This is a genomic window from Pasteurella canis (genome assembly GCF_900454865.1).
In the GTDB taxonomy this organism is placed as follows: Bacteria; Pseudomonadota; Gammaproteobacteria; order Enterobacterales; family Pasteurellaceae; genus Pasteurella; species Pasteurella canis.
On the sequence record NZ_UGTV01000015.1, the window covers coordinates 115,343 to 230,685 of the forward strand.

General features: G+C 36.7%; 102 protein-coding genes, 4 tRNA genes, 1 pseudogene and 1 riboswitch (2 of these 108 running past the window's edge). Of the genes and pseudogenes, 69 read left to right on the top strand and 38 right to left on the bottom strand.

Annotated elements, in window-relative coordinates; translation table 11 throughout:
- Positions 1-9,814, top strand: partial view of a YopT-type cysteine protease domain-containing protein gene (locus tag DYE19_RS11435; protein WP_255313056.1) — the 3' portion only. Its footprint begins 6,617 nt before the window's first position; the window shows 9,814 of its 16,431 coding nt (coding positions 6,618-16,431); the start codon falls outside the window, past its left edge; its stop codon occupies positions 9,812-9,814.
- A gap of 291 nt (positions 9,815-10,105) precedes the next feature.
- Here DYE19_RS11435 and era read toward each other — a convergent pair whose 3' ends face one another.
- From era to grcA, 5 genes are all read right to left on the bottom strand, one after another.
- Positions 10,106-11,026 (bottom strand): GTPase Era, encoded by a 921-nt coding sequence (gene era, locus DYE19_RS01255; protein WP_115322345.1) that lies wholly within the window; start codon positions 11,024-11,026, stop codon positions 10,106-10,108.
- Positions 11,023-11,700, bottom strand: a complete 678-nt coding sequence (gene rnc / locus DYE19_RS01260) for a ribonuclease III (RefSeq protein ID WP_115322346.1) — start codon at positions 11,698-11,700, stop codon at positions 11,023-11,025. Before rnc ends, era begins: the two co-directional genes overlap by 4 nt.
- A gap of 6 nt (positions 11,701-11,706) precedes the next feature.
- The gene (gene lepB, locus DYE19_RS01265) at positions 11,707-12,738 is read right to left on the bottom strand and encodes a signal peptidase I (RefSeq protein WP_049216503.1); all 1,032 of its coding nucleotides are present in this window, start codon (positions 12,736-12,738) and stop codon (positions 11,707-11,709) included.
- A 9-nt stretch (positions 12,739-12,747) separates the two neighbouring features.
- Positions 12,748-14,544, bottom strand: coding sequence for a translation elongation factor 4 (gene lepA, locus DYE19_RS01270; RefSeq protein WP_115323562.1), 1,797 nt, complete (start codon positions 14,542-14,544; stop codon positions 12,748-12,750).
- Positions 14,545-14,724: 180 nt separating this feature from the next.
- Complete coding sequence (grcA, locus tag DYE19_RS01275; RefSeq protein ID WP_049216501.1) at positions 14,725-15,108, bottom strand: autonomous glycyl radical cofactor GrcA; 384 nt, start codon at positions 15,106-15,108, stop codon at positions 14,725-14,727.
- 276 nt (positions 15,109-15,384) lie between these two features.
- On the opposite strand from grcA, the gene ung reads away from it, so the two are divergent.
- From ung to pfkA, 5 genes are all read left to right on the top strand, one after another.
- A complete protein-coding gene (ung, locus tag DYE19_RS01280; protein WP_115322347.1) occupies positions 15,385-16,053 on the top strand; it encodes a uracil-DNA glycosylase in 669 nt (222 codons plus the stop codon).
- Positions 16,054-16,069: 16 nt separating this feature from the next.
- Positions 16,070-16,846, top strand: coding sequence for a peroxide stress protein YaaA (gene yaaA / locus DYE19_RS01285; RefSeq protein ID WP_115322348.1), 777 nt, complete (start codon positions 16,070-16,072; stop codon positions 16,844-16,846).
- 1 nt (position 16,847) lies between these two features.
- Positions 16,848-17,414: an HI_0983 family protein gene (locus DYE19_RS01290; protein ID WP_049216496.1), complete on the top strand. Its 567-nt coding sequence runs from the start codon at positions 16,848-16,850 to the stop codon at positions 17,412-17,414.
- On the top strand, positions 17,415-18,329 hold the full coding sequence (locus DYE19_RS01295) for a cation diffusion facilitator family transporter (protein WP_115322349.1): 915 nt from the start codon (positions 17,415-17,417) through the stop codon (positions 18,327-18,329).
- Positions 18,330-18,425: 96 nt separating this feature from the next.
- Positions 18,426-19,391 carry a 6-phosphofructokinase gene (gene pfkA, locus DYE19_RS01300; protein ID WP_049216492.1) on the top strand — a complete coding sequence of 322 codons (966 nt, stop codon included), beginning with the start codon at positions 18,426-18,428 and terminating at the stop codon, positions 19,389-19,391.
- A gap of 61 nt (positions 19,392-19,452) precedes the next feature.
- On the opposite strand, the gene rlmC is transcribed toward pfkA, so the two are convergent.
- The 4 genes from rlmC to hinT are packed head-to-tail and all read right to left on the bottom strand — an operon-like array spanning position 19,453 to position 22,386.
- Positions 19,453-20,613 (bottom strand): 23S rRNA (uracil(747)-C(5))-methyltransferase RlmC, encoded by a 1,161-nt coding sequence (gene rlmC, locus DYE19_RS01305; RefSeq protein WP_115322350.1) that lies wholly within the window; start codon positions 20,611-20,613, stop codon positions 19,453-19,455.
- 1 nt (position 20,614) lies between these two features.
- Entirely contained in the window at positions 20,615-21,673 is a 1,059-nt protein-coding gene (nagZ, locus tag DYE19_RS01310) for a beta-N-acetylhexosaminidase (protein WP_115322351.1), read from the bottom strand.
- Positions 21,674-21,685: 12 nt separating this feature from the next.
- Positions 21,686-22,036 carry a DUF1425 domain-containing protein gene (locus DYE19_RS01315; RefSeq protein ID WP_115322352.1) on the bottom strand — a complete coding sequence of 117 codons (351 nt, stop codon included), beginning with the start codon at positions 22,034-22,036 and terminating at the stop codon, positions 21,686-21,688.
- Complete coding sequence (gene hinT, locus DYE19_RS01320) at positions 22,036-22,386, bottom strand: purine nucleoside phosphoramidase (RefSeq protein ID WP_049216486.1); 351 nt, start codon at positions 22,384-22,386, stop codon at positions 22,036-22,038. Before hinT ends, DYE19_RS01315 begins: the two co-directional genes overlap by 1 nt.
- Before the next feature lie 389 nt (positions 22,387-22,775).
- Between hinT and focA the strand changes: the two genes are divergently transcribed.
- The 4 genes from focA (at position 22,776) to pflA (ending at position 29,180) form a co-directional block, all read left to right on the top strand.
- Complete coding sequence (focA, locus tag DYE19_RS01325; RefSeq protein WP_049216484.1) at positions 22,776-23,627, top strand: formate transporter FocA; 852 nt, start codon at positions 22,776-22,778, stop codon at positions 23,625-23,627.
- 103 nt (positions 23,628-23,730) lie between these two features.
- Positions 23,731-26,055 (top strand): formate C-acetyltransferase, encoded by a 2,325-nt coding sequence (gene pflB / locus DYE19_RS01330; protein ID WP_115322353.1) that lies wholly within the window; start codon positions 23,731-23,733, stop codon positions 26,053-26,055.
- A 182-nt stretch (positions 26,056-26,237) separates the two neighbouring features.
- Positions 26,238-28,277, top strand: coding sequence for an autotransporter domain-containing protein (locus tag DYE19_RS01335; RefSeq protein ID WP_115322354.1), 2,040 nt, complete (start codon positions 26,238-26,240; stop codon positions 28,275-28,277).
- Between the two features lie 162 nt (positions 28,278-28,439).
- Positions 28,440-29,180, top strand: a complete 741-nt coding sequence (pflA, locus tag DYE19_RS01340) for a pyruvate formate lyase 1-activating protein (protein ID WP_049216479.1) — start codon at positions 28,440-28,442, stop codon at positions 29,178-29,180.
- Between the two features lie 151 nt (positions 29,181-29,331).
- On the opposite strand, the gene tadA is transcribed toward pflA, so the two are convergent.
- The 6 genes and pseudogenes from tadA to ampD form a co-directional block, all read right to left on the bottom strand.
- Positions 29,332-29,832, bottom strand: a complete 501-nt coding sequence (gene tadA / locus DYE19_RS01345; RefSeq protein WP_223667925.1) for a tRNA adenosine(34) deaminase TadA — start codon at positions 29,830-29,832, stop codon at positions 29,332-29,334.
- Between the two features lie 18 nt (positions 29,833-29,850).
- Entirely contained in the window at positions 29,851-30,702 is an 852-nt protein-coding gene (locus tag DYE19_RS01350) for a thymidylate synthase (protein ID WP_115322356.1), read from the bottom strand.
- Positions 30,699-31,511: a prolipoprotein diacylglyceryl transferase gene (gene lgt / locus DYE19_RS01355; protein ID WP_115322357.1), complete on the bottom strand. Its 813-nt coding sequence runs from the start codon at positions 31,509-31,511 to the stop codon at positions 30,699-30,701. Before lgt ends, DYE19_RS01350 begins: the two co-directional genes overlap by 4 nt.
- A gap of 8 nt (positions 31,512-31,519) precedes the next feature.
- On the bottom strand, positions 31,520-32,314 hold the full coding sequence (locus tag DYE19_RS01360) for a sulfite exporter TauE/SafE family protein (protein ID WP_049216473.1): 795 nt from the start codon (positions 32,312-32,314) through the stop codon (positions 31,520-31,522).
- Positions 32,315-32,438: 124 nt separating this feature from the next.
- Positions 32,439-32,907 (bottom strand): annotated as a pseudogene (gene rppH / locus DYE19_RS01365) (RNA pyrophosphohydrolase); the annotation flags it as partial.
- Positions 32,908-33,456: 549 nt separating this feature from the next.
- Positions 33,457-34,053: a 1,6-anhydro-N-acetylmuramyl-L-alanine amidase AmpD gene (gene ampD / locus DYE19_RS01370; RefSeq protein ID WP_115322358.1), complete on the bottom strand. Its 597-nt coding sequence runs from the start codon at positions 34,051-34,053 to the stop codon at positions 33,457-33,459.
- Between the two features lie 164 nt (positions 34,054-34,217).
- Between ampD and ppdD the strand changes: the two genes are divergently transcribed.
- The 9 genes from ppdD (at position 34,218) to raiA (ending at position 41,493) form a co-directional block, all read left to right on the top strand.
- The gene (ppdD, locus tag DYE19_RS01375; RefSeq protein ID WP_115322359.1) at positions 34,218-34,652 is read left to right on the top strand and encodes a prepilin peptidase-dependent pilin; all 435 of its coding nucleotides are present in this window, start codon (positions 34,218-34,220) and stop codon (positions 34,650-34,652) included.
- 11 nt (positions 34,653-34,663) lie between these two features.
- Positions 34,664-36,046, top strand: a complete 1,383-nt coding sequence (locus DYE19_RS01380) for a GspE/PulE family protein (RefSeq protein WP_115322360.1) — start codon at positions 34,664-34,666, stop codon at positions 36,044-36,046.
- Entirely contained in the window at positions 36,047-37,264 is a 1,218-nt protein-coding gene (locus tag DYE19_RS01385; protein ID WP_115322361.1) for a type II secretion system F family protein, read from the top strand.
- Positions 37,261-37,953, top strand: a complete 693-nt coding sequence (locus DYE19_RS01390) for a prepilin peptidase (protein WP_115322362.1) — start codon at positions 37,261-37,263, stop codon at positions 37,951-37,953. The genes DYE19_RS01385 and DYE19_RS01390 overlap by 4 nt, the downstream gene beginning before the upstream one ends.
- 45 nt (positions 37,954-37,998) lie before the next feature.
- A complete protein-coding gene (gene coaE / locus DYE19_RS01395) occupies positions 37,999-38,619 on the top strand; it encodes a dephospho-CoA kinase (RefSeq protein WP_115322363.1) in 621 nt (206 codons plus the stop codon).
- 16 nt (positions 38,620-38,635) lie between these two features.
- Entirely contained in the window at positions 38,636-38,836 is a 201-nt protein-coding gene (gene yacG, locus DYE19_RS01400) for a DNA gyrase inhibitor YacG (protein WP_115322364.1), read from the top strand.
- Positions 38,836-39,102, top strand: a complete 267-nt coding sequence (locus DYE19_RS01405; RefSeq protein WP_115322365.1) for a GNAT family N-acetyltransferase — start codon at positions 38,836-38,838, stop codon at positions 39,100-39,102. The genes yacG and DYE19_RS01405 overlap by 1 nt, the downstream gene beginning before the upstream one ends.
- A 214-nt stretch (positions 39,103-39,316) precedes the next feature.
- Positions 39,317-39,438: riboswitch (glycine riboswitch) on the top strand.
- A 112-nt stretch (positions 39,439-39,550) separates the two neighbouring features.
- Positions 39,551-40,924, top strand: a complete 1,374-nt coding sequence (locus tag DYE19_RS01410) for an alanine/glycine:cation symporter family protein (RefSeq protein ID WP_115322366.1) — start codon at positions 39,551-39,553, stop codon at positions 40,922-40,924.
- 251 nt (positions 40,925-41,175) lie between these two features.
- The gene (gene raiA, locus DYE19_RS01415; RefSeq protein WP_049216463.1) at positions 41,176-41,493 is read left to right on the top strand and encodes a ribosome-associated translation inhibitor RaiA; all 318 of its coding nucleotides are present in this window, start codon (positions 41,176-41,178) and stop codon (positions 41,491-41,493) included.
- Positions 41,494-41,554: 61 nt separating this feature from the next.
- Here the strand turns inward: raiA and xerD are convergent, their stop codons facing one another.
- The 3 genes from xerD to proC are packed head-to-tail and all read right to left on the bottom strand — an operon-like array spanning position 41,555 to position 44,435.
- Entirely contained in the window at positions 41,555-42,448 is an 894-nt protein-coding gene (gene xerD, locus DYE19_RS01420) for a site-specific tyrosine recombinase XerD (protein ID WP_115322367.1), read from the bottom strand.
- Positions 42,449-42,450: 2 nt separating this feature from the next.
- Positions 42,451-43,608, bottom strand: coding sequence for a 3-phenylpropionate MFS transporter (locus DYE19_RS01425; RefSeq protein WP_049216461.1), 1,158 nt, complete (start codon positions 43,606-43,608; stop codon positions 42,451-42,453).
- Entirely contained in the window at positions 43,608-44,435 is an 828-nt protein-coding gene (gene proC / locus DYE19_RS01430; RefSeq protein ID WP_115322368.1) for a pyrroline-5-carboxylate reductase, read from the bottom strand. The genes DYE19_RS01425 and proC overlap by 1 nt, the downstream gene beginning before the upstream one ends.
- 94 nt (positions 44,436-44,529) lie before the next feature.
- On the opposite strand from proC, the gene rdgC reads away from it, so the two are divergent.
- A complete protein-coding gene (rdgC, locus tag DYE19_RS01435; protein WP_115322369.1) occupies positions 44,530-45,438 on the top strand; it encodes a recombination-associated protein RdgC in 909 nt (302 codons plus the stop codon).
- A gap of 67 nt (positions 45,439-45,505) precedes the next feature.
- Here rdgC and DYE19_RS01440 read toward each other — a convergent pair whose 3' ends face one another.
- On the bottom strand, positions 45,506-46,666 hold the full coding sequence (locus tag DYE19_RS01440) for a LysM-like peptidoglycan-binding domain-containing protein (protein ID WP_115322370.1): 1,161 nt from the start codon (positions 46,664-46,666) through the stop codon (positions 45,506-45,508).
- A 91-nt stretch (positions 46,667-46,757) separates the two neighbouring features.
- Entirely contained in the window at positions 46,758-47,771 is a 1,014-nt protein-coding gene (epmB, locus tag DYE19_RS01445) for an EF-P beta-lysylation protein EpmB (RefSeq protein ID WP_115322371.1), read from the bottom strand.
- A gap of 35 nt (positions 47,772-47,806) precedes the next feature.
- On the opposite strand from epmB, the gene efp reads away from it, so the two are divergent.
- The 7 genes from efp to mfd all read left to right on the top strand — a co-directional run bounded on the left by efp (position 47,807) and on the right by mfd (position 56,624).
- Positions 47,807-48,373 carry an elongation factor P gene (gene efp / locus DYE19_RS01450; RefSeq protein WP_049216457.1) on the top strand — a complete coding sequence of 189 codons (567 nt, stop codon included), beginning with the start codon at positions 47,807-47,809 and terminating at the stop codon, positions 48,371-48,373.
- 168 nt (positions 48,374-48,541) lie between these two features.
- Complete coding sequence (locus tag DYE19_RS01455; protein WP_115322372.1) at positions 48,542-49,645, top strand: PhoH family protein; 1,104 nt, start codon at positions 48,542-48,544, stop codon at positions 49,643-49,645.
- The gene (gene ybeY, locus DYE19_RS01460) at positions 49,646-50,113 is read left to right on the top strand and encodes an rRNA maturation RNase YbeY (protein ID WP_115322373.1); all 468 of its coding nucleotides are present in this window, start codon (positions 49,646-49,648) and stop codon (positions 50,111-50,113) included.
- A gap of 103 nt (positions 50,114-50,216) precedes the next feature.
- Entirely contained in the window at positions 50,217-50,849 is a 633-nt protein-coding gene (locus DYE19_RS01465) for a DUF5358 family protein (RefSeq protein WP_115322374.1), read from the top strand.
- 15 nt (positions 50,850-50,864) lie between these two features.
- Positions 50,865-52,829 (top strand): tRNA(Met) cytidine acetyltransferase TmcA, encoded by a 1,965-nt coding sequence (locus tag DYE19_RS01470; RefSeq protein WP_115322375.1) that lies wholly within the window; start codon positions 50,865-50,867, stop codon positions 52,827-52,829.
- A gap of 36 nt (positions 52,830-52,865) precedes the next feature.
- On the top strand, positions 52,866-53,054 hold the full coding sequence (locus DYE19_RS01475; protein WP_049216453.1) for a DUF5363 family protein: 189 nt from the start codon (positions 52,866-52,868) through the stop codon (positions 53,052-53,054).
- A gap of 132 nt (positions 53,055-53,186) precedes the next feature.
- A complete protein-coding gene (gene mfd / locus DYE19_RS01480) occupies positions 53,187-56,624 on the top strand; it encodes a transcription-repair coupling factor (protein ID WP_115322376.1) in 3,438 nt (1,145 codons plus the stop codon).
- Positions 56,625-56,720: 96 nt separating this feature from the next.
- On the opposite strand, the gene mglC is transcribed toward mfd, so the two are convergent.
- From mglC to DYE19_RS01500, 4 genes are all read right to left on the bottom strand, one after another.
- Positions 56,721-57,731, bottom strand: a complete 1,011-nt coding sequence (gene mglC, locus DYE19_RS01485; RefSeq protein ID WP_049216451.1) for a galactose/methyl galactoside ABC transporter permease MglC — start codon at positions 57,729-57,731, stop codon at positions 56,721-56,723.
- A 24-nt stretch (positions 57,732-57,755) separates the two neighbouring features.
- Positions 57,756-59,276: a galactose/methyl galactoside ABC transporter ATP-binding protein MglA gene (mglA, locus tag DYE19_RS01490; RefSeq protein ID WP_049216450.1), complete on the bottom strand. Its 1,521-nt coding sequence runs from the start codon at positions 59,274-59,276 to the stop codon at positions 57,756-57,758.
- Positions 59,277-59,347: 71 nt separating this feature from the next.
- On the bottom strand, positions 59,348-60,340 hold the full coding sequence (mglB, locus tag DYE19_RS01495) for a galactose/glucose ABC transporter substrate-binding protein MglB (protein WP_049216449.1): 993 nt from the start codon (positions 60,338-60,340) through the stop codon (positions 59,348-59,350).
- Between the two features lie 296 nt (positions 60,341-60,636).
- On the bottom strand, positions 60,637-61,638 hold the full coding sequence (locus DYE19_RS01500) for a substrate-binding domain-containing protein (RefSeq protein WP_115322377.1): 1,002 nt from the start codon (positions 61,636-61,638) through the stop codon (positions 60,637-60,639).
- Positions 61,639-61,865: 227 nt separating this feature from the next.
- On the opposite strand from DYE19_RS01500, the gene galT reads away from it, so the two are divergent.
- From galT to lnt, 5 genes are all read left to right on the top strand, one after another.
- Positions 61,866-62,912, top strand: coding sequence for a galactose-1-phosphate uridylyltransferase (gene galT / locus DYE19_RS01505; RefSeq protein WP_115322378.1), 1,047 nt, complete (start codon positions 61,866-61,868; stop codon positions 62,910-62,912).
- An 80-nt stretch (positions 62,913-62,992) separates the two neighbouring features.
- On the top strand, positions 62,993-64,150 hold the full coding sequence (gene galK, locus DYE19_RS01510; RefSeq protein ID WP_115322379.1) for a galactokinase: 1,158 nt from the start codon (positions 62,993-62,995) through the stop codon (positions 64,148-64,150).
- Entirely contained in the window at positions 64,144-65,172 is a 1,029-nt protein-coding gene (galM, locus tag DYE19_RS01515) for a galactose-1-epimerase (RefSeq protein WP_115322380.1), read from the top strand. Before galK ends, galM begins: the two co-directional genes overlap by 7 nt.
- A gap of 119 nt (positions 65,173-65,291) precedes the next feature.
- Complete coding sequence (gene corC / locus DYE19_RS01520) at positions 65,292-66,194, top strand: CNNM family magnesium/cobalt transport protein CorC (protein WP_115322381.1); 903 nt, start codon at positions 65,292-65,294, stop codon at positions 66,192-66,194.
- Between the two features lie 60 nt (positions 66,195-66,254).
- A complete protein-coding gene (lnt, locus tag DYE19_RS01525) occupies positions 66,255-67,796 on the top strand; it encodes an apolipoprotein N-acyltransferase (RefSeq protein WP_115322382.1) in 1,542 nt (513 codons plus the stop codon).
- Positions 67,797-67,900: 104 nt separating this feature from the next.
- Here the strand turns inward: lnt and infA are convergent, their stop codons facing one another.
- Positions 67,901-68,119, bottom strand: coding sequence for a translation initiation factor IF-1 (gene infA, locus DYE19_RS01530; protein ID WP_005717339.1), 219 nt, complete (start codon positions 68,117-68,119; stop codon positions 67,901-67,903).
- Between the two features lie 194 nt (positions 68,120-68,313).
- Between infA and rfbB the strand changes: the two genes are divergently transcribed.
- From rfbB to cpdA, 13 genes are all read left to right on the top strand, one after another.
- Entirely contained in the window at positions 68,314-69,357 is a 1,044-nt protein-coding gene (gene rfbB / locus DYE19_RS01535; protein ID WP_115323563.1) for a dTDP-glucose 4,6-dehydratase, read from the top strand.
- A 103-nt stretch (positions 69,358-69,460) separates the two neighbouring features.
- Entirely contained in the window at positions 69,461-70,759 is a 1,299-nt protein-coding gene (gene pepB / locus DYE19_RS01540) for an aminopeptidase PepB (protein ID WP_049216508.1), read from the top strand.
- Between the two features lie 10 nt (positions 70,760-70,769).
- Positions 70,770-71,189, top strand: coding sequence for a nucleoside-diphosphate kinase (gene ndk, locus DYE19_RS01545; protein ID WP_049216442.1), 420 nt, complete (start codon positions 70,770-70,772; stop codon positions 71,187-71,189).
- Between the two features lie 260 nt (positions 71,190-71,449).
- Complete coding sequence (metK, locus tag DYE19_RS01550) at positions 71,450-72,604, top strand: methionine adenosyltransferase (RefSeq protein ID WP_049216441.1); 1,155 nt, start codon at positions 71,450-71,452, stop codon at positions 72,602-72,604.
- 47 nt (positions 72,605-72,651) lie between these two features.
- Positions 72,652-73,152 (top strand): SprT family zinc-dependent metalloprotease, encoded by a 501-nt coding sequence (locus DYE19_RS01555; RefSeq protein WP_115322383.1) that lies wholly within the window; start codon positions 72,652-72,654, stop codon positions 73,150-73,152.
- A 65-nt stretch (positions 73,153-73,217) separates the two neighbouring features.
- Positions 73,218-73,817, top strand: a complete 600-nt coding sequence (locus DYE19_RS01560; RefSeq protein WP_049216439.1) for an opacity family porin — start codon at positions 73,218-73,220, stop codon at positions 73,815-73,817.
- 165 nt (positions 73,818-73,982) lie between these two features.
- A complete protein-coding gene (htpG, locus tag DYE19_RS01565) occupies positions 73,983-75,878 on the top strand; it encodes a molecular chaperone HtpG (RefSeq protein WP_115322384.1) in 1,896 nt (631 codons plus the stop codon).
- A gap of 79 nt (positions 75,879-75,957) precedes the next feature.
- On the top strand, positions 75,958-76,302 hold the full coding sequence (locus DYE19_RS01570) for an ArsC family reductase (RefSeq protein WP_115322385.1): 345 nt from the start codon (positions 75,958-75,960) through the stop codon (positions 76,300-76,302).
- Positions 76,303-76,361: 59 nt separating this feature from the next.
- The gene (dapE, locus tag DYE19_RS01575) at positions 76,362-77,492 is read left to right on the top strand and encodes a succinyl-diaminopimelate desuccinylase (protein WP_049216436.1); all 1,131 of its coding nucleotides are present in this window, start codon (positions 76,362-76,364) and stop codon (positions 77,490-77,492) included.
- Between the two features lie 2 nt (positions 77,493-77,494).
- Positions 77,495-78,181, top strand: a complete 687-nt coding sequence (locus DYE19_RS01580; RefSeq protein ID WP_115322386.1) for a M15 family metallopeptidase — start codon at positions 77,495-77,497, stop codon at positions 78,179-78,181.
- Between the two features lie 24 nt (positions 78,182-78,205).
- The gene (gene psiE, locus DYE19_RS01585) at positions 78,206-78,631 is read left to right on the top strand and encodes a phosphate-starvation-inducible protein PsiE (RefSeq protein WP_049216434.1); all 426 of its coding nucleotides are present in this window, start codon (positions 78,206-78,208) and stop codon (positions 78,629-78,631) included.
- Between the two features lie 15 nt (positions 78,632-78,646).
- Positions 78,647-79,270 carry an ADP-ribose diphosphatase gene (gene nudF / locus DYE19_RS01590; protein ID WP_115322387.1) on the top strand — a complete coding sequence of 208 codons (624 nt, stop codon included), beginning with the start codon at positions 78,647-78,649 and terminating at the stop codon, positions 79,268-79,270.
- Between the two features lie 162 nt (positions 79,271-79,432).
- Positions 79,433-80,263: a 3',5'-cyclic-AMP phosphodiesterase gene (gene cpdA, locus DYE19_RS01595; protein WP_115322388.1), complete on the top strand. Its 831-nt coding sequence runs from the start codon at positions 79,433-79,435 to the stop codon at positions 80,261-80,263.
- 52 nt (positions 80,264-80,315) lie between these two features.
- On the opposite strand, the gene DYE19_RS01600 is transcribed toward cpdA, so the two are convergent.
- Entirely contained in the window at positions 80,316-81,491 is a 1,176-nt protein-coding gene (locus DYE19_RS01600) for an FAD-dependent monooxygenase (RefSeq protein ID WP_115322389.1), read from the bottom strand.
- 149 nt (positions 81,492-81,640) lie between these two features.
- Between DYE19_RS01600 and miaB the strand changes: the two genes are divergently transcribed.
- Complete coding sequence (miaB, locus tag DYE19_RS01605) at positions 81,641-83,065, top strand: tRNA (N6-isopentenyl adenosine(37)-C2)-methylthiotransferase MiaB (RefSeq protein ID WP_049216430.1); 1,425 nt, start codon at positions 81,641-81,643, stop codon at positions 83,063-83,065.
- Positions 83,066-83,348: 283 nt separating this feature from the next.
- Positions 83,349-84,740 carry a nicotinate phosphoribosyltransferase gene (locus tag DYE19_RS01610; protein ID WP_115322390.1) on the top strand — a complete coding sequence of 464 codons (1,392 nt, stop codon included), beginning with the start codon at positions 83,349-83,351 and terminating at the stop codon, positions 84,738-84,740.
- Positions 84,741-85,364: 624 nt separating this feature from the next.
- Here the strand turns inward: DYE19_RS01610 and DYE19_RS01615 are convergent.
- From DYE19_RS01615 to DYE19_RS01625, 3 genes are all read right to left on the bottom strand, one after another.
- Positions 85,365-85,451, bottom strand: a tRNA-Leu gene (locus DYE19_RS01615).
- 44 nt (positions 85,452-85,495) lie between these two features.
- Positions 85,496-85,569 (bottom strand) — tRNA-Cys (locus DYE19_RS01620).
- Positions 85,570-85,576: 7 nt separating this feature from the next.
- Positions 85,577-85,652 (bottom strand) — tRNA-Gly (locus DYE19_RS01625).
- Between the two features lie 273 nt (positions 85,653-85,925).
- Here DYE19_RS01625 and DYE19_RS01630 point away from each other — a divergent pair.
- Both DYE19_RS01630 and trxA read left to right on the top strand, forming a co-directional pair.
- Positions 85,926-87,035 (top strand): methionine biosynthesis PLP-dependent protein, encoded by a 1,110-nt coding sequence (locus DYE19_RS01630; RefSeq protein ID WP_049216428.1) that lies wholly within the window; start codon positions 85,926-85,928, stop codon positions 87,033-87,035.
- Positions 87,036-87,146: 111 nt separating this feature from the next.
- The gene (gene trxA, locus DYE19_RS01635) at positions 87,147-87,470 is read left to right on the top strand and encodes a thioredoxin (RefSeq protein WP_049216427.1); all 324 of its coding nucleotides are present in this window, start codon (positions 87,147-87,149) and stop codon (positions 87,468-87,470) included.
- 58 nt (positions 87,471-87,528) lie between these two features.
- Here trxA and cobB read toward each other — a convergent pair whose 3' ends face one another.
- Both cobB and rluC read right to left on the bottom strand, forming a co-directional pair.
- A complete protein-coding gene (gene cobB, locus DYE19_RS01640; protein WP_115322391.1) occupies positions 87,529-88,233 on the bottom strand; it encodes a Sir2 family NAD+-dependent deacetylase in 705 nt (234 codons plus the stop codon).
- Between the two features lie 75 nt (positions 88,234-88,308).
- Positions 88,309-89,283 (bottom strand): 23S rRNA pseudouridine(955/2504/2580) synthase RluC, encoded by a 975-nt coding sequence (gene rluC / locus DYE19_RS01645; RefSeq protein ID WP_115322392.1) that lies wholly within the window; start codon positions 89,281-89,283, stop codon positions 88,309-88,311.
- Positions 89,284-89,705: 422 nt separating this feature from the next.
- Between rluC and rne the strand changes: the two genes are divergently transcribed.
- Entirely contained in the window at positions 89,706-92,687 is a 2,982-nt protein-coding gene (rne, locus tag DYE19_RS01650) for a ribonuclease E (RefSeq protein ID WP_115322393.1), read from the top strand.
- A gap of 139 nt (positions 92,688-92,826) precedes the next feature.
- Positions 92,827-92,916: transfer RNA gene (locus tag DYE19_RS01655), tRNA-Ser, on the top strand.
- A 313-nt stretch (positions 92,917-93,229) separates the two neighbouring features.
- On the opposite strand, the gene priC is transcribed toward DYE19_RS01655, so the two are convergent.
- The 4 genes from priC to gloA all read right to left on the bottom strand — a co-directional run bounded on the left by priC (position 93,230) and on the right by gloA (position 96,455).
- A complete protein-coding gene (gene priC, locus DYE19_RS01660) occupies positions 93,230-93,775 on the bottom strand; it encodes a primosomal replication protein PriC (RefSeq protein ID WP_115322394.1) in 546 nt (181 codons plus the stop codon).
- Positions 93,776-93,821: 46 nt separating this feature from the next.
- Positions 93,822-95,180 (bottom strand): Na+/H+ antiporter family protein, encoded by a 1,359-nt coding sequence (locus DYE19_RS01665; protein WP_049216422.1) that lies wholly within the window; start codon positions 95,178-95,180, stop codon positions 93,822-93,824.
- 137 nt (positions 95,181-95,317) lie between these two features.
- The gene (gene rnt / locus DYE19_RS01670; RefSeq protein ID WP_115322395.1) at positions 95,318-95,968 is read right to left on the bottom strand and encodes a ribonuclease T; all 651 of its coding nucleotides are present in this window, start codon (positions 95,966-95,968) and stop codon (positions 95,318-95,320) included.
- A 73-nt stretch (positions 95,969-96,041) separates the two neighbouring features.
- A complete protein-coding gene (gene gloA / locus DYE19_RS01675) occupies positions 96,042-96,455 on the bottom strand; it encodes a lactoylglutathione lyase (RefSeq protein ID WP_115322396.1) in 414 nt (137 codons plus the stop codon).
- A 121-nt stretch (positions 96,456-96,576) separates the two neighbouring features.
- Between gloA and DYE19_RS01680 the strand changes: the two genes are divergently transcribed.
- Complete coding sequence (locus DYE19_RS01680; protein ID WP_115322397.1) at positions 96,577-99,051, top strand: GDYXXLXY domain-containing protein; 2,475 nt, start codon at positions 96,577-96,579, stop codon at positions 99,049-99,051.
- Positions 99,052-99,095: 44 nt separating this feature from the next.
- Here DYE19_RS01680 and cmoA read toward each other — a convergent pair whose 3' ends face one another.
- Together cmoA and DYE19_RS01690 are read right to left on the bottom strand one after the other, a co-directional pair.
- Complete coding sequence (gene cmoA / locus DYE19_RS01685) at positions 99,096-99,821, bottom strand: carboxy-S-adenosyl-L-methionine synthase CmoA (protein WP_115322398.1); 726 nt, start codon at positions 99,819-99,821, stop codon at positions 99,096-99,098.
- Positions 99,822-99,886: 65 nt separating this feature from the next.
- Positions 99,887-100,405, bottom strand: coding sequence for an isoprenylcysteine carboxyl methyltransferase family protein (locus DYE19_RS01690; RefSeq protein WP_115322399.1), 519 nt, complete (start codon positions 100,403-100,405; stop codon positions 99,887-99,889).
- 219 nt (positions 100,406-100,624) lie between these two features.
- Here DYE19_RS01690 and aspS point away from each other — a divergent pair, with 219 nt between their 5' ends.
- From aspS to ruvB, 8 genes are all read left to right on the top strand, one after another.
- Complete coding sequence (aspS, locus tag DYE19_RS01695) at positions 100,625-102,391, top strand: aspartate--tRNA ligase (protein WP_115322400.1); 1,767 nt, start codon at positions 100,625-100,627, stop codon at positions 102,389-102,391.
- 138 nt (positions 102,392-102,529) lie between these two features.
- The gene (locus DYE19_RS01700) at positions 102,530-103,309 is read left to right on the top strand and encodes an RsiV family protein (RefSeq protein ID WP_115322401.1); all 780 of its coding nucleotides are present in this window, start codon (positions 102,530-102,532) and stop codon (positions 103,307-103,309) included.
- A gap of 12 nt (positions 103,310-103,321) precedes the next feature.
- The gene (gene nudB, locus DYE19_RS01705; protein WP_049216414.1) at positions 103,322-103,774 is read left to right on the top strand and encodes a dihydroneopterin triphosphate diphosphatase; all 453 of its coding nucleotides are present in this window, start codon (positions 103,322-103,324) and stop codon (positions 103,772-103,774) included.
- Between the two features lie 45 nt (positions 103,775-103,819).
- Complete coding sequence (locus DYE19_RS01710) at positions 103,820-104,560, top strand: YebC/PmpR family DNA-binding transcriptional regulator (RefSeq protein ID WP_115322402.1); 741 nt, start codon at positions 103,820-103,822, stop codon at positions 104,558-104,560.
- Between the two features lie 88 nt (positions 104,561-104,648).
- On the top strand, positions 104,649-105,074 hold the full coding sequence (locus tag DYE19_RS01715; protein ID WP_049216412.1) for an ACP-like domain-containing protein: 426 nt from the start codon (positions 104,649-104,651) through the stop codon (positions 105,072-105,074).
- Between the two features lie 73 nt (positions 105,075-105,147).
- Positions 105,148-105,720 carry a crossover junction endodeoxyribonuclease RuvC gene (ruvC, locus tag DYE19_RS01720; RefSeq protein ID WP_115322403.1) on the top strand — a complete coding sequence of 191 codons (573 nt, stop codon included), beginning with the start codon at positions 105,148-105,150 and terminating at the stop codon, positions 105,718-105,720.
- A gap of 62 nt (positions 105,721-105,782) precedes the next feature.
- Entirely contained in the window at positions 105,783-106,397 is a 615-nt protein-coding gene (gene ruvA, locus DYE19_RS01725) for a Holliday junction branch migration protein RuvA (RefSeq protein WP_115322404.1), read from the top strand.
- Between the two features lie 21 nt (positions 106,398-106,418).
- Entirely contained in the window at positions 106,419-107,426 is a 1,008-nt protein-coding gene (ruvB, locus tag DYE19_RS01730) for a Holliday junction branch migration DNA helicase RuvB (protein ID WP_049216409.1), read from the top strand.
- A 59-nt stretch (positions 107,427-107,485) separates the two neighbouring features.
- Here ruvB and DYE19_RS01735 read toward each other — a convergent pair whose 3' ends face one another.
- A complete protein-coding gene (locus DYE19_RS01735) occupies positions 107,486-107,815 on the bottom strand; it encodes a DUF5339 domain-containing protein (RefSeq protein ID WP_115322405.1) in 330 nt (109 codons plus the stop codon).
- Positions 107,816-108,270: 455 nt separating this feature from the next.
- On the opposite strand from DYE19_RS01735, the gene DYE19_RS01740 reads away from it, so the two are divergent.
- The 9 genes from DYE19_RS01740 to tolB all read left to right on the top strand — a co-directional run.
- Complete coding sequence (locus tag DYE19_RS01740) at positions 108,271-109,833, top strand: cytochrome ubiquinol oxidase subunit I (RefSeq protein WP_049216407.1); 1,563 nt, start codon at positions 108,271-108,273, stop codon at positions 109,831-109,833.
- A gap of 14 nt (positions 109,834-109,847) precedes the next feature.
- Positions 109,848-110,984: a cytochrome d ubiquinol oxidase subunit II gene (cydB, locus tag DYE19_RS01745; protein ID WP_049216406.1), complete on the top strand. Its 1,137-nt coding sequence runs from the start codon at positions 109,848-109,850 to the stop codon at positions 110,982-110,984.
- 11 nt (positions 110,985-110,995) lie between these two features.
- Complete coding sequence (locus DYE19_RS01750; protein WP_082303085.1) at positions 110,996-111,094, top strand: cytochrome bd oxidase small subunit, CydX/CbdX family; 99 nt, start codon at positions 110,996-110,998, stop codon at positions 111,092-111,094.
- A gap of 5 nt (positions 111,095-111,099) precedes the next feature.
- On the top strand, positions 111,100-111,387 hold the full coding sequence (gene ybgE, locus DYE19_RS01755) for a cyd operon protein YbgE (protein ID WP_049216405.1): 288 nt from the start codon (positions 111,100-111,102) through the stop codon (positions 111,385-111,387).
- A 132-nt stretch (positions 111,388-111,519) separates the two neighbouring features.
- Positions 111,520-111,924, top strand: coding sequence for a tol-pal system-associated acyl-CoA thioesterase (gene ybgC / locus DYE19_RS01760; RefSeq protein ID WP_049216404.1), 405 nt, complete (start codon positions 111,520-111,522; stop codon positions 111,922-111,924).
- A 25-nt stretch (positions 111,925-111,949) separates the two neighbouring features.
- Entirely contained in the window at positions 111,950-112,639 is a 690-nt protein-coding gene (tolQ, locus tag DYE19_RS01765) for a protein TolQ (RefSeq protein ID WP_049216403.1), read from the top strand.
- Positions 112,640-112,715: 76 nt separating this feature from the next.
- The gene (gene tolR / locus DYE19_RS01770; protein WP_049216402.1) at positions 112,716-113,138 is read left to right on the top strand and encodes a colicin uptake protein TolR; all 423 of its coding nucleotides are present in this window, start codon (positions 112,716-112,718) and stop codon (positions 113,136-113,138) included.
- A gap of 13 nt (positions 113,139-113,151) precedes the next feature.
- On the top strand, positions 113,152-114,168 hold the full coding sequence (tolA, locus tag DYE19_RS01775) for a cell envelope integrity protein TolA (RefSeq protein ID WP_115322406.1): 1,017 nt from the start codon (positions 113,152-113,154) through the stop codon (positions 114,166-114,168).
- A gap of 42 nt (positions 114,169-114,210) precedes the next feature.
- Positions 114,211-115,343, top strand: partial view of a Tol-Pal system beta propeller repeat protein TolB gene (gene tolB, locus DYE19_RS01780; RefSeq protein ID WP_115322407.1) — the 5' portion only. The gene runs 163 nt beyond the window's last position; the window shows 1,133 of its 1,296 coding nt (coding positions 1-1,133); its start codon is at positions 114,211-114,213; its stop codon lies off the right edge, out of view.

Sequence of the window (115,343 nt, forward strand, 5' to 3'; positions counted from 1 at the left end):
ACAAGTATCAGGTTCAGTGAACACTAACTTAGCAAATGCGAAAGAGGTGACTCGTGATGATACTTATGCCAGCACACAATTTGCTTTTGAAGTAGGTGATCTCGCAGAGCTTGGACAAAGAGCGAAGAATAAGATCAAATCATCATCTTTAACAGGCGTACCAGATTTATCAACAGCAAATACGCGTGTAAGAAATGATGTTGATGCACCACAAACCAGAGCGCGCTCAGTAGAAACGGATGTTGATTTAAGCACACCAAAATCTCGTCTATTGGATAACACATCTGATTCAGTCACAGTGAAAAACCCAATCTATGAAAGTGCTGATTCACTTTCTAGCACACCGCGTAGAAATAGCACAGACAATGACGCTGTTTCAGTGAAAAATCCAATTTATGAAAGTATTGAAAGTGTAGGGGCTACACCTCGAGCAAGAAATACTGATTCTACTGAGATGGTCGATAACCCACTTTATAGTACAGTAACGCCTCGTACTAAAGCGACGATTGAAGCTGAAAGTGCAACAGCGAAAGCGCATGTTTATGAAGAGATTCCATTAACGGAGAATGATACGCCTCGTAATAAGCTGAATAATGATACTCATGAATATGCTGAGGTAGGTAAAGGTCCTTATAGTACTTTAGGAGATATTAACTCAGATAGAGTACGTAATAAAGTGGCTAATACTGACGATCCTACCTATGCTAAAGTGGGGCCTGAAGGTACGTATAGTAAATTAGGTGATAGCAGTTCAGATATTACTCGTAACAAGTCGCTTGCTAATGACGCTCATGAATATGCTGAAGTGGGTAAAGGTCCTTATAGTACTTTAGGGGATATTAACTCAGATAGAGTACGTAATAAAGTCGCTAATACTGACGATCCTACTTATGCTAAAGTAGGTCCTGAAGGTACATATAGTAAATTAGGTGATGAAAATGCAAGTGGCAGTCGTGTTAAACCAAATAACACGACAGAAGGCACTTACAGCACAGTTGGTGATGGACATTCAGATATTGCTCGTCGTTCAACAAATACGCCTGAATATGCTGAAGTTCAACCAAGAACAAGACGTAGTGCAACTGATAAATTGCCAGAAATTCCAACAGCTAAATCACGTGTTACGACAGATGCTGAGGGTGTGTATTCAGAAATTAATACTGCAGGTACAAGAAGACAAGCAACTGATCTATTGCCAGAACTTCCTCAATTTGCGCAACCTAAAGCAAAAACGGATTCTGACTCGGCTGAACATATTTACGAAGACATTAGCAATTTAACAAATAGATCAACGCGTCCATTACCGACCTTACCTAATGCTAAAGTGAGAACAGACAGTGAGGCGGAATATACCACTATTACTACAGTGCCAAAAACACGTAGTGCAAAAGATGCGTTGCCAGATGTTCCAACTGGAAAAGCAAAAGTAGAGGTAGACAATGATGGTATTTATTCACAAATTTCTGATGTTGCTACAGCTCAACCAAGAATCAAATCAACAAAAGTTGAATCTGATTATGAAACAATTCCAGTTTCAGATAGTGATAGTGTCGCACCAAAAGTGGTACAACCAAGTTCAAAACGTGCTCTTACTGAAGAAGTAACATCAGTAGATACTAAAGTGCGGTCAGTTTCAGAAGAGATTTCAGATTCAGTTGTGAGTAAAGCTAAAGCTACAACGGAAGAAATCTATTCAACACTGGATAAGAGTGTGGAAGGTCGCGCGAGAGCAAATGCGAAAGCAGATGAAGCACTTGCAACACAAAATACCGTTCGTCATAAAGCTCGTATTGAAGATGAAACACCGCCTCCATTACCAAAACGCCCTGAGAATTTAACTGCAGAAGCCGAAACTCAAACATCAGTTAATACCACTGGTAAAGTAACGGGTCCAGAAGCGTTAGTATCAGAACAAGGCAAATGGAGAAGTCGTGTTACTGATGGTGATTATGCAACGGTAGAGGATGTCGTGCCGACACCAAGATCGAAAACAGATCGCCCATTACCACAAACACCAGAAGCTCAAACACAATTGAGAAATCGTGTGAAAGTTGAGGGTGACTATGCAGAAGTGGTTGATACTGTGTCGACACCAAGATCGAAAGCAGATCGTGAATTACCTAAATTACCGAATGAGGCAGTCGCAAAATCTCGTTTATCATCAGTAGAAGGGGATTATGCAGAAATTGGTAATGTAGCAAATACACCTCGCTCACAACAGCCTAAAGTATCTGTAGAACCTCAATCTCTGTCAGCTGAAGCGAATACGAATAACAACAGTAATCGTGCGAAGAAAGTTGACATCAAAGATAACTCTACAGAATCGCCAGCAGCCGCTGCAAAAGCAGAAAAATCTTGGTTCAGTAAAGTAAAAGATTTCTTCTCTGGTAGTTCAAGTAAAGAACAGGCGAAAGCAAAAGCATTTAAAGCCGCTAAAGTAGCAGAACAAGATGTGCAGGTGGCAGCAAAACCGCGCTATGATGATTTAGACGATAATATTAATCTGAAAAATCTGTTAGCGTTAGAAGATCAACGCAATGGCAACTTTGAAAATAATGTGTTGAAAAATGCGAAATTCTTAGATGAAGCAAGAGAGGCGGCGAAGAAAACGATCCCAGAAGCAACAATTAAGCAAATGGGTAACTCGCCAGAATTTGATGAAATCTTAACAGATGGTGCTCGTAAGGTAGAAAAACGCATCAATGATGCAGTAACCTTTAAACCATCAGTGGAAGAGTTCGCAGAAATTCAAGGCTTAGTGAAGAAACTGCCAAAAGGTGAAGTGATAGAGGATGTGAATATTAAAACACAAAGTATCACAGAAGCCTTAGCAGAGACCTCAAAAACGATTCAACGCAATCCGAAACTGAAAGAGGAAGTACAAGGAGCGATTGAAGAATTCTTGAAGAGCAGTCAAGGTAAAGACTTAACAGTAGAGATGATTGAGAAACTGAATCATGGATTACGTCCAGATGAAGGTAGTGATCGTCAACTGTATAAGAAAGAGACCTTAACGAAGGAAAATGCGGTGTTCTCTAGCCCAGAAGCATCAAAAATCCAGTTAAGTGAGACAGTTGATTTTATTAATCAAGCGAAACGTCAAGGTGTAGAGCCGAGTGTCGTAGCAGGTTTAGTGTATCAACGTTTAATCGCATACCATCCATTTGCGGAAGGTAATGGTCGTATGGCGCGTGTGATTGTGAATAAATTGTTGTTAGATGGCGGTTATCCACCATTTACGAAGTTTAATTCTGACTTTGAAACACAAATTATTCCACAAACCTTGAAGTCAGCGAAATCAGCGACCAGTGCAGAAGTGGTGAAAGAGTTCTTAACAGAGTTAAGTAAGAAACCATTACCAGAGGCTTCTGGACATGTACAAAGCAAGGCACAACGCGATTTACCAGATGTACCTGAGCTACAACAAGGAAGAAAAGTTGTTGTTGGTGAAGGGGATTATGCGGAGATTACAGAAACGGGACAAGTTGTTTCGCCACAAGTCAATGCAAAAGGGCGTACAGCTAATGAGGAATCAGTAGTTGGGTCTGCTAAAGTGAAAACGGATGAAGATCTGTATGCGACTATTGATAAGAGTCCAGAGGCGCGTGCGAAAGCGAAAGCTAGAGGTGATGAAGCAGAAGCTAAAAATCCAAAAGTGGTTGTTTCTGAAGCAGAAGAAGAGTTTGCACCATTGTTACCAATTCGTCCTGAATTGAAGGATGCAGCGGGTGGAAACAAAAAAGCCAAGGTGAAGTCGGAAGATAATGCAGGTGAGAAAACTGAAAAAGCCTCTGTCTTCCAACGTGTAAAACAATTCTTCACAGGAAGTGATTCATCTCAAGCAAAAGCATCTAAAGGGGCTAAAGCAACAGAACAAGATGTGCAGGTGGCAGCAAAACCACGCTATGATGATTTAGACGATAATATTAATCTGAAAAATCTGTTAGCGTTAGAAGATCAACGCAATGGCAACTTTGAAAATAATGTGTTGAAAAATGCGAAATTCTTAGATGAAGCAAGAGAGGCGGCGAAGAAAACGATCCCAGAAGCGACAATTAAGCAAATGGGTAACTCGCCAGAATTTGATGAAATCTTAACAGATGGTGCTCGTAAGGTAGAAAAACGCATCAATGATGCAGTAACCTTTAAACCATCAGTGGAAGAGTTCGCAGAAATTCAAGGCTTAGTGAAGAAACTGCCAAAAGGTGAAGTGATAGAGGATGTGAATATTAAAACACAAAGTATCACAGAAGCCTTAGCAGAGACCTCAAAAACGATTCAACGCAATCCGAAACTGAAAGAGGAAGTACAAGGAGCGATTGAAGAATTCTTGAAGAGCAGTCAAGGTAAAGACTTAACAGTAGAGATGATTGAGAAACTGAATCATGGATTACGTCCAGATGAAGGTAGCGATCGTCAGCTGTATAAGAAAGAGACCTTAACGAAGGAAAATGCGGTCTTCTCTAGCCCAGAAGCATCAAAAATCCAGTTAAGTGAGACAGTTGATTTTATTAATCAAGCGAAACGTCAAGGTGTAGAGCCGAGTGTAGTAGCAGGTTTAGTGTATCAACGTTTAATCGCATACCATCCATTTGCAGAAGGTAATGGTCGTATGGCGCGTGTGATTGTGAATAAATTGTTGTTAGATGGCGGTTATCCACCATTTACGAAGTTTAATTCTGACTTTGAAACACAAATTATTCCACAAACCTTGAAGTCAGCGAAATCAGCGACCAGTGCAGAAGTGGTGAAAGAGTTCTTAACAGAGTTAAGTAAGAAACCATTACCAGAGGCTTCTGGACATGCACAAAGCAAGGCACAACGCGATTTACCAGATGTACCTGAGCTACAACAAGGAAGAAAAGTTGTTGTTGGTGAAGGGGATTATGCGGAGATTACAGAAACGGGGCAAGTTGTTTCGCCACAAGTCAATGCAAAAGGGCGTACAGCTAATGAGGAATCAGTAGTTGGGTCTGCTAAAGTGAAAACGGATGAAGATCTGTATGCGACTATTGATAAGAGTCCAGAAGCGCGTGCGAGAGCGAAAGCAAGAAGTGACGAGGCTGCGGCGAAAAATGTCATTGTGAAAAAAGCGACAGTAGACTCCGATATTGTACCAGCATTACCACCGCGTCCGAGCGAGTTTAAGTCAGCAGTTGAAAGCACTACGGTGTCTAAAGCACCAGCGAAGGAAAAACCACCTGTTGCACCAAAACCAAAAGTGAAAGTCATTGTTGAAAATGATGCTGATGGTGTGGCAAAAACACGTGTCGTGGTTCAACCAGAAGTTGCTGATGCTCCGCAGTTAAAATCTCGTCAAGTGGCGAATAGTGATTACGCTGAAATTGTAGATGGTGTACCACAACTACAACCGAGAGCGAAAGCGCGTCAAACTGTGGAAAGCGATTATGAAGATATTGATACTTTCGCTAACACTCAATCGACTGCGAAAACACGTACTACAGAAGAGGCTGCTGTACCAAATAAACTAAAAGTTGATGATGGTTTGTATGCAACTGTAGATAAGAGTCCAGAAGCTTTAGCCAAAGCAAAAGCAAGAGGTGATGAGGCTGCAGCTGCACAAGCGCCGACAAGAAAAGTACAAGTAGAAGATGAACTACCGCCAGCATTACCAAAACGTTCTTCTGATTTAACTGAGGATGATCATGCAAGTACACAAGGTACAGCTGAACGCCAATTCAGAAGTTTACCAGTAGATGTGGAGGCTACCGATGTAGTGAGTACACCTCAAGCGACAGCTAAAGCAAAACCTGTTAGTGATCGTATTCAACAAAAAGAGTTAGTTGAGCAATCACGTGGTGTATTAAAACAAGTTCAAGACCAATTCCAACCATTAAAAGTGAAGCACAAAATTGATGCTGTTCGCTCGTCAGTAGAAGAATATGGTGGTGAGGTAACCTTTAAGTATGCCCAATCTAAAGGTGAAGTCTATAAAGAAATTGTGAAGCACTTAGAAACACAACATGGTGTGTGTGAATCTACTTGTGCGCATTGGATCGCGAAGAAAGTTGATCCTCAAGATGACAATTTCTGGACAAGCTTATATGAAGGTGGTCAAAAAGGACACTTGAAGAAAGAGGCTATTGATTCTATTAAGAAATTACAAACAGAATTTATTAATAGCGGTAGTGCAACGCAACAATTTAAATTGACGGATAGTTGGTTACAAGAACAAGGTGTTGTACCAAAAGAGAAAAAATTTGGTAACTTAAGTCGTCGTGATGAAGTTGCGGGTACAGTGTCTAAAACAGATGTCTCTGCCTTATCAAAAGCAATTTTAGATACAGGTAATGAAACGTCGGCCGTGAAGAAAATCTCGATTAATCTTGAGGGAGGATCTCATACTGTTTCGGCTGCAATTCAAGGACAAAAAGTAGTGTTCTTTGATCCAAACTTTGGTGAAATGACTTTCCCTACTCATCAAAAATTTGATAAGTGGTTAAAAGAAGCATTCTGGGATAAGAGTGGTTATGCAGGTAAGAATGAAGGAAAACGTTTCTTCAATGTCGTTAACTATGAATTACCAGCAAAAGCCTCAGACAGTAATGTTGGCAAAGTTAAAGCAACAACTGAAGCAAATGATGTGAATTTCAAAGCAAGAACATCTTCAAATTCTGAAGCAAGTTCAACTGAAAGTGCAATTCAAATCAGAAAAGATGCAGTAAGTGGTGAAAGCTATGTAACGAAAGATAATGTAGTGACAGCGATAACAAATACTCAGTATGTTCCAAAACCAGTTTCTGATGTTGATGCTCAATTTGAGAAAGTCAGACAAAAAGCAAAATCTGCGGACAGTGCAAAAGAAGCTGAGAAAAAATTAGCTCTTATTGCAAAAGAAGCGAAAAACCTTCCAAAAGAGCATTTATTAAAAGCAACAGATGAGCTTGTCAATGGCATGAGTACGGAAGATAGACGTGCTTTAAGACAACAAGAGCATAAAGTAGGAGCAGTGTTGCCGAGTAACAATGTAATAAAAGGTTTCGAAGGAAAAAACGTCAAGAGTATGGGGAAAATTCTTAAAAATGTCCAATTTGACGAAGGCTATGTAGAAACAAGAAAACAAATCAATGAGAAGATTGTTGAAAAATTAGATTCAAACAAAGAATTCCATGATTTGATGAAAGGGAAACTTTCTGGTAACGAAGAAGGTATTCGTAAATTGTTTGATATAGTTGAAACTGCGAAACGTGAGTCTCTTAAAGAGGTAACAGGTATTGAGGGGACAAAAGCGAAATTAGAATTAAATACTAAAAATGGTCCACTCTCTATGGGGCAGGGGCATTATGCTAATGATGAAGTACATATGAACTCGACACCGATTGCAAGTTTCTTAAGAAGTAAGAAACGCAATAACCAAGAGATTCTTGATACTATTCTTCATGAGTTAACGCATCATGATCAAGCGCAGATCACTAAAAATAAATATGATGCAAATCTTCCTGACAACTTGAAAAAAGATGCTAATTTACTGGCTCTCAATGAAAACTATTATATTGATGCGGATGTATCGAATTTCGGGGCTTATAAGCAACAGCCATTGGAAAGAGAAGCATTCAGCTCGGGTCATAGTTTGAGTAAAGAGCTAGGTAAGTTGGTAGAGAGAGGCTATCAAGGTAAAGTTCAAGAAATTGAAACTATTGAGCATCTACCGAATAAACTGAATAATCTTGAGTCACCAAGAGAAGCGCAGGCAAGCTTAGGGGACAATGCATTGATCTACGGATTGCAACAAGGGCGAAAAGAATTAATTGCGAAAGCCAATGCTGCAGATGCTGAAGGTAAAAATGCGATTTTAGCTGACAGCTATATTGGTAAATTAAACTTAGGTTTTGAATTTGCACAATTAAGCTCATTTGCAAAACAAGTTAAATCAGGCAATGTGACTGAACAAGACATTCAAGAAATTGCTTCATTTAATGAGCCAACAGCAAAACTTGCACGTAGAGATGATTCAAAAAATCGTATTAATGATGCCAATATTGAAGATAATCAACGTATTATTCGCGAACTCATTAAAAATGAGAACGCAGTAGATGCCTTGAAGCGAATTGCGACACTGACTGATCAAGAGCAGAGTATGTATGATGCTTTGAGAAAGAATGATAAGTTCGATATGGAAGAGCTTCAAGAGTCTTCAAATTATACGACAGCAGAAAATAGTGCTATTCGTGAATATAAGAACACACAAAATGCGTTAAATGATGCAAGAATGGATTTCTTTGCTGAGAAAACCAAATTTATTGCTAAAGAAACGCTAGAACGTGGTGGTCAGCTTTACTTCGCTTTAGATGGTCTTGCAACAGATACAATGACTTTTAGAGCAAATACGAAAATTGATTTGAATCGTTTAAAAGAAGTATTTGATCCGAATAATCCGCATTATGACTCTGTGACTTCAAGAGAGTTAAGATATTTGTATGAAAATTACAAAGATCACCCTAACTTGAAATTTACTATTAAAGATCATGTTATTGAGAATCCATTCAAAACATTAGAGATTCCAACAACAGAAAATACAGTATCTTCAAGTGAGCAAAATACGGTCTATAAAAAACAATTATTGCCTAGTTTATTTAAACGTAAAGCAAAATCAGATGGACCGAGAATTGAACACTTAGGAGGTAGCACAGAAAAAGATGCGTTTTATTTCCCATTAGATAAGATCGTGACAAAAGATCGTGGTATTTCGAAGGATATGAAAGTCAATATGGAAAATATTAAGAAAGCGTTCAATCCAAGAGATAAACACTACGATAGCGTAGAAGCGAGAAATCTAAGAGCATTGTATGAACAGGATCCTACTATGTCTTCTACTCGATTTGTGATTGGTAACCAAGTGATTGAAAATCCATTCAAATCGCCTGAGTTACAGGACTATATCAAGAAGCATCATGTTAGTTCTCCTGTTGCAGTGAAAACAGCTAAACCTTTACCGGCATTACCAAAAACGGAAAGTAAAGAACAAACTGTTCAGAAAGTACAGCAAACAGCGCCTAAAAAACCTGTGCAGCCGCCGAAACCAAAAGCGGAAAAAGTGGTTGATCCAAATGCGATTTATGCACAAGTAAATAAAAATAGGAAAACAGCTGAAGTTGAGGGTTTTTATCCTGAATCACAACTAAGAACGCGCAGTGATAAAATTGTCGAGCAAGTGAGTCATGTTCCAACAACTGAACCAACTTATGCTGACTTACAATTTTCTCATAAAACAAACCGTGTTCAGTCACAAAGTGAGAATGAAGTGATTTATGATAAAGTTGCTGCACCTGTAAAAGGGACATCACCAAAAACAACAGCAAAACCTCAAAAGCCTCAAAAACCATTGAGCAAGGGGATTATTCCTGAATCACAACTCAAAACGAGAAGTGATAAAATGGCTGAGCAAGTGAGTCGTGTACCAACGACAGAACCTACTTATGCAGAATTGCAATTTGTGAATAAGCCAGCGGCTAAACATGAGACTCCAAAAGACGTTGTCTATGAGGAGGTGGCGACTAAAGGAAAAAGTAAAAATGCTAAACCTTTAACTAAGCCACAAAAACCTAAACAGCAATTGAACAAAGGAATTATTCCTGAATCACAGCTAAGAACTAGAAGTGATAAAATGGCTGAGCAGGTGAGTCATGTCCCAACAACTGAACCTGTGTATGCAGATATACAATTTCCTGCTTCAAGTAAAACTCAACGAGCAGTCGTTTCTCCGCAAGAAACTATTTACGAGGAAGTTGGAAAAAGGGCACAGGAAGAACCTATTTATCAGAACGTAATTAGACAAGGAGTAAATAATAAATAGTCTATTTTTCAAAAATAAGTAACACATATTAAAGGGGCTCATTATGAGCCCCTATTTTATTAGTGAATGTTAAGTTGATTTATTTTATAAAAGCTGAGGATGATAAGTATCACACAAAACGGCGAAGCAATTTGTACAACTTGCACAGTATTTTTCTATGAAGCAGTTGGATACTATAAATACGTAAAAGAATCATAGTGGGTATTTATTTATAATAAAATCCCTGTATTTGTGATGTGGAAAATACAGGGATTAATGAAATGATTAAATTGTCGAGTAACAGGTTAGTAACTATTCATCCATATAACCTAAGCTGCGTAACGCGCGTTCATCATCGGCCCAGCCTGACTTGACTTTCACCCAAAGTTCTAAATGTACTTTGTTATCAAATAGGCGTTCCATATCTGCACGAGCTTCTATTCCAATCTGTTTTATTTTTTGTCCTTTATTACCAATCACCATTTTCTTTTGCCCATCACGTTCAACCAAAATCAATCCATTGATTTCATAGGTTCCACGTTCATTGAGTTTGAATTGCTCAATTTCTACAGTGACAGAATAAGGTAGTTCATCTCCAGTAAAACGCATGAGTTTTTCTCGAATAATCTCAGATGCCATAAAGCGTTGTGAACGATCTGTCACATACTCCTCTGGAAAATGATGCTCACCCTCACGTAATGAATTGCGGACGATTTTTTCAAGCTCATCGACATTTTTACCCTTTTCAGCAGAAATAGGCACTACATGTGCAAAATCGAATTTCGCAGTAAGATCTGTGATAAAAGGCAACATATCTTCTTTATTTTTAATATTATCAATTTTGTTAATAGCTAATACAACAGGTGTTTTGGTTGCACGGAGCTTATTTAGTACCATCTCATCATCTTCAGTCCAATGAGTGCCATCGACAACAAAGATAATTAAATCCACATCACCAATAGCGCTGCTCGCTGCACGATTCATCAATCGATTAATTGCACGCTTTTCTTCAATATGTAAACCAGGCGTATCTACATAAATAGCTTGATAGGCTCCTTCAGTATGGATGCCAACGATACGATGACGTGTAGTTTGAGCTTTACGTGATGTAATCGAAATTTTTTGCCCTAAGATTTTATTAAGTAAAGTAGATTTACCAACATTAGGTCGCCCAACAATTGCGATAAAGCCACAATATGTTTGTTGATTATCGATTGAAATTGTTTTTGTCATTTGTTTTCCAGTTCTTGTAAGAGGTTTTCTGCTGCCGCTTGTTCTGCTTTACGGCGGCTGGAGCCGACACCAATGAAAGTGCGGTCAATATTTTGAATAGTACACTCAACAGTAAATGTTTGGCAATGTGCTTCGCCTTTTATATCAATTACATTATAAGTCGGTAGTGGTAAATGTTTCCCTTGCAAATACTCTTGTAAACGTGTTTTCGGATCTTTTTGATTATCGCCTGGTTTAATTTGATTTAACAGTTCTTTGTACCAATTTTGGACTATTTCACTTGTGATTTCGAGACTACTATCTAATGATATCGCACCAATAATAGCCTCAACACAGTCTGCTAAGATGGATTCGCGACGAAATCCGCCACTTTTCAATTCACCAGGTCCTAATGCCATATAATCACCGAGCTCAAATTGGCGTGCTAAACTTGCAAGTGTCGGTTCACGTACTAGGGTTGCACGCATACGGCTTAATTCACCTTCATTACATTTAGGGAATTGATGATATAAGGCTTCTGCAATGATAAAATTTAAAATAGCATCGCCCAAAAACTCTAGACGTTCATTATGTTTAACTGCAGCACTGCGATGGGTTAATGCCTGTTTTAACCAAGTAATTTGATTAAATTGATAACCAATTTTTTTTTGTAAACGTTCTAAATTTTGATTCATTCTTTATTACTTAATTTCTGTGAATAAGCGTTCAAATCGAATACCTGTTGGCCACTCATCTTGTTTTTTATCTAAGCTTAACCAAATATAACTTGCTTTACCAACAATGTTTTTTTCTGGTACGAATCCCCAAAAACGACTATCTTCACTGTTATTACGATTATCGCCCATCACAAAATATTCTCCCTCAGGTACAACCCATTCAGTGATACCATTTTCTTTTGAACGATAGGCTTTGTAGCGGAATCCTTCATTTGCAATTTCTTCGGGGTTTGGGTACCAGTGAATTTGATGTACGACATCTCCTGTTTCTGTTGTTTCTAATGGACTTGGACCATATAAATATTCGCCTTTATGATTACGTCCGATAATGAAATTAAATTCAGGGTTTTCAATAGGTTGGCTATAAGTAAATGTTCTAGTAATACAATCAAATGTACATTCTTTCCCATCTTTAGCATAAGTGAGTGCTAATTGACGAGTGTATTCATTATATTGAACTTTATCACCAGGTGTACCAATTATTCGTTTAATATAATCTATGTTAGGTTGGAGTGGTGCTTTAAATACAATAATATCACCTCGTTCAGGTTTACCTGTTTCGATCAATGTATGTTGAAACACAGGATCTTTAATGCCATAGGCATATTTTTTGACCACTAAAAAGTCACCAATACGCAAAGTTGGTTCCATCGATGAAGAGGGAATTTGGAATGGTTCAAATAAAAATGAACGTAAAATTAATACAAAAGCAAGTACAGGAAAAAGCGAAGAAATAAATTCAGATCCTTCTGAAATAGGCTCGATTTTTGCTTTTTCTTCTTCGGTTAATGCTTGTCCTGAACGTTGTTCAGCACGTGCAATTTGTCTCGCTCGTTTGGGTAATACTGTAAAGCGGTGGTAACACCATAGAATCCCAGAGATGAGAGTGAAAATAATCAGTAAAATAGAAAATGTATTTGGTAATGTAAAGTAATCTAATACTTTCCAGAGACCAAATCCAACAGCCAATAAAATGATGAGAAATAAGTTAGACATAATAGTTCCTTATTTATCTTTTCCAACATGTAAAATAGCTAAAAATGCTTCTTGTGGTACGTCAACATTACCTAACGATTTCATTCTCTTTTTACCTTCTTTCTGTTTTTGTAACAGTTTTTTCTTACGACTGACATCACCACCGTAACATTTTGCTAATACGTTCTTACGTAATTGTTTTACTGTTGAACGAGCAATAATGTGGTTACCAATTGCAGCTTGAATCGCAATATCAAATTGTTGGCGAGGGATTAATTCACGCATTTTTTCTACTAATTCACGACCGCGATATTGTGCATTGTCTTTATGTACGATAAGAGCAAGTGCGTCAACACGCTCACCATTAATCATAATATCGACACGTACCATATCAGCCGCTTGGAATCGTTTAAAACCATAATCTAATGAAGCGTAACCACGAGAAGTAGATTTTAAACGGTCAAAGAAATCAAGGACGACTTCTCCCATTGGAATTTCATATGTCAACGCAACTTGGTTGCCGTGGTAAACCATATTGGTTTGTACGCCACGTTTTTCGACACATAATGTAATCACATTACCCAAGTAATTTTGTGGTAATAACATATTACATTCTGCGATCGGCTCACGAATTTCTGCAATATTGTTTAATGGCGGTAGTTTAGATGGACTATCCACATATAATACTTCACCACTTGTTAGCTCCACTTCATATACAACAGTTGGGGCTGTTGTAATTAAGTCTAAATCATATTCGCGTTCTAAACGCTCTTGGATGATTTCCATATGTAATAAACCTAGGAAACCACAACGGAAGCCAAAACCAAGTGCGGTTGAGTTTTCTGGCTCGTAGAATAGAGAGGCATCATTTAAACTTAGTTTGCCTAATGCATCACGAAAAGCCTCGTAATCATCAGAGCTAATTGGGAATAAACCTGCGTAAACTTGTGGCTTGACTTTTTTAAAGCCTGGCAAGACGGATGTAGCAGGATTATTGTGTAAAGTTAAAGTATCGCCTACAGGCGCGCCTAAAATATCTTTAATTGCACAAACTACCCAGCCTACTTCACCACAGTTTAAAACGGTTGTGTCTACTTGTTTTGGTGTGAAGATACCGAGGCGATCGACATTGTAAGATTGCCCAGTTGACATGACTTTAATTTTATCACCCTTACGTAAGGTACCATTTTTTATACGTACTAAAGAAACTACACCTAAATAGTTATCAAACCAAGAGTCAATAATTAATGCTTGTAAGGGGGCAGTTGAATCTCCTTCTGGTGCGGGAATTTTATGAACGATTTCTTCTAAGACATTTTCAATGCCCAGTCCTGTTTTTGCAGAACAACGTACCGCTTCCATCGCGTCAATACCAACAATATCCTCAATTTCTTCTGCAACACGTTCAGGATCTGCTGCAGGCAAATCAATTTTATTTAAAATTGGTACAACCTCTAAGTTCATTTCTATTGCAGTGTAACAGTTAGCAAGTGTTTGAGCTTCTACACCTTGTCCAGCATCTACAACCAGTAGCGCACCTTCACAAGCAGCTAGTGAACGAGAAACTTCATAAGAAAAGTCAACATGTCCAGGTGTATCAATAAAGTTTAGCTGGTATGTTTCACCATCTTTTGCTTTGTAGTTCAAGGTTACACTTTGTGCTTTGATCGTAATACCTCGCTCACGCTCTAGATCCATTGAGTCTAGAACTTGGGCTTCCATCTCGCGATCAGATAACCCTCCACAAGTTTGGATTAAGCGATCAGATAATGTTGATTTGCCATGGTCAATGTGTGCAATAATTGAAAAGTTACGTATATTTTTCATATTTGAATCAATTTTATTCATTAAAAATTCGATAAAGTTAAACTGGTGAATTTTACCTGAATATTCAGTGGTGCGCTAGCAATAGCTGAAAAGGGGCTTGAAATAGAGGTATTGATGTATTATTTATCATAAGAAAATGCCCCAGCTAGTTTGGGGCATTTTTATAGAGAAAGGGGTAAATTATAAGCTTTCAGTGAAAGTACGTGTAATTACATCACGTTGTTGTTCTGGTGTTAATGAGTTGAAACGTACAGCATAACCTGAAACACGGATTGTTAATTGTGGATATTTTTCAGGGTTGTTTACTGCATCTTCTAATGTTTCACGACGTAATACGTTTACGTTTAAGTGTTGACCACCTTCTACTTTTACTGTCGGTGCAACATCAACTGGTAACTCGCGATATTCAATTTGACCTAATTCACTTACAGCAACGATTTGATCTTCAGCGAATTCACCTTTAGCACATAAACAACGTGCTTCACCTTTTTCGCTATCTAATAACCAAAATGAATTTAATAGATTGTCATTAGCAGCTTGAGTAATTTGAATACCTTTAATCATTGTATGCCTCCTAAAATTGGCGATTTGTTAATCAGTTTTAATTGGTCAGAATTTTATCAAAATTTTTGATGATTTCAAATTGTTTTGACGTGGAACAAGGTATTTTTATTGAGTAATTTTTAAATTTTGATATAAATCAAAATTAAGTTTAAGTTTATGATTTTTAAAAACTTTAATTTAACAAAAAGCAAACAAATATTTAACAATGATAGTGCTGTAACTGTCAATTTTGCTTGAAGTTATTTATAATCAGCAAAGTATTGAGAGGAGAGAAAAATGAAAACCTGGAAAGATGTAATTGGTATAGAAAAAGAGCAACCTTATTTTAAGCAAATTCTTGCACTTGTTCATCAAGCCAGAACATCTGGGCGGGTCATTTATCCTCCACCACAAGAAGTGTTTAGCGCATTTCAATTAACGGAGTTTGAACAAGTTAAAGTCGTTATTTTAGGACAAGATCCTTACCACGGTCCAAACCAAGCACATGGCTTAGCTTTTTCTGTCAAGCCAGGAATTGCCCCTCCACCTTCCTTAGTTAATATGTATAAAGAGCTATCGCAGGACATCGCAAGTTTTAAAATTCCGAATCATGGTTATTTAATTCCTTGGGCGGAACAGGGGGTATTGATGTTGAATACAGTGTTGACTGTTGAGCAGGGAAAAGCTCACTCACATGCTAATTTTGGCTGGGAAACTTTTACTGATCGTGTCATTGCCATATTGAATGAGCAACGTGAACATTTAGTTTTTCTACTTTGGGGGAGCCATGCACAGCGAAAGGGGCAGTTTATTGATCGTCAGAAACACTGTGTATTAACAGCACCACATCCTTCTCCGTTGTCTGCTCATCGTGGTTTTTTTGGTTGTAAACATTTTTCTAAAGCAAATCAGTATCTTATACAAAAAGGGCTGACGCCAATTCAATGGCAATTAGATTCAATTTAAGATAGGAAATACAAGTATGTTAGCTATTATTTCGCCAGCAAAAACATTAGATTTTGAAAGTGTGGTACCAGAATTTAATTTTTCTCAACCGCAGTTAACTGATTATAGTGAACAATTAATTGAAGTTTGCCGCCAACTTTCACCAGATCAAATTGCCTCGTTAATGTCTATTAGCGATAAACTAGCAGGATTGAATTTTGCACGTTTTGCAGAATGGCAAAGGGAACATCATGCGCAAAATGCACGGGCTGCAATTTACGCGTTTAAAGGGGATGTGTACACAGGATTAGACGTGGAAAGCTTATCCCATCAAGATGTAGAATTCGCACAACAACATTTACGTATGTTATCGGGATTATATGGTTTGTTAAAACCATTAGATTTAATGCAACCTTATCGTTTAGAAATGGGGACCAAGTTAGCTAATAAAAAAGGTAAAGATCTCTATGCTTTTTGGGATGAGATTATCACAACCACATTGCAACAAGCTCTTGATGAACAAGGGGATAATATTCTGATTAATTTGGCTTCTGATGAATATTATAAGTCAGTAAAAGAAAAAGCGTTAAAGGCAACAGTGATTAAACCAGTGTTTTTGGATAATAAAAATGGTAAATACAAAGTCATCAGTTTTTATGCAAAGAAAGCGAGAGGGCTTATGTGTCGTTATATTATTCAGAACCGTTTAACAGAAATTGAGCAACTGAAAGAGTTTGATTTAGGTGGCTATTGGTTTGATGCAGCAAGTTCGAGTGAAACTGAGTTAGTATTTAAACGTGATTTGGTGGAATAATATGCAAAAAGTTTTCTTTATTTTAACCGCACTTTTAGCGATTTTACTAAGTGGTTGCACTTTATCTTCGCAGCTTTCTGTACCACAACAAATTACACATAATAAGCATACTTATGAATTAGTTGCACAACAAGATTTGGGACCAATGGCACGTTTCTTTTATTTAGAAAAAGGAGAAAGTTTATCTCATTGGAAAAGTGCTGTGGAGTTATTATTAGATCGTAACCAAGCAAAAACAACTTTGGATGAGCGTATTGCTTTGCGTGAGCGTGTTTATCGAAATACTGGTGTAAAAAACTTTAAATTGCAAGCCCAAGATGACAGTTTATATGCTTTCGTGATTTATGAACCAACAGTGAAAAATAATGATTGGCAAGTTGATGTGGCTAAAGGGAAAACGGTACAAGGTTGTGGATTTGTACAATATCAGTATTCATTGAAAATACCAAGAACGAAAAAAATCCGTAATATGAGTAATAAAAAAGTTGTACGTTATTTGAAAAAATATGTCGTAGAAAAAGAAATGAAGCATGTTAAAAATCGTGATTGGCAATGGACTTGTGAATAAATGGAAGAGAAAATCTATTCTTCACAAGTAAAAAAAGCAGCTAATTGTGCTGTTTATACTGCATTAATGCTGATTGTTGTAAAAGGTTTTGCTTGGTGGGAAACGGCTTCCGTTAGTATGCTAGCTTCAGTTGTGGATTCGACTTTAGATCTTGCTGCTTCTTTTTTAAATATGGTGATTTTACGTTTTGCTTTGATGCCAGCGGATGAAAATCATTCTTTCGGTCATGGTAAAGCAGAATCGCTTGCATCTTTGATTCAAAGTGCATTTATCTCTGGGTCTGCTGTTTTTCTATTATTGCAAGGGATTCATCGTTTTAATGAACCACAGCCTTTAACGAATACGAATTTAGGGATTGGCGTTATTTGCTTTTCTATTGTTATCACTTCTGCATTAGTTTATTACCAAAGTCGAATTGTAAAAAAAACAGGAAGTCCAGCCATTAAAGCTGATCGTTTGCATTATCAAACTGACTTATTTATGAATGTCGCAATTTTGCTTTCATTAATTTTAACTGTATTTGATTTTTTGCTTGCAGATGCGATTGGCGCAATTTTAATTGCAATCTATATTTTAGTTAGTGCACTTAAAATGTTATTTGATGCGGTGCAATTGTTATTAGATCGTGCTTTACCAGAAAATGAGATCCAACAAATTGAACAAATTATCTTATGGGATAAGCGTATTTTAGGTTTCCATGATTTACGTACTCGTCAATCTGGTGCAGTACGTTTTATTCAATTTGATTTGGAGTTAGATGATCACCTCTCTTTTTTAGAGGCCCATGATATTACTGAACAGCTTGAGCAGCGCTTGCGAGAAACATTTTCGTTAGTGGATATTGTGATTCATCATGAGCCAACAAGTGTAGTTCAGGCTGAAAAATTAGAAAATGCGAAGCTAGATCAAATGTAATAGTTTTTTTGATAAATTTTGCTAGAGCAGTTGCAGTGAATAGTGTAATCTTAGCGGCGATTTGTGAATTCATTTTTAGTTTAAAAGGTTTAGATTATGATAAAGAAAATAGCAGTATTAACCAGTGGCGGTGATGCGCCAGGTATGAATGCCGCCATTCGAGGAGTTGTACGATCTGCACTTGCGGCAGGTTTAGAGGTATATGGCATCTATGAGGGTTATTACGGTTTATATCACAATAAAATCAAACAAATGACCCGTTATAGTGTGTCTGATATCATTAACCGAGGGGGGACATTTTTAGGCTCAGCACGTTTTCCCGAATTTAAAAATCCAGAAGTACGTGCAAAATGTGCAGAAATTTTACGTTCACACGGTATCGACGCTTTAGTTGTGATTGGCGGTGATGGTTCTTACATGGGAGCAAAATTATTAACCGAAGAACATGGTTTCCCATGTGTGGGTATTCCAGGTACTATTGATAATGATGTAGCAGGCACTGACTATACTATCGGTTACCAAACTGCCCTTGAAACAGCGGTAGAAGCTATTGACCGTTTACGTGATACATCAAGTTCACATCAACGAATTTCTATTGTTGAAATTATGGGACGTCACTGTAGTGATTTAGCGATTTCAGCAGGTATTGCTGGGGGATGTGAATATATCGTCGCTTCTGAAGTTGCTTTCAATCGTGAAGAACTTATTCAGCAAATTGAACGCAGTATCATTAAAGGCAAACGCCATGCGATTATCGCAATTACAGAATTAATTTGTGATGTAAATGAGCTTGCTCGTGAAATTGAACAACGGGTAAAACACGAAACTCGAGCAACTATTTTAGGACATATCCAACGTGGCGGTACGCCTTGTGCTTTCGACCGTATTTTAGGTTCTCGTATGGGAGTTTATGCAGTTGATTTGTTAATGCAAGGAAAAGGAGGCTACTGCGTAGGTATCCAAAATGAGCAATTGGTTCACCATGATATTATTGATGCCATTAATAATATGCGCCGTGAGTTTAAAGCAGACTGGCTAGCGCTTTCTAAACGTCTAGATTAATTAGGCTTTTTCTTAAAAAAACGGTGGAAACTTTCCACCGTTTTTTATTTCTATTTTATTTTTATTTCTTTTTTAATAAACACAGTACTTCATAATGATGGGAATGTGGAAACATATCAAAGAGTTGAATCTTTTCGAGTTGATAGTGGGTTAAATCTCCTAAATCCTTCCCCATAGTTTCTGCATTACAACTTGAATATAAAATAAAATGAGGCGCTAATTGATTAAGAAATTGAGCTAGTTTGTTACCAATACCACGTCGAGGTGGATTAACAATCACTAAATCAGGTGTTTGATACTGTTCTAGAGCAAATTTTGTTGCATCTAGGGGTTGAAAGCGTACATGCTCTAAACCTAATTGACGAGCAGAGAGCATTGCAGCCTTAATCGCTGAGGGGGAAATTTCAATCCCGATTAATTCAATTTTTTTAGTTGGATTAGCTTGTTTTAATGCTTTTGCACAATGTAAGCCAAAACCACCTACACCACAAAAAAGATCCCAAAGCTTTTCAATCGGTAGGTTTTTTATCCAATTTTGTGCTGTTGCATATAAACCTGAGGCAACAGAGGGGTTAGTTTGAAAAAAACCTTGTGGACGGATGAAAAGGGGGATTTGATTAAAAGACTCTTCCAATGTTTGTTGTTCAGTAAGAAAAATTTCTTTCTCACCTTCTAAAATAGCGGCATGCTGTGGCTGAATATTTAGGCTGACTACTTTTAGTTGTGGTAATTTTTTTAACAAACCTGCAAATTCACGTTGAATTAACTCTAGTTTTGTTTCTGAACGTAATACGAAGCGTAGCATTAAACCACCATCAAGCTGACTTTCTGTGAGTAAAATATACTTAAGTTCACCTTTTTGTTTTGTAATGTTGTAGGGCACTAAGCCTGCACGAGCAATAAAGTCTTTTAAAATGTGAAAAATAGCAACGAAGTGTGTTGGGTAAAGTGGACAATCTGTGAGATCCACATTGTTTTGAGGGAGGCTCAGAATTGGGCGTTCGACTGTACCACTCACTGCCATTTTAGCCTTATTACGAAACGTACTTAAAGGCGATTGATAAGGGGTAATCCATGCTGTTTGTGAGCAATTTAAATGAGTTAATTGTTGTTTTAAATGCTGTGTCTTACGTTCAAGCTGGGCAGAATAAGGGAGTTCTAGCCATTGGCACGAACGGCAATGATTTTGTTCATAATGTTGGCAAGGGAGTGTTAATGACATATTAATTTACATATTTTGCTTTATAGTTAAGCCAATCTTGTTGAATCGCTGTCAGTTTCTTACGATTTTCTAGCCAACGGGTATTCTGTTCTAAATCTAACCAGCTAAATGATTTACGTTTAAATAACTGTTGTAAACGAGTCTGGCGTAATAAAAAATGTGATTGATTTTCTGTTAATTTTAAATGATCTAATACTTGGATCACGCCATCGCGTTCATTACAAAGTAAGAGTAAATCACAACCAGCATTGAGTGACTGTTCACAGCGTGCGACAAAATCCCCCATAAATCCTGCCCCCTTCATCCCTAAATCATCAGAGAAAATAGTGCCTTGAAAGCCCAGTTGTTTGCGTAATATTTGTTTTAGCCAATAATGTGAACCGCTAGCAGGTTGGCTATCGCATTGGCTATAAATGACATGGGCTGGCATAACGGCACTTAGCAAGTTTTGTTCGATAAGTCGTTGAAATGGCATGATATCTTGTGCAAAAATCTCTGGTTTTGAGCGTTTATCGTATGGGGTTTCCAAGTGAGAGTCCGCGATGACATGCCCATGCCCAGGAAAGTGTTTACCTGTCGTTGCCATGCCAACTTGTTGCATACCTTGAATAAAGGCTTTAGCCATATCACTAGTAATTTGAGGGTGAGTATGGAAACTACGATCACCAATTGCTTTACATTGGTGTCCTAAATCAAGTACAGGAGCAAAACTTAAATCAATATCTAGTGCAGTAATTTCTGCTGCCATTTGCCAGCCAGCTTGTTGTGCTATTTCTAGCTGTTGCAATGGTTCTTCAATCAATTGAGTAAAAGCTTGCATCGCAGGTAATTGGGTAAAACCGTCTCGGAAGCGTTGTACTCGCCCCCCTTCTTGATCAACTGTAATTAACAGATCTTTTTTAACCCGTTGACGGACTGATTTTACTAAAGCTTGGATTTGTTCACGATCATGAAAATTTCGTGTAAACAAAATTAAACCCGCAACAAGCGGGTGGCTTAATAATTCAACTTCTTCTTGTAGGAGTTCATGACCTTGTAGATCTATCAGTAGTGTTGACATATCGCCTCTTTTTTATTGCTCACTGATATACAAACGGTAATTTACGCTTTGTTCTGTCGGTCTTATTAATGGTATATCCTGTTTTTCATAACCAAGTAAGGATAAAAAGGACGATATTGCAAACTGTTGTTGTGTTACCCCATTTTTATCATACCAAAATAAGTGGTAAGCCAAATTCAATGGCTGTTCAGTTTTGTTTTTGATCCATGCAGAATCAGGCGTAATTTTTGCTTCAATAACAGAAGCAACACTAGCCTCTATGTTCAAAATAGGCCGTGTTGTTCTTAATAAGTTAGCGGATTTGTTTGAGCCACAACCAATCAATAGTAAACTCGTCAATAGAAGTGCGGTCAGTTTTTTCATTATTTTGTTAACATTTTTCCTAATGGCTCACCACCGACAAGGTGCATATGTAAATGGAATACTTCTTGCCCACCATGTTTATTACAGTTTACGATTAAACGATAACCTTCTTCCGCAATACCTTCTTGTTTAGCCAGCTTCGCTGCAACAGTAAATAGGCGCCCCAAACTCATTTCATCTTGCTCGGTTACATCATTTACAGTAGGGATCAGTTTATTAGGGATAATCAAAATATGAGTGTTCGCTTGTGGTGAAATATCACGGAATGCAGTCACTAACTCATCTTGATAAACGATATTGGCAGGAATTTCTTTACGAATAATTTTACTAAAAATAGTTTCTTCGGTCATGTTGAGCATCCTTTTCAATTGAATTTAAAACAGTGCTTTTTTAACAGAAAAAGGCAAAAATAGCAATTTTTTACTGTAAGTTGAGTAACTGATAAAATTGATTAAAAGTTGAGTTAAATATGATTAAAAATTGATTGTTAAATTTTTGTTTTTTATATTTTAATTAAATGTTAAGTTATTGAAATATAATATAAATTAATAATAATTTGATCTAGCATAAGGAAATCTTGTTTTGAGTGTTTTTTAAACTGTAAAATGCTTTTATTTTGGTGTAAAACTCCCTATAATTAACAAATCTTATAAAAAATAAAATTTTTTTAAATTATTCGAGCTTTCATATTTTGAAACCGACAGCTATCAAATGCTATTCATGTCTAGGGAGATTACGGATGAAAACTGAAGATTCAACGTCAACCTGCATTGTGTCACCAGTGAAGATGGCACAGATTGGCGAGGATGTCGGTGTTTATAAAGCAACTAAAAAACAACTCTACTCATTCTTTTCTGCGATTCCAGCAGGTGCTTTTATTGCAATTGCTTTCGTTTTTTATGCAACAACTCAAACAGGTAATGGTGATGCACCTTGGGGATTAACCAAGCTGGTTGGAGGTATTGTTTTCTCGCTTGGTGTTATTATGGTCGTTGTTTGTGGTTCTGAGTTATTTACTTCTTCTACGATGACTGCGGTTGCGCGTGTGAGTGGCCGAATCTCAACTTTTCAAATGTTACGTAATTGGGCTGTTGTCTATTTTGGAAATTTTGTCGGTGCAATTTTTATCGTGTTATTAACATGGTTTGCTGGTCAAATTATGGCAGCTCATGGACAATGGGGATTAACTATTTTAAAGACTGCACAACATAAAATTCATCATACTTGGGTAGAGGCATTTGCATTAGGTATTTTCTGTAACATCATGGTATGTATTGCGGTATGGATGACTTACGCAGGGCGGACACTTTTGGACAAAGCGCTTATAATGATTTTGCCAATTTCTATGTTTGTTGCGTCTGGTTTTGAGCATAGTGTAGCAAATATGTTTATGATTCCAATGGGAATGATGGTGGCTAATTTTGCTTCTGCTGAATTTTGGCAAGCTATTGCTATGAATCCAGCACAATTTGCTGATTTAGATATATATCATTTTGTTGTAAAAAATTTAGTTCCTGTGACCTTGGGGAACATCGTGGGTGGTGCTGGCTGTGTTGCTTTAGCACAGTGGTACATTAATCGTCCACATTAGTCTGTTTTAGGTTGCAAAGTGCGGTCGTTTTATCGCTGTTTTGATCGACTTTGTGTGAGTATCAAAAGATTTTTTATTCTAAATTAATAGAAGGTAATTCAATATGAGTCAATTAACTGAAGCTCAACAAAAAGCTTGGGAAGGCTTTACTGGTGGTGACTGGCAAACTGAAGTTAACGTACGTGATTTCATCCAGAAAAACTATACGCCTTATGAAGGTGATGAATCATTCCTTGCTGATGTAACTGAAGCGACAAGTACGCTTTGGGCAGATGTCATGGAAAAAATCAAAGTGGAAAATAAAACCCACGAACCTTATGATATTGACACAGATACCCCGTCAACGATTACATCTCATGCGCCAGGTTATATCAACAAAGATTTAGAAAAAATCGTTGGTTTACAGACTGACGCACCTTTGAAGCGTGCGATCATGCCATTTGGTGGCATCAATATGGTGAAAGGTTCATGTAAAGTCTATCGTCGTGAGCTAAAACCTGAAATTGAACAAATCTTCACAGAATATCGTAAAACACATAACCAAGGTGTATTCGATGTTTACACACCAGATATCTTACGTTGTCGTAAATCAGGCGTAATTACGGGTCTTCCAGACGCTTATGGACGTGGTCGTATTATTGGTGACTACCGTCGTATGGCACTTTATGGTGCAGACTTTTTAATGAAAGATAAATTTAAACAATTTACTTCATTACAAGATAAATTAGAGCGTGGCGAAGATATCCAAGCAACGATTCAATTACGTGAAGAAATTGCAGAGCAACATCGTGCTTTAGGCAAAATGAAAGAAATGGCAGCGTCTTATGGTTATGACATTTCTGGTCCAGCAACTAATGCACAAGAAGCAGTTCAATGGACTTATTTTGCATACCTTGCAGCGGTTAAATCACAAAATGGTGCTGCAATGTCATTTGGTCGTGTTTCTACATTCTTAGATATCTATATTGAGCGTGATTTAAAAGCAGGTAAAATTACAGAACAAGAAGCACAAGAATTAATTGACCATTTAGTCATGAAATTACGTATGGTACGTTTCTTACGTACACCAGAATACGATCAATTATTCTCTGGCGACCCAATGTGGGCAACTGAAACGTTAGCTGGTATGGGCTTAGATGGTCGTACATTAGTCACTAAAAACAGCTTCCGTATCTTACATACCCTTTACACAATGGGCCCTTCTCCAGAGCCAAACTTAACAATTCTTTGGTCTGAAAAATTACCAGAGGGTTTCAAACGCTATGCTGCGAAAGTGTCTATCGATACTTCATCTGTTCAGTATGAAAATGATGACCTAATGCGCCCTGATTTCCAAAATGATGACTACGCGATTGCTTGCTGCGTATCACCAATGATCGTTGGTAAAATGATGCAATTCTTTGGTGCACGCGCAAACTTAGCGAAAACGTTATTATATGCAATCAATGGTGGTGTGGATGAGAAATCGGGCGACCAAGTTGGACCGAAGACTGAGCCAATTACAAGCGAATACTTAGATTATGAAGATGTCATGACTCGCTTAGACAGCTTTATGGATTGGTTAGCAAAACAATATGTGACAGCATTGAATATCATCCACTTTATGCATGATAAATATGCATATGAAGCCGCATTAATGGCACTTCACGATCGTGATGTATTCCGTACAATGGCGTGTGGTATCGCAGGTCTTTCTGTAGCAGCGGACTCATTATCTGCAATTAAATATGCGAAAGTGAAACCAGTGCGTGGTGATATTGAAATCAAAAACAAAGCAGGTGAAGTGGTTGGCGTTGCGAAAAATGTGGCAATCGACTTTGAAATTGAAGGTGAATATCCACAATTCGGTAACAACGATAACCGTGTAGACGAAATCGCATGTGACTTAGTTGAACGCTTTATGAAGAAAATCCAAAAATTGGGTACATATCGTAACGCTGTTCCAACTCAATCTGTTCTTACTATCACTTCTAACGTGGTATACGGTAAGAAAACAGGTAACACTCCAGATGGTCGTCGTTCTGGTGCACCATTCGGACCTGGTGCGAACCCAATGCATGGTCGTGATCAAAAAGGTGCAGTAGCTTCATTAACTTCTGTTGCCAAATTACCATTTGCATACGCGAAAGATGGTATTTCATACACCTTCTCAATCGTACCAAATGCATTAGGTAAAGATTATGAAGCACAAAAACGTAACCTTGCGGGTTTAATGGATGGTTATTTCCACCACGAAGCAACTATTGAAGGTGGTCAACACTTAAACGTAAACGTAATGAACCGTGAAATGTTGTTAGATGCAATGGAAAATCCAGAAAAATATCCACAATTAACTATTCGTGTTTCTGGTTATGCTGTACGTTTCAACTCTTTAACAAAAGAGCAGCAACAAGATGTTATTACACGTACATTCACTCAAGCAATGTAAGTAATATATTTAATCTTTATTAGCCTCTGTATTTTATACAGAGGCTTTTTTTATGTTTTGAACTCTGGCCACTACTCTTCTGGTCTGTTCATACCAGTACTGGTCTGTCTAGGTATCTTTCCCTTGTGATTTTATGATGGCTTCGATTTTTTTGCATTAAATTAACTTTGAAGGGATCAATTGTGAAAATAAATAAACTTTTCTGTGCACTATTGTGTTCACTTAGTACTGCTAGTTTGGCACAAGATATTGTAGTATTTGGTGATAGTTTGAGTGACATGGGGCAAACAAATTGGAATAAAAAAGCCTCTTATTTGAATGCAGATGGAAAATATCACTTTCTCTATAATGAATATCTTGCACAAGCATTAGGTGGAAAATTAACGTCTTCTACTCAAGGTGGATCAAGCTATGCCTACAGTGGGGGAGTCATTGTAGGGACAAATAATGAAAGAACGAACCAACAGCCTAATTTAGCATTACAAAATCAAGTTAATACTTATTTAAACACGCCTGTTAAAAAAGAGGCATTACATATTTTATGGGCGGGGGGAAATGATTTAGCGACTGTATTGGCCAATGCTGTGACCAAAACAACGCCTGAAGAAAAGCAGGCTTATGTATTAGGTAGTATTAACCAAATGGCACAGACTATGGCACAACAATGGGGTGCATTACTGCAAGCAGGTGTCACTCAAATTATTGCACCAACGATTCCAAATGTGACTTACACACCAGAATTTTTTGATAAATTAGGGGAAGCGGCAGGAGCACAGATTCAGTCTAAATCATTAAATTTAATCAAAAAAGCTGATTTTGTAGCAAGTTTTAGAGGTGCAGTAGCTCAGCTACTGATTCAGCCAACTAGTAATACAGAAGAGTTTGAAAAACATCGCATAGAAGTATTAAAAAAAGCTGCAGTTGATTTTTACAATAGTCGTTGGGGAATTACACAATGGGCATTATCAGCAGCAGGCTATGATGCAAAAGGTATTGCAGAAACTTTAATCAACGAATACAAAGAAATCGTTCAGCAAGCTGCGCAAGCTACCGCTTTATTGAATGCGAGTATTACATCTGCATTAAATCAAGTAGGGGGTAATATTGTACGTATTGATACCGATGGTTTATTAAAAGATATGATTGCACGTCCAGCAGAATATGGATTAAATAATACAACGACCGTTGTTTGTAAAGACAGTACTGCCGATCCAAATAAAGCAGCTTGTCGCCCAACTGATCAAACTTTAGCAAGCCAACGTTTATTTGCAGATAGTTTCCACCCAGGTCCCACAGCACATAAAGCCATGTCTGACTATATTCTTAATGTGTTACAAACACCAAAAGATATGGGGATTTTAACTCAGATTGTACAGCAACAAACTGAGCTTGCATTGGATTTTATTCGTCTAGAAAGTAATCGAAATCGTTTAATGCGTCAAACTGAACAAACCGTTGATACATTAGTTGCTTATCAAAAACAAAATCAAGGGCATAGTTTACATATTGGTGCGAAAGTACAGTTTAATCCTCAATGGCAATTAGCAGTTGTAGCGAGTCAGCAAAAACAAGATCTACAAAATGGTTTGGTTCATGTAGACACAAAAAATCGCATATTAAGTACCGCACTTCGTTATGATGCTGATAATTGGTGGTTAGGTAGTGCAATCCAAGTCAATAATACAAAGTTAGCCACGGACAGAGCTGCTTATATTGGTCACTCTACTCATTATCAATCAGGTGAAACCGAAGCTGAAAGTTTAAGTATGGGATTATTTGCAGGTTATGAGTGGAAAGTGGAGAATGTTGGGGTTGCATTTATTGCTGATATCTATAAAACGAAAACTGACCTTGCAGCATTTAGTGAGCGTAATCAGGGAATTACACAAATGCAATTTGAATCTCGTAGCGAAAAGAGTTTACGTAGTGGTGTTGGAATTGATTTACGCTATCATGCTACTACTTGGCAGCCTTATGTGACGACGCGTTGGGTGAAAGAATGGGATAATGATCAGCCTATAGTTAAAGCTAGTTTAAATGGTAGTACTTTTGCCACAAAATTAGCACAACAAGATAAAGCATGGCTAAATATAATGGCGGGGTTCCAATTTAAGCCTATAAATAGTGGCTTGTATGCTAACCTTGGTTTTAGCCGTGATTTAGGGCGAAAAGATAACCTCTCAAAAACAACATTTCAGGTGGGTATTGGTCTAGAATTTTAACAAAAAGTGGTTGTCCTTTTTGTTTATTTTGATTATTTACTCGGTGTTTATTTTATTAAACACCGAGTTTTCTAGTTTCATGTAAAATAATATAGTCGAATAATTCACAACAATCTGCTCAAATTTCGATTATAATAATCAAAATTTTTTGAAGGATTTATTATGTCTACTGTGGGAAGAATTCATTCATTCGAATCTTGTGGTACGGTTGATGGACCAGGGATTCGTTTTATTTTATTTTTGCAGGGTTGTTTGATGCGCTGTAAGTATTGTCACAACCGAGATACGTGGGATTTACATGGTGGTAAGGAAATTACTGTAGATGAGCTTATGCGAGAAGTCGTGACATATCGTCATTTTATGAAGGCTTCTGGTGGTGGGGTGACGGCTTCTGGTGGTGAAGCTATATTGCAGGCAGAATTTGTTCGTGATTGGTTTAGAGCTTGTAAAGAAGCTGGAATTCATACTTGCTTAGACACGAATGGTTTTGTGCGCCACTATGATCATATTATTGATGAGTTAATGGATGTCACGGATTTAGTTCTGCTTGATTTAAAACAGCTCAATGATAAAGTTCATCAAAATTTAATTGGAGTGCCTAATAAACGTACTTTGGAGTTTGCCCAATACTTAGCAAAGCGCAATCAAGCGGTTTGGATTCGCTATGTTGTTGTGCCTGGCTATACCGACGCAGATGATGATATTCATTTATTAGGTAATTTCATTAAAGATATGAAGAATATTGAGAAAGTAGAGTTACTCCCATATCACCGTTTAGGTGCTCACAAGTGGGAGGCATTAGGTGAAAAATATGAGCTAGAGGATGTTTCACCACCAACAAAAGAATCTTTGGAACATATCAAAACTATCCTTGAAGGATATGGACATATTGTGAAGTATTAAAAATTACATCATGTAGAAGTTAGGCTAATAAATTAATTGTTAGCCTTTTTATATTCTAAAAAGTAAATTAATATGCTATTTATTTTTTAAGTATTAAGTGAAAACATATAAAGATATTATCAATAATTCTTAGCACCCATAGATCACTATTTTACCTCTCAACATAAGTTTTGTGCTTATCGGCTTTTTGCTGCTCTCTACGTTTTTGGAAAAACGCACTAAGTTTTTGGCTGCATTCTTTTTGCAATACACCACTAGTAATTTCGACGCAGTGATTCATTTTATAATCATCAAAGAAATGGAAACGTGAACCTACTGCGCCAGTTTTATAATCAGAGGCACCAAAAACTAGCCGCTTGATACGACTATGTAAGATCGCTCCAGCACACATCGTACAAGGCTCTAGTGTGACGTAAAGTGTTGTATTAAGTAAACGATAGTTTTGTAACTTTTGCCCAGCTTGGCGCAGTGCAACGATTTCTGCATGAGCGGTTGGGTCAGAATTGATGATAGATAAATTCCAGCCTTCTCCAATAATATTCCCCTCAGCATCAACTAATACAGCTCCGACTGGGATTTCACCTAAGGCTTCGGCTTTGTCGGCTAATGTGAGAGCATATTTCATCCATTTTTCATCTAAAACTGACCGCACTTTTTCCTCTCGTATTGATTAAACGGAGAATGGGTATTTAATTGGATCATGACATTGATAACCAATAACCTTAAAATCATCTATCGTGACCCAGGTTTCTAAGTCTTCTAATGTTTTGATATCTGGATTAATCTCTAGTTTGGGTAGCGGTAATGGCTCTCGTTTTAATTGTACATTTTTCATCAGATCAAGTTGATCTTCATAAATGTGCGCATTAATAATTTTATGGTAGGCTTGACCTGCTTTTTTCCCTGTAATTTGTGCCATAAGTGCTAAGAATGTGAATACTTGAATTTGGTTGAAGTTTAAACCAAGTGGAACATCACAAGAACGTTGATAACTAGTGAGATAGAGATTATCACCTAAAAGTGAAAACGTATGAGTATGCATACAAGGGCGCAAGCAACCAAGATCAAATTCACCTGGGTTAAAAAAGGTTATAATTTCACCGCGATCGTCAATTCCTTTACTCAGATTGTTTACAATTTTACGTAATTGGTCAACAGTTTCACCATTTGGTTTCCGCCAGGCACGACCTTGTACACCATAAACGCGTCCCATATCATCAGTACCTTTACGATGTGGGTTTTTTAACCAATCAGCATTTTCATTAGCATTAGCATCCCATGTTTTTGTACCAAGTTTGCGAAAATCTGCCGCATTATCATATCCTCTGATATAACCGAGTAATTCTGCAATTGCTGCTTTCCAATAGCTTTTTCGTGTTGTAATTAGTGGAAACTGATTATTAGCGACATCATAAGTGAGAGCTGCATCAATCACAGTGAGGCAACGTTTACCTGTACGCGCATTCTCAATCCAAACACCTTCATCAACGATACGCTGACAGAGTTCTAAATAGTGTTTCATGACGTTTCTCCTTTTTTGGCCGCATTTTTATAAGCAACCATAACGATGATGGCACCAATGATGATCATTGGCATAGAAAGAATTTGTCCCATTGAAATTTGTTGACCAAAATATAATCCAAGTTGTGCGTCAGGTTCACGGAAAAATTCAACAATAAAGCGGAATAGCCCATAGAAAAATAAGAATAAACCAGCAACTGAACCTATTGGGCGTGGTTTTTGTATAAACCAATTTAAAATAAAGAATAAAACTAAACCTTCTAAAACGGCTTCATATAATTGTGAAGGGTGACGTGGGAGATAACCTCCTGATGGGAAGAGTACTGCCCATGAAACGTCTGTAACCCGTCCCCACAGTTCATCATTAATAAAGTTACCAATTCTCCCCATTCCTAAGCCGAAGGGAATTAATGGCGCGACGAAATCCGCTGTCTGCCAAAAACCACGTTTTTGTATTTTTGCTGTGATAAGCATTGATAAAATGACACCAAGTAATCCGCCATGGAATGACATACCACCTTCCCAGACTCGGAATAAATAGGCAGGATCTTGAAGAAAATAATCGAATTGATAGAAGAATACATAACCTATTCTTCCACCTAAAAATACGCCCATGAAACCATTGAACAATAAGCTATCAACTTGTTCTGTTGTCCAACCACTATTAGCTTGATTTGCTCTACGTACAGCAAGCCAGCGTGCAAAAATAAAACCAACAAGATACATTAAACCATACCAACGTAAACCAATTGGACCAAGTTCAAATATCACGGGGTCAAACTGTGGGAATGAAAAATAATTTGATTGCATAAAGTGCCTTATTTAAAAATCATATTTATTGCAAGGATAAGTAGCATGATTGCAAATGCTTTTTTTAGTATTGGGACAGGTAAAATAGAGGTTAAGGTTGCCCCAATTTTTGATGTAAAAATAGAAGTAAGAGTTATGCCTAATAGGGCGGGTAAATACACATATCCTACAAAATAATCAGGTAAACCTTCTGCTCCCCAACCAGCAATAATAAAACTCAACATGCCTGCTAGTGCTAATAGACTGCCACATACTGCCGAAGAGCCAATTGCTTTTTTCATATCAATGCCTCTTGAATTTAAGAATGGCACAATAAATCCGCCGCCACCAATACCAGCTGCACTTGATGCCATACCAATGAAGATACCAGCAATAATAGTTGATGTTTTTGTTAATACTTTAGTGACAGGTTTTGGTTTAACAGAGAGAAACATTTTGATAGACAAGTAAACAACTAAACAAGCAAAGAGCTTAGATGAAATGTCTTTTGGCAAATAACTGATAAAAAAACCAGAGATAAAGGTTGTTACCATAATGATAGGTGCAAGAATTTTAACAACATCCCATACAACATTACCTAATTTATGATGTCTTTGCGCGGAGGAAAAGCTGGTAATAATAATAGTTGCAAAAGAAGTACCTAGAGCACAAGCCATCAACATAGACTCTGGCACACCAATGTATTTAGGCATTAAATAAACTAAGACAGGGACAATAATTAAACCGCCGCCAATACCAAATAAACCAGCTAAAAAGCCAGCGAATGCCCCAACTGCGAGGCATATAATAAAAAAGGTGATCATAATCAACCCCTATGTTTGTAATGTTGTCGTTTGGAATTTTTTATTGATGAGGATTTTTTAGTTGGATGAATTCGCTTTGCACTAATATCGTTATCTTTATTAATAAAAATATCTTTCGTATTATCGAATAATACTGTTGCAAACTCTTTCATTGCCTTGCGATAAACGTCTTTTTTAAATGAAACAACTTGACGAACAGGATACCAAAAGCTTACCCAACGCCATCCATCAAATTCAGGAGATTTGCTGGATTGCATATCAATATTCTTTTCATCAGAGACGAGTTGTAACAGAAACCAGCGTTGTTTCTGCCCAATACACATTGGTATACTATCATGGCGTAGCAAGCGTTTAGGTAATTTATAGCGTAGCCAATGTTTTGATACATATAAGATTTTTACATCTTTGGGTGATAGACCAACTTCCTCAAATAATTCTCGATACATAGCCTGTTCGGCGCTTTCATTATCATTAATACCGCCTTGAGGAAATTGCCAAGAATTTTGTCCATACCTTTTTGCCCAGAGTACCTGACCTTTGTTATTACAGATAACGATACCCACATTTGGACGGTAGCCATCGAAATCGATCACTAGCGTTTCACCTTAAAAATTTTTATTAAGCTTTTCTAAAATAATTTATCGATTGTTTCATATAATTATTATTTTCTCAACTAGTAATCTAAGTAAAACGAAGGCTTTATTTTAATTTTGTGAACTATGCCAATTCTCTTCACAAGCATATGCCGTGGACTATTTGTGGATAATTCTGTTTACAACTTTTATATAACCACAGAATAGAAAAAAAGTTTTCAGAAAAAAGATGATGTATATCTGATAGTTATGTTGTTTTTGATTATGATATTTTACTTTTTAATCATACTACTACTTGACATAGTGATTACACATTTTTTAACGATTAAGTTGAGCTTAAAAAATGTATATTCTTAAGTAAAAAAGCGTGATTATTTTTCTATTTTTTTAGAGAGTAAGTTATTCACTGTTTCTGTGGATAAAATTGTGGCTGGATCCGTGAATTAAGTTTAATAACTCAAATTGATTAAGTTATATTGGACTGTAAATTTTAATATTCTATTAAAAATCAAATAGATATGCTTTATTTCCTTTGTGCTCAAAATAGTATTATTCGCATGTGTTATTTTGTTTGTTTTTCGAACATTCATTTATCATTGCTCGATAGTATTGCCAATCGAAATATTGTCCTGGGTCGATTTTTCTACCTGGCGAGACATCTGAATGTCCTACAATACGATCTAGCGTAATTAATGGATAAGTGTGCATTATTTCTTGCGTAAGACTAACGAGAGCATTGTATTGTTGCAAAGTAAAAGGTTGCAAATTACTCCCTTCAAGCTCGATACCAATTGAAAAATCATTGCATTTCTCTCTACCTTGAAATTCAGAAAGCCCTGCATGCCAAGCTCGATTGTGGAATGCGACATACTGTGTAATTCTCCCTTGACGATCTATCAAACAATGAGCAGATACGCGCATTTCATGAATTTCTGCAAAATAAGGGTGCTGGCTAGGATCAAGTCTACCAAGGAAAAAATCGTCAATATACGTCCCACCGAATTGTTCTGGGGGGAGACTAATATAATGAATAATTAACAGTGAAATATCTTGTGGATCAGGGCGCTGATCAAAGTGTGGCGAGTGAACTTTTCTTGCGTCATTTATCCATCCTTGTTGTATGCAGCTTGGGAATTTTTTTGTCATAAAATACTCATTTTGCGATCAAGATCGAGAAAAAGTGCGGTTAATTTTGTTTATTTTTTCTTTTGTGAAAGACTTCATTAGCTAAATTCGTTCTTAGTCCGTTTAGCAACCTATCTATTTTTAGGGCTGTCATCGCAGCCCACTTTTTACAAAAGGTGTTTATGATGAAACGATATTTTTCTCTTCCTATTCAAAAGGGATTTACTTTAATTGAGTTAATGATTGTTGTTGCTATTGTAGCTATTTTAGCGACTGTCGCCATTCCTTCTTATCAAAATTATACTAAAAAAGCTGCTATAGCTGAATTATTACAGGCGGCAGCACCTTATCGTGCTGAAGTTGAGCTATGTATTTATAATACTAATAGTATAGATTCTTGTAATGCAGGCAGCCATGGCATTACTGTAGAGGTTAATACAGCTAAAAAATATTTAAAGTCATTAAATGTAAAATCTGGTGTGATCACCTTGACCGGACAAAATAGTTTGGCTGGTGTTACTTATAAATTGACACCCAAGGGTAGTGCTGCTCAGGGGATAACTTGGCAGTCGGATTGTGGTGAACATGTTGCCTTGTTTCCAGCAGGGCTTTGCTCATAATGCAAATAAATATGTCTTCCTCATTGCGTATAGTAACGATAAATGGAGAGTCGATTGAAATTCCTCAACATTTGTGGCAAAGAAATCAGCAACAGCAAAATATATTACTGCGCTATTTTGCCTTACCGTTACAAGAAGATGAAAAAACACTTTGGCTGGGGCTCGATTCACTGACGAATTTATCTGCTTGTGAAACTTTTTCTTTTTTATCTAATAAAGTGGTAGAACCAATTTTATTAACAACCCAAGAGTTAAAAAATGCATTACAACAACTATTACCGACAGACTTACATATAGAGGAAGCTCCACAGATTTGTTATTCCACCGAAAAACAAATAGAGATGGATACCACATTAGATGAGCCAATCATTCATTTACTCAATCAGATTTTTGAGCGAGCATTACAGCAAAAAGCCTCAGATATTCATTTTGAACCGCAAGCACATTTATTACAGCTACGTTTTCGTATAGATGGAGTATTGCAGTTACAATCTCCTTTAGCGCTATCGTTGGCAAGTAGATTGATTACTCGTTTAAAATTACTGGCTAAATTAGATATCAGTGAGACTCGCTTGCCTCAAGATGGGCGCTTTCAATTTAAGACGGCATTTTCGGACATTCTTGATTTCCGTCTTTCGACATTGGCAACGCATTGGGGAGAAAAAGTTGTATTGCGCTTACAATATAATAAGCCAGTGACTCTTACTTTTTCTGCTTTAGGCATGAGTGAGCTTCAACAACAGTCTTTTCAAAAAGCGTTAAAACAGCCACAAGGATTGATTTTAGTTACTGGGCCAACAGGAAGTGGTAAAAGCATATCGCTTTACACTGCTCTAACTTGGTTAAATAGCACAGAAAAACACATTTTAAGTGCAGAGGACCCAATTGAAATTGAGCTAGAAGGAATCATTCAAACTCAAATTAATCCTCAAATAGGACTTGATTTTAGTCGCTTATTACGTGCTTTTTTACGCCAAGATCCTGATATTATAATGTTAGGTGAAATTCGTGATGAAGACACTGCGGCGATAGCATTACGAGCCGCTCAAACAGGCCATTTAGTCCTTTCTACATTACATACCAATGATGCTCAGTCAGCTCTTTCTCGGTTACAACAACTTGGTATTCAGCAACATGAAATTGATCATTCTTTATTGCTTGTTATTGCACAACGATTAGTACGTAAATGTTGTGTGAAATGTATTAGAAAGACGCAGAATGATTGTGGTTGTTATCAAGGTTATGCTGGGCGGATTGGTGTATATCAATTTCTACAAAAAGATCAGTCAGGAAAGTTTGTATTGGATTTTAATAGCTTAAAAGAAAGCGCTATAGAAAAAGTTCGCTTGGGTATTACTGATGAAAAAGAAGTTCAACGTGTTTTGGGAGATTGAATGAGTAAGTTGAAACTATTTCGTTGGCGTGGTGTTAATCGGTTACAGCAAACACAGAAAGGAATGATTATTGCTCAAACGGAGAAATTGGCTAAGCAGCGATTGATATCTCGTGGCTTTAAGCAACTTAGATTACAACAAGATTGGCAATTTTCAACTAAACCGAAGAGTAGTGAAATATGTGATTTCTGGGCACAGCTTGCTTTTCTTCTTCAATCGACAATACCATTAAAAGCAAGTTTACAGATAGTGCAACAAAATTGTACTAATATCCAATTAACTCAATGGTTAATGAGTTTATTGACAAGTTTGGATAATGGCTATTCATTTTCAGTTGCGTTACAGTCTGTAGAGCAGTATGTAACAGCGCAAGAACAACAATTGATTTATATTGCTGAAATGACAGGAAAATTACCACAGATATGTCAACAAATTGCGGAACAACGTAAGCAAGTGTTGAGTTTACAGTATCGAATACAAAAAATTTTATTTTATCCCATCATTGTCTTGGGTATTTCTTTGATTTTAACAGCATTATTATTGTTATTTATTGTGCCACAGTTCGCTGAGCTTTATGAAAATCAACCCTTACCCGTTTTTACCTCTCTATTACTATATTTATCAGCTGGCTTGCAAATGTATTTTTTCCAAATAATACTGATATTGAGTTTATTTATCCTATTGATTCGTTCACAATTAAAGCATTCTCTCTGGCTGAATCGACAAAAAATAAAATTAATTCGATTAATCCCATATTTAAGTCGACTCGTTCAGCTTAATCGATTAGTTTATTTTTGCCGTAATTTACATCTTATGTTGTCATCTGGTCTTCCTTTAACTCAAGCACTAAATTGCTTTGTGCCACAGCAGAAGAGTTGGCAGCCAAAGTTAACATTACAATATGATTTTGTGTTAGTAAGTGAAGTTAAGTCAATTTTGAAACAAATTTCATCTGGAAGTACTTTTTCTGAATCGGTCAGTTTTAATGTATTCCCTGATTCAGCACAGCAGATGTTACAAATTGGCGAGAAAAGTGGGAAATTTATTGATATTTTGCAGTATCTTGCTGATAACTACCAACTTAAATTAGAACATCAAATAGATTTAGTGGCTCAGACGCTAGAACCTTTACTGATGTTAATCATTGGTGGGTTAATCGGGTTGATTATGCTTGGTATGTATTTACCCATCTTTAATATGGGAGCAGTTATTCAATGAGTTTGTTGGTTTTTATTTTGATGGGGAGTGTAGTCGGATTGGTTGTTCATTATTATGTATCACACTTTATATATTGGGTTAGTCAAGACGTGTATCAAGCATATCGTGCGATGTTTGAACCCAAAATGCCAGAAATTATGCAACAGTCAGCTGCGCCATCTGTAATAAAGTGCGGTCATTTTTCTGTTTTTTTTATCTGTTTTTCTGTTTTATTTATTACTTGTTATTATGTCTTTGATACGCCATATAAAGCATTGTTTCTTGCCTTTTATATGAGTTTATTAATTTGTATTTCATTAATAGATTGGTATTACCAACTTATTTCATTACCATCATGTCAGATATTGTTTGTTTTGGGTATTGGAGCTGCTTGGACGAATATAAGCCCTATTACACTTGAGCAAAGTCTACAAAGTGCATTCATTGGTTTTGTCGTATTTTATGTGATTTATCTATTAGCGAGATGGATTTATAGAAAGGAAGCCTTAGGGAGAGGGGATTATTGGTTAATGTTAGGGCTGAGTACTGTATTAGATTGGTCTCAATTGCCTTTGTTTGTTTTGATGGCTTGTTGTTTTGCTATAGGATATGTATTTTGGGCGAAACTTTATCAACAAGTATATTACCAGCTTCCCTTTGCGCCTTTTCTTTGTATAGCAAATATCTTCATAATATTGCTTAATTGGTAAAGCGAAAGTATGATCAGTTTGTTTTAATCAGACGAAGGTAAATAGATGACTTATATTGTTGGCCTCACTGGTGGAATTGGAAGTGGTAAAACTACCGTTGCGAATTTATTCCTTGAACTAGGTGTGCCTGTTATTGATGCAGATAATGTAGCAAGACAAGTGGTAAAAAAAGGGACACTATTATTGGCACAGATTGTGGCACATTTTGGTGAACAAATTTTACTTGATAATGGTGAGTTAGATCGTGCGAAATTGCGAGAGCTTATTTTCCAGCAACCAGAAGAGAAAATATGGTTAAATAACTTATTGCATCCCCCTATCAGGGAAGAAATGTTGAGGCAGCTTCATGCACAAACTTATCCTTATGTGCTTTGGGTTGTACCTTTATTAATCGAAAATCATTTGACGAGACTATGTCAACGTGTGTTAGTTATTGATGTCAAACTCGAAACTCAATTACAACGAGCTACGCAACGTGATGGCAACCAGATTGAACTGATTCAACAAATTATTAATGCACAAGTCGATCGTTCAACTCGTCTAAGTTTTGCTGATGATGTGATTAATAATGATGGGGACTTGTCGCAAACATTCGTCACGCTAAAGCAAAAAGTGTTAGAATTACACCACCAATATTTAGCGTTAGCTAACGCGGAAAGAAAATAAAAGCAGTGAGAAAACCATGTCAGAAATTTTTAGTGTGCCCTGTCCCATTTGTCAAAAAGCAGTGGAGTGGTCAGAAAAAAATCTATATCGCCCTTTTTGTAGTAAACGTTGCCAATTGATTGATTTAGGTGAATGGGCAGCAGAAGAAAAGGCGATCCCTTGTGAGACAGCAGATTTCGCGATGAGTGAAGAACATGAAGATTGGGGAGTTCATTAATGCAAGTTCAGCATCAACAAACTAATAATGAAGGTGAGTTTTTCCTCTTAGATGATATGGGTAATAAAGTTGCGCAACTTACTTATTTTTTTGTAGATGAGAAAACCATCAACGCAAATCATACTTATGTTTCACCAATATTACGTGGGCAAGGTATCGCCGAACAGTTATACCAAACACTTGTTAATTTTGTTCATCAAAATAAGCTCCATCTTATACCAACATGTAGCTATATAGTAAAGAAATGGCAACGTGATAATCGGTAATTCTTTTTAAGGCAGTTATTGAACTGCCTTTCGATATTCTTAATAAAGCATAAGATTCTTGTTTTTTATATTCTATCTGCTAAAATTCAGCTCACTTTTTTTGAAAAAATCAACAAAAGTAAGTTCGGATGAAGGTAGCTGGAGAGTAGGGAATTGACCCTACGCCGACGAGGTAAAATCTTTCAGGCGCTGATAATAAGCAGGGACTGTTACTGGACGAACCCTTGGAGAGAGCCGTTAAATTACAAACATAAAACGGCCGCCGAAGGCGCAAAAAGAGCGGTGAGCTTTTCTCCGTTTTTTCAAACGCTCAGGCAAAAGGACAGGGGCAACAAGACTATTCGGTTTGATGTTTTACACACACTTTTTGTGTGTCATTCTATTTTAACTCTTCCGCAAAATGCTTTTGCCTCCTTGTAATTGGTTATTTTTTACGAGGAACATTTCAATGACATTAGAATCAATTTTATCATCTATCAACAGCTTTGTTTGGGGACCGCCTTTATTGATTTTACTTTCAGGCACAGGGCTGTATTTAACTTTTCGTTTAGGTTTTATCCAATTTATTCATTTGCCACGAGCATTATCTTATTTATTCAAAACAGAAAAAGGTATGGGTAAAAAAGGTGACGTGTCTTCTTTTGCTGCACTATGTACTGCATTAGCCGCAACCATTGGTACTGGGAATATTGTTGGTGTGGCGACTGCTGTTCAAGCAGGTGGACCTGGCGCGGTATTTTGGATGTGGCTAGTGGCATTATTAGGTATGGCAACAAAGTATGCCGAGTGTTTACTTGCAGTAAAATACCGAGTACGTGATAAGCAAGGTTTTATGGCTGGTGGACCGATGTATTATATTGAACGTGGCTTGGGAATTAAATGGCTGGCAAAATTGTTTGCACTTTTTGGTATTTTAGTGGCCTTCTTTGGGATAGGAACTTTTCCGCAGGTCAATGCAATTACACATGCAATGCAAGATACATTCAGTGTACCTATTCCATTGACAGCGTCGATTATTACTGCACTTGTTGCATTAATTATTCTCGGTGGAGTGAGACGTATTGCTGTTGTCTCTTCATATATTGTTCCTTTTATGGCAGTGCTTTATGTAGCTACATCTTTGATTATTTTATTAATTAATTGGCAATTAGTGCCACAAGCGATAGGATTAATCATTTACAGTGCCTTTGAACCCAGTGCAGCATTAGGCGGTGCTTTAGGTTTTACCGTGATGAAAGCGATTCAGTCAGGTGTCGCACGCGGAATTTTTTCTAATGAATCAGGTTTGGGAAGTGCACCAATTGCCGCGGCGGCGGCACAAACTAAAGAACCAGTACGTCAAGGTTTGATTTCGATGACAGGGACTTTTTTGGATACCATTATCGTGTGCTCAATGACTGGAATCGTACTAGTGATTACAGGAGCATGGCAATCGGCGGATATAGCGGGAGCAGCGTTAACAAACCATGCATTTACTGAAGGTTTGAACTCTAATCTAGGCGGGACTGTCGTAACTGTTGGCTTATTGTTTTTTGCCTTCACTACGATTTTAGGTTGGTGTTACTATGGTGAACGTTGTTTTGTTTATCTCGTTGGTATTCGTGGTATTAAGTTCTATCGCTTTATGTTTATTGTATTAGTCGGTTGTGGTGCTTTTATTCATCTCGATTTAATTTGGATTCTGGCAGATATTGTGAATGGATTAATGGCATTTCCAAATTTAATTGCGTTAATTGGGCTACGTCATGTTATTGTTGATGAAACAAGAGATTATTTTGAGCGCTTAAAAATGAATAAAGCAGATGAAAATACAGTGAGTTAATTTTTTAATTGTTTGAAATTTAAACGAAAATATAGAGGGGGTACCAATATGATATCCCCCCAATCATAGCAACTTTCAGTTAATAATCTAGTATTAAATGATAATTTTTCTATCTAGATCATACTTTTTAACTTTTCCAGAAAAATTCAATAAAAAGACTTGAAAACTGATGATAAGGGGACTATGTTGTAACTAAGGATTATTAATCACAAGGGACAGAAAGTCCCCTTTTCAACAGAGAGGTAAATGCTATGACTCTAAATATCACAAGCAAACAAATGGAAATCACCCCTGCAATCCGTGCTCATGTCGAAGATAGACTCGCTAAATTAGGAAAATGGCAAACTCAATTAATTAATCCCCATTTTATTTTAAATAAAATCCCCAAAGGCTTCTCGGTTGAGGCATCCATTGGTACGCCATTAGGTGACTTGTTTGCAAAAGCAGAGTCAGATGATATGTATAAAGCTGTCAATGAAGTTGAAGAAAAGTTAGAGCGTCAATTAAATAAATTACAACATAAAGGTGAAGCTCGCCGTGCTGATGAACGTTTAAAAGACTCTTTTTAAACCAAATTGAAATATGAAACTGCATCGAAAGATGCAGTTTTTTTATGTCTATTTTTCTTTTTTAGCCTCTCGGGTGATAGCGTTGATGTAAATGTTTTAAACGTTCTTTAGCAACATGCGTATAAATTTGAGTCGTAGAGAGATCGCTATGTCCTAGTAGCATTTGTACTACACGCAAGTCTGCACCATGATTGACTAAATGAGTAGCAAATGCATGACGAAGTACATGAGGCGATAAGCTATCCAGATCAATCTCTGCAAGTAATGCATAATGTTTAATCCGATGCCAAAATGTTTGACGAGTCATTTGTACTGCTCTTTTGCTTGGAAAAATGACATCTGAGCTTTGTCCATTTAGTAAAAAGGGACGACCATAAAGCATAAATTGTTTGATCCAATAAGTTGCCTCTTCTCCGATAGGTACGATACGTTCTTTATTTCCCTTACCAATAACACGCACGATACCTTGATTAATATCGATATTCTCGATAGTGAGTGAAACTAACTCTGTCACACGTAATCCCGTTGCATATAATAGTTCCATCATTGCTTTGTCTCGTAACTCTAATGGAATTTCTACATCAGGCGAATTTAATAGATTAGTGACTTGTTGTTCAGTTAAATACTTAGGTAAGCGAGTCGGCAATTTTGGCGAGCTTAATACTGAACTTGGGTCGTCGATACGATATTTTTCTCTGTACAAATATTGAAATAATTTACGTATTGCGCTTAATAGACGAGCTGTACTAGTGGCTTTGTAACCTTGTGTTAAACGCTCGCCTAAAAAGGTTTGCAAATCTATTGCATCTAAATTTAATAGCGTTAAGTGATGTTTCTCTAACCATTGCGATAACGCAGTCAGGTCTAAGCGATAAGATTGTACTGTATTTTCAGATAAGTTTTTTTCTATCCACACTTCATTCAGAAAAAGTTCAATTAACGCACTATCTTTCATTATTAGCACCTTTTAAGTAGAAATGCATCAACTTTACGTGGAATGGCAAATAAAGCAAGAGCAGCAAAGCCCATCATAACTAGAAAAGATGTGGCTGGAGAAATCGGGTATAACAAACCTGACAGAGCTGTAAGAAGTGCGACAGCACCACAACCTGAGATACCATTGTATAAGCCTTGCAGCTTAGCAATGTGTGAAATAGGTTGTGTAGTGAAATAACGAATGATGGCATAGTGACTGACAGCATAAGTGAGACTATGTAAAGTTTGAGTGAGTGCTAATGACGTTATTTCTTCAGCAACACTGAGTGCACCCCAACGTATGACTGTGGCAATAGCTGATAAATAAAATAATGAGCTAACTTTCCACGTGCGGAAGAGTTTTGTTGAGAAAAAAAATAGCAGCATTTCTGCGATCACACTCAATCCCCATAATAAGCTTGTTGTTTGTACAGAAATACCCAAACTCGTCCAATATAAGACGCTATAAGCATAGTAGGCAGCGTGTGATCCTTGAATTAATGAGATTGCAATGAGTAAACGTAGCGTCGTTCTGTTTTGTAGTAAGTATTTAAAACTAACTTGATTTTCTACTGCACTTTGTTGATCTTCAGGCATAGGTGTTGGTGTTGTCATCTGCATTGTCGCATAAGCAATTAGTAGTGCGGTTAAAATCCACACAATACTGCTTTCTCCTAATATGCCAATAATATAACCAAATATCACAACACCAACGACAAAAGCAAGAGAGCCTATTAGTCGAGCTTTGCCATAGTCTAAGTGGATTTGTTGTTGCCACACACTAGCAAGCGTATCATTGAGTGGCATCCCCGCCGCGTTGAACATAGAAAATAATGCAATTGCAATAAATAATAGCCAAAAACTTTCTGCAATAAAGCTCATTATGAATACAATGACGCAACTTACCCAAGCTAGATAGCGTAGAGCGTGAATAAGTTGAGACGCTTTTTTGACAACGCTTGAGAAAAAAATTCCACCAATAAAACGGAAAACATAAGAACTGGCGATAACTAAACCGATCAATTCTTCTCCATAGGATTGGGACTTTAACCAAACAGGAAAGAAAGGTACAAACACACCATAAGCACAAAAATAACCGAAAAAGCTTAAAGCAAGCCAGTGAAATGCTGAAATTTTCATTAAAACAATTTTTCCATTTGTTGAGAGCGTTCAACACAAGCCTGCATAGCTTGTTGAACAGTTTGTTGTAAATCTTGTTGATTGAATATAGCTAGTGCCGCAGCAGTTGTACCTCCTTTAGAAGTGACATTTTCACGCAAGGTTGAAATGGCAAGTTCTGGGTTTTCTACGACCATTTTTGCCGCACCTAATGCAGATTGTTGGACGAGTAAACGTGCTGTGGTTTCATCTAAATTCATTGATACTAGGGCTTTTTGCATTGCCTCCATAAATAAGAAAAAATAGGCAGGGCTACTTCCTGAACCTGCTGTAACGGTATGCATGTCCTCTTCGTGTTCTACCCAACATGTTTTACCTACAGCGGCTAATAAATCTTGTGCAAAATGCTTTAGTTCTGTAGGTAAGTTAGCAGGTGCAAATAGACCAGACATACCTGCTGATACGAGTGCTGGTGTATTAGGCATTACTCGAATAATGTGCTGAGCAGAAGGTAAAAGCTGACTTAATCTTGTTTGGGAGATACCTGCTGCAATTGATATCACTAATTTATCAGTAAAATCAACTGAACTGAAACTATGGCAAACTTCTGCAAGTACTTGAGGTTTCACAGCAAGGAATATCACCTCTGATTTTTTAACTGCACGTTGATTACTGATATCGTTGCTTTCAACTACTTGAATACCTTTTTGTGCAAATCGATTTAATTTATCAATATTTGGATCGCAGACTGTAATGTTTGTTGCAGGATAGCCTTGTTTGAGTAAGCCAAAAATTATAGCTTGTGCCATATTTCCGCCGCCAATAAAGCAAATAGATTTAGTTTGCATATTTTGTCTCGAACTACGTTACAATATAAAAAATTTGGTCGAGAATACGACCTACAAATTGTCTATTCTACCTGAAAAAAATAAGGAACAAACTATGTTTTGGTTTAAAAACGCCATGATTTATCGTTTAACTAAAGAGTTGGACTGGTCAGTAGAGCTACTACAAACACAATTACAGTCATGTGAATATCATCCTTGTCAGCAATCTGATATGAGTAAATTTGGTTGGACAAACCCATTGCGAGATAGTGAACTATTGTATTTTTCAGTTGGAAAACAAATATTGTTAGTGGCTCACAAAGAAGAAAAAATATTACCTGCTCAGGTAGTCAATGCTGAACTGGAACAACGCATAACTCAATTAGAACAGAAAGAAAATCGCAAATTAAAGAAAGTGGAAAAACAAACTCTGAAAGATGATGTTATTGCTGGATTATTGCCACGTGCATTTAGTAAAAATCAACATACGGCCTTATGGATCGATACAGAAAATCATTTGATTTATATCGATGCAGCATCAAGTAAACGAGCAGAAGACGCATTGGCACTTTTACGTAAATCACTCGGTTCTTTGCCAGTGATACCTTTAACTTTTGCAAATGAACCGAGTTTGGTTATGACGGATTGGATCCGTAACGATAACACGCCACAATGGTTAATCGCTTTAGAAGAAGCTGAGTTAATGGGGAGTAGTGATACAGGAATTATTCGTTGTAAACAACAAAATTTAGATTCAGAAGAAATCCAATCACTCTTAACTGCAGGTAAAGTAGTGACTAAATTATCACTCTCTTGGGAGGAAAATATTAGTTTTGTGTTAAATGAAGATTGTTCTTTAAAGCGTTTAAAATTTGCTGATCAGGTTCGTGAGAAAAATGATGATATTTTAAAAGAAGATTATACACAACGTTTTGATGCTGATTTTGTTTTGATGACAGCTGTATTAAGTAAATTGATCGCAAATTTACTTGATGATTTTGGTGGTGAAAAAGAGCGGTTATAAAGTTAATTTTTACAAAGAAAGAAAAAGCCTGTGATGCCACAGGCTTTTTCTATATAAGGATTGTTAATTATTTTTTATAAATATAGCTACCATCAGCTTGACGAATAAATCTTGCGCCATTTTCTAAGCGAAGTTCAGCAACACGTCCTTGACTATTTACTGATACTTGTACTTTATCTCCTGGTTTAAAGCTACTTAGGGCATTACCTGCACCAGTAGCTTTAGTCATTGCATTAACATCAGCAATATTTAAATTATGGTTACGAAAGACTTGCATTAGACTTACTCCTTGTGGAATAGTAAGCGTCTTACCTTTACTCACTTTAGCTGGTTCAGCATCAACAACTGGTGCCATTTTCTTTTCAGTTTTTATTTTTTCAAGTGGTTTCGTTTTTTCTACAGGCTTAGTTTGCTCCACAACTTTTGCCTTTTCTAGAGTTTTTGCTTTTTCAATAATCTGTGTTTTTTCAACAACTTTTACTGGCTCAGCTGGCTGTTTTACAGGTTGTGGTTTTTCTGCAGCAATTTGCTCAGTTTTAGGTTGAGCCATGTCTGTTGGCGGCAAAGTCGTAGGAGGTACTACTATCCCTGAGTCTGATGACGTTGATACTGTTTCTGATACGCTATCATTTTTAATGCGCTCAACTGGCATTGTTGTTGGCTCGTTTGGATGTTGTGGTTTGTTTAAATCATCCAAAATAGAGCTTTCAAGTGCTTGTTGTTTGTCTAGGGGTTGGAATTGAATCGGTACAGAATTTGTATTTTGTTGCTCAAATGATTGCACTGTTTCTGAGTTTGGTTTTAAAGCAAAGAAAATAATCAGTAATAAGATTAACACGAGCAATGTGACGAATAAACGGCGATGTTGCTGTGGTAATACTTGTAACATTGGCCAAGTTTCTGGTTTTTTCCAATTTATTTTTGTTGCGGTAGAGGAAGAAATAGGTGTCGCATCAAGGGACTCATGCGACACATCTGCTGTTTTCTCTAGGTTATCGTCGCTTATTTCGCTTGTAACTGACTCACTGAATGTTGGTTCTTTACGAGTATTCAATTGAGATTCTAATTGCTCTTTTTTAGCAAATAACCCTTTCGCTTTGTCAAAAATGGAAGGTTCTGGTTTAATCACTTTTTTAGGTGTAATTGGCTCAACTTGGTTAAACTCTAAATCCAACTCATTTTGTGTTGGACTATGCTCAACCTCTGGCTTTTGTTTTTCTGAATCCACGATAGTACCTCAATTCTAAATAGCTTAACTTATATACACTTTCAAGTGCGGTCAAAATTTGGCTTATTCTAAAGGATATTTACTGATTTTCCTATGCTGTATAAAGGGTTTTATTTGGTTCTTTCGCAATTTCACGAGCTAGTTTCGGTACCAAATAACCTGAAGTGATGCTTTGTAATTCTTTGTAAATTTTTACTGCTTGTTTATCGTCAAGATAAAAATGGCTTGCCCCTTCGACTTTATCTAACAAATGTAAATAATAAGGCAAAATATTGGCAGTAAATAATTTATCTCCTAATTGCTTTAAAATATGTGCATTGTCGTTGATACCTTTAAGTAATACAGCTTGATTTAATAAGACAACACCAACTTTTTTCAGTTTATCCATCGCCTGTATTAATTGTTGATCGATTTCATTAGGATGATTGATATGTGTCACCATAACGCTTTGTAAACGACTAGTTGCTAATATTGTACAGAGTTCATCTGTCACGCGTTGTGGAATCACAACAGGTAGGCGAGTATGGATACGTAAGCGTTGTAAGTGCGGTATGTTTTCCAAATTTTTGATTAACCAAACTAATTCATGATCCTTTGCCATTAAAGGATCGCCACCAGAAAAAATGACTTCTTCAATTTCTGGGTGTGCAGAAATATAGTCTAAGGCTTTTTGCCAATTTGTTTTGTTACCTTTGTTATCCGCGTAAGGGAAATGACGACGGAAACAATATCGACAATTTACAGCACAACCACCTTTGACCATCAATAGCAAACGGTTGTGATATTTATGCAAAACGCTAGGAACAACAGCGTTTTGTTCTTCAAGGGGATCTGGTGTAAAGCCTTCCGCTTGTAGAAACTCATCATTGGCAGTCATGACTTGTAAGAAAAGAGGATCTTGAGGATTGCCGCTTTCCATCTTAGCGACAAAGGGCAATGGCACTCGCATGGGGAATAAGCGACGTGCTTCAATATCTTTTTCAAAAGCAGTAATGGGTAAATTAAGTACTTTTAATAAAATTTTTGGATCAGAAATAGCATTTGCGAGATGATCTGTCCAACTTTGTTCTTCTCTAATTACTATATTTTGAGTTAAAATGTGCACTTTTAAAAACAATCTCTTTATAACTTGAGGATAATATGGCTACATATACTACCAGTGATTTCAAACCAGGTCTAAAATTTATGCAAGATGGCGAGCCTTGTGTGATCGTTGAAAATGAATTTGTTAAACCTGGAAAAGGTCAAGCATTTACACGTACACGTATCCGTAAATTAATTTCTGGCAAAGTATTGGATGTGAACTTCAAATCGGGTACTTCAGTTGAAGCTGCTGATGTAATGGATTTAAACTTAACTTATTCATACAAAGATGATGCATTCTGGTATTTTATGCACCCAGAAACATTTGAGCAATATTCAGCAGATGCAAAAGCAGTAGGTGATGCAGAAAAATGGTTATTAGACCAAGCAGATTGTATCGTTACATTATGGAATGGTTCCCCAATTTCCATTACACCACCAAACTTTGTTGAGTTAGAAATCGTAGATACTGATCCTGGTTTAAAAGGTGATACTGCGGGTACAGGTGGTAAGCCTGCGACATTAAGCACTGGTGCTGTTGTTAAAGTGCCTTTATTCGTTCAAATTGGTGAAGTTATCAAGGTCGATACTCGCTCTGGTGAATATGTTTCACGCGTGAAATAAGTCCTTTTTTAGTTTTATAATAAGGGTGAGCAAATATGCTTGCCTTTATTTTTGTACGTCCAAATTAGAATGAGTTTCTCTTTATTTGGCGACAATCCAGCCTAGTAAATTCAACTTGATCTCTTTACAATACAGACTGTTTTTTTAATTTTCTTTTGAGGTTTAGCTTTGACCGATTTACTCACCGAAACATTTACACTTGAGCCGCAGGATAATGTGCGTTTACAAGCTTTATGTGGTCCATATGAAGGTAATTTACAACTGATTGAAAAATCATTGAATTTAACAATTTTGCGTCGTAATTTTACTTTTACTATTCGATCTAATGAAGATAATAGTAAGTCTCATCATACCAACTTACTAAAAAGTGCGGCAAAATTAATCCAAGTTTTATATTTGGAAACATCACCTGTGCGCGGGCAAGTGAAGGCGTTGGATTTAGAAGATGTCCATATTGCGATTCAAGAAAGTCGTATTTTAGTCCAAGAACATGAGGAAATACGTGAAGAAAGTAAGGTATATGCTTCTTCAATTAAAACGAAGCGTGGTTTGATTAAACCGCGTGGTCCAAATCAAGTCCAATATTTACATAATATTTTTCGTCATGATATTAGTTTTGGTATTGGACCAGCAGGAACAGGGAAAACTTTTTTAGCTGTAGCTGCCGCAGTTGAAGCTTTAGAAAAACAAGAAGTTCGCCGTATTTTGCTGACTCGTCCTGCAGTTGAAGCGGGTGAAAAATTAGGTTTCTTACCTGGCGATTTGGGTCAAAAAATTGAACCTTATTTACGACCACTTTATGATGCGCTTTTTGAGATGCTAGGCTTTGAACGTGTACAAAAGTTGATGGAGCGTAATGTGATTGAAATTGCGCCTTTAGCTTATATGCGAGGTCGTACATTAAACGATAGTTTTATTATTCTTGATGAGAGTCAAAATACGACTGTTGAGCAAATGAAAATGTTCTTAACACGTATTGGTTTTAATTCAAAGGCTGTTATTACGGGTGATATTACTCAAATCGACTTGCCACGTAGTCAAAAATCTGGCCTACGCCATGCTATTGAAGTACTAGAAAATGTACCTGAGCTGAGTTTTAACTATTTTGAAAGTAAAGATATCGTCCGCCACCCCGTCGTCGCAAAAGTCGTACAAGCTTATGATGCGTGGGAGGCACAAGATGAAATTCGTCGTACTGTCATGGCAGAACAACGTCGCCAAGAACGTACAAAGAAAGAGCAATTAGCCAACTCCCTGAGTGAGAATGAATAAATGAAGCAAGTGATCATTGATTTACAAATTGCCACTGAAAATACAGAAAACTTACCCACTGAAGTACAAATTCAAGCTTGGGCAACTCAAGCGATAAAACCTAAATTATCTAGTGTGGAAATGACTGTACGTATTGTAGATGAAGCAGAAAGTCATGAGCTGAATTTGACTTATCGAGGTAAAGATAAGCCTACAAATGTACTTTCTTTCCCTTTTGAATGTCCAGATGAGGTGGAACTCAACTTGTTAGGGGATTTAGTGATTTGTCGTCAAGTGGTGGAAAAAGAAGCGAGAGAACAAGATAAATCCTTGATGGCACATTGGGCACATATGATCGTGCATGGTAGCTTACATTTACTTGGTTATGATCATATTGAAGAGGAAGAGGCTGAGGAAATGGAACGTCTAGAAACTGAAATTATGTACGCGCTTGGATTTGATGATCCTTATTTAAGTGAAAAAGCGTAAAATTTTGTAAAAATAGACCGCACTTTTAAACTATGCCACGAAATTGTAGCCTAAGTTCATCTGAATGTAATGTAAATCCTTTATAAAAATGTGGGAATAAAGAATGTTTAAAAAATTATTGATAGCCTTATCAATGTTAAGTTTAATGGCATGTGTGACTTATTATCCTTATCCACAATACGAGCCTAAGGTTGATCCATCTTTTGAGCAGCATAAATACCCTAGAAAACCAAAATCAAAAGAGCCATCACAATATAAAATTTCGACTGAGCAAATGTATCAATTTATTTTGGCTGAGAATAATATGTATAGTTGTTTAGAGTCACAATTAGGGAAACAACAGGAACAGCGTTTAAAAGCATTAGAAAAACAGGTATTAAAAGAGCTAAGTTATGAACAACTTGTGAAAGTAATTGGAAAAGAAAAAGCAAAAACAATTTATGATGATCCACAATCTTTTCGTTATTTTCAATTTAAGTATCAACAATTAAAACATGATATATCTAATATTCGTGAGCGTGATTGTCGACTTTTAACAGAACGCTATCAATATTTATGGGGACGAGCTAAAAAAACAACAGAATTAGAAGAGTCTCGTGATACCTCCATTCAAGGGCGTATTCAAGAACAGAAAAAATCTATTGAACGCCGTATTCAAGAACAACAAGAGTCTCTAGAACGTCGAATTCGTGAGCAACAAGAGGAGATGGAACAACGTATGAAATCGCCATTTTAATGGAATACATCAAGTATGACTAGACGAGTGATTGTCTGGCAAGGTGCTGAAAGCGTATTTAGAGAGCAATGTTTATGTCAGATTGAATACTTGATGCAACAAAGTGCAGTATGGATTGGAAACCCTTTACCGCACTTTGTTTCTATTCCTCACTGTTCTTTTTCGACTGCAAAAAATTTGCTTGGACGTGAGTTTTCATTAATTATTTATAATGGGTGGCAAGGAATAAATTTAGAGGCATTAGCGATAGTAAGTGGGACTTTAAAGCAACAAGGTCTCTTGTTAATCCTACTTCCTCATTGGCAAAATTTAGCTAATCAACCCGATCAAGATAGTTTACGCTGGAGTGGTCAGAATACTCCGATAGCAACGCCAAATTTTATTCAATTTTTTCAACAAAAGATGCTTGAATATGGTTTTCCAATTTATTGTAATCAAGCGATCCCTGATTTTGTATTCGACTCTATTCAAGTGTCTCAGTCTGAAAAGTCATATCATCTCAACCATCATGAACCTACTGTTGAGCAACAACAGGTTTTATCTCAACTGGCCCAAGAAAATAAAGCCCTTTTTATTGTGACGGCAAAACGTGGACGAGGTAAATCTGCTTTAGCTGGGTTGTGGGCAAAGTATTTAGTTCAACAAAATCAGCCTATCATTTTAACTGCGCCAAATAAAAGTGCGGTCAAAGTGTTACAAGAATTTGCTCAAGTTGATATTCCATTTATAGCGCCAGATCAACTTTATATAGAAATACAGCATAATCCACAGAAGTTTGAGCAGCATTGGCTATTAATTGATGAAGCCGCTATGATTCCTTTGGCTTTACTGCGTGCTATTACTGCAAGCTTTAAACAGGTGTTATGCACGACAACTATTCAAAGCTATGAAGGTACAGGACGAGGGTTTTTGCTTAAATTCGTAGCGAAGCTTGAGCGCCCTTTTATACATATTCAATTACATACCCCATTACGTTGGCAGAAAGAAGATAAATTAGAAGGTTTTATTGATGAGTTATTGTTATTACAAGCAGAAGAGCAACTATTACAAATTCAAACACGAGTAATTAATCCATTAACTTACTGCCGTTATACTCAGCATCAACTCATTGCACAGAAAAAAATAACATCTTTTTATGCCCTACTAACTCTATCACATTATCGTACTTCACCTATTGACCTACGCCGTTTATTTGATGCACCAAAACAGCAATTTTATTTAGCAGAAAGTGCGAATCAACTTATCGGTGCAATTTGGTTAATTGAGGAGGGGGGAATAATGGATAATGAGTTGATTTGGGCAATTGAGCGCGGTATTCGTCGACCAAAAGGTAATTTAGTCGCACAAGCACTTTGCTTTCAAGCACATTTACCTGATGCGTGCCGCTTGAAATCTGCACGTATCTCGCGTATCGCTGTCCTAGCTCAGTATCAGCAACAAGGGATTGGGAAAAAACTTATTGATAGATTAGTGCAAGACTGCCAAGTAGATTTTCTTTCAGTGAGTTTTGGTTACACTCAAGAATTAGCGAGATTTTGGCAAAAGTGCGGTTTCTTTTTAGTGAGTTTAGGCGAAAACAAAGAAGCAAGTAGTGGTTGTTATTCAGTGATTGCTGTTAAACCATTAACAATAGAAGGCGAGCAGCTCTGCCAACAGGCTAGAACACAATTCGAGCGTAATTTAGCGTTTTCTTTTCATCCTTTACGAAATGAGTTCTCATTATCTGAACAAGATTGGCGATTATTGCCACAGGATATCAGCATTTTGCATAAATTTGCCTACTATCATGGGACATTACCTGCCTCTTTAGCCTCAATTCGCCGTTTGATGACGATGTTTAGAGAGCAAGATTGTCCATTGTTAACTGCTTATTGTAAGCACTCTAATATGTCGAATTTAACACTCAGTAAAAAAGATTGGTTAAAAAGTTGTCGATTGGAGGTCAAGAAAATGTTGCAAAAATATACAGCGGTTTTATGATATAGTGAGCTCACTAAAACAGGGGGGATATGCATAATGGGCGAGAAAACGAAGCAAAAAAGTTTATTGCGCAGAGCTTGGGAAGAATATAATAAATTTTGTAAAGATATTGGCGTAGAACGTGGGGGTGGCAGAGGTTGCTGTTGTGTGCCTGTCGTTAAATTTGATGAGAATTGGACCCCTGAAGAAAAGGCGGAGCAAGAAGCGAAAAAGAAAACATTTTAAATAGAAAAAGCCAAGTTTAACTTGGCTTTTTTACTGGGTTTTTATACAGATATTTATTGGAAAAAAGTCTAAACTACGCTACACTATTTGCTATCTTTTCATTTTATTTTATCTAACAATATATTTGTAGTTATGACAACCTCCTATTTTGATTTATCCATTCCCACTGAAGCAAATGACCATAAAATTGTAGGCAATGTATTAGCAGGCGCTGATGCATTAGTTATCAGTGAAATCGCTAGTCAGTATCATGGATTAACTGTTGTTGTGACCGCTGATACACGAAGTGCGGTACGTTTAGAGAAAGTTTTATCACAATTTAGCCAACAAACAGTCACATTTTTTCCTGATTGGGAAACGTTACCCTATGATGCTTTTTCACCTCATCAAGAGATCATTTCTTCACGTCTAAGTGCATTGTTTAATTTACAACATCACCAACAAGGCATATTGATTTTACCTATTAGCACGTTAATGCAGCGTTTATGCCCGCCTGAATTTTTACAGCATAATGTTTTTTTGATTAAAAAAGGTGAACATCGAAAAATTGAGAAAATGCGCTTACAACTGGAAAGTGCGGGCTATCGTGCAGTAGAGCAAGTCTTAGAACATGGGGAGTATGCAGTACGGGGCGCACTGTTAGACTTATTTCCTATGGGCAGTATGCAGCCGTATCGTTTAGATTTTTTTGATGATGAAATTGACTCAATTCGAACATTTGATGTAGACACACAACGCACATTAGCTGAAATTCACTCTATTAATTTATTACCTGCACATGAATTTCCTACTGATAATAAAGGGATTGAGTTTTTCCGAGCGAAATTTCGCGAAACCTTTGCAGAAATTCGCCGCGACCCAGAACATATTTATCAACAAGTGAGTAAGGGTACTTTAATTTCAGGGATTGAGTATTGGCAACCACTTTTTTTTGACCAAATGGCAAGTTTGTTTGATTATTTACCGAAGGAAAGCCTATGGCTGGATTTAGGGGATATTCAAACACAAGGTGAACGTTTTTATCAAGATGCACAACAACGCTATGAAAGCCGCAAAGTTGATCCGATGCGACCATTACTATCGCCCGAGCGCTTATGGCAGCGTATTGATGAAATTAATCATCAACTAAAACACTATCCGAGAATTAGCCTAAAAAATGAAAAAGTACGTAATTCAATACGTCAAAAAAATTTACCCTTGCAAGCATTACCTGAGCTGACGATTCAATCACAGCAAAAAGAGCCACTGAAGTTATTACGTCAATTTACTGAGCAGTTTGCTGGTAATATTGTTTTTTCAGTAGAAACAGAAGGGCGGCGAGAAACCTTATTAGACTTGCTGTCACCGCTGAAAATCAAACCACAAAAAATAGTAGCCCTTTCACAAGTGACACAGCAAAGTAGCTTATTAATTAGTGCGTTAGAGCAGGGATTTATCATTACGCAAGATTCACCATTGGCTATTATTACTGAAACAGAGTTATTAGGTGAGAGAGTGCAACAGCGTAGTCGAGATAAGCGGAAATCTGTTAATCCAGATACATTAATCCGTAATCTTGCGGAACTGAAAATTGGACAACCAGTCGTACATTTAGAACATGGTGTAGGGCGTTATGCAGGTCTAGTCACGCTTGAAAATGCTGGGATTACAGCAGAGTATTTATTACTCAATTATGCGAATGAGTCTAAACTTTATGTCCCAGTATCATCCTTACATTTAATTAGTCGTTATGTCGGTGGTTCAGATGAAAGTGCGCCATTGCATAAGCTTGGGAGTGATGCATGGGTTAAAGCACGTCATAAAGCAGCAGAAAAAATTCGTGATGTAGCAGCCGAATTATTAGATGTGTATGCACAACGTGAAGCACAAAAAGGCTTCGCGTTTAAATATGATCGTGAAGAATTCCAGCAGTTTGCGGCAACGTTCCCCTTTGAGGAAACTGTTGATCAAGAAATGGCAATTAATGCAGTAATTGCTGATATGTGTCAACCAAAAGCAATGGATCGTCTTGTATGTGGTGATGTGGGCTTTGGTAAAACAGAAGTTGCAATGCGTGCAGCATTTTTAGCTGTTATGAATCATAAGCAAGTGGCAGTCCTCGTGCCAACGACGTTACTTGCCCAGCAGCATTACGAAAACTTTAAAGATCGTTTTGCGAATTTACCTGTGAATGTAGAGGTCCTTTCTCGCTTTAAAACAGCGAAAGAACAAAAGCAGATAGTACAGAATTTATCAGAAGGAAAAATCGATATCCTAATTGGTACACATAAATTAATTCAATCAGATGTACAGTTTAGTGATTTAGGTTTATTGATTATTGACGAAGAACATCGTTTTGGTGTACGCCAAAAAGAACGCATTAAGCAATTGCGAGCAAATATTGATATTCTTACTTTAACAGCTACGCCAATCCCACGTACCTTAAATATGGCAATGCACGGTATTCGTGATTTGTCGATTATTTCAACCCCGCCAGCACGCCGTTTGACGATAAAAACGTTTGTTAAGCAAACAGATGATAGCATTATTAGAGAAGCCATTCTGCGTGAAATTTTACGTGGTGGACAGGTCTATTATTTACATAATGATGTCGCAAGTATTGAAAATTGTGCTGAAAAACTTACCGCACTTGTACCCGAAGCTCGAATTACAATTGGTCATGGGCAGATGCGGGAACGTGAATTAGAACGTGTTATGTCGGATTTTTATCATCAGCGTTTTAATGTCCTTGTTTGTTCAACAATTATTGAAACAGGCATTGATGTTCCTACGGCAAATACTATTATTATTGAGCGAGCGGATAATTTTGGTTTAGCACAATTACATCAATTACGTGGTCGAGTGGGTCGTTCTCATCATCAGGCATATGCTTATTTATTAACGCCTTCACCAAAGGCTATGACAAAAGATGCACAAAAACGCCTTGAAGCACTGGAAAGTTTAGATAATTTAGGTGCGGGTTTTATTCTTGCTACACACGATCTAGAAATTCGTGGTGCTGGTGAATTGTTAGGTTCAGAACAAAGTGGGCAAATTGAATCTATTGGTTTTTCACTTTATATGGATTTATTGGAAAGTGCTGTTAACGCCCTGAAAGCAGGTCGAGAGCCTTCGTTAGATGAATTAACACAACAACAAGTAGAAATTGATTTACGCCTACCTGCTTTATTACCAGAGGAGTATTTAGGTGATGTCAATATGCGTTTATCCTTCTATAAACGTATCGCAGGTGCTGAACATAAAAATGCATTAGATGAGTTAAAAGTCGAACTTGTTGATCGTTTCGGCACACTACCCGAGGCTGCTCGTCATTTATTTCAGATCGCTGAATTGCGTCAATTAGCGAAACAGATTCAAATACAGAAAATTGATGCGAATGCACAAGGTGGCTTTATCGAGTTTTTAGCCACAGCTGAATTAGAGCCAATGAAATTCCTACAACTTATTCAATCAGAACCGACAGTTTATCGTTTTGATGGTCCAACGAAGTTTAGATTTAACAAAACATTTAATAGTTATAAAGAGCGGTTAGATTTTGTAGAAAATTTATTGAAAGAGATTTTAAGTTAATACTAGCTCATTAAAACAAAGGGAATTAAGTTGATTGGGTGTAAAAGAAAGGCGATTGTTAGAATCGCCTTTTGGTTGCTAGTGCTATACCTCTTTTTATTTTTTCTTAGCATATTTGAGCGAGTCGATAGCTACAGCAAGAATGATAATGCTACCTTTGATGATATACTGCCAATATGGGTTAACACCGATATAAGTTAAGCCATAGTTGATGACGGTGAAGATAATTACCCCAGTTACGACCCCAATGACGGTACCTACACCACCAGCAAATGACACACCACCCACTACACAGGCTGCAATTGCATCTAACTCATACATAAAACCTAAGTTGTTTGTGGCGGAACCAATACGACCTGCTTCTAACATTCCACCAAAGCCATAGAACATTCCTGCGATCATGTAGATGACAACTAAGTTACGGGCTACGTTAACACCAGATACTCGAGCTGCTTCAGGGTTGCCTCCGATAGCAAAGATATTTTTACCAAAACGTGTCTTATTCCAAAGAACCCACACTAAGAACGTAGCAATAGCAGCATAAATAGTGATGTAAGACAACTTAAAGGTACCAAATTTAAAGAACCCTTGAGCAAAGGCAGAGAATGTTTCATTGAAACCAGCGATAGGTGAGCCGCCCACTGCATCATAGTAAAGTGAGTTAATTCCATACACGATGATCATTGTCCCCATAGTCGCAATAAATGGCGTAACATTTAAGTAAGCGATGACTAAACCATTTACTAGACCAATAATGGCACCGATTGCACATACAGTTAAGATAACAACAGGAATAGGTAGCTCTGGGAGGTCAGGAAAAACTCGGTTAAAGTTATCCATTGCTTGTAACAAGGTAGCAGAGATTACGGCAGCTAAACCAACTTGGCGACCTGCAGATAAGTCAGTTCCCTGTGTTACTAATAAACCAGCCACCCCAAGAGCAATGATTAAACGTACAGAGGATTGAGTGAGAATATTACTAAAGTTTCTTAAGTTTAAGAACGTTGGATCTTGAATAATAATGACCCCTAAGAGAATCAACAATACAAAGTAAATTGCATTTTGTTTAAAGAAATCAAGGGATTTGTTTTGTTTTAACGCAGCCATAATTTATTTCCTTAATTCTGTGCTTTATAAATATTTTGCAGCGAGTTGTAAAATTTCTTCTTGTGACGTTTCTGCGGTATTCACGATACCAGCTACTTTACCGTTGCTCATCACTAGAATTCGATCTGTTACCCCTAGTAGCTCTGGCATTTCAGAAGAAATCATAATGATACCTTTATCTTTTTTCGCCAACTCCATGATAAGTTGATAAATTTCATATTTTGCACCAATATCAATACCACGAGTAGGTTCATCAAGCATTAAAATCTCAGGTTGAGTCAATAGCCAACGACCAATAATTACTTTTTGTTGGTTACCACCAGATAAAGAACCAATATTTGTTTTATGTGAAGGGGTTTTTACATTCATCGAGTCAATCACCCATTGTGTATCGCTTTTCATTTTAGCGTTACTGAGCAAACCGAATTTACTAATGTATGATTTCATATTAGAAATTAAAGAATTAAACTCGATGTTAAGATTGGCATAAATCCCCGTAGAGCGGCGCTCTTCTGTCACTAAGGCAAAACCATTATTAATAGCTTCAAACGCATTATGGTTTTTGACTTCTTTGTCGTGTAGTTTAATAGTGCCTGATTTGCGTTCACGTACACCGAAAATTGTTTCGACAATATCAGTACGTTTAGCACCAACAAGCCCTGCGATACCTAATACTTCTCCTTTACGTAGTTCAAAACTCACATCTTGAATAGAAGGTTGATTCAGCGCAGTTAGATTTTCTACAGTTAGGATAGTTTCTTTTGGCTCGTTCGTCTTTGGTGGGAAACGTTGGGTTAATTCACGCCCAACCATCATTGAAACGATTTGATCCATCGTAGTATTTTTTACTTCAACGGTATTGATCCATTTACCATCACGTAAAATTGTAATTTCATCACAAATTTTGAAAATCTCATCCATTTTGTGTGAAATATAAATGATGCCACAGCCACGCTCTTTGAGTTTGGCAATGATTTTAAAGAGATGTTCGACTTCTTTTTCAGAAAGAGAAGAGGTCGGTTCATCCATAATCACGATTTTCGCATCATAAGAAAATGCCTTAGCGATTTCGATCATTTGCATTTGTGATACAGAAAGTTTTGCTACTTTCTCTTTTGGATCGATATCAATATCTAATTCTTCAAAAATAGCTTTTGTATCACGGTACATTTTTCCATGATCGACGAAACCTGCTTTTAATGGGTAGCGACCAAGCCAAAGATTATCCATAACGGTAGTCTGTTTCACCAAATTAAGTTCTTGGTGTACCATTGAGATCCCATTTTCTAAAGCTTCTTTGGAGGTTTTAAAATTAACAGGCTTATCTAAAAAAAGGATGTCACCTTCGTCTTTGCTGTAAATGCCGAATAAACATTTGAGTAATGTAGATTTGCCCGCGCCATTTTCTCCCATTAATGCATGTACGGAATGAGAGCGAACGGTTAGATTAGCATTATCTAGTGCTTTAACACCAGGAAAGGATTTACAGACATTAGTCATTGTGAGCAGTATTTCACTGTCTTGATTTGGAATTTGAGTGGTCATATCCAACCTCACATAAAAAAAGAGGGGAGGGTTTAGCTCCCCTGAGAGTTACAACTTATAGTTATAGGTTATTATTTTAAGAAATCGCTTAAATTATCAGCGTCAACACCAACGTAAGGAATACGTACAACACGCTCTTTTAATTGCCATTTTGTTCCTTCAGTAGCAGGTTTACCTTTAGCAAGATTATTTGTTAATTGAACAACTGCTTTACCTTGGTTAACACCATCGTTTAATACAGTTCCCGCGATTTCACCTTTTTTGATTAACTGTAATACTTCAGGTAATGCATCAACACCGAAGATTGGTAGTTTTTTACCATGTGCTTTTGTTGCTTCTAAGGCACCCATTGCCATACCATCATTATTAGCAATGATAACTTCAATTTGAGCAGCTTTTGAACTTGATAACCAAGCATCCATTTTATCTTTTGCTAAAGCTGCATCCCACATCCCTGTATCGATAAATAATTGCTCAGTTTGAATTCCTTTACTGTTTAATTCTTCGATCACAAATTTAGTACGCGCTTCCGCATCTGGGTGACCTGGTTCACCTTTGAGTAAGACATATTGAATTTTACCATCTTTGTTTAAATCATAAGCTGGGTTTGCTTTCCAATGTTTTGCAATCAATGAACCCTGAATTAAGCCAGACTCTTTCGGATCAGTTCCTACATAATAAGCGTGTTCATAACTACCGATCGCTTTTGCACCAGGGTCTTTATTAAAGAATACAACAGGAATGTCATCTGGTTTCGCTTTACCGATAATTGTCGGCGCTGCAGCTGGGTCTACTAAGTTGATTGCTAATGCTTTGACACCTTTGGAAATTAAACCGTCAACTTGGTCATTTTGTACCGCTTGTGCGTTTTGCGAGTCATTCATTAATAATTCAATATCTTTAAACTGTTCAGCTTCTTTATTGATTTCTTTACGCATTAGTGACATGAAGTTATCGTCATATTTGTAAATGGTTACACCAATGCGATCTGCTGCTTGTGCTGATGAGGCAACAACACCTAGACCTACTGCTAAAGCTACTGCGCTTAATACGGTTTTTTTCATAATAACTCTCCTATTTAGAACGAATGGATTTTGTTATCTTTCTGCTTTTAACCCACTTTGCCTAGATAACTGGTGGGCATAATACTGGAAAATGTTATGAAAGACTGTGATCTTACTCACAATTGTGAAAACGATTACAAATGACACGTAAAAATGTTAGATTGATCACATTTTTTGCCTATTTTTTCTTCCTAAAAAACAAAAAGTGCGATGGAATTTAATAAGATTTCACCGCACTTTTTATATGGTTTAATAAAAATGTTTACGTTTTCATTTTTCACTATCTGTAAAGATGTCTAAGTCTTTTGTTCCGTAGAAAATCGTTTAACAAGTGTTGGATTAAATTGAATATGTGTTGGTGTTTTTACCTCTTGATCAACTAAACTGAGTGCTAATTTAGCTGCGTAAGTTGCCATTAAATCAATAGGATAGCGAATAGTCGTTAGTTTTGGGATAAGGTAGCGGGCGATAGGCATATCATCAAAACCAATAATAGAGCATTGCTTTGGTACATTAATGTTGTTTTCACTTAATACTGAAATTGCACCAGCCGCCATGGAATCATTGTAAGCAACAACAGCAGTGAGATCGGAATTATAGCTCAAGAGATTGATCATTGCTTCTTCTCCGCCTTCAAAGTCAGGTGAGCTATGTGTAATGGCATGTTCAATTACGGGAATATGGTAGTGTTCTAAGGCTTTGAGGTATCCTCGTTTTCTTTCTATTTCGTCAGTAATGTAGTGATTTGAACCAATGTAGCCAATTTTACGGTGCCCTAACCCAATTAATGTTTCTGTAGCAACGAAGGTGCCTTTTTCATTATCTAAACTCACACAACGATGTTCATAGCCTTGTACAATTCGATTTATAATTACCATGCCAGGCACTTTTGCTAAATATTGGCTGAGAGTATCATCACTGAGAGCTTTAGAGTGGACAACTAAGCAGCTGCAACGTTTACGTAACAATGTATCAATCGCTTCTTTTTCTTTCTCTGCGTTGTGGTAGCCAATACCAATTAAAATTGTCTTTTTATATTCTTCAGCAACTTTATCAACTGCTTTAACTAGGATAGCAAAGAAGGAATCTGTAACATCAGTAACAACGACACCAATAGTATCGGTATTTTTCATTGCAAGGGCTTGTGCATTTGCATTTGGTTGATAACCTAATTTTTCTACAGCTTCTTGCACGGCTAAACGTGCTTTGGCACTGGCAGATGCGTGGTTGTTTAGTACTCGAGATACTGTGGCGACAGATACACCAGCATACTGTGCAACATCATGAATAGTAACCATAATTAATATGACCTTTCCTTTGAGAACTACTTACTCTCATCATATAGAATTTTTGTTATTTTTGAAAACGCTTACCCTTAAATTTGACAGTTAAGTCACAAAAATAATAGCCTATAAGCCAAGATTTATTCATTTTGTGATCTAGTTAACAGTTTATTTTTGGTAATTTGTTATCTTATGTGAATATAAAAATGTAACCGTTTTCAATATTCGGGGGTATGTAAAAGATGAGTCATCAACTATTTGAACCAACTGAACACCCACATCGACGTTATAATCCATTAACTGACCAATGGGTGCTTGTATCACCACACCGTGCTAAACGTCCGTGGCAGGGACAGCAAGAGAAAGTGGCTGAGGATGAAAAGCCAGCTCATGATCCAAGTTGTTATTTATGTCCAAGTAATAAACGGATTACAGGTGAACAAAACCCGAATTATCAGAAGCCTTTCGTGTTCAAAAATGACTTTTCTGCATTATTAGAAGATACACCTAATCCAGAAAAAACGACAGATCCTTTATTTCAAATTTCAAAAGCACAAGGCGAAAGCCGTGTTATTTGCTTTTCCCCAGATCATAGCAAAACCTTACCATTATTAACAGTCTCAGAAATTGCAGATGTTGTTCAAGTTTGGCAAGAACAGCTAGCCGAATTAGGTAAAAAATATCAATGGGTGCAGATTTTTGAAAATAAAGGTGCAGCCATGGGATGTTCTAATCCACATCCGCACGGTCAAATTTGGGCAAATAGCTTTCTACCGAATGAAGTTGCTCGTGAAGATCAAACGCAACGTGCATATTTTGAAAAACATGGCTCTGTCATGTTAGTTGATTATGCTCAGCGTGAGTTAGCGTTGAAAGAGCGTATTGTCGTTGAAACTGCACATTGGTTAGCTGTAGTGCCTTATTGGGCAGTATGGCCATTTGAGACTTTGTTGTTGCCCAAAGTACAAGTAAAACGTCTAACTGAATTAAATGAAGCGCAATCACAAGATTTAGCTTTAGCGCTGAAAAAATTAACGACAAAATACGATAATCTGTTTGAAACCTCCTTCCCTTATTCAATGGGATTCCATGCAGCCCCATTTAATGGACAAAATAATGATCACTGGCAAGTGCATGCTCATTTTTATCCGCCGTTATTACGTTCTGCAACTGTACGTAAATTTATGGTGGGTTATGAAATGTTAGGGGAGTCACAGCGAGATTTGACTGCAGAACAAGCGGCAGAGAGATTGCGTACCCTAAGCGAAGTACATTATAAGCAGAAATAACAACATTTAGTTGGCTAGGGTTGAATCCCTTTAGAATAGAATTAACATTTTGTAAAAGCGCAATGAAAAAGGAATATGAAATGACTCCACAACAATTAGCTAAAACGTTATTCCAACAAAAATTTAATACTGAACCAACATTAAATGTTTATGCGCCAGGACGAGTAAATATTATTGGAGAGCATACAGATTATAATGATGGTTTTGTCATGCCTTGTGCGATTAATTATGGAACCGCTATTAGTGGACAAGCACGTGAAGACAGTCTTTTTAGGGTATTTGCAGCTGATCTCGAAGAATGGGATGAGTTTGATTTAGCTAAACCAATTGAACCTGAGTTAGGTAAAAAATGGACAGGTTATGTACGTGGTGTAGTGAAATTTATTCAACAACGCTATCCAGACTTTAAATGCGGTGCGAATTTGGTTATTTCAGGTAATGTGCCGTTGTCTGCTGGATTGAGTTCATCTGCTTCATTAGAAGTTGCAGTTGGTAAGTTCTGTCAGCAGTTGGCAAATTTAGCATTGACTAATACAGAAATTGCATTAATTGGGCAGCAAGCTGAAAATCAATTTGTTGGTTGTCAATGTGGCAATATGGATCAGTTGATATCAGCCTTAGGTCAAAAAGATCATTTATTGATGATTGATTGTCGTAGTTTAGACACAACACCAACGCCTATCCCTGAAAATGTAGCAGTCATGATTGTCAATTCTCATGTTAAGCATGATTTAGTTGCAGGTGAATACAATACACGTCGTCAACAATGTGAGGCGGCTGCACAGTTTTTTGGCGTAAAAGCATTACGGGATATTTCTATTGAGCAATTTAAACAAAAAGAAGCAGAGCTGACAGCATTCGATCCTGAGGTTGCTAAACGAGCTCGTCATGTCGTAACAGAAAACCAACGTGTGTTAGATGCTGTAAAGGCATTACAAAGTGGTAACCTCGCATTATTAGGTGAATTAATGAGGCAGTCTCATGACTCTATGCGTGATGATTTTGAGATCACTGTGCCACAAATTGATTATTTAGTTGAGCTTGCACAAGTTGCGATTGGTAAAACTGGTGGTGCTCGTATGACGGGTGGTGGTTTTGGTGGTTGTATTGTGGCGGTGGCACCAATTGAAAAAGTAGAAGCAGTACGCAAAATTATTGCCGATAATTATGAAAAGCAAACAGGGTTAAAAGAAGACTTTTATGTCTGTACAGCATCGCAAGGAGTCAGTGTATGCTGATTCAAACTGCACAAGGAAATGCGCCAGATGGCTTACCGTTTCAGGTTTTTACGTTGACAAATAGTCATGGTATGTCCATTCAAATGATGGATTGGGGCGCGACATGGATGTCTTGCAAAGTGCCTGTAAAAAATCAATTACGTGAGGTTCTGTTAGGGTGTCGGCTAGAAGATTATCTTATACAACAAGCCTATTTAGGTGCGATAGTTGGGCGTTATGCAAATCGTATTGCTTACGGGCAATTTAAGCTAAATGGTAAATCTTTTCAACTGAACTTAAATCAAGAGCCCCACCAATTACATGGTGGCTTAAAGGGCTTTGATAGACAGCGCTGGCAACTAGTGAAGAGCGGTCAGAATTTTGTCAGTTTTATGTTACATTCTGCTGATGGTGATCAAGGGTTTCCTGGTAATCTGGATGCTATTGTGACTTACACATTAGCCGAAAATAATAGTGTTGAAATTGAATTTGAAGCTAAAGCAGATCAAGATACACCGTTAAATTTAACCAATCATGCTTACTTTAATTTAAATGATGCGGATTATGGGAGTGATATCCGTCATCATCATTTGCAGTTAAATGCAGAATACTATTTGCCAGTAGATTCATCGGGGATTCCCAATGCCTCTTTAAAGCCTGTTCAACAAACAAGCTTTGATTTTCGGCAAACCAAACAGATAGTACAAGATTTTTTGCAAGATGAGCAGATGTTAGTAAAAGGCTATGATCATGCTTTTTTATTAGGTGAACAAAAAGAGGAAATGAGTGCAATTCTTACTGCACAAGATGGGTCGCTGAGTTTGCGAGTATCCACTTCACAGCCAGCACTACAAGTGTATACAGGAAATTTCCTCGTAGGTACTCCAAATCGTTTTGCTGGCGTTTATGCAGACTATGCAGGCATAGCACTAGAAACACAAGCATTGCCAGATACACCTAACCATCCTGAGTGGTGGGGATTAGGTGGCATCACCCAAGCAAACAAAAACTATCACCACTGGACTAAATTTCAGTTTCTATAAAATTATAATAATCAATGCGAATTGTTTTGCCCCACTGTCTAGGGGCTTTTTTTTGCTATTATGAGGGAAATATGTTAATTTTCAGCCGTCAATGTTGACGGCAGCTTACTCAAATTTTTATGATGAACGAAGACCAATCGAATACTAATCAAATTGAACATTCACAAAAGAAAAGTTTTTTTCAGTCTCTATTTGGACGTTTTTTTCAAGGGGAGCTAAAGAATCGAGAAGAGCTTGTTGAAGTCATTCGTGATTCTGAACAAAATGATCTGATCGATCAAGATACACGAGAGATGATTGAAGGTGTGATGGAAATTGCGGAGTTACGAGTCCGTGATATCATGATTCCTCGTTCACAAATTGTTTTTATTCAAACTGATCAAAATCTCGATTCTTGTCTTGACACTATTATTGAGTCAGCCCATTCACGTTTTCCTGTGATTGCTGATGAACGTGATAATATCGCGGGCATTTTACATGCTAAAGATTTACTGAAATTTTTACGTTCTAATGCAGAAGAGTTTCATTTACTCCCGTTGTTACGTCCAGCAGTGATAGTGCCTGAAAGTAAAAGAGTCGATCGTATGTTGAAAGATTTTCGTTCTGAACGTTTTCATATGGCAATTGTTGTCGATGAGTTTGGTGCAGTATCTGGTTTAGTGACTATCGAAGATATTCTTGAACAAATTGTTGGCGATATTGAAGATGAATTTGATGAGGAAGAAGTTGTCAATGTCCGCCAGCTTTCTCGTCATACTTATGCTGTACGAGCGTTAACGGATATTGAAGATTTTAACCAACAATTTAATACCCATTTTGCTGATGAGGAAGTGGATACTATCGGTGGGCTTGTCATGCAAGCTTTTGGTTATTTACCAAAGCGAGGTGAGGACATTACCCTTGAAGGCATTAATTTTAAGGTGACCTCAGCAGATAGTCGTCGATTAATTCAGCTACGTGTTACCTTGACAGATGAACAAATAGCTGAAATTACAAACGCTGATGAAGTGAAAGAAGATTAACTTATTAATACTATTAACAATTAGCACGAGTTTTTACTCGTGTTAATTATTTGGAATAAAATGAAAAAATCTATTTTTGTTTATTTAGTTGCAATCATTTTTGGCGCAGTAGGTGTGTTAGCCTTTTCTCCTTTTGATTATTGGGGATTGGCTTATGTGTCTTTATTGGGGTTGCTTTTTGTTGTTAAAACTAGTGATAAACGAACCGCACTTTGGGGTGCCTTTTTATGGGGCTTGGCTTTCTTTACTTTTGGGGTAAATTGGTTACATGTAAGTATACACTATTTTGGCGGTACGCCCTTAATTGCTAGTTATTTGCTTGTTGTTGTATTGTCAACTTATCTTGCGCTTTACCCCGTTCTTTTTGCATATTTAGTGCGATGTTTTCAAGTAAAGAGTGTCGCGATTTATCCTGTGATTTGGACCTTTACCGAATTTCTAAGAGGATGGATCTTTACGGGTTTTCCATGGCTACAATTTGGTTATAGCCAGATTGATAGTCCATTTGCACATCTAGCCCCTTTATTTGGTGTCACAGGTGTAACTTTCTTTGTTATGTGGGTGAGTGCAATTCTCTTTAACATAGGGAATGCGTTATTTAGTCAGCCAAGAAAATTAAATGTGGCTGTAATTAATCTTCTTTTGCTGAGCATAGTGGGCTATTTAAGCGCTTATACTTCACAAATCAGTTATGTCAAAAAAGTAGAGAAGAATGGACTTAAAATTACTTTAGTACAAGGAAATATTGAACAAAATTTGAAATGGGAGCCTGAGTATCTTTATAAAACATTAGATATTTATCAAAAATTAATTGCACAGCACTTAGGTAAAACTGATGTCATTATTTTACCTGAGTCCGCATTACCTGTATTAGAAAATCACATGCAGCCTTTTTTTACAGGATTACAGGAACTAGCTTATCAAAGTAATACAGAAGTGATTGTTGGAACGGTATATCAAGATGAAAAACAAGATAAATTATTTAATTCTATCGTGACATTAGGTAATCGAATTCAACCATATTCAATCAAGACAGAAAATCGCTACAATAAACATCATCTTGTTCCTTTTGGCGAGTATGTACCATTAGAAATAGTATTACGTCCACTTGGTAATGTATTTAATTTACCAATGTCAGCTTTTCAAAGCGGAGATGAGATTCAAGCTCCTTTATTTGTCAAAAACCGCCATTTAACCACAGCAATTTGCTATGAGATTATTCTTGGTGAGCAATTACGCAAGAATATGAGAAAAGAAACCGATTTTATTTTAACTGTTTCAAATGATGCATGGTTTGGCGACTCTATCGGTCCTTGGCAGCATTTACAAATGGCGAGAATGCGAGCGTTAGAATTTGGTAAGCCAGTTATCCGAGCTACCAATACTGGAATTAGTGTTTTTATAGATGAACTGGGAAAAATCGTTGCCCAAGCCCCACAATTTGTAGAAACGACTTTAACTTATCATGTGAGTGCAACAGAAGGCAGAACCCCTTACGCTGTTTTAGGTAATACACCGATTTATTTTTTATCTCTATTACTTGTGTTTATGAGAATATTTCATTCTTGGATTCGTCGTCGTATTCAAATGACGCTGTCCTAAAATAGCAAAGAGAAAATAAAACGGTGATTATATTTAAGCGAAATTAATGTTTATTTGTAATAAAAAAGCACTGAATTATTCAGTGCTTTTTTAGTCAGTATAGTTTAACGACTACGGAAAATGATACGACCTTTGTTTAAATCATAAGGGGTCATTTCAATAGTGACTTTATCACCAGTCAAAATACGAATGTAATTTTTACGCATTTTGCCTGATATATGAGCAGTCACAACATGACCATTTTCTAATTCAACACGAAACATCGTGTTTGGCAAGGTTTCTAAAATTGTCCCTTGCATTTCAATGCAATCTTCTTTTGCCATTGGTTCCTCTGGATAACTATAAATTTTGACCGCACTTCGCTTTAGCGGATTTTATTAAAAAATACTTGCGGATTATACAGTTTTTACGTGGTTCAGCAAAGTTTTTATTACTGTTGTGTTCAGGAACGAGGTAAGATAAGTGAGTGCTTAGTCTTTTTTCTATATGTGTAATATCTTAGGACAATAACAACATGATGAAAAAAATTCTTATTACAGGTGGAGCAGGATTTATAGGCTCAACTGTAATCCGATATATTATTGAAAATACCTCAGACGTCGTGATTAATGTCGACAAATTAACTTATGCAAGTAATGCTGATGCTTTGCAAAGCGTGAACAAAAATCCACGTTATTATTTTGAACAAGTAGATATTACCGATACATCAAATATTAAACGCGTTTTTGAGCAACATCAGCCAGATATGGTGATGCATTTAGCCGCAGAAAGCCATGTTGATCGCTCAATTTTAGGGGCGGCAGAATTTATTCAAACCAATATTGTTGGTACGTATGTATTATTAGAGGCCGCACGTCAATATTGGTTAACATTACCAGAAGAGAAAAAATTAACGTTTCGTTTCCACCATGTTTCAACTGATGAGGTTTTTGGCGATTTAGATTATACTGCATCGGCAGTTACTGAGCTTGCCGCATATCGTCCGAGTAGCCCTTACTCAGCCTCAAAGGCATCCAGTGATCACCTCGTTCGTGCCTGGCAACGTACATATGGCTTGCCTACATTAGTGACAACAAGCTCAAACAATTATGGGCCTTATCAATACCCAGAAAAATTAATTCCATTTATGATTCAGCAAGCATTGCAAGCCAAACCGTTGACACTTTATGGTGATGGGCAACAGAAACGAGATTGGCTATTTGTTGAGGATCATGCAAAAGCGCTCTATCTAGTATTAACAAAGGGGAAAGTAGGACAAACTTATAATATTGCATCACAAGATGAAACCAGTAATCGTTGTGTTGTTGAAGAAATATGTCGCATATTAGCTGAGTTAAAAAAAAGCGGCAAGTTATCAGCCTTTTCTGCCGTACTTGCAGGTATTGATGATTTTGAACAATTAATTACTTTTGTCACGGATCGTCCTGGACATGATATTCGTTATGCAATCAATACAAATAAGATCCAGACTGAATTGGGGTGGCAACCTGAAACGACATTTACAACGGGGCTACGTAGTACGGTTGAATGGTATGTAAACTATTTTTCACAGAAATGCTGAAGATATCTTGATAATTGGCTACTAAAGTGTGTAAAAGCTGGTATAGTGAAGCACACTTTATTTTATTATCACAATTCATGTAATAAAAGGATGTTTTATGTCAATGCAAATTAGTCTATCCACTCAAGCAGCAAATGAAGTTTGGGGAAAAAATGCACTGCTTAGCTTTAATGATGATCAAGCTATTATTCATGTTCCTCTCAATATTGACCGCACTTTAGTACAAAAAGCTGCGCGTAAATTACGTGCACAAGGCATTAAAGATGTTGAGTTAGTTGGAGAAAACTGGGATTTAGAGTCTTGCTGGGCATTTTATCAAGGTTTTTATACAGCAAAACAAGATTATGCATTGGAATTTCCTCATCTTGATGATGAGCCACAAGCCGAATTATTGGCGCGTATTGAATGCAGTGATTTCGTGCGTGAAATTATCAATTTACCAGCAGAGACGATTACTCCAATTGTACTAGCAACACAAGCAGCAGAATTTATTGAGCAACAAGCCGAAGAATATGCTGATAAAAGTGCGGTAAGTTTTACCATTCTTTCTGGAGAAGAGCTAAAAGAAAAAAACTATCAAGGAATTTGGCAAGTAGGACGAGGCTCAGCAAATCCTCCTGCGATGTTACAATTAGATTTTAATCCTACAGGTAATCCTGATGCTCCTGTTTTGGCTTGCTTAGTTGGTAAAGGGATTACATTTGATAGTGGGGGCTATAGTATTAAGCCAAGTGATGGCATGAGTACAATGCGAACAGATATGGGAGGCGCTGCACTTGTGACTGGTGCACTAGGGTTAGCTATCGCTCGTGGCTTGAAGCAACGCGTGAAACTCTATTTATGTTGTGCAGAAAATTTAGTGAGCAGTAATGCCTTTAAATTAGGGGATATTATTACTTATCGTAATGGCGTAACAGCTGAAATTTTAAATACAGATGCAGAGGGGCGTTTAGTATTGGCTGATGGTTTGATTGAGGCTGATCAACAACAACCACAGGTGATCATTGACTGTGCGACTTTAACGGGTGCTGCTAAAATTGCGGTAGGTAATGACTATCATTCAATTTTATCTATGGATGATAAATTAGTCGCGGACTTACTTGTTTCAGCAGAAGTGGAACAAGAGCCTTTTTGGCGATTACCTTTTGCAGAATTACACCGTTCACAAATCAGTACTGCTTTTGCAGATATTGCTAATATTGGTACTGTACCTGTAGGGGCAGGCGCGAGTACAGCAACAGCATTCTTATCTTATTTTGTTAAAAATTATCAACAAAATTGGTTGCATATTGATTGTTCAGCCACTTATCGTAAGACAGCAAGTGATTTATGGGCTGTTGGCGCGACAGGACTTGGTGTGCAAACATTAGCACATTTCTTATTAAATAAAGCGAGTATGTAAGGATAAAAAAATGGCAGTAGAAAGAACTTTATCTCTTATTAAGCCTGATGCAGTACAACGTAATTTGATTGGGACAATTCTAATGCGCTTTGAACAGGCTGGTTTTCGAATTGTCGGGGCAAAAATGTTACGTTTAACACAAGAACAAGCAGAGGGCTTTTATAGTGAGCATCAAAATAAAGAATTCTTTTCAGATCTAGTTGATTATATGATGTCAGCCCCAGTAGTCGCTTTAGTGTTAGAAAAAGAAAATGCAGTTAAAGATTACCGCACTTTAATCGGGGCAACAAATCCACAACAGGCAGCTGTTGGGACAATTCGTCGAGATTTTGCCTTAAATGGTCGCCATAATTCAGTACATGGCTCTGATAGTTTAGAAAGTGCTAAAAGAGAAATTGCGTATTTTTTTGTGGAGACTGAGCTCTTTTAAGTTTAAGTTGAGCTAAGTTTAAAAAATACGACAATAAATCTTATTTACAGCCCTATTTAGTGTTACTAATAGGGCTGTTTGACTATTTTGTTTTTCCTAAATTTGTTAATGGGTTAGTCCTCACTACTCTATTGCAAAAACGATAAAACGGATAATTTTGCTCTGCAATAAATACTTGCCTTTTGTATTTAAAAGCGTATGATTAGCCGTCTAGATGGCGATGCCTCTTAAAGTATTTCAAAATTAGTTAAGGAATATTCATGTCAAGTTATTTATTTACTTCTGAATCAGTATCAGAAGGACATCCAGATAAAATTGCGGATCAAATTTCTGATGCAGTACTTGATGAGATCTTAAAGCAAGATCCGAAAGCACGAGTAGCTTGTGAAACTTATGTCAAAACAGGTATGGCACTAGTTGGTGGGGAAATCACAACATCAGCTTGGGTTGATATTGAAAATCTTGCACGTCAAGTCATTTGTGATATTGGTTATACGTCTTCAGAGATGGGTTTTGATGGTCATTCATGTGCAGTGTTGAATGCGATTGGCAAACAATCTTCTGATATTAATCAAGGTGTTGACCGTGAAAATCCACTAGATCAAGGTGCTGGTGACCAAGGCATCATGTTTGGTTATGCGACAAATGAAACGGATGTATTAATGCCTGCGGCAATTACTTATGCACATCGTCTAATGGAGCGTCAAGCACAAGTACGTAAATCAGGTACATTACCTTGGTTACGTCCAGATGCAAAAAGCCAAGTTACGTTAAAATATGAAAATAATAAAATTGTTGGTGTCGATGCGGTCGTACTTTCCACTCAGCATTGTGATAGTATTTCGCAGAAAGAACTACATGAGGCGGTGATGGAGGAAATCATCAAACCTGTGCTGCCAACGGAATGGTTATCAAAAGCTACACAATATTTTATTAATCCAACGGGACGTTTTGTTATTGGTGGACCAATGGGAGACTGTGGTTTAACAGGACGTAAGATTATTGTGGACACTTATGGTGGGGCTGCTCGTCATGGTGGTGGGGCATTCTCTGGTAAAGATCCATCTAAAGTGGATCGTTCTGCAGCTTATGCAGCTCGTTATGTGGCAAAAAATATTGTTGCAGCAGGTTTAGCAGAACGTTGTGAAATCCAACTTTCTTATGCTATCGGTGTTGCAGAGCCTACATCTATCATGGTAGAAACTTTTGGAACAGGTAAAGTGGCAAATGAATTACTTGTGAAATTAGTCCGTGAATTTTTCGATTTACGCCCATATGGTTTAATTAAAATGCTGGATTTAATTCAGCCTATTTACCGTGAAACTGCCGCTTATGGGCATTTTGGACGTGAACAATTCCCTTGGGAAAAAATTGATCGTGCTGAAGAATTACGCACCGCAGCAGGTTTAAAATAATTTTATAGTCATAACATAAAGGCGACAGAGTTCGCCTTCTTTTTTATATGCAGCAAGACACAGGATTTCGTGAGCTAAAAATGCAAGTGCAACGTAAATTAATTCATTGTTTACAACTTGCTGAAAAACATTTCAAACGTACCTTCCCCCTTCCTATTGTGACTTATCAAGTACGTGGTTTAAAAGCAGGGGTTGCTTATCTACAGAGTAACGAAATCAGATTAAATCCTGTTTTATTATTAGAAAATCGTGAAGAGTTTATTAGCCAAGTAGTACCACATGAATTAGCCCATTTAATTGTGTATCAAGTTTTTGGACGAGTGCAACCGCACGGTAAGGAATGGCGAGAGGTCATGATGACTGTATTTAGTTTAGCACCTAAAGTCTATCATCAATTTGATATCACACGGGTGAAGGGGAAAACAATTACCTACTATTGTGCATGTCGAGAACACCAACTTACCATGCGAAGACACTATAATATACAAAACAAAAAGACTGTTTATCTGTGTAAAGATTGTAAATCTAAGTTAATGGAGAAGATTTAATCAAATGAAGTGATATAATACTTGTGAATTATTATTTCACTTAACACTAGAAAGAGGAAACTAGAATGAAAAAATCATTATTTGTATTAGCCTTTGGTGCGTTATTTACGGCAACTGCAAGCGCTAATTTTTATGTACAAGGTGATTTGGGGTATTCAAAACTTAAGTCTGAAGATGTCAGTAAAAGTAAGTTTTCTCCAAGTTTTGCGGTAGGTTATAAGTTTAATGATTTTCGTTTAGCATTAGATTATACCCATTATGGAAAAATGAGTCGCACAGATATAGAGCAAGTCACTTTACCTGGTCAAAACCCTCAGCAACCTAATGTCGTTTCGGGACCAGAGAAATACTCATTAAAAGTACAATCAATCGGCTTGTCTGCTTTATATGATTTTAATTTTCTTTCACCTTTTAAACCTTATGTTGGTGTGAGACTTTCTCAAAATCACTTTAAATCAACTTTAGATTTCTCTGCCCCAGGCTATTCAGAGTATCGTAGTACAACAGCTAATAAATTTGGCTATGGACTTTTAGCTGGTGCCCATTATCCATTAGCTAAAGCACTTTCTTTAAATGCAGGCATTGAATATAACCGTTTAGGGAATATTGATGGTGCTAAAGTTAAGCAGTATGGTGCTAAAGTCGGCTTGCGTTACGACTTCTAAAGAATTCTCTGATTATCTTTTAAAGTGCGGTCAAAAAATCAAAAATATTGACCGCACTTTGCTTTTCCTTGTAGTAATAAATTTTCTCCTAAACTCTTGAAATTCCCTTTTCTGCACTTATATCAGACTGCACTTATATATGATTCATCAGAAAAGGAAAATATTATGTCGAATAATCAAGAAACACGTGGTTTTCAATCTGAAGTTAAGCAGCTTTTGCAACTTATGATTCATTCTCTCTATTCTAATAAAGAAATTTTCTTGCGTGAGTTGATATCCAATGCTTCGGATGCTGCTGATAAATTACGTTTTAAAGCATTGTCTGCACCAGAACTTTATGAAGGAGACGGTGATTTAAAAGTACGTATCAGTTTTGATGAAAACAAAGGCACATTAACGATCAGTGATAATGGTATTGGTATGACTCGTGAGCAAGTGATTGATCACTTGGGTACCATTGCAAAATCAGGTACAAAAGAGTTTTTAAGCTCATTAGGCAGTGATCAAGCAAAAGATAGCCAATTAATTGGTCAGTTCGGCGTAGGTTTTTATTCTGCTTTTATTGTCGCAGATAAAGTAACAGTAAAAAGCCGCGCGGCAGGTGAAAGTGCAGATAAAGCCGTACTTTGGGAGTCAGCAGGAGAAGGAGAATATTCAGTAGCTGATATTGAGAAAAAAACACGTGGTACTGAAATTACTTTACATTTACGTGCTGATGAAAAAGAATTTTTAAATGAATGGCGTTTACGTGAAATCATCAGTAAATATTCTGATCATATTGGCTTACCTGTAGAAATTCTTGCGAAAGAATATGATGATGAAGGGAAAGAAACGGGCATTAAATGGGAAAAAATTAATAAAGCCCAAGCATTATGGACTCGCTCAAAAAATGAAATTTCAGAAGACGAATATAAAGAGTTTTATAAGCATGTGAGCCATGATTTTGCTGACCCTCTGTTATGGGCACATAATAAAGTAGAGGGTAATCAAGAATATACTAGCTTACTCTATATTCCAGCTAAAGCCCCTTGGGATTTGTTTAACCGTGATCATAAACATGGGTTGAAACTTTATGTTCAGCGTGTCTTTATTATGGATGATGCTGAGCAATTTATGCCAAATTATTTACGTTTTATGCGTGGCTTAATTGATAGTAATGATTTACCATTGAATGTATCGCGTGAAATTTTGCAAGATAATAAAGTCACGGCTGCTTTACGTAAAGCTTTGACTAAGCGTGCATTACAGATGTTAGAAAGATTAGCAAAAGATGATGTGCAGAAATATCAATCATTCTGGCAGGAATTTGGTTTGGTATTAAAAGAAGGTCCTGCAGAAGATTTTGCAAATAAAGACACTATTGCGAAGTTATTGCGTTTTGCTTCAACACAAAATGACAGTAGTGAACAAACAGTATCATTAGAAGATTATGTAGCACGCATGAAAGAAGGGCAAAAGGCTATTTACTACATTACGGCAGATACTTATGTTGCAGCTAAAAATAGCCCACATTTAGAACTCTTTAACAAAAAAGGTATTGAAGTATTGTTACTTTCTGATCGTATTGATGAGTGGATGTTGAGTTATTTAACTGAATTTGACGGCAAACCATTACACACGATCAGCAAAGCAGATTTAGATCTTGGTGATTTAGCGGACGAAGAAAAAGAAGAGCAAAAGCAGCAAGATGAACAATTTGCTTCATTTGTTGAACGTGTGAAAAACTTGCTCGGTGAGCGTGTGAAAGAAGTGCGTTTAACACACCGTTTAACTGATACGCCAGCAGTAGTGTCAACAGGTAATGATCAAATGACCACTCAAATGGCGAAATTATTTGCTGCTGCTGGTCAGGCGATGCCAGAGGTAAAATATACTTTTGAATTGAACCCTGAACATAGTTTAGTGCAAAAAGTGGCAGACATTGCAGATGAGCAACAATTTGCAGAGTGGGTTGAGTTATTATTAGAGCAGGCGATGTTAGCTGAGCGCGGTTCTTTAGAAAACCCTGTTGCGTTTATTAAGCGTATGAATGCATTGCTTGGAAAATTGACAAACCACTAAGCTAAAAAAGTGATACACTAAATCCTCGGTAAAAAATCGAGGATTTTTTGTTTATTAGCCCAATATAAAAGGACAAATGATGATAACCGTTTATGGTATTAAAAATTGTGATACTGTGAAAAAAGCCTTGAAATGGCTTACTGATAATAATATTTCTCACCAATTACATGATTATCGTATAGATGGTCTAAGTCGAGATTGGTTAATCCAAGCAGAACAACAATTTGGTTGGGAGAATTTGGTCAATAAACGCAGTACAACGTGGCGCAATCTTGATGCTGACATCAAAGAAACTTTATCAAAACAGACCGCACTTGATGTGCTTTTGGCTCAGCCAACGTTGATAAAACGTCCGATTATTTTGCAGCAAAATAAAGCATTAATCGGTTTTGATGTAAAAGAGTATGAAGCTTGTTTTAAATAGGTGGCAGTGAGGGTAGCTCGTCATATTTATCCTTTGTTATATAAAAAGTGTGGTTTGAAATGAAACACAATATAATTTCTCTCGCAAGAGAATTAATTCGTCGACCTTCTATTAGTCCTAATGATCAAGGTTGTCAGCAAATTATTGCTGAACGTTTAGCAAAACTAGGATTTCAAATTGAATGGATGCCTTTTAATGACACATTGAATTTATGGGCAAAGCACGGTTCTGGATCGCCTGTGATTGCTTTTGCGGGACACACTGATGTTGTCCCTATAGGGGATGAAAAACAATGGCAATATCCAGCTTTTTCAGCTCAGATTGTAGATGATATATTATACGGTCGTGGAGCTGCTGATATGAAAGGTTCTCTTGCTGCAATGGTCGTTGCAGCAGAGAAATTTATCGAAGCGAATCCAAACCATCAAGGTACGATTGCCTTATTGATTACTTCCGATGAGGAAGCTGCTGCTAAAGATGGAACTGTGCGTGTAGTGGACACCTTGATGGCTCGTAATGAGTTAATTGATTATTGTATTGTTGGTGAGCCTTCTAGTAGTCAGAAATTGGGCGATATCATTAAAAACGGTCGTCGTGGCTCAATTACCGCTAATTTGTATATTCAAGGTATTCAAGGGCATGTAGCCTATCCTCACTTAGCTAAAAATCCAGTGCATAAATCATTAGCATTTTTGACAGAATTAACTACCTATCAATGGGATCAAGGCAATACCTTTTTTCCTCCCACTTCGCTACAAATTGCCAATATTCAAGCAGGTACTGGCAGTAATAATGTCATTCCTGGTGAGCTATATGTGCAATTTAATTTACGTTATTGTACGGAAATGACGGATGAACTGATCAAGTCAAAAGTCGCTGAAATGTTGGATAAGCACCAGTTGAATTATCATATTGAATGGCATTTATCAGGTAAGCCATTTTTAACCGCAACAGGTAAACTTGTGGATGCAGCAGTGGATGCAGTAAAAAAAGTGACTCAAAATACACCACAGCTAGATACTGGTGGTGGTACTTCTGATGCACGCTTTATTGCGTTAATGGGAGCAGAAGTTGTCGAATTTGGTCCATTAAATAAAAGTATTCATAAAGTGAATGAATGTGTTGATGTAAATGACTTAGTACAATGTGGTCAAATATATCAACAAATTTTACACAATATTTTGGATTGAAAATGAATATTAAATTTAGTGCTGTAGAGTTAACTGGTAAATCACGTAGTCATTTAGTGCCTCTTCCTTGCCCTATTTCTACTCAACATTTTTTACACAAGGATAGTGTTAAGGCATTTCAAGGGCTACAACAATGTGCTTTGAAGCAGGGATTTAATTTGCAACCTGCCAGTAGTTTTCGTGATTTTCAACGTCAACAATTAATTTGGAATAGTAAGTTTCGTGGGCAGCGTAAAGTGCATGATGATCATGGAAATCCATTGGATTTAAGTAGGTTATCGGATTGGCAAAAAGCACAAGCTATTTTGCGTTGGTCAGCGTTACCTGGTGCGAGTCGCCATCATTGGGGAAGCGAAGTAGATGTTTTTGATCCTAATTTATTACCTACAAATCATCAGTTGCAACTTGAACCATGGGAATATGCACAAGGTGGGTATTTTTTTGAATTGAGCGAATGGCTACAACTGAACATAGCGCAGTTTGATTTTGCTTTACCTTTCACAAATTTATTAACTGACAAACAAATCGGCCATGAGCCTTGGCATATCAGCTATTTACCTATTGCACAATACGCAATGCAACAATTTTCACCAGAATTGTTATTACAATCATGGCAAGATGAAGAGATTGCGGGAAAAGTAGCTCTTCAACAACATCTAGATGATATTTTTCAACGATTTTTGATTTAATCTTTTCCTTTTTATGAGAATAGTATGGAAAAACGCACTTCAGAACAAAACCATAGCCATTTTAGTAAAATTATTTCCAGTCTATTGCAGTGGGTATTAAACATTTCATTAGTGATTTTAGCGATGATTTTGGTCATTTTCCTAGCTCAAGAAACTTATAGTTTAGCTCTTGTCTTATTAATTGAAACAAATAAAGCGTCTTATTTGCTAATTGAAAAAATTGTTGTTTATTTTCTCTACTTTGAGTTTTTAGCTTTAATTGTGAAATATTTTAAGACAAATTATCATTTTCCTTTGCGTTATTTTCTATATATAGGGATAACCGCGATGGTCAGATTAATTATTGTCGATCACTCAAGTGCTATAAATACGCTACTCTTTTCTGGCTCTATTTTACTCATGGTGCTTGCACTTTTTTTAGTCAGTTCAGAACGTTTAAGAAAAAGTTAAGGGGATATTCATAAAATGGACATTCAACAATTTACACAACAAGATATTGAAATCTTAAAAGAAGAAACTTTGTATAAAGGTTTTTTCGAGCTAAAACGAGTTCAGTTTAAACATAAATTATTTGCAGGCGGTGACAGTGGAGTTGTAACACGTGAGTTATTGGTTAAAGGTGCCGCATCTGCGGTGATTGCTTATGATCCTCAACAAGATAGTGTCATTTTAGTAGAACAAGTTCGTATAGGTGCTTATCAACCTAATTCAAGTCAATCTCCTTGGTTATTAGAACTAATAGCAGGTATGGTTGAAAAAGGGGAACAACCAGAAGAAGTTGCATTACGAGAAAGCAAAGAAGAAGCAGGAGTAGAGATCAGCAATTTACAACATTGTTTAAGTGTATGGGATAGTCCTGGTGGTGTGGTTGAGCGAATTCACTTATTTGTTGGGAAAGTAGATAGTAGCCAAGCAAGGGGAATTCATGGATTAGCAGAGGAAAACGAAGATATTCGTGTACATGTCGTCAGTCGAGAAAAAGCATATCAATGGGTTAATGAGGGTAAGATTGATAATAGCATTGCCGTATTAGGACTTCAGTGGTTACAACTCAATTATCAAAGATTACAACATCAATGGTGTAAATAAAATGTTAATTTACAAATAAAAATGTGACTTAGATTTAATTTTGAAAAAAAATTTCATAAAGAAATATGACATAGCTAACATTTTTTTATTTTGGTACGTGCAATTTACTTGATAAGTCGGTAATTTATAACGAGTTTTATATTTTAGCAGTAGGAGTTCGCTTTGTTCAGTACTTATACATATGAGACATCGGCGGAAGTATTCAAATTTGTTCAAATTACTGACCCACATTTGTTTAAGGATGAAAAGAGTGAGTTATTAGGAGTCAATACTCTTCAAAGTTTTAATCAAGTATTAGAAGAAATCAAAGAGAGTGGTTTTCACTATGATTTTGTTCTCGCTACAGGTGATCTTGTACAAGATAGTAGTAACGAAGGTTATGTACATTTTTGCGAGCAGGTAAAAAAACTTGAAAAAACGGTATTTTGGATCCCCGGTAATCACGATTTTCAACCGAAGATGTTTGAAATACTGAATCAACATCAAGACAATTTGAATGCAAAAAAACATATTTTACTAGGGAAACATTGGCAAATTTTAATGCTGGATAGCCAAGTGTTTGGTGTACCACATGGTGAGTTAAGTCAATATCAGATTGACTGGCTATTAGCTAAGCTAAAAGATCATCCTGATCGCTATTCGTTAATTGTCTTACATCATCATATTTTACCAACAAATTCAGCTTGGCTTGATCAACATAACTTACGCAATGCTCATGATCTAGCGGATGTATTGGCTCCTTTTAGCCATGTAAAAGGTATTTTATATGGTCATATCCATCAAGAAATGGAAGGGGAATGGAAAGGGTATAAAGTCATGGCAACCCCTTCTACTTGCATTCAATTTAAACCAGATCATCATACTTTTACTTTAGATTGCGTGCAGCCTGGGTGGAGAGAAGTGGAATTACATCCTGATGGGCGAATTGAAACAAGAGTAAAGCGGATTCAGAAGGTACAATTTTTTCCGAACATGCATGAGGAAGGTTATTAAAAATAAAAGAGCGGTAAATTTTTCAATTTTTTGACCGCTCTTTTATTTAATCTTATAAGCCTAATGCATATTTTAAGGCTTGTTTTTTTAAGGGCGTTACTTTGTTTGTCGTAAATAACGCAAGATTGCGGGCAATTTTAAGGGGTAAAATATCCTCTTTAAAAGCCTTATAAAAGAGATCCATACCTGATTGCATCAGCAAATTATCCCATTGGCGTTGACGTTGATAACGCATCAATACTTCATTACTTGCTAAGTCGTCTCCTTTTTGTATTGCTTGATTGAAGACCTCTAAGAGTGCTTTGACATCTTTAAAGCCTAGATTCACGCCTTGTCCTGCTAATGGGTTGATTGTATGAGCCGCATCTCCAACTAATACGATCCCTTGCTTGAAATATTCCTGTGCATGACGACGAGTTAATTCGAAGCTATTTGCACATTTTACTTTTATTTTCCCTAAGCGAGCAGGAAAGGCTTGGCTAACTTCCACTGTAAGTTTTTCTAAAGGAAGTTGTTTTAAGGCTCGAATACGCTCAGGTTTGTCGTACCATACTAAACATGCCTGTTGACCAAGCAAGGGTAAAAAAGCTCTTGGCCCCGAAGGATAAAATTGTTGCCAAGTGATATCTTGTTGTTCTAACACTGTATCGACAATCATTAACAGACAACTTTGACGGTATTGCCAACCAGTTAAACCAATTCCAGCAATTTGACGGAGTTGTGAGTTTGCACCATCAGCAGCAACAATACAGGGTGCAGAATAAGTTTCACCATTCTCAAGTAAAATTTGCCAATATTGGTCGCACTTTGTTATTTTTTTTATTGGTGATCCGAGAGTTGTTTGTATTGTTTCGACAGATTGAATTGTCTGCCATAATCCTAATTGGATGAGATTGTTTTCGACCATAAAGCCTAATTCAGGCAGTTTTAACTCGTCACTATGAAAGTGAGTTGAAAAGCCCTCAATTTCCCACGTCTCTAAAGCGCGATAAGGACAAATTCTCATTTTTTCAATATGTTGCCACGCAGTTAGCTGTTTTAATAAATTGACGGAAGCGACACTAATTGCAGAAATACGCAGATCATAGGGGGAATGAGGATCAAAATGAGGTAGGGCTTGTTGTTCGATGAGTTGGATATTGTGCCCTTGCTGCCCTAATCCTAACGCACAGGCCGCACCAACCATCCCACCACCTACTACAATAATGTCTTTTTGTATGACTGCCATTGCTTTTTTCCTTTTAGTTTTTGAAAACTATTTTACCGCCAATGAGGGAAATTCAAAAGAAATCTCTTTTTTAACTAGCCAGCATACTGACAAGTCTGTAAAATAGCCAGTCAAATTTTTTATAGGTTAACTGAATTTTTAAAAACAATATGACGCAAAAATTACATATTAAAACCTGGGGCTGTCAGATGAATGAATATGATTCATCAAAAATGGCAGATCTTTTAAATAGTACCCATGGTTTAGAATTAACTGAAATTCCAGAAGAGGCAGATGTATTATTATTAAATACCTGCTCGATCCGAGAAAAAGCACAAGAAAAGGTCTTTCATCAATTAGGTCGTTGGAAAGAATTAAAAAAACAAAATCCCGCATTAGTCATTGGTGTGGGTGGTTGTGTTGCCTCACAAGAGGGAGAACATATTCGTACTCGAGCCCCTTATGTTGATATTATTTTTGGACCACAAACTTTGCATCGCCTACCTGAAATGATTAATCAAATTCGAGGGGGAAAAAGTTCAGTTGTTGATGTGAGCTTTCCAGAAATTGAGAAGTTTGACCGTTTGCCAGAGCCCCGTGCGGAAGGGCCAACCGCCTTTGTTTCTATTATGGAAGGCTGTAATAAATATTGCTCATTTTGTGTGGTGCCTTATACGCGAGGTGAGGAAGTCAGTCGTCCTGTTGATGATGTGTTATTTGAAATTGCTCAATTAGCAGAGCAAGGTGTACGCGAAGTCAATTTATTAGGGCAAAATGTAAATGCCTATCGTGGCGCAACACATGATGATGGTATTTGTACTTTTGCTGAGTTATTACGATTAGTTGCTGCAATTGATGGTATTGATCGTCTACGTTTTACTACAAGTCATCCAATTGAATTTACGGATGATATTATTGATGTTTACCGTGATACGCCCGAACTAGTCAGTTTCTTACATTTGCCTGTTCAGAGTGGCTCAGATCGAGTTCTTTCTATGATGAAACGAAATCATACCGCACTTGAGTATAAATCTATTATTCGTAAATTAAGAGCGGTTCGACCTGACATTCAAATTAGTTCAGATTTTATTGTTGGGTTCCCTGGTGAAACAACTGAGGATTTTGAGCAAACGATGAATTTAATTGCGCAAGTCAATTTTGATATGAGCTTTAGCTTTATTTATTCTGCTCGTCCAGGCACACCAGCTGCAGACATGCCAGATGATGTCAGTGAAGAAGAGAAAAAACAACGTTTATATTTATTACAGCAACGTATCAACAATCAAGCAGCACAATTTAGCCGTGCAATGTTGGGTACAGAACAGCGTGTATTAGTTGAGGGGCCATCGAAAAAAGATATCATGGAACTCACAGGAAGAACAGAAACAAACCGTATTGTTAATTTTGTGGGTACGCCAGATATGATTGGCAAGTTTGTTGATATTAAAATTACAGATGTGTTCACTAATTCCTTACGTGGTGATGTAGTACGTACGGAAGAACAAATGGGATTACGTGTTGTGCAATCACCACAAGCAGTGATTAATCGTACTCGTAAAGAAGATGAGCTGGGCGTAGGACGTTACCACGCTTAATTTTTTACTCATACTTATTGCTAAAAGCTGCTCAGGGTGGATTACTTGAGTAGCTTTTTCTTTTTTTTGTTAACTAAAAACTACCTTTTTTAAAAGTGGATCAATAATATTCACTTAATTCTAGGCATATCATTGTGAATAGTGCTGTTCCAATTTAATAAAATTACACAGATCTTTTACTTTTTATATATTATTTGCACTTATTTAGTGTCATTTAAAATAAATTTTGGTAATTTATATATATCAAAAGTGTATTTTTTTTTAATTAAATGAGTTAAATGGAATGTATACATCGAATTTTTTAAATCTTATCTTAAATGTTGACAGCTATAAGGCATCTCATTGGCTACAGTACCCACCTGATACAAAATATGTGTCTTATTATGTTGAGGCACGTAACGGGAATTTTGATGTTGTGTTTTTTGGTTTACAAGCGTTTATAAAAGAATATTTATTAACACCAATTAGCCAACAGGATATTGATGAAGCAGAAATTGTTTTGAATACGCATGGTTTACCATTTAATCGTAATGGTTGGCAACTTTTAATTGAGAAGTATCAGGGATTCTTACCATTAAAAATAGAAGCTATTCCAGAAGGTACTGTATTACCAGTAAGTAATGTAGTTTGTCAGATTGTTAACACCGATCCTGAATTTTTTTGGCTTGCAGGCTATCTAGAAACGGCATTATTACGTGCAATTTGGTACCCTTCTACAGTTGCCAGTATTTCTTATTTTTGTAAGCAGAAAATTAAACATGCACTTGAACAATCTGCGGATAATTTAGATGGATTATTATTTAAGCTGCATGATTTTGGCGCAAGAGGAGCTTCTAGTTTGGAAACTGTGGCTTTAGGCGGTTTAGCACATTTAGTTAATTTTATGGGAACAGATAGCGTTTCGGCATTACTTGCAGCTCGACGTTGGTATAATGCAACACAAATGCCAGCTTTCTCTATTCCTGCTGCTGAACATAGTACGATAACATCATGGGGAAAAGAAAGAGAAAGTGCTGCTTATGAAAATATGCTAAATCAATTTGCAGGTAAAGATAAGATATATGCGGTTGTTTCAGATAGCTATGATCTGTGGAATGCCCTAGAAAATATTTGGGGAGAGCAACTGAAAAACAAAGTACAAGTATTGGGTGGGACTTTAGTTATACGTCCAGATAGTGGCGATCCAGCTGAAGTCATATGTCGTACATTAACAATTCTAGAAAACAAATTTGGCTCAGTAGTAAATAATAAAGGCTATAAAGTATTACCTAGTTATATACGTCTTATTCAAGGCGATGGGATAAACTGCCATTCAATTGTGTCTATTTTAGCCTCAATCATGGCTCATGGATTTAGTATTGATAATGTGAGTTTTGGAATGGGAGGCGGCTTATTACAACAAATCAATCGAGATACGATGAGTTGGGCGATGAAGGCGAGTGCGGTCAATATTGCAGGTGAATGGCAAGATGTTTATAAAGATCCAATAACTAGTCGAGCAAAGCGTTCGAAAAAAGGTCTGCTTGCATTAGTCAAACAACAAAACCAGTGGCAAACAATATCTAAGCAGGCATTAGGTGAACAAGAAAATCAATTACGTACAGTATTTTTGAATGGGCAGTTACTAATTGATGATGATTTAGAAACAATTCGTATGAGAGCAAATAGCTATTAATATTAGATTAATTACTGTTCTTAAATTTATTTTTGTGTATTGTTTGAGTGTTTAAGATGAAATTTTTTTGTTAACTTATTGATATGACTTTTGTATAGGAAGTCAAAATGTAGCCAGAGGCAGATTTTTCTGCAAGTTTTACATCTAAGATAATATGTATGAATCTGCCTCCCTCTTTTGTAAAGGTATATGTTTAGTTAATCTTTACTTAGAGATCTTATGATGAAAATAGAAAATGCTCAAAATAAAATAAAGTGATTAGATTTCAGTTGGTTATACTTTATTCGAGTAGAAAATAATGATTTATTGAAAAAAGATAAAATAGATGATGCTTAGCATTTTTACTTCTTTTAACTAAGGAACTTAACTAACATTAGTTAAAAACAATAGGGCAGCAATTTGGGGGGGAATTTTCATCTTTGCTATATTTAAGTGTTAGTTATGCATATACTATGCTGAAATAGCTCATTAAAAAATTAAGCAAATTAATACAATACTGCAAGAGTGGCATTATATTGTAATTTAGTAGTGCTTAAGTACAGCTTGAATAATAAGAAAAGTAAATTTTAGGAAAATAAAAAGCCTATTTGGATGCTATTTTATTGTATTTATTGTGGTTTTATATGGTGCCCGAGGCCAGACTTGAACTGGCACGCTTCGAAAAGCGAGGGATTTTAAATCCCTTGTGTCTACCGATTTCACCACTCGGGCACATAATTTAAATATGCTGCGATAACTAACTGCGTTTAAGGTTATGGAGGCGTGTCCCGGAGTCGAACCGAGCTACATGGATTTGCAATCCAGTGCATAACCGCTTTGCTAACACGCCGTTAGTTTGGAGCGGGAAACGAGGCTCGAACTCGCGACCCCAACCTTGGCAAGGTTGTGCTCTACCAACTGAGCTATTCCCGCATTCGCTGTTAGTGCGGTGCATTCTACTGATTTCTAAAAATCTGTCAACGATTGTTTTTAAAAAAGTTGATTAACTGCTGAAAAAAAATGCAGATTGTTTGTTTCTGTTCAAAAATGAGTAGTTTTTTGTTTGTTTTTAAATAGATTTTATGTATTTTGTAGATTACAGAATTTCCTTTTTTGTTTTTTATCTTTATGCCATAATGCAATTTAAGCCATCTGGATGGCTAAATTGGTGGATTGTTTTTTATTAATACAGAATGTAGAGCGTTTATGACACAACAATATTTTATTGAAACATTACTTGCGCAAGCGGGTAACAGAACTGATGAACGGACGGGGGCAGTATCTACACCTATCTTTTTGTCTACAGCTTATGGACATCATGGGATTGGTGAAAGTACTGGGTATGATTATACGAGAACTAAAAATCCAACACGTACTGTACTGGAAGAAACGATTGCTCAGCTTGAGGGAGGGATAAGAGGATTTGCATGCGCTTCTGGTATGGCTGCAATTCAACTCATTATGTCTCTGTTCTCGTCACCTGATGAATGGATTGTTTCAAACGATGTTTATGGTGGGACTTATCGCCTATTGGACTTTGCTTATAAAAAAACGCATGGTGTGAAACCTGTGTATGTTGATACTGCGGATATCGCTGCAATTGAAGCAGCGATTACAGAAAAAACTAAGGCGATTTTTATAGAAACACCCTCCAATCCATTGATGGAAGAATGTGATGTGGCTGAAATTGCAAAAATTGCTAAAAAATATAATTTGTTGTTAATTGTTGATAATACATTTTTGACACCAGTTTTGTTTAGACCGATCGAACATGGTGCAGATATTGTGATCCATAGTGCAACTAAGTATCTTGCTGGCCATAATGATACTTTAGCTGGGCTTATTGTAACAAAAGACTTAGATCTCTGTGAGCGTTTATTTTATATTCAAAATGGAGCGGGAGCTGTGCTATCGCCATTTGATTCTTGGCTAACGATTCGAGGAATAAAAACTTTAGCATTACGAATGGAGCGACATCAAAGTAATGCCAAAGCTTTAGCAACATTTCTAAAAAAGCAGCCACAAGTCGCAGATGTGTTGTATCCTAATAAAGGAGGTATGCTATCTTTTCGTTTACAGGATGAAAATTGGGTTAATCCATTTTTAAAAGCTATTAAATTGATTACTTTTGCTGAAAGTCTGGGGGGAACGGAAAGTTTTATTACTTATCCCGCAACTCAAACACATATGGATATCCCTGAGCACGAACGCATTGCAAGAGGTATTTGTAATCGTCTATTACGTTTTTCAGTGGGTTTAGAAAATATTGAAGATCTTAAAGCTGATTTACAGCAGGCCTTTGCACAATTAAGCTGAGTTTTCATCGTAAACGGATTGATTTGCATCATGCTTGTGATATTATCAATGCACTTGAAATTATGAAAAGCGTTCTTATTATAGAAAGCATTATTAACAAAAAAGGAAAAAATAATGGAAGTATTACACTCAACTGATGCAACATTTGTAGCTGATGTAGTTAATTCAGATGTACCTGTATTATTAGATTTTTGGGCGCCTTGGTGTGGTCCTTGTCGTATGATTTCACCTATTTTAGATGAAATTGCTGCGGATTTTTCGGGGAAAGTAAAAGTAGTAAAAATTAATATTGATGAAAACCAAGAAACACCTGCACAATTAGGTGTACGTAGTATCCCGACATTAGTGTTATTTAAAGACGGTAAAGCAGTTGCAACACAAGTTGGTGCATTACCGAAAAATCAGTTAGCGAATTTTATTAATCAAAATATCTAACGTAAATGAATTAAAGATAAATCCCAAGTATAGTGCTTGGGATTTTTTTATATTTGAATTATAAGAATTGACTCACATAATGTGGGACAATTTGGCTTGCTTTACCATAGTGAAATTCATCGAAACTTGACCGCACTTTACTAGGTTCTAAGTTGAGTTCGACAGTATGTGCGCCATGATATCTTGCTTCATTAACGAAGCCAGCAGCAGGGTAGACATGACCAGAGGTGCCGATTGCAATAAAATAATCACATTCAGAAAGTGCCGTATAAATACGCTCCATCTCTAAAGGATATTCTCCAAACCAAACAATATGAGGGCGTAATGTTTGTGGTATTGTGCAACATGTGCATTTATCTCGCTGAGTAATATCTTTTTGCCAAGTATAAATTTTCCCCGATTTTGTACAGCGAACTTTTAATAATTCACCATGCATGTGAATGATGTTTTTTGAGCCAGCACGTTCGTGTAAGTTATCCACATTTTGCGTTATAACTAATAGGTTTTGACCTATTTTTTGTTCTAGCTTAGTAAGAGCAAAATGTGCTGCATTAGGTTTCAAATTAGTATCTAATAGCTGTTTACGACGAGCATTATAGAAGTGTTGGACCAGTTGTGGATTTTTTATAAATCCTTCTGGTGTTGCAATATCTTCAATACGATGTTCTTCCCATAGACCGTCTGAAGCACGAAAAGTACGGATACCTGACTCAGCTGAAATCCCAGCGCCTGTTAATACAACAATTTTAGGAGATTTGGACAAGATTGTTTCTCTTTTATAAATAATTTCAATTAATAGAACATCATAGTATTGAAATGCTATTTTCTTTGTATTTGTTCATGTATTTTGGCTACGTAGTAATTTTAAAATTATCTTCATGTCTTCATCAAGTGGTGCATTGATACGCAAGATCTCCCCTGTTTTGGGATGTTCAAAACGAATTGAAAATGCATGTAGGAATAAGCGTTTTAATCCTAATTTGCTCATTTCTTCATCAAAAACTTTATCACCATACTTCTCATCGAATGCGATAGGATGGCCTGCATATTGAGTATGTACTCGGATTTGATGAGTTCGTCCCGTTATTGGTGAAGCTTTTATTAATGTTGCTTGAGTATAGCGTTCTTCGATCGAAAAGCGTGTTTCAGAAGGTTTACCTTGAGCATTGACTTTAACAATTCGCTCGCCACTTGATAATTCATTTTTCAATAAAGGGGCAATGACTATTTTACAATGAGACTGCCATTGTCCACGAACTAATGCTAAATAATCTTTTTGTACAGTTTTTTCACGTAATTGCTCATGCAAATGACGTAATGCGGAGCGTTTTTTGGCTACCAATAAAATACCCGAAGTATCTCGGTCTAAACGATGTACAAGCTCAAGAAAGCGAGCATCAGGGCGTAGTGCGCGTAGTGCCTCAATCACACCAAAGTTTAACCCACTCCCCCCATGTACTGCCATACCAGACGGTTTGTTGAGAATTAATAAAGTATCATCTTCAAAAACAATATGTTTTTCTAATTGATTAACTTTATTTAATTTATTAGAAATTGGTGTTTTCTCTTTTTCTGATAGACGGACAGGAGGGATACGTACAATATCATCTATTTGTAATTTATACTCGGGCTTTATACGGCTTTTGTTCACTCGTACTTCACCTTTACGTAAAATGCGATAGATTAAACTTTTTGGTACACCCTTCAATTTAGTTAATAAATAATTATCGATACGCTGTCCTGCTTCATCTTCACTAATAGTAAGCAGTTTTACATTTTGACTGATAGTTTTTGAGCTTTTATTTTGATGCATTTAAGAAATCTTTTTGATGAAAATTGGGTGGATCATATCACATTTTCCTATCCTTTAAATGATTAAAATTACCTTGATAAATAAGAGTGATAAGTACATAATAGTGCGTATTTTTACGTCATTGGTGTGACTTGAAAATGGAGTGTTATTGTTAAGTTAATATAATGCAGCATATGGCATAAGACATTGGTAACTTAGTGATTTTAAATGTTAAAAATAGTACGAGTACTTGCGGAAGTATTTTTATAGTCTATTCCGTTTTACGAAAAATGTGTTCTTTTACTTCATTTGATTAACGTAATCAATGCGCCCAGCCGTTGACAGTCGAGAGACTGACATCTGGCGACAGACACGAGGTCGATTACGAAGAAAAGTACGTTTATTTTTAATTAAGCAACAGAATAAAATTAAGAGAACAAAGAATGAAAAGAATGTTAATTAATGCAACTCAAAAAGAGGAGTTGCGCGTTGCATTAGTGGATGGGCAACGTTTATTTGACTTGGATATTGAAAGCCCAGGACATGAACAAAAGAAAGCAAACATTTACAAAGGTCGGATCACACGTGTAGAGCCAAGTTTAGAGGCCGCATTTGTGGATTATGGTGCTGAGCGCCATGGCTTTTTACCATTAAAGGAAATTGCACGTGAATATTTTCCTGAGGATTATGTTTATCAAGGACGTCCAAATATTCGAGATATTTTGAGCGAAGGACAAGAAGTTATCGTTCAAGTTAATAAAGAGGAACGTGGTAATAAAGGGGCTGCATTAACGACTTTTGTCTCTTTAGCTGGCAGCTATTTAGTGATTATGCCAAATAATCCAAGAGCAGGCGGCATTTCACGTCGTATTGAAGGAGATGAGCGTTTAGAGTTAAAAGAAGCATTAAGCTCATTGGATGTGCCAGATGGTGTGGGATTAATTGTACGTACTGCGGGTGTGGGTAAGTCTCCAGAAGAATTACAATGGGATTTAAAGGTTTTATTGCACCATTGGGAAGCGATTAAGCAGGCATCAGAAAGCCGTCCAGCCCCTTTTTTGATTCACCAAGAAAGCGATGTTATTGTACGTGCAATTCGTGATTATTTACGTCGTGATATTGGGGAAATCCTAATTGATAGTCCTAAAGTATATGAGAAAGCTAAGGCACATATTAAGTTAGTACGCCCAGATTTTATTCATCGAGTTAAACTATATCAAGGAGAAGTGCCGTTATTTAGCCATTATCAAATTGAGTCACAAATTGAATCTGCTTTCCAACGTGAAGTACGTTTGCCTTCTGGTGGTTCAATTGTTATAGATGTAACGGAAGCATTAACTGCAATTGATATCAACTCTTCTCGTTCAACTCGTGGGGGGGATATCGAAGAAACCGCATTAAATACTAACCTTGAGGCAGCAGATGAAATTGCACGTCAATTGAGATTACGCGACTTAGGTGGCTTAATTGTAATCGATTTTATTGATATGACACCTGTGCGTCATCAGCGTGAAGTTGAAAATAGAATTCGTGATGCGGTTCGTCAAGATCGTGCTCGTATTCAGATTAGCCGTATTTCCCGTTTTGGATTGCTTGAGATGTCACGTCAACGTTTAAGTCCATCGTTAGGTGAGTCTTCACATCATGTGTGCCCACGTTGTCAAGGCACAGGAAAAATTCGGGATAATGAATCGCTTTCTTTGTCAATTTTACGTCTTATCGAAGAAGAAGCACTAAAAGAGAATACGAAACAAGTTCATACTATTGTGCCTGTTGAGATTGCCTCTTACTTGCTGAATGAAAAACGTAAGGCAATTTATAGCATTGAAAAGCGTCATGAAGTGGATGTGATTGTTGTTCCTAATGAAGCAATGGAAACGCCACACTTCAGTGTTTTCCGTGTTCGTGATGGTGAGGAAGTAAATGAGCTGAGTTATAACTTAGTTAAGCTACATCAAGAGCAAGATGATCAGTTTATCCCTGAAGATTCTCTAGTTTCACGTAATATCGAAGTAGCCGCTGTTACAAGTGAGAATATGCTAGAAAGTGCAGCTGTTTCAATGGCAATTCCTGCCCCAGCTCCTGTCCCCGAAAAGAAAGTAGATAATAAGCCTTCTTTATTAGCACGTATTATTGGTAAAATCAAAGCACTTTTCGCAGATAAGCCTGTGGAAGAAGAAAAATCCAAAAACAATCGCAATAGAAACAATCGTAATCGTCGCAATCAAGAACGTCGTAATAATCGTCGCTCTCGTTCAGAAAGTACAGAGCGTGAAAATAACGTAAAACGTAATGATGAGATTGTTGAAGAAGTTATTCGCCCTCGTTCTGAGCGTAGTAATAAACGTCAACGTAAAGCGAGTGTTGTAGAAAGTACGGTTGTAAATGAGCCAGCTGTAGAATCTATAGTAGATAATTCAGACGTGGAGAAAGTGGAGCAATCTACTCAACGTCGTCCACGCCGTGATCTGCGTAAGAAGGTTCGTATTACGGATGAAGTCTCAACTGAGGCTATTTCTACAGAATCTTCAGAACAAATTCCATCTGAAGTTGTGAATTTGGAGATGGAATCTCAGGAACAAACACCAACTGAAATTGAATCAGTTGAAGTTCTAGTATTAGAAGAGGTTGACAGTGAAAAACGTCGTGATAACCGTCGCCGTTTACCGCGTCACTTACGAGCAAATAATCAACGTCGCCGTCGCAATAATCAAGAGACTAAGTCGCCTATGCCATTATTTGCTGCGGTTGCCTCACCAGAGTTAGCAAGCGGTAAAGTATGGATAGATCATAACTCTATTTCTGTGGCTAAAGATAATCAGTTTTTATCAGTAGATGAGCTCTTAGAACAACAAAATCAATCAAAAAATGATATCGTTGCAACAATTCCAGCAATGGGACTTGTTGAGAATAGTGAAAAATCATCAAAGCCATTTAATGCATTTATGACTCAGCCTGCTAATGAGTCTGTAGAGAAAAAAGTGCAAGAATCTTTACAGCGTTTAGAGGCGGAGCAATCTTTAGTTGAAATAAATCTAGCAAATAGCGAAATGGATACTCAGAAAATTGAGTATGCTGTTGTTGAGCCAACAGTTGAGCATGTGGATCTTCATATAGAACAAACTGAGCAGTTAGATATTACAGAGAAACGTGAACAATCGTTAGTATCAGAGACTGGAATCAACATTATGCCAGATAATGAACGAACTTTTATCTTTACTGGACGCTTAGGTACAGTCTCAGCTGTTGAGCATACTAAAGCTGAGATGACATTAGCTAAAGCAATGAATGACATTGTGGCTATGTCAGAAATTGAAGTATGGAGTGAATCACGCTATTACTTCCATGGTAAAGGTGCAGCAGGACATCATAGTGCAATTAGTCATGTGTATGCTGAACCAACTAGGGCTGAGAGTAAAGCTTAGTGAGTGTTTTGTAGATTTAGTGAGGATAGTAAAGTAGAATCTGTGAGTTGTTCTAAAATAGAACAATTGAATAAAAATCTTAATTTAATTGCTTGACTTAGAACAACAAAATTCGTATTATTCACCTCGCTTAAATCACGGAGGAATGGTCGAGTGGTTGAAGGCACCGGTCTTGAAAACCGGCGAGGGTTTACGCCCTCCGTGAGTTCGAATCTCACTTCCTCCGCCATCAAATTCTAGAAGCCGTAAGTCGATAAGACTTGCGGTTTTTTATTTATTTGTTAATTGATGAGAATTTTGTCAAAGTTGGTGTAATGAGTGGGGAATTATTTCTATGGTGTTGGAGGATGTAACAAACAACACCTTGTACTTTAACATATAGTTGGAGCTTTTTACTATTCAAGCAAAGAGGAAAAGCAGTCTATATATATTTTAGGTTCATTAAGCTCATCGAAGAGTAATAAGTAAGTCTGTCAGTCAGCCTTTAAAATATAATTCAAGCCCTTTATATCATTATTCTTAGAAGTGATTATATAAAGCAACTAGATTTGATTTTCTTTAAATATCAAATATTCCTCAAGTACTTCAATTGCCATTAGACATTTATCACGGCGTTGTTGAGTAAAAGCGATTTTTTGCTCAAGATATGATCTTTCATTTGGATCTTGTGTTTTATGTTTTTCATCTTGTTGCTGAGTAATTTTTTCATTTAGCGCTTGGAGTGCAACATAATATTTTTCTAAACGTTCGCGAGGTGGCAGTTGATGAATAGATTGTGCCATTTGCTGCGTTTTTTTTGACATTGTGTTAACTGTAATTGGATTTAATGCATCAGAAAGTGCTGTACATTGTGATAATAGTTTTTCAGTGAAGAAGATCGCCAAATTGAGATCATTTTCTGGCACATGTGCAAGTTGTTTTAATGTTTCTTGTATTTCCTGATAGTAAAATGAGAAAGATTGACTATTTTCACCAAATAATTGGGGATCAAATTTAGTATTCAATTTTTGCTCGGTATGTTGAGCATATTGTGCGTATAGCTGATTTACTTTACTTGTTAAGGATTGAAGTAGTTCTATTTTTGTCATGGCTTTTTACAGGAAAAAATCCTCCCAGAAGGGAGGATTTATTTTATTATAAATACATTGCAGCTAACCAGCCGAAGATAATTAGTGGGATGTTATAGTGAATAAATGTCGGCACAACAGAATCCCAGATATGGTCATGCTTACCATCCGCATTTAAGCCTGAAGTTGGTCCTAATGTCGAATCAGAAGCAGGTGAGCCAGCATCACCTAATGCGGCAGCAACACCAATGATGGATACAGTAGCAAGCGGTGAAAAACCCAACGATATACAGAGTGGCACGTAAATTGAAGCGATAATTGGTACGGTTGAGAATGAGGAGCCAATGCCCATAGTGATAAATAAACCAACTAATAACATTAAGAATGCGGCTAATCCTTTACTGTCAGTACCTAAACCTTGGCTAAAAGTTTGCACTAAGCTAGTTACGCCTCCTGTTGTATTAATTACGTTAGCAAAGCCAGATGCTGCAATCATAACAAAGCCAATCATCGCCATTAAGCGTAAGCCTTGTTGAAAAATATCATTACTTTCTTTCAGTTTGAAAATGCCACAGACAGCAAAAATAACTAAACCCGCTAAACCGCCAATGATTGTTGAGCTAGTAAAAAGTTGTAATCCAAATGTCACAATGATTGCAGCTAAACTTGCACCAATATGGAATGGTTTTATATTGGTAATATGGGACTCAATGTCTGCTGTACTAATTTGACTATGCACTATTGGGTACTCTCTTGGTTTTCGGTAGCTAATGAAAACAGCTGTAAGTAAGCCTAAAATCATGCCAACGACAGGAACTGCCATACCTAGTGATACTTCAGCAACAGAGGTTTGTAAACCTAAAGTTGCACCAGCTTGGTTGATGTTTTTGACTAATACACTCTCAATAAAAATTTTTCCGAAACCAACGGGTAATAACATATAAGTTGCAGTTAAACCAAATGTGAGTACACATGCTACTGCACGGCGGTCAAGTTTTAATTTATTAAAGATCGCAAGTAGCGGTGGAATCACAATAGGAATGAAGGCGATATGCACAGGCAGTAAATTTTGTGATGAAATAGCGAATAGGGCAAGTATCGCTAAAATAAAATATTTAAAGCCTGCCATAGAACGGCTAGTTGGTGTATTGCCTAAGCGCTTTATGACTTTATAGGCTAATAAGTCCGTAATGCCTGATTTAGAAATAGCAACAGCGAAGGCGCCTAAAATAGCATAGTTCATTGCAACTTCAGCACCACCACCAAGCCCATTAGTAAATGTTTTAATTGTTTCGCTGACACCAAGATCGCCAGTTAAACCAGCTACCAATGCAGAAATAACCAGTGCAATAACTACGTTAATTCGCAATAAGCTTAAAACAAGTAAAACAACAATAGAAATCACGACTGGATTTGTTAATAACATTGTGTTTATCCTTAGGTTATTTTTTAGAAAGAATTTCTAAATTTACTAAAAAAAAATAATTTGTCTAGACTCGATCTCGCAAAATGATAAAGTTAATTGGTCTTTTGCTAAAAAGAGCGGTCTATTTTTAGAAAATTTTAAATTTGATGTGGAAAGCCACCTAAATTTTTTAAGTGATTTACCATGTAGCAAAAGAGTTCAGCGGTACGCTCTGTATCATACAAGGCAGAGTGTGCTTGTTTACAATCAAAGGCAATTTTAGCGGCTTGACATGCTTTTACTAAGACAGTTTGCCCAAACATGAAACCACTTAGAGTGGCTGTATCAAAAAGCCCAAAAGGATGGAATGGGTTCCGTTTTACACTGGTACGTTCAGCTGCTGCCATGAGAAAACTTTGATCAAAAGCAGCGTTGTGCGCAACAATAATAGCACGCTGGCATTCAGCCTCTTTTTGTCCTTTACGAACCATTTTAAATAATTCAGTAATAGCATGTGTTTCACTGACTGCACCACGTAAAGGATTATGAATATCAATGCCATTGAACTGTAATGATTCAGGATTAATATTTGCATTTTCAAAAGGTTCAATATGGAAATGGCAGCGTTGATCTGGTACTAACAAACCATTTTCATCCATTTTTACTGTGATTGCAGCAAGCTCTAATAATGCATCTGTTTTGGCATTAAAGCCTGCTGTTTCAACATCAATGATGACGGGAAAATAACCTCGAAAACGGTTTTTTAATAAATTGTAATTTGTGGTTGATTCAGTTTTGATTTCTGTCACATTACTATCCTATATTCAAGCAGATAGCGTGGACAAAGCCACGCTATCAAAACTTTTCAAAAATTGACCGCACTTAAATTGAATTACCTAAGCCTGCTTGAGCATGTTTATTTTCAATAAATTCAATTTTATATCCATCAGGATCTTCAACAAAGGCAATTACTGTTTTTCCGCCTTTTACTGGTCCTGGCTCACGTGTAATTTTTCCTCCTGCATGGCGAACAGCTTTACAGGTTGTGTAAATATCATCTACACCAATTGCAATATGGCCGTAAGCAGTACCCTGTTCATATTCAGTTACCCCCCAATTATAGGTCAACTCTAATACTGAAGTTTTGTCTTCATCATCATACCCTAGAAATGCAAGAGTATATTTATATTCTTCATTTTCACTCGTGCGTAGCAAACGCATACCTAAGACATCTTGATAAAATTTAATTGAGCGTGTTAAATCAGTTACACGCAACATCGTGTGTAGAATGCGCATAAGTTACTCCAAGTTTATGTTAACTAGTTAAAAAGTATGTAAAGTCATTGTCAAAATTGTTTAAGATTATGCCATAATCAAGGCGAAAAATCATTACATTCTCAAGAGTAAGGAAAAACAGATGCAACAGACGACATTGTTTAATTTATCTTGGCAGAAGTATTTAGTGCTTTTATTTGCGTTGTTAAGTGCAGGTTTTTTTGCAAGTGGTGCAATTACATGGATTGCGGCAAACTGGGATTATTTTTCTAAATTTCAAAAGCTTTATAGTATCCAAGCTTTATTTTTTATTACTGTAGGTCTGGGTTTATCCTTTTATTATCGAGAAGTGAAAAAAGCACATAACTCAGGGCTTTTTTCATTGATTTTTTCATTTTTATCTGTTGTTTTTCTTGGTGGTATGTTTGCCTTAATTGGACAAACATACCAAACAGGCGCAGATCCTTGGGAGCTATTTGCTGTTTGGTCATTGTGCCAAATTCCGTTTTTAATTTTATTTCCTAATATTGCAAGTGCGTTGTTATTAGCTACGACATCCAATACAGCATTAATTTTAGCCGATCACATACTCAGTGACAGTTTAGAAATCTCGTTAATAGGTCTTAACTTAATCTTATTAGTGCTGTATGAGTATTTTGGTGAAAAATTAAAAGATATACATTGGCGTATATTACCAAAATTATTAATGTTAGCTTTAGTGGGAGCTTTTTTTGCACTCATGTTTCGTAGCAATGCGGCCATCATTTCTTGGTTAATCTCAGCAGGCTTAATTTATTATTACAAAGAGCGTCGTTTTGATTTTCTCAATTTAATTATCTTATTTATCTACGTTATTATCAGTTTCCATATCAAATTATTATTAGAATTAGGCAATGATTTTTTCTCAGGTGTTTTTTTAGTAACTATATTAGCGTTCGCTTCAACAATTGGTAGTGTTGTTATTTTAACAAAATGGTTTAAAGCACATAATCCAATGACTAAAAAAGTAACTTGGCATATTTATCCTTTATTTATTTTACTTATTTTATTTTGTACAGGATTGTTTTTAGCTACAGCTATTTTTACCTTTGAGTTATTGGAGAATGAAGATCAGCTAGTTTATCTGAGTTTTATTTTACTTATCATTGCAAGCATAATGCATTTTAGTAAAAAAGAAGAGAATGATTTATTCCATATTGCTATTGATATGTTATTGGCGATTGGTTTAATCATCTATTTTATTTTCTTTTTGTTTGAGTCAGGATCTGAAGTTTATCTTGCTTTAATGCTGGTAATTTCTATCTTTTTCTATGTATTACGTACCACAAATTGGTTGCGTTTTCTTATCGGTGCGTTAGCAATTATCGCAATTCTCTGTTATTTAGATTTTTTTGAGCTTGGTTGGTATATCAATGAAGGGGATTTATCAAGTCAATTTGTGTTATCTTCACAGCAATGGTTGATGATATTGGGGTTGGGGCTTTATTATTACTGTGCTATCAATCGCGAAACCCAAAGTGGGATTATTCTGTTACCTATTGCTTGGGCTCTGTTATTAATTGGTTTGAGCCTGCCAAATTTAGATATTTTCAGAAATTGGGAATTTTTTGAGCCAGTAGCAGAATTACCCGAGATGAAGAGTGTATTTGATTGGTTTAATATCATTACAGTTTATTTTTTTACGCATTTTAGCCAGGAAGTATGGTTGTTAAAGAGTTTAACTTTCGTACTTTCGATCACGCCTATTATTTTTTTTCTTTTGATAAGTAGACGTTTTGTGTTAAGTAAAAAGTTACAGGCTGTGTTATTTTTCGCTATTTTATTGTTGTGTGTGAGTTTTATTAGTGCAAATGAAACATTAGCTTGTATTGCGTTATTATTTTTAGCTTATTTAAGTGTAAGTCGAATTTTATTTGTGGTGGCTATTTTGGGAGTAGTGATAAATTTAGCGGCTTACTACTATTTACTGACTATACCGCTATTGTATAAATCCTTTCTATTGATGACATTGAGCGTTATTTGGTTATGTTTTATGTTAATTTTAATCGTTAATATAAAAAAACAAGATATTGTTGAAGTGAAGGTAGAAGGGAATATTTCACATCGTAATCCATTGTTAATAAGAGTTATGTTAACTGCAATAACTGCATTATTTATTGGTTTGGCTACAAATTATAGCATTTATAAATATGAAGATATTTTAAACACTGGTGAACCAATTATTTTAAAAACTGCACCTTTTGATCCTCGGTCTTTAATGCAAGGGGACTACATGAGTTTAAATTATGAAATATTACAAGATATTTATAATATATGGTATGAGGATCCTTCAGATGGTGCATCTTTTGTGTATGCGTTATTAAAACGTGATGAATTAGGTATAACCATGTTATGCCGTTTACAAAAAACTGTCCCAACAAGCTTTGATGGCTGTACGCCAGATATTTATTTGCCGATTAATGTAGCACACTGGCAGCCTCGATTACCAAGCCAAGATTATTTTTTTGCAGAAGGCAAGGGTGAATATTATGCTCAGGCAGAATATGCAGAATACCGTTTTAAAAATGGTAAAGCCTTGTTATTCCAATTATTAGATAAAAATCTAAACCCATTATAAGCAGAAAGGCGGTACTCAAACCGCCTTTTTTATCATAAGTATGATTATTTCACTGCAATCATAGAGCCAAAGTTGAAACATTGGAACCATAGCTCAACTTGATTAAAGCCAACCTCTGCTAACCTCGATTTGTGTGTCAAAATACTGTCAGTACGCATGACATTTTCAAGTGCAGTACGTTTTTGGCTTACTTCTAATTCACTATATCCATTAGCTCGTTTAAATTGGTGATGTAAATCAATCAATAAATTATCAACTTTCTCATCTTCAAAACGGAATTTTTCAGATAATACTAATACACCATTCGGGTTTAAACCCTGATAAATCTTTTTCAATAGCAGGCTACGATCCTCTGGAGGTAAAAACTGGAGTGTGAAATTTAAAATGACCATCGAGGCATTTTCAATTTGAATATGGCGAATATCATCATATAGGATCTCTACTGGTACAGTACTTTGGTAGGCATTAATATGCTGTCGACAACGCTCAACCATCGGTAATGAGTTGTCTACACCAATAATTTTAACGCCAGATTTACTGATGTTACGTCGTGCAGAGAGTGTCGCAGCTCCACGTGAACAGCCTAAGTCATAGACATGACTATTATCAGTGACAAAACGAGAAGCTAACATGCCAATTGCAGTGATGATATTTGAGTAGCCAGGAATTGAACGTTGAATCATATCAGGAAAAACTTCTGCTACACTTTCATCAAAAGTAAAATCACCTAATTTTGCAATAGGGGTAGAAAAAAGCGTATCTTTAACCATAATTTTTTAAAATCCAATTAAAAGTGCGGTCATTTTAGAAGAAGTTTTTCGTTATCACAAATAAATTATTGTGCCTTAAATAAATGTGTCATCGCAGTTTCTTCTTGCTTAATTCTTATTGCTAAAATTACGAGATAAATAGGTAAGCCAATTATTGCAGTATATTTGGCTTGGCAAAATAAGCATAACCCAATGAGCTCAGGAATAATATTCAAGAAATAGTTTGGATGGCGTATATATTTAAATAAAAAAGAACGATTGATTTTATGCTCAGGCAAAATATAAATTTTGACAGTCCAAATTTCTTTTAATTCATAAATGACATAAAACAACATTGCTATAGCAAAGATAAGAATTACTAGGCCGACTTGGGATGTTGTATTAAAGATAATATCATGATAATTAGCTTCACCAATTGCAGCAAGATAAAACAACACATGCACGATAGATAAGATGGATGAATTACGTTTACCATACTGTATTGCACCTTTGGCGAGAAGTGCTTTCTCATTGCGAATTGAAATAGAAAGGCTATAAAAACGAATAATTAACGTCAATATAAAAATAAGATTGATAAATAACATGATGCTATCCTTAACTAGATTAAACTCCAATAACGTTTGGCTAATATAACAAAAATGAGAATAAGATGCATTAAAAGCAGATATGTTTTTATTTAAATCAGCACTGCTTTAGTAGCTTCTTACAATAGTTTGGACAGAAATAATCTTTTTTTCTCCACTCATTTTCCGCTATAATTGTTGCAATTTTTTTCATAATTAATAAGACAAAGGATTTTTGAAATGATGCGTACACATTATTGCGGTAGCTTGAACCGTAGCAATATTGGTCAAGAAGTGACACTAAGTGGCTGGGTTCATCGTCGCCGTGATTTAGGTGGATTAATTTTTATCGATATGCGTGATCGTGAAGGTATTGTACAAGTTTGTTTTGATCCTCAATATCAAGACGCATTAAGTTTGGCCGCAACGTTACGTAATGAATTTTGTATTCAAATTAAAGGGGAAGTGATTGCTCGTCCAGATAACCAGATTAATAAGAATATGGCTACAGGTGAAGTCGAAGTGCTAGCAAAAGCACTTACTGTTTATAATAGTTCAGAGCCATTACCTTTAGACTTTAACCAAAATAATACAGAAGAACAGCGTTTAAAATATCGTTATTTGGATTTGCGCCGACCAGAAATGGCACAGCGTTTAAAAACTCGAGCAAAAATTACTAGTTTTGTTCGCCGATTTATGGATGAGCATGGTTTTTTAGATATTGAGACTCCCATGCTGACTAAAGCAACGCCAGAAGGTGCACGTGATTATTTAGTACCTAGCCGTGTATATAAAGGTAAATTCTATGCTCTCCCTCAATCGCCACAGCTATTTAAACAATTATTAATGATGTCAGGTTTTGATCGTTATTATCAAATTGTAAAATGCTTTAGAGATGAAGATTTACGTGCAGATCGCCAACCTGAATTTACACAAATTGATGTTGAGACTTCTTTTTTAACTGCGCCAGAAGTACGTGAAATCATGGAAAAAATGGTGCACGGTTTATGGTTAGACACAATCGGTGTTGATTTAGGTAAATTCCCTGTGATGACTTTCGCGGAAGCTATGCGTCGTTTTGGTTCAGATAAACCCGATTTACGAAATCCATTAGAGATGGTGGATGTCGCTGATTTATTGAAAAAAGTTGAATTTAAAGTATTTAATGGACCAGCGAATGATCCAAATGGTCGCATTGCTGTGATAAAAGTACCAAATGGCGCATCGATTACGCGTAAACAAATTGATGAATATACTCAATTTGTGAGTATTTATGGTGCAAAAGGATTAGCATGGCTGAAGGTGAATGATTTATCAGCAGGTTTTGAAGGTATACAAAGTCCGATTGCGAAATTTTTATCTGAAGATGTACTAAATGCAATTCTAGCACGCGTTGAAGCACAAAATGGTGATATTTTATTCTTTGGTGCAGATAGCTATAAAGTCGCAACCGATGCAATGGGGGCATTACGTTTGAAATTAGGACGTGATTTAGGCTTAACCAAACTAGATACATGGCAACCATTATGGGTCATTGATTTCCCGATGTTTGAACGTGATGATGAAGGTGAATTAACAGCAATGCATCATCCATTTACATCCCCGAAAGATTTTACACCAGACCAACTAGAAGCTGATCCTATAAGTGCGGTAGCCAATGCTTATGATATGGTGATTAATGGCTATGAAGTAGGTGGTGGATCTGTACGTATTTTTGAACCTAATATGCAACAAGCTGTATTTCGTATTTTAGGGATTAATGAAGAAGAGCAACGTGAGAAATTTGGCTTCTTGCTTGATGCATTAAAATTTGGTACTCCACCACATGCAGGTTTAGCATTCGGCTTAGACCGCTTGACTATGTTGTTAACAGGTACTGAAAATATTCGTGATGTAATCGCTTTTCCGAAAACGACAGCAGCCGCTTGTTTAATGACAGATGCTCCTAGTTTTGCAAATCCACAAGCACTTAATGAATTAGCAATACAAGTCATTAAGGTAGAGTAAGTTGTTTAAAGTGTGGTCTGTTTTGACCGTACTTTAAAAACGTGTTGTTTTGATAAATAAAATGTCTATGTTTTATTGGCTTTTTGAGGGTTCTTCATTTTAGGTTATTAAAGGGTAAAATAATTTCAGGGATATTTTATGCGTAAAAGTATCTTATTGGTTATCACAGTTTTATTAAGTGCTTGTTTTGATAAATTACCATTTTTTAATACAAGCTCCCCTACTAACCAAGTCGTTGCGATTCAATCTGATTTCCATATTTTAGCGCAACGTCTTCAATGCATTAATGCCAAGGTTGAAGCTGATTTAATTGAAGAACATTGTGCAAGTTTAAGCTTGATCTCACAAAAGACAAATTTAGACTGGTTGAACCAATTCTTAGATAGTCTCACTTTAAGTGTATTAACAGAAACGAAATCATCAGAACAAGGTGTTGAGCAACTAGTACAAAAATGGTTCAATGATGTACTACCTGAATTAGAAATTAATCAAGGATGGGATTATACTCGTGAAATTCACTTTATCGGACAACGAGGGCGTGTAGCGACATTTTCAGTAATAACAAGCTATTATACTGGTGGTGCTCATGGTATCTATGATACGCAATTTTTAAATATTGATTTAACAGACAAAGTCATTTACCAACTTAAGGATTTACTTGTTTCACCAGACAAACTCAGTGCATTAACTCAATTATTACGCGAGAAAAATATGGCCCGTTTAAATGGGTTAGGTATTACAGCAGATAATATGGAGAATGAGCAGCTACAAGCGACTAATAACTTTGTGTTTACTATTAATGGATTAGTTTTTCGCTATCCAGTTTATACCTTAGGTTCCTATGCAGAAGGTGAAATTGATTTGATATTACCTTATTCTCAATTAAAAGGTATTATTAAACCAGAGTTATTACATTAATTAAATTTAAAAATGTATAAAAACCCAAATAGCGTTTTAGTGGCTGTGTATTGTGAATTTACACATCGTGTATTAATGTTACAACGTAAAGATGATCCTTCATTTTGGCAATCTATAACAGGTTCGTTAGAATTAGGTGAGTTACCAAGACAAGCTGCAACTAGAGAAGTAAAAGAAGAAATCGGTGTTGATATAGTTGCTGAGGGACTTTCTCTTTTTGATTGTAATGAGTGGATCAAATTTGAAATATTCCCACATTTTCGATATAAATACGCACCTGATATTACACATAGTATCGAACATTGGTTTTTGTTGGCGTTACCTGATGAGCGAGCACCAGTATTAACAGAGCATATTGCTTTTCAATGGTTATCTATATCTGAGGCGGTTAAATTAACAAAATCATGGAATAATAGCGCATTAATTGAAAAATATTTATCTAAACTAAGTACAAATAATATATGACCAAAAATCCTTGTACTTGTTATAACTTTAAGAAGGAAATTAAAAATGGCAGGCCATAGTAAGTGGGCAAATATAAAACACCGTAAAGCAGCACAAGATGCGCAACGCGGGAAAATTTTTACAAAATTAATTCGTGAGTTAGTTACTGCTGCGAAATTAGGTGGTGGCGATGTTGGTGCTAATCCTCGTTTACGTACAGCTGTCGATAAAGCATTATCCAGTAATATGACCCGTGATACAATTAATCGTGCAATTGAACGTGGTGTTGGTGGCGGTGATGATACTAACATGGAAACTAAAATATATGAAGGTTATGGACCAGGTGGCACAGCCGTTATGGTCGAGTGCTTAAGTGATAATGCCAATCGCACTATTTCACAAGTCCGCCCAAGTTTTACAAAATGTGGTGGCAATTTAGGTACGGAGGGGTCTGTAGGTTATCTCTTTAGTAAAAAAGGATTGATTTTAATTGACTCTGGTGATGAAGATGTCATTATGGACGCCGCAATTGAGGCAGGGGCTGACGATATTCAAGCCCAAGAAGATGGTAGTTTTGAAGTTTATACTGCTTGGGAAGAATTAACTAGTGTGCGTGATGCTATTGAAACAGCTGGTGTGAAAGTTACTAATGCTGAAGTGACAATGATTCCATCAACTACAGTTGAGCTAGATGCTGAAACAGCCCCCAAATTGTTAAAACTTATCGATATGTTAGAAGATTGTGATGATGTACAAAATGTATATCATAATGGCGAGATTAGCGATGAAGTTGCGGCTATGTTATAAATTTTGTATTGAATTAGAACTTATTTAATCTAATCTTGTCGAAAGTATGCATAAATTATGCACTCAATTATTCATTTTAGGAGAATTTATGAAATTAACTAAACTTTTGGTAGGCTTAATGGTTGTTGGTGGATTAACGGCTTGCTCTCAAAATATGGGCTCAGATATGAAAATGGCAGAGAAAAAAGCGATGGAAATGAAGGTCTCTGAACCTACTTTTGAAACAGCTGCATATTTTTGTGATGTAAAAGGCAAGAGAAATCAAGTTGTTTCTGTCACTTATGCATTTGTTGATGGGAAAGCTGATAGTGCGACCGTGAGCATTAACCGTAAAGTTGTAGGAGATGAAATGAAGCTTGATAGCGCCTATAAAGATGGCACTCGCTTCGTAGAAGGTAACAAAGTTTGGTCATTAGATGAGGGTTTTACAGCTAAGACAGTAAATACTACAGTACCTGTCATGTTTACTGATAATAACAAAATTTTAGCGAGAAATTGTGATATTGCAAAATAATTAGTATTAATATCGACAAAATAGAATGGATTTACAGTAAAATGTAAATCCATTTATTTTTTTGGGGAATTGAATGTCAATTATTTTAGGGATTGATCCTGGTTCACGTGTGACAGGCTATGGTGTCATTCGTCAGACAGGAAAACGACTAGAATATCTAGGAAGTGGAGTAATTCGTACTTCAGTACAAGATTTACCAACACGTTTAAAACGTATTTATGTGGGGATAAATGAGATTATTATGCAGTTTCACCCCGAAATATTTGCAATAGAAGAGGTCTTTTTGGCTAAGAATGCTAATTCAGCCTTAAAGTTAGGACAGGCGAGAGGTGCTGCGATTGTTGCAGCTGTTAATCAAGACTTACCAGTATTTGAATATGCTGCTCGTTTAGTTAAACAAACCGTAGTTGGTACGGGATCCGCAGATAAGATCCAAGTTCAGGATATGGTAACTCGTATTTTAAAGCTTTCAGAAACGCCACAAGCTGATGCAGCTGATGCATTAGCGATAGCCATTACACATGCACATTCAACACAGCATTCTTTTCACGTAACAAACTCGATACAAATGACTCAAATTCAAGAAAAAACGAGTACACTAGTGCGAGCTAGATATAGCAGGGGACGGTTTCGTTTAAAAATTTAACTGGATATTCATCCAGTTTTATTTTATGCTATACAGCTAATGTAGTAGGCAATGAGGAAATTATGATTGGTCATTTGACAGGGCATATTGTTGAAAAACAGCCACCTGAAATTTTGCTAGATGTACAAGGCGTTGGATATGAATTGTTATTACCTATGACTAGCTTCTATGATCTACCAGATATAGGGCAACAAGTCGCATTGTTTACACATCTTGTTGTACGTGAGGATGCGCATTTATTATTTGGGTTTTCGCAGAAAACAGACCGCACTTTGTTTCGGGAATTGATAAAAACAAATGGTGTTGGACCTAAACTTGCATTAGCGATTTTGTCTGCGATGTCAGTAACTGAGTTTGCTTATGCGATTGAGCGTGAAGAGTTATCTAAACTAGTTAAAATTCCAGGTGTAGGTAAAAAAACGGCTGAGCGCTTGTTAGTTGAATTAAAAGGGAAATTTAAAGGGAATCAACAGAGCGATTTCTTTGTGGAAAGTAAGCATCTTCCAATGACTGAAAAAAGGTATGAAAAAGGTGAAGAGCCAAGTGACGAAGCAGTTTATGCCTTGATAGCTTTAGGGTATAAAGCCTCTGAAGCAGAAAAAATGGTAAAAAAAGTTAATAAACCAGAGCTATCGAGTGAACAACTCATTCGCGAAGCATTAAAAGCCTCATTATAAGAATTAAAATTTGATATAACTATGATTGAAGCAGATCGCATTATTAGCACAACCGCAAAATCAGATGAAGAATATATAGATCGTGCTATCCGCCCTAAATTATTAAATGATTATGTGGGACAGCCACAAGTGTGTGAGCAGATGGATATTTTTATTCAAGCTGCAAAATTACGCCAAGATGCTCTTGATCATTTGCTGATTTTTGGCCCTCCAGGGTTAGGAAAAACAACCCTGGCGAATATTGTAGCGAATGAGATGGGCGTTAATATTAGAACAACCTCTGGACCAGTATTGGAAAAAGCGGGTGATTTAGCAGCGATGTTAACGAATTTAGAACCACATGATGTATTATTTATTGACGAAATTCATCGCTTGTCACCAGCAATCGAAGAAGTACTTTATCCCGCGATGGAAGATTATCAATTAGATATTATGATTGGTGAAGGACCAGCAGCACGTTCAATTAAGCTTGATCTTCCCCCATTTACATTAATTGGTGCTACAACAAGAGCGGGTTCACTCACTTCGCCATTACGTGACCGTTTTGGTATCGTTCAACGACTAGAGTTTTATTCAGTAGAGGATTTAACTTCTATTGTTTCACGTAGTGCACATTGTTTAAATTTAGATATTGCGGCTAATGCTTCTTATGAAATCGCTCGTCGTTCTCGTGGTACGCCACGTATTGCCAATCGTTTATTAAGGCGTGTACGTGATTTTGCGGATGTACGTAATCAAGGTATGATTTCAGAAGATGTAGCTAAAGCTGCTTTGTTAATGCTGGATGTAGATGATGCAGGATTTGATTATCTCGATAGGAAATTATTAAATGCTGTTATTGAGCGGTTTGATGGTGGACCTGTAGGATTGGATAACCTTGCAGCAGCTATTGGTGAAGAGCGAGATACTATTGAGGATGTACTAGAACCTTATTTAATTCAACAAGGTTTTTTACAACGGACGCCAAGAGGACGCATCGCGACATCTCGGACATATCGACATTTTGGTGTGGAAAAAATAGTAGGATAGATGATATTCAATGTAGTAAAAATGCTTATTAATTTTTGATTAATAAGCATTTTTCTTATTTAGTGTTCTTGTTGTTTTAAATTATTTAATTTTGCTAAAGCAAAATCACAACTTTTAATTTGAGTCGCAAGTTCCATTTCAAGAATTTGCTGTTTACTTTGATTTAATTTACTTTTAATTTTACCTACCTGTTTATGTGTTCCAGGCTGTTTTTCCGCTTCAGCAATAAGATTTTCAGTTTCCTTAAAAAGTTTTTCACATTGCTGTGGCACTGCTGCATTAGAGTTAGTTTTAATTCCTTCTATTTTTGTTGTCGCATAGGACGGGGATGAAACTAATGCAGTTACCGCAAAAAGTGCGGTCAAAATGATGGAAAATTGTTGTTTCATTATAATTCCTTTGAATTTTTTGTTCTAGGGTAATTAAACCGTTCGTCAAAGTAACAAAATCTATAATAGATGTCTAGCCTTTTGTTGTTTTTTTACCCAAACTGTGATTTTTCTCTCACTAGTCGTTGATAAAATGTTAATAAAACTTATAATTTGACTTGTATCAATCAATAGAGTTCTGCTTATTTTGTGTTGTTTTTGATTTAAGTATAAAAATGTGATCAATGTGACATTTTTTATATTTTTTATCCTTATATTTAGTAGTAGAATAGATACCGAAGTTGGGTTACCTATATAATGATGCACTGTCGCTGTAAAAATAATGTCATGTTTTGGTTTTATAGTAATGATTGTGGAGGTAATTCAAGGGATCTACTTAGGGGTTTTCTTTAAGTATTGGGGTGATTACTCTGTAATCATATTGTGAGATCTTGTAGCATTTACAAGGAGCTGAGATGTTGGACGTTGTTGAACTCTCTCGATTGCAGTTTGCATTAACTGCGTTATATCACTTTTTGTTTGTGCCATTAACACTCGGATTATCTTTTATCCTTGTGATTATGGAAACGCTCTATGTAGCCACAGGCAAAGAAATTTACAAAGATATGACTAAGTTCTGGGGTAAGTTATTTGGTATTAACTTTGCTCTTGGTGTGACAACTGGTATTACAATGGAATTCCAGTTTGGTACTAACTGGTCATATTATTCTCATTATGTGGGCGATATTTTTGGTGCGCCTCTTGCTATTGAAGCATTGTTGGCATTCTTCTTAGAGTCAACCTTTGTCGGTTTATTCTTCTTTGGATGGGATAGATTATCAAAAGCTAAGCACTTATTAGCAACATATTGTGTTGCTTTTGGTTCAAACTTATCTGCAATGTGGATCTTGGTTGCTAATGGTTGGATGCAATATCCTGTTGCTTCAGAATTTAATTTTGAAACAATGCGAATGGAAATGACCAGTTTTATGGATTTATGGTTAAATCCAGTTGCACAAAGTAAATTCTTACATACTTTATCTGCAGGCTATGTAAGTGGTGCGATGTTTGTTTTAGGTATTAGTGCATATTATATTTTAAAAGGACGTGATTTAGGTTTCGCAAAACGTTCTTTTTCTATTGCTGCAACATTTGGTTTAATTTCAATTATTTCTGTAATTATTATGGGCGATGAGTCTGGTTATGAAATTGGTCAAACTCAACCAGTGAAATTAGCTGCTATGGAGGGGGAATGGCATACTCAACCAGCACCAGCAGACTGGAATATGATTGTAGTACCAAATCAAGCAGAAAAACGTAATGATTTTGCTATCCAAATTCCTTATGCAGCGGGGATTATTGTTACTCGTTCTTTAGACAAGCAATTTGCAGGTCTTGCTGATTTAGAAGCTTTAAATGTAGAGCGCGTTCGTAATGGTATTCAGGCTTATGACTTATTAATGCAGTTACAAGCACAGAAAAAAGCAGGTCAAGTTAGCGAAGAAACAAAAGTGCAATTTAATGCAGTTTCTAAAGATCTTGGTTTTGGTTTATTACTAAAACGTTATACAGATAAAGTGGTAGATGCAACTGAAGAGCAAATTAAACAAGCAGCAGCAGATACAATCCCAAATGTTGGTCCAACATTTTGGTCTTTCCGTGTGATGATGGCTGCTGGCGGATTATTATTACTTCTTATTATTGGTGCATTTGTTCAAAACGTGCGTAAAACAGTAGGAACGAAACCTTGGTTCTTAAAGGCACTTTTATGGGGTATTCCATTACCATGGATTGCAATTGAAAGTGGATGGTTCCTTGCTGAGTATGGTCGTCAACCATGGGCAATCTATGAAGTCTTACCAGTAGGTGTCGCAAATTCTGCATTAACTACAGGTGATCTATGGTTCTCTATTGGTTTAATCTGTGCACTTTACACATTATTCCTTGTAGTTGAAACGTATTTAATGTTCAAATATGGTCGATTAGGACCAAGTTCATTAAAAACAGGTCGCTACTATTATGAGCAGTCATCTAAATAAGCAGGAGCCTGATTATGATTGATTATGAAATTCTACGTTTTGTTTGGTGGATCTTGATCGGTGTATTGCTTATTGGTTTTGCAGTAACTGATGGATTTGATATGGGCGTTCTTAATTTATTGCCTTTTGCAGGTAAGAAAGAAGTTGAGAAACGTATTATGATCAATTCAATTGCACCACATTGGGACGGTAACCAAGTTTGGTTATTAACAGCGGGCGGTGCAATGTTTGCAGCATGGCCGATAGTTTATGCTACCTCATTCTCTGGTTTCTATATCGCTATGATTTTGGTTTTAGCGGCGTTATTTTTCCGCCCTGTTGGCTTAGAATATCGTGCTAAAATTGATAATCCAACTTGGCGCACGCTATGGGACTGGGGCTTATTTATCGGTGGTTTTGTTCCTTCATTAGTATTCGGTGTGGCATTTGGTAACTTATTACAAGGTGTACCATTTGAGTTCAATGAATTATTACAGGTTAAATATACGGGTTCATTCTTCGCATTATTAAATCCATTTGCTTTACTTTGCGGATTAGTCAGCTTATCAATGCTAACAACTCAAGGTGGTGCATGGTTACAAATGAAAACTACGAGTGAATTACGTGAGCGTTCTCGTGTAATTACACAAGTTGGTGCATTCGCAACATTGATTACTTTTGTACTTGCAGGAATTTGGTTGTATTTCAAAGATGGTTTTATTGTGACTTCTGTAATTGACCACAATGCTCAGTCAACACCGTTTGGTAAAACTGTTGCAATCGAGTCAGGTGCTTGGTTCAACAATTATAAAGAAATGCCACTTTTATGGTTTTTCCCTTTGCTTGCTGTTGGTGGTGCAATCTTAAATATCCTAGCATCAAAAGCTAATCGTTCAGGTTTTGCATTCTTGTTTTCATCATTAACAATGGCTGGTATTATTTTAACTGCGGGTATTTCTATGTTCCCATTTGTTATGCCATCTATCAGTCATCCAGAATTAAGCTTGTTAATGTGGGATTCAACGTCAAGTAAATTAACATTAACATTAATGTTAGGTTTTGCTCTTGTGTTTGTTGTTATTTTACTTTCATACACAATTTGGGCATACTGGAAAATGTTTGGCAGACTTGATAGTGAATTTATCGAGCAAAACAAAAACTCATTATACTAAGGAGAAATATCATGTTTTATGTCATTTGGATATTGGGTGTTTTGTTCGCTGTCATGTTAGCTGCGTTAATTACTATCAGTATTGAAAAAACAGGTAAATTTGATGAGTAATCTCGATGATTAATTCACTATATCAAATCTTTAATAAGGGTTCGTTTAGAACCCTTTCATTTATATTGGCAATTTTAATTACATTATGTTTTTTCTTGAATATTCAGGATTTTTCAACAAATTTGCGTAATGCACCTGCTGCTTTAGTTTTATGTAGTATATGGGGGACTGTAATTCTGTGGGTTCATGGCATGGGATTTGAAATGTATTCGATGATTTTGAGGCTAGTTTTTGCTCCACTATTAGGCTATATTGCAGTGATTCTTGCGTTTTATGTAAGTTGGTTAATGTGAAAGGACTTATCTTCAAAATAAAATATTCCATTATGATGCTGATGGGGGCTTGCTTGTTATTCATACAAGCTCTAAAATACGCCACCGATTTATCTCGTGAGAAGATTTTTATAAGCGAAAGGAATACTAATTATGCTGGAAACTGGATTTAATTTTCCTATTCGTGTTTATTATGAAGATACCGATGCTGGTGGTGTAGTGTATCATGCTCGTTATTTACATTTTTTTGAGCGAGCAAGAACAGAATATTTACGCAGTTTGAATTTCTCACAGCAAACCTTATTAAATGAACGACAACTTGCCTTTGTTGTCAAAACAATGAATATTGATTATTGTTTTCCTGCGAGACTAGATGATTTATTAATAGTAGAAACAATAATTACAGGAGTAAAAGGTGCATCAATCTCCTTTATTCAGAAGTTAAAGAAAAATGAACTCATTTTGTGCGAGGCTACTGTAAAAGTAGCCTGTGTTGATCTTGGAAAAATGAAACCAGTGGCTATCCCTATAGTAGTAAAAACAGCTCTGGTACGTTAGCTATGAAACCTTTTTGGAGTATGTAATGACTGCAGATTTGAACTTCTTAGAATTATTTCTAAAAGCGAGTATTGTTGTTCAACTTGTTATTGTAATTTTAATTATTTTTTCTATCATGTCTTGGGCGATTATTATCCAACGTAGTCGTGTTTTAACAAAAGCACTAAAAGATTCAGTTGCATTTGAAGATCGTTTTTGGTCTGGTGAAGACTTAAATCGTTTGTTTGAAGGCTTGGAGAATAGACGTGATGGACTGAGTGGTAGTGAGCAAATTTTTTATGTTGGTTTCAAAGAGTTTTCACGTTTAAAGCAAGCGAATCCTAATGCACCTGAAGCTATTATTCAAGGTAGCTCACGTGCGATGAATTTAGCCATGAACCGTGAAGTAGAAGAGCTAGAAACTCGAGTACCATTTCTAGCTACAGTTGCCTCAATTAGTCCATATATTGGTTTGTTCGGTACAGTATGGGGCATCATGCATGCATTCATGGCATTAAGTGGCGCGAAACAAGCTACTTTACAGATGGTCGCACCAGGTATTGCAGAGGCTCTCATTGCTACGGCAATAGGTTTGTTTGCAGCAATTCCAGCTGTTATGGCTTATAACCGTTTAAGTTTACGTGTGAGTAAACTAGAACAGAATTACGGTAATTTTATTGATGAGTTTACTACTATTCTGCATCGTCAAGCTTTTGGCAAGAATGGTACACATTGATTAAATTATGAAATTTTAGACTGTGCTTTTATATTATTTAAGTGCGGTTGATTTTCAAAAAGTTTTAGGGGTATTGATGTCTTATCGTCGCAAACGCAGAGATGTTAAATCAGAAATTAATATTGTTCCTTTTTTAGATGTGTTATTGGTTCTTTTGCTTATTTTTATGGCAACAGCACCAATTATTAGTCAAAGTGTACAAGTCGAATTACCTGATTCTGTTCAAAGCCAAGAGGTTACTAACGAAGATAAAGTACCTGTGATTTTGGAAGTGTCTGGTGTGGGACAATACACATTATCGATTGGCTCAGAACGCCTAGAAAGCTTAACTGAAGAAATGGTAACTCAACTATCGAAACAAGAGTTTGAAAAAGACAATAATACGTTATTTCTCGTAGGTGGTGCGAAAGATGTACCTTATGAAGAGGTAATAAAAGCGTTGAATTTACTTCATCTTGCAGGCATTAAGTCTGTCGGATTGATGACCAATCCAATTTAATATAGGTAATATTGTGCAAATAAAGCGACAAAATACAGATATCAATGCAATAATGATCTCGATCATTTTGCATATTATCTTGTTTGGTTTGTTAGTGTTAGGTTCGCTCTATCACAAAGTAGAAATTATGGGTGGTGGTGAAGGCGATGGTGAGATCATTGATGTTGTAATGGTTGATACTGGCTCGGCTGCACAAGAATGGGGAAGGCTTCAACAACAGAAGAAAGGTCAAGTGGAACAGCAGAAGACTCAAGATGTTCTGCTTGAGCAGCAACAAGAAATTGAGCGTCAGAAAGAGCTTGAAAGACAAAAACAGCTAGAATTAGAAAAACAAAAGGAAGCGGATAGATTAAAAGAGCTAGCTGAAAAAAAGAAAGCTGAGGACAAAGCTAAGCAGGATGCATTAGAAAAACAACGTGAATTAGAAGCTAAAGCCAAAGAAGCTGCCGAGGCTGCAAAACTAAAAGCTGAGGCAGAAGCTAAACGTTTAGCAGCATTAGCAAAACAAGCTGAAGAAGAGTCAAAAGCAAAGGCAGAGAAAGCTAAGGCTGAGGCGGAAGCAAAAGCAAAGGCAGAGAAAGCTAAGGCTGAAGCAGAAGCTAAAGCGAAAGCAGATGCTCAACGGAAAGCTGAACAAGCTGCTCTAGATAACTTTTTAAATGGCGGTGATATTGGCGGTGGCTCTGCAGTGGTTGGTGGCAATACAAACCGTCAAGGCTCACAAGGTAGTGGCGCAGCAAGAGGCGCAGGTGATGGTGGGAAAACAGGCGATCAGTATGCTGGTGTTATCAAGAAAGAAATTCAACGTCGTTTTTTAAAAGAACCAAGTTTTGCAAATAAAGTGTGTGTTGTCGAAGTTGAGTTTTTACGTGATGGTACGATTGCCAATTATCGACGCGTTTCTGGACCCGATGATATTTGTAATGCTGCACTAAGTGCTGTTGCGCGGACTAAGAAAGTGCCGCCTGCTCCAACAGATGAGATTTATAATAAATATAAAAAAGTACCAGTTGATTTTAAATTAAGGTAAATCGGGTATTTTGTCTAATCTATGATTAATATAGGTGATTTTATGAAATTAATGATGCGTTTTGTCTTATTTTTCCTTTCCTTAGGTGTAATAAGTAGTGTCGCACAAGCAGAAGTCCGTATTGTGATTGATGAGGGGGTAGATAGCGCTAGACCAATTGCAGTAGTGCCGTTTAAGTGGAATGGGCCTGGTTCTGCTCCCGCAGATATCGCTGATATTATTGCAGCTGATTTACGTAATAGCGGAAAATTTAATCCTATTACAGTTAATAGAATGCCGCAGCAGCCAACTTCAGTATCAGAAGTGAATCCTGAAGCTTGGGCTTCACTAGGTATTGATGCCGTTGTGGTTGGACAAGTAACGCCCGCAAATGGCAGCTTTAATATTGCATATCAATTGGTTGATACAATTGGTGCAACAGGTATGGCGGGTTCTGTATTAAGTCAAAATCAATATACAGTTACAACTAAATGGCTACGTTATGGTGCGCATACAGTAAGTGATGAGGTATTTGAAAAGTTAACGGGTATTAAAGGGGCATTTAGAACACGTATTGCTTATATTGTACAAAAACATGGTGGTTCTCAACCTTATGAAGTACGAGTTTCTGATTACGATGGCTTCAACCAATTTGTAGTAAATCGTAGCTCACAGCCTTTGATGTCGCCAGCATGGTCACATGATGGTAAAAAGTTAGCTTATGTGTCTTTTGAAAATCGTAAGTCACAATTAGTTGTACAGGACTTAGGTTCTGGTGCGCGTAAAGTAGTTGCATCTTTTAAAGGGCACAATGGTGCACCTGCATTTTCACCTGATGGTTCAAGATTAGCGTTTGCATCATCACAAGATGGTGTATTAAATATTTATGTAATGAATTTAGGTAGTGGACAAGTTTCTCAGTTGACTAGAGGTACAGGTAATAATACAGAACCTTCTTGGTCGCCTGATGGACAAACAATTTTGTTCACATCTGATAGAAGCGGTTCACCGCAAGTTTATCAAATGAGTGCTACGGGTGGTGGTACATCATTAGTGAGCTCTGGTGGTCGCAGTTATAGTGGGCAAATTACTGCCGATGGTAGCGCTATGATCATGATTAGTGGTGATAATATTGTGAAGAAGGATTTATCTTCAGGTTCAATAGAAATATTGAGTTCTACTTTCCTTGATGAAAG

Coding starts and splice junctions, on each gene's coding strand:
- raiA (WP_049216463.1), top strand. CDS start 41,176: ATGACTCTAAATATCACAAGCAAACAAATGGAAATCACCCCTGCAATC.
- efp (WP_049216457.1), top strand. CDS start 47,807: ATGGCTACATATACTACCAGTGATTTCAAACCAGGTCTAAAATTTATG.
- DYE19_RS01290 (WP_049216496.1), top strand. CDS start 16,848: ATGCAAAAAGTTTTCTTTATTTTAACCGCACTTTTAGCGATTTTACTA.
- psiE (WP_049216434.1), top strand. CDS start 78,206: ATGGAAAAACGCACTTCAGAACAAAACCATAGCCATTTTAGTAAAATT.
- cmoA (WP_115322398.1), bottom strand. CDS start 99,821: ATGGTTAAAGATACGCTTTTTTCTACCCCTATTGCAAAATTAGGTGAT.
- ybeY (WP_115322373.1), top strand. CDS start 49,646: ATGAAGCAAGTGATCATTGATTTACAAATTGCCACTGAAAATACAGAA.
- xerD (WP_115322367.1), bottom strand. CDS start 42,448: ATGAAAGATAGTGCGTTAATTGAACTTTTTCTGAATGAAGTGTGGATA.
- DYE19_RS01315 (WP_115322352.1), bottom strand. CDS start 22,036: ATGAAAAAACTGACCGCACTTCTATTGACGAGTTTACTATTGATTGGT.
- ung (WP_115322347.1), top strand. CDS start 15,385: ATGAAAACCTGGAAAGATGTAATTGGTATAGAAAAAGAGCAACCTTAT.
- rluC (WP_115322392.1), bottom strand. CDS start 89,283: ATGCATCAAAATAAAAGCTCAAAAACTATCAGTCAAAATGTAAAACTG.
- tolR (WP_049216402.1), top strand. CDS start 112,716: ATGTCTTATCGTCGCAAACGCAGAGATGTTAAATCAGAAATTAATATT.
- DYE19_RS01735 (WP_115322405.1), bottom strand. CDS start 107,815: ATGAAACAACAATTTTCCATCATTTTGACCGCACTTTTTGCGGTAACT.
- pfkA (WP_049216492.1), top strand. CDS start 18,426: ATGATAAAGAAAATAGCAGTATTAACCAGTGGCGGTGATGCGCCAGGT.
- lepA (WP_115323562.1), bottom strand. CDS start 14,544: ATGAAAAATATACGTAACTTTTCAATTATTGCACACATTGACCATGGC.
- dapE (WP_049216436.1), top strand. CDS start 76,362: ATGAAACACAATATAATTTCTCTCGCAAGAGAATTAATTCGTCGACCT.
- DYE19_RS01295 (WP_115322349.1), top strand. CDS start 17,415: ATGGAAGAGAAAATCTATTCTTCACAAGTAAAAAAAGCAGCTAATTGT.
- lepB (WP_049216503.1), bottom strand. CDS start 12,738: ATGTCTAACTTATTTCTCATCATTTTATTGGCTGTTGGATTTGGTCTC.
- hinT (WP_049216486.1), bottom strand. CDS start 22,386: ATGACCGAAGAAACTATTTTTAGTAAAATTATTCGTAAAGAAATTCCT.
- DYE19_RS01500 (WP_115322377.1), bottom strand. CDS start 61,638: ATGGTTACTATTCATGATGTTGCACAGTATGCTGGTGTATCTGTCGCC.
- rnc (WP_115322346.1), bottom strand. CDS start 11,700: ATGAATCAAAATTTAGAACGTTTACAAAAAAAAATTGGTTATCAATTT.
- rne (WP_115322393.1), top strand. CDS start 89,706: ATGAAAAGAATGTTAATTAATGCAACTCAAAAAGAGGAGTTGCGCGTT.
- DYE19_RS01465 (WP_115322374.1), top strand. CDS start 50,217: ATGTTTAAAAAATTATTGATAGCCTTATCAATGTTAAGTTTAATGGCA.
- focA (WP_049216484.1), top strand. CDS start 22,776: ATGAAAACTGAAGATTCAACGTCAACCTGCATTGTGTCACCAGTGAAG.
- DYE19_RS01700 (WP_115322401.1), top strand. CDS start 102,530: ATGCGTAAAAGTATCTTATTGGTTATCACAGTTTTATTAAGTGCTTGT.
- miaB (WP_049216430.1), top strand. CDS start 81,641: ATGACGCAAAAATTACATATTAAAACCTGGGGCTGTCAGATGAATGAA.
- nudB (WP_049216414.1), top strand. CDS start 103,322: ATGTATAAAAACCCAAATAGCGTTTTAGTGGCTGTGTATTGTGAATTT.
- ruvB (WP_049216409.1), top strand. CDS start 106,419: ATGATTGAAGCAGATCGCATTATTAGCACAACCGCAAAATCAGATGAA.
- DYE19_RS01680 (WP_115322397.1), top strand. CDS start 96,577: ATGCAACAGACGACATTGTTTAATTTATCTTGGCAGAAGTATTTAGTG.
- mglA (WP_049216450.1), bottom strand. CDS start 59,276: ATGACCACTCAAATTCCAAATCAAGACAGTGAAATACTGCTCACAATG.
- ampD (WP_115322358.1), bottom strand. CDS start 34,053: ATGACAAAAAAATTCCCAAGCTGCATACAACAAGGATGGATAAATGAC.
- galT (WP_115322378.1), top strand. CDS start 61,866: ATGAGTCATCAACTATTTGAACCAACTGAACACCCACATCGACGTTAT.
- priC (WP_115322394.1), bottom strand. CDS start 93,775: ATGACAAAAATAGAACTACTTCAATCCTTAACAAGTAAAGTAAATCAG.
- yacG (WP_115322364.1), top strand. CDS start 38,636: ATGTCAGAAATTTTTAGTGTGCCCTGTCCCATTTGTCAAAAAGCAGTG.
- DYE19_RS01360 (WP_049216473.1), bottom strand. CDS start 32,314: ATGATCACCTTTTTTATTATATGCCTCGCAGTTGGGGCATTCGCTGGC.
- pflB (WP_115322353.1), top strand. CDS start 23,731: ATGAGTCAATTAACTGAAGCTCAACAAAAAGCTTGGGAAGGCTTTACT.
- DYE19_RS01570 (WP_115322385.1), top strand. CDS start 75,958: ATGATAACCGTTTATGGTATTAAAAATTGTGATACTGTGAAAAAAGCC.
- ruvA (WP_115322404.1), top strand. CDS start 105,783: ATGATTGGTCATTTGACAGGGCATATTGTTGAAAAACAGCCACCTGAA.
- corC (WP_115322381.1), top strand. CDS start 65,292: ATGATGAACGAAGACCAATCGAATACTAATCAAATTGAACATTCACAA.
- ppdD (WP_115322359.1), top strand. CDS start 34,218: ATGAAACGATATTTTTCTCTTCCTATTCAAAAGGGATTTACTTTAATT.
- tolQ (WP_049216403.1), top strand. CDS start 111,950: ATGACTGCAGATTTGAACTTCTTAGAATTATTTCTAAAAGCGAGTATT.
- galK (WP_115322379.1), top strand. CDS start 62,993: ATGACTCCACAACAATTAGCTAAAACGTTATTCCAACAAAAATTTAAT.
- aspS (WP_115322400.1), top strand. CDS start 100,625: ATGATGCGTACACATTATTGCGGTAGCTTGAACCGTAGCAATATTGGT.
- DYE19_RS01710 (WP_115322402.1), top strand. CDS start 103,820: ATGGCAGGCCATAGTAAGTGGGCAAATATAAAACACCGTAAAGCAGCA.
- proC (WP_115322368.1), bottom strand. CDS start 44,435: ATGCAAACTAAATCTATTTGCTTTATTGGCGGCGGAAATATGGCACAA.
- nudF (WP_115322387.1), top strand. CDS start 78,647: ATGGACATTCAACAATTTACACAACAAGATATTGAAATCTTAAAAGAA.
- yaaA (WP_115322348.1), top strand. CDS start 16,070: ATGTTAGCTATTATTTCGCCAGCAAAAACATTAGATTTTGAAAGTGTG.
- grcA (WP_049216501.1), bottom strand. CDS start 15,108: ATGATTAAAGGTATTCAAATTACTCAAGCTGCTAATGACAATCTATTA.
- ruvC (WP_115322403.1), top strand. CDS start 105,148: ATGTCAATTATTTTAGGGATTGATCCTGGTTCACGTGTGACAGGCTAT.
- ybgC (WP_049216404.1), top strand. CDS start 111,520: ATGCTGGAAACTGGATTTAATTTTCCTATTCGTGTTTATTATGAAGAT.
- cydB (WP_049216406.1), top strand. CDS start 109,848: ATGATTGATTATGAAATTCTACGTTTTGTTTGGTGGATCTTGATCGGT.
- DYE19_RS01555 (WP_115322383.1), top strand. CDS start 72,652: ATGCAGCAAGACACAGGATTTCGTGAGCTAAAAATGCAAGTGCAACGT.
- htpG (WP_115322384.1), top strand. CDS start 73,983: ATGTCGAATAATCAAGAAACACGTGGTTTTCAATCTGAAGTTAAGCAG.
- mglB (WP_049216449.1), bottom strand. CDS start 60,340: ATGAAAAAAACCGTATTAAGCGCAGTAGCTTTAGCAGTAGGTCTAGGT.
- DYE19_RS01385 (WP_115322361.1), top strand. CDS start 36,047: ATGAGTAAGTTGAAACTATTTCGTTGGCGTGGTGTTAATCGGTTACAG.
- DYE19_RS01470 (WP_115322375.1), top strand. CDS start 50,865: ATGACTAGACGAGTGATTGTCTGGCAAGGTGCTGAAAGCGTATTTAGA.
- pflA (WP_049216479.1), top strand. CDS start 28,440: ATGTCTACTGTGGGAAGAATTCATTCATTCGAATCTTGTGGTACGGTT.
- DYE19_RS01410 (WP_115322366.1), top strand. CDS start 39,551: ATGACATTAGAATCAATTTTATCATCTATCAACAGCTTTGTTTGGGGA.
- rlmC (WP_115322350.1), bottom strand. CDS start 20,613: ATGTCATTAACACTCCCTTGCCAACATTATGAACAAAATCATTGCCGT.
- lgt (WP_115322357.1), bottom strand. CDS start 31,511: ATGCAATCAAATTATTTTTCATTCCCACAGTTTGACCCCGTGATATTT.
- DYE19_RS01750 (WP_082303085.1), top strand. CDS start 110,996: ATGTTTTATGTCATTTGGATATTGGGTGTTTTGTTCGCTGTCATGTTA.
- DYE19_RS01740 (WP_049216407.1), top strand. CDS start 108,271: ATGTTGGACGTTGTTGAACTCTCTCGATTGCAGTTTGCATTAACTGCG.
- coaE (WP_115322363.1), top strand. CDS start 37,999: ATGACTTATATTGTTGGCCTCACTGGTGGAATTGGAAGTGGTAAAACT.
- DYE19_RS01715 (WP_049216412.1), top strand. CDS start 104,649: ATGAAATTAACTAAACTTTTGGTAGGCTTAATGGTTGTTGGTGGATTA.
- metK (WP_049216441.1), top strand. CDS start 71,450: ATGTCAAGTTATTTATTTACTTCTGAATCAGTATCAGAAGGACATCCA.
- DYE19_RS01610 (WP_115322390.1), top strand. CDS start 83,349: ATGTATACATCGAATTTTTTAAATCTTATCTTAAATGTTGACAGCTAT.
- infA (WP_005717339.1), bottom strand. CDS start 68,119: ATGGCAAAAGAAGATTGCATTGAAATGCAAGGGACAATTTTAGAAACC.
- DYE19_RS01580 (WP_115322386.1), top strand. CDS start 77,495: ATGAATATTAAATTTAGTGCTGTAGAGTTAACTGGTAAATCACGTAGT.
- lnt (WP_115322382.1), top strand. CDS start 66,255: ATGAAAAAATCTATTTTTGTTTATTTAGTTGCAATCATTTTTGGCGCA.
- rfbB (WP_115323563.1), top strand. CDS start 68,314: ATGAAAAAAATTCTTATTACAGGTGGAGCAGGATTTATAGGCTCAACT.
- nagZ (WP_115322351.1), bottom strand. CDS start 21,673: ATGTCAACACTACTGATAGATCTACAAGGTCATGAACTCCTACAAGAA.
- DYE19_RS01630 (WP_049216428.1), top strand. CDS start 85,926: ATGACACAACAATATTTTATTGAAACATTACTTGCGCAAGCGGGTAAC.
- DYE19_RS01475 (WP_049216453.1), top strand. CDS start 52,866: ATGGGCGAGAAAACGAAGCAAAAAAGTTTATTGCGCAGAGCTTGGGAA.
- DYE19_RS01665 (WP_049216422.1), bottom strand. CDS start 95,180: ATGTTATTAACAAATCCAGTCGTGATTTCTATTGTTGTTTTACTTGTT.
- DYE19_RS01390 (WP_115322362.1), top strand. CDS start 37,261: ATGAGTTTGTTGGTTTTTATTTTGATGGGGAGTGTAGTCGGATTGGTT.
- gloA (WP_115322396.1), bottom strand. CDS start 96,455: ATGCGCATTCTACACACGATGTTGCGTGTAACTGATTTAACACGCTCA.
- DYE19_RS01380 (WP_115322360.1), top strand. CDS start 34,664: ATGTCTTCCTCATTGCGTATAGTAACGATAAATGGAGAGTCGATTGAA.
- era (WP_115322345.1), bottom strand. CDS start 11,026: ATGACAAAAACAATTTCAATCGATAATCAACAAACATATTGTGGCTTT.
- DYE19_RS01405 (WP_115322365.1), top strand. CDS start 38,836: ATGCAAGTTCAGCATCAACAAACTAATAATGAAGGTGAGTTTTTCCTC.
- ndk (WP_049216442.1), top strand. CDS start 70,770: ATGGCAGTAGAAAGAACTTTATCTCTTATTAAGCCTGATGCAGTACAA.
- DYE19_RS01350 (WP_115322356.1), bottom strand. CDS start 30,702: ATGAAACACTATTTAGAACTCTGTCAGCGTATCGTTGATGAAGGTGTT.
- galM (WP_115322380.1), top strand. CDS start 64,144: ATGCTGATTCAAACTGCACAAGGAAATGCGCCAGATGGCTTACCGTTT.
- DYE19_RS01690 (WP_115322399.1), bottom strand. CDS start 100,405: ATGTTATTTATCAATCTTATTTTTATATTGACGTTAATTATTCGTTTT.
- DYE19_RS01560 (WP_049216439.1), top strand. CDS start 73,218: ATGAAAAAATCATTATTTGTATTAGCCTTTGGTGCGTTATTTACGGCA.
- DYE19_RS01425 (WP_049216461.1), bottom strand. CDS start 43,608: ATGAAAATTTCAGCATTTCACTGGCTTGCTTTAAGCTTTTTCGGTTAT.
- pepB (WP_049216508.1), top strand. CDS start 69,461: ATGCAAATTAGTCTATCCACTCAAGCAGCAAATGAAGTTTGGGGAAAA.
- mglC (WP_049216451.1), bottom strand. CDS start 57,731: ATGGCTGCGTTAAAACAAAACAAATCCCTTGATTTCTTTAAACAAAAT.
- DYE19_RS01600 (WP_115322389.1), bottom strand. CDS start 81,491: ATGGCAGTCATACAAAAAGACATTATTGTAGTAGGTGGTGGGATGGTT.
- ybgE (WP_049216405.1), top strand. CDS start 111,100: ATGATTAATTCACTATATCAAATCTTTAATAAGGGTTCGTTTAGAACC.
- mfd (WP_115322376.1), top strand. CDS start 53,187: ATGACAACCTCCTATTTTGATTTATCCATTCCCACTGAAGCAAATGAC.
- rdgC (WP_115322369.1), top strand. CDS start 44,530: ATGTTTTGGTTTAAAAACGCCATGATTTATCGTTTAACTAAAGAGTTG.